At 67.5% G+C, this 115,343-nt stretch carries 97 protein-coding genes, 1 tRNA gene and 2 pseudogenes (1 of these 100 running past the window's edge); 42 read left to right on the top strand and 58 right to left on the bottom strand.

The features are described from left to right. A protein-coding gene (locus tag NBRGI_RS08350; protein WP_036557955.1) for a helix-turn-helix domain-containing protein crosses the window boundary here: on the top strand, positions 1-473 show its 3' end. It extends 679 nt beyond the left edge of the window; 473 of the gene's 1,152 nt are visible here — the last part of the coding sequence; the start codon falls outside the window, past its left edge; the stop codon is at positions 471-473. 6 nt (positions 474-479) lie between these two features. On the opposite strand, the gene NBRGI_RS08345 is transcribed toward NBRGI_RS08350, so the two are convergent. Then, on the bottom strand, positions 480-1,400 hold the full coding sequence (locus NBRGI_RS08345; protein ID WP_029894208.1) for a helix-turn-helix domain-containing protein: 921 nt from the start codon (positions 1,398-1,400) through the stop codon (positions 480-482). 412 nt (positions 1,401-1,812) lie between these two features. Between NBRGI_RS08345 and NBRGI_RS08340 the strand changes: the two genes are divergently transcribed. Beyond that, positions 1,813-2,697, top strand: a complete 885-nt coding sequence (locus NBRGI_RS08340; RefSeq protein WP_051727579.1) for an NAD(P)H-binding protein — start codon at positions 1,813-1,815, stop codon at positions 2,695-2,697. A gap of 295 nt (positions 2,698-2,992) precedes the next feature. On the opposite strand, the gene NBRGI_RS08330 is transcribed toward NBRGI_RS08340, so the two are convergent. From NBRGI_RS08330 to NBRGI_RS08280, 11 genes and pseudogenes are all read right to left on the bottom strand, one after another. Continuing rightward, positions 2,993-5,236: a heavy metal translocating P-type ATPase gene (locus NBRGI_RS08330; RefSeq protein WP_029894204.1), complete on the bottom strand. Its 2,244-nt coding sequence runs from the start codon at positions 5,234-5,236 to the stop codon at positions 2,993-2,995. Positions 5,237-5,277: 41 nt separating this feature from the next. Next, positions 5,278-6,192, bottom strand: a complete 915-nt coding sequence (locus NBRGI_RS08325) for a hypothetical protein (protein ID WP_029894202.1) — start codon at positions 6,190-6,192, stop codon at positions 5,278-5,280. A gap of 281 nt (positions 6,193-6,473) precedes the next feature. Beyond that, the gene (locus tag NBRGI_RS08320; RefSeq protein ID WP_235210888.1) at positions 6,474-7,208 is read right to left on the bottom strand and encodes a sterol desaturase family protein; all 735 of its coding nucleotides are present in this window, start codon (positions 7,206-7,208) and stop codon (positions 6,474-6,476) included. A gap of 23 nt (positions 7,209-7,231) precedes the next feature. Continuing rightward, the gene (locus tag NBRGI_RS48980) at positions 7,232-8,116 is read right to left on the bottom strand and encodes a FadR/GntR family transcriptional regulator (RefSeq protein ID WP_029894198.1); all 885 of its coding nucleotides are present in this window, start codon (positions 8,114-8,116) and stop codon (positions 7,232-7,234) included. A 346-nt stretch (positions 8,117-8,462) separates the two neighbouring features. Further along, the gene (locus tag NBRGI_RS08310; RefSeq protein ID WP_235210887.1) at positions 8,463-9,077 is read right to left on the bottom strand and encodes a hypothetical protein; all 615 of its coding nucleotides are present in this window, start codon (positions 9,075-9,077) and stop codon (positions 8,463-8,465) included. Positions 9,078-9,115: 38 nt separating this feature from the next. After that, entirely contained in the window at positions 9,116-10,798 is a 1,683-nt protein-coding gene (locus NBRGI_RS08305) for an ABC transporter family substrate-binding protein (protein WP_029894193.1), read from the bottom strand. Between the two features lie 32 nt (positions 10,799-10,830). Beyond that, complete coding sequence (locus NBRGI_RS08300) at positions 10,831-12,480, bottom strand: ABC transporter family substrate-binding protein (protein ID WP_029894191.1); 1,650 nt, start codon at positions 12,478-12,480, stop codon at positions 10,831-10,833. Positions 12,481-12,545: 65 nt separating this feature from the next. Then, positions 12,546-14,235, bottom strand: a pseudogene (locus NBRGI_RS43555) (ABC transporter family substrate-binding protein). A gap of 13 nt (positions 14,236-14,248) precedes the next feature. Continuing rightward, a complete protein-coding gene (locus NBRGI_RS08290) occupies positions 14,249-16,096 on the bottom strand; it encodes an ABC transporter ATP-binding protein (RefSeq protein WP_029894190.1) in 1,848 nt (615 codons plus the stop codon). Continuing rightward, positions 16,093-17,013 (bottom strand): ABC transporter permease, encoded by a 921-nt coding sequence (locus tag NBRGI_RS08285; RefSeq protein ID WP_029894189.1) that lies wholly within the window; start codon positions 17,011-17,013, stop codon positions 16,093-16,095. The genes NBRGI_RS08290 and NBRGI_RS08285 overlap by 4 nt, the downstream gene beginning before the upstream one ends. Further along, positions 17,010-17,987 carry an ABC transporter permease gene (locus NBRGI_RS08280; RefSeq protein WP_029894182.1) on the bottom strand — a complete coding sequence of 326 codons (978 nt, stop codon included), beginning with the start codon at positions 17,985-17,987 and terminating at the stop codon, positions 17,010-17,012. Before NBRGI_RS08280 ends, NBRGI_RS08285 begins: the two co-directional genes overlap by 4 nt. Before the next feature lie 158 nt (positions 17,988-18,145). Here NBRGI_RS08280 and NBRGI_RS45010 point away from each other — a divergent pair, with 158 nt between their 5' ends. Continuing rightward, complete coding sequence (locus NBRGI_RS45010; protein ID WP_051727574.1) at positions 18,146-19,015, top strand: hypothetical protein; 870 nt, start codon at positions 18,146-18,148, stop codon at positions 19,013-19,015. Here the strand turns inward: NBRGI_RS45010 and NBRGI_RS08270 are convergent. Next, positions 19,012-20,511, bottom strand: coding sequence for an alpha/beta hydrolase (locus NBRGI_RS08270; protein ID WP_029894178.1), 1,500 nt, complete (start codon positions 20,509-20,511; stop codon positions 19,012-19,014). The genes NBRGI_RS45010 and NBRGI_RS08270 overlap by 4 nt on opposite strands. 226 nt (positions 20,512-20,737) lie before the next feature. Between NBRGI_RS08270 and NBRGI_RS08265 the strand changes: the two genes are divergently transcribed. The 3 genes from NBRGI_RS08265 (at position 20,738) to NBRGI_RS08255 (ending at position 23,497) form a co-directional block, all read left to right on the top strand. Beyond that, the gene (locus NBRGI_RS08265; protein ID WP_029894176.1) at positions 20,738-21,922 is read left to right on the top strand and encodes a sensor histidine kinase; all 1,185 of its coding nucleotides are present in this window, start codon (positions 20,738-20,740) and stop codon (positions 21,920-21,922) included. Continuing rightward, positions 21,923-22,600 (top strand): response regulator, encoded by a 678-nt coding sequence (locus tag NBRGI_RS08260; protein ID WP_029894174.1) that lies wholly within the window; start codon positions 21,923-21,925, stop codon positions 22,598-22,600. A 96-nt stretch (positions 22,601-22,696) separates the two neighbouring features. After that, the gene (locus tag NBRGI_RS08255; protein ID WP_029894172.1) at positions 22,697-23,497 is read left to right on the top strand and encodes a Cof-type HAD-IIB family hydrolase; all 801 of its coding nucleotides are present in this window, start codon (positions 22,697-22,699) and stop codon (positions 23,495-23,497) included. 321 nt (positions 23,498-23,818) lie between these two features. Here NBRGI_RS08255 and NBRGI_RS47285 read toward each other — a convergent pair whose 3' ends face one another. Both NBRGI_RS47285 and NBRGI_RS48975 read right to left on the bottom strand, forming a co-directional pair. Further along, positions 23,819-25,534 carry an N-acetylmuramoyl-L-alanine amidase gene (locus tag NBRGI_RS47285; protein WP_051727573.1) on the bottom strand — a complete coding sequence of 572 codons (1,716 nt, stop codon included), beginning with the start codon at positions 25,532-25,534 and terminating at the stop codon, positions 23,819-23,821. Then, entirely contained in the window at positions 25,507-26,436 is a 930-nt protein-coding gene (locus NBRGI_RS48975) for a hypothetical protein (RefSeq protein WP_036557951.1), read from the bottom strand. Before NBRGI_RS48975 ends, NBRGI_RS47285 begins: the two co-directional genes overlap by 28 nt. Positions 26,437-26,767: 331 nt before the next feature. Between NBRGI_RS48975 and NBRGI_RS08245 the strand changes: the two genes are divergently transcribed. Further along, the gene (locus tag NBRGI_RS08245; protein ID WP_036557996.1) at positions 26,768-28,060 is read left to right on the top strand and encodes a SpoIID/LytB domain-containing protein; all 1,293 of its coding nucleotides are present in this window, start codon (positions 26,768-26,770) and stop codon (positions 28,058-28,060) included. Between the two features lie 32 nt (positions 28,061-28,092). Here NBRGI_RS08245 and NBRGI_RS08240 read toward each other — a convergent pair whose 3' ends face one another. Next, a complete protein-coding gene (locus NBRGI_RS08240) occupies positions 28,093-28,593 on the bottom strand; it encodes a MarR family winged helix-turn-helix transcriptional regulator (protein ID WP_029894166.1) in 501 nt (166 codons plus the stop codon). A 107-nt stretch (positions 28,594-28,700) separates the two neighbouring features. Between NBRGI_RS08240 and NBRGI_RS08235 the strand changes: the two genes are divergently transcribed. The 20 genes and pseudogenes from NBRGI_RS08235 (at position 28,701) to NBRGI_RS43545 (ending at position 58,253) form a co-directional block, all read left to right on the top strand. Next, on the top strand, positions 28,701-29,636 hold the full coding sequence (locus NBRGI_RS08235) for an EamA family transporter (protein WP_029894164.1): 936 nt from the start codon (positions 28,701-28,703) through the stop codon (positions 29,634-29,636). An 83-nt stretch (positions 29,637-29,719) separates the two neighbouring features. After that, positions 29,720-30,475 (top strand): MerR family transcriptional regulator, encoded by a 756-nt coding sequence (locus NBRGI_RS08230; RefSeq protein WP_029894161.1) that lies wholly within the window; start codon positions 29,720-29,722, stop codon positions 30,473-30,475. Between the two features lie 79 nt (positions 30,476-30,554). After that, positions 30,555-31,133: a hypothetical protein gene (locus tag NBRGI_RS08225; protein WP_029894159.1), complete on the top strand. Its 579-nt coding sequence runs from the start codon at positions 30,555-30,557 to the stop codon at positions 31,131-31,133. An 80-nt stretch (positions 31,134-31,213) separates the two neighbouring features. Continuing rightward, positions 31,214-31,804, top strand: a complete 591-nt coding sequence (locus NBRGI_RS48050; protein ID WP_158439810.1) for a hypothetical protein — start codon at positions 31,214-31,216, stop codon at positions 31,802-31,804. A 249-nt stretch (positions 31,805-32,053) separates the two neighbouring features. Then, entirely contained in the window at positions 32,054-33,280 is a 1,227-nt protein-coding gene (gene glf, locus NBRGI_RS08215; RefSeq protein ID WP_029894155.1) for a UDP-galactopyranose mutase, read from the top strand. Further along, the gene (locus tag NBRGI_RS08210) at positions 33,277-35,217 is read left to right on the top strand and encodes a glycosyltransferase (protein WP_029894153.1); all 1,941 of its coding nucleotides are present in this window, start codon (positions 33,277-33,279) and stop codon (positions 35,215-35,217) included. Before glf ends, NBRGI_RS08210 begins: the two co-directional genes overlap by 4 nt. 77 nt (positions 35,218-35,294) lie before the next feature. Next, entirely contained in the window at positions 35,295-35,840 is a 546-nt protein-coding gene (locus NBRGI_RS08205; RefSeq protein ID WP_029894151.1) for a phosphatase PAP2 family protein, read from the top strand. A gap of 79 nt (positions 35,841-35,919) precedes the next feature. Beyond that, on the top strand, positions 35,920-36,846 hold the full coding sequence (locus NBRGI_RS08195) for a decaprenyl-phosphate phosphoribosyltransferase (protein ID WP_029894148.1): 927 nt from the start codon (positions 35,920-35,922) through the stop codon (positions 36,844-36,846). 4 nt (positions 36,847-36,850) lie between these two features. Next, positions 36,851-38,809, top strand: a complete 1,959-nt coding sequence (zomB, locus tag NBRGI_RS08190) for a flagellar motor control protein ZomB (RefSeq protein WP_029894146.1) — start codon at positions 36,851-36,853, stop codon at positions 38,807-38,809. A 260-nt stretch (positions 38,810-39,069) separates the two neighbouring features. After that, positions 39,070-40,146, top strand: a complete 1,077-nt coding sequence (locus NBRGI_RS08185; protein ID WP_029894144.1) for an alpha/beta hydrolase — start codon at positions 39,070-39,072, stop codon at positions 40,144-40,146. Positions 40,147-40,448: 302 nt separating this feature from the next. After that, a complete protein-coding gene (locus NBRGI_RS08180; protein WP_051727572.1) occupies positions 40,449-41,510 on the top strand; it encodes an alpha/beta hydrolase in 1,062 nt (353 codons plus the stop codon). A 323-nt stretch (positions 41,511-41,833) separates the two neighbouring features. Continuing rightward, complete coding sequence (locus tag NBRGI_RS08175; RefSeq protein ID WP_235210884.1) at positions 41,834-42,853, top strand: alpha/beta hydrolase; 1,020 nt, start codon at positions 41,834-41,836, stop codon at positions 42,851-42,853. Between the two features lie 327 nt (positions 42,854-43,180). Then, entirely contained in the window at positions 43,181-44,215 is a 1,035-nt protein-coding gene (locus NBRGI_RS08170; protein ID WP_370466194.1) for an alpha/beta hydrolase, read from the top strand. Positions 44,216-44,434: 219 nt separating this feature from the next. Beyond that, complete coding sequence (locus NBRGI_RS08165) at positions 44,435-46,228, top strand: alpha/beta hydrolase-fold protein (protein WP_051727578.1); 1,794 nt, start codon at positions 44,435-44,437, stop codon at positions 46,226-46,228. Positions 46,229-46,329: 101 nt separating this feature from the next. Next, on the top strand, positions 46,330-46,860 hold the full coding sequence (locus NBRGI_RS08160) for a DUF732 domain-containing protein (protein ID WP_029894134.1): 531 nt from the start codon (positions 46,330-46,332) through the stop codon (positions 46,858-46,860). Next, positions 46,857-47,843 (top strand): cutinase family protein, encoded by a 987-nt coding sequence (locus NBRGI_RS08155; protein ID WP_029894132.1) that lies wholly within the window; start codon positions 46,857-46,859, stop codon positions 47,841-47,843. Before NBRGI_RS08160 ends, NBRGI_RS08155 begins: the two co-directional genes overlap by 4 nt. A 188-nt stretch (positions 47,844-48,031) precedes the next feature. Next, positions 48,032-49,051 carry an LLM class F420-dependent oxidoreductase gene (locus NBRGI_RS08150; protein ID WP_029894130.1) on the top strand — a complete coding sequence of 340 codons (1,020 nt, stop codon included), beginning with the start codon at positions 48,032-48,034 and terminating at the stop codon, positions 49,049-49,051. 194 nt (positions 49,052-49,245) lie between these two features. Then, entirely contained in the window at positions 49,246-51,162 is a 1,917-nt protein-coding gene (gene fadD32 / locus NBRGI_RS08145; RefSeq protein WP_029894128.1) for a long-chain-fatty-acid--AMP ligase FadD32, read from the top strand. A gap of 143 nt (positions 51,163-51,305) precedes the next feature. Next, positions 51,306-56,711 (top strand): polyketide synthase Pks13, encoded by a 5,406-nt coding sequence (gene pks13 / locus NBRGI_RS08140; RefSeq protein WP_029894126.1) that lies wholly within the window; start codon positions 51,306-51,308, stop codon positions 56,709-56,711. Next, positions 56,708-58,253 (top strand): annotated as a pseudogene (locus NBRGI_RS43545) (acyl-CoA carboxylase subunit beta). Before pks13 ends, NBRGI_RS43545 begins: the two are co-directional and overlap by 4 nt. 59 nt (positions 58,254-58,312) lie before the next feature. On the opposite strand, the gene NBRGI_RS08130 reads toward NBRGI_RS43545, so the two are convergent. Then, positions 58,313-58,810, bottom strand: a complete 498-nt coding sequence (locus NBRGI_RS08130) for a peptidylprolyl isomerase (RefSeq protein WP_029894123.1) — start codon at positions 58,808-58,810, stop codon at positions 58,313-58,315. Between the two features lie 145 nt (positions 58,811-58,955). Between NBRGI_RS08130 and NBRGI_RS08125 the strand changes: the two genes are divergently transcribed. Together NBRGI_RS08125 and NBRGI_RS08120 are read left to right on the top strand one after the other, a co-directional pair. Continuing rightward, positions 58,956-62,303, top strand: a complete 3,348-nt coding sequence (locus NBRGI_RS08125; protein ID WP_029894122.1) for an arabinosyltransferase domain-containing protein — start codon at positions 58,956-58,958, stop codon at positions 62,301-62,303. Between the two features lie 91 nt (positions 62,304-62,394). Beyond that, complete coding sequence (locus NBRGI_RS08120) at positions 62,395-62,982, top strand: Uma2 family endonuclease (protein ID WP_051727571.1); 588 nt, start codon at positions 62,395-62,397, stop codon at positions 62,980-62,982. Here the strand turns inward: NBRGI_RS08120 and NBRGI_RS48505 are convergent. From NBRGI_RS48505 to NBRGI_RS08085, 7 genes are all read right to left on the bottom strand, one after another. Further along, the gene (locus NBRGI_RS48505; RefSeq protein WP_162836662.1) at positions 62,960-63,115 is read right to left on the bottom strand and encodes a hypothetical protein; all 156 of its coding nucleotides are present in this window, start codon (positions 63,113-63,115) and stop codon (positions 62,960-62,962) included. The two genes, NBRGI_RS08120 and NBRGI_RS48505, sit on opposite strands and share 23 nt — an antisense overlap. A 362-nt stretch (positions 63,116-63,477) precedes the next feature. Continuing rightward, positions 63,478-63,639: a hypothetical protein gene (locus tag NBRGI_RS48500; protein ID WP_014980983.1), complete on the bottom strand. Its 162-nt coding sequence runs from the start codon at positions 63,637-63,639 to the stop codon at positions 63,478-63,480. 136 nt (positions 63,640-63,775) lie between these two features. Further along, positions 63,776-67,171 carry an arabinosyltransferase domain-containing protein gene (locus NBRGI_RS08105; protein ID WP_029894118.1) on the bottom strand — a complete coding sequence of 1,132 codons (3,396 nt, stop codon included), beginning with the start codon at positions 67,169-67,171 and terminating at the stop codon, positions 63,776-63,778. Between the two features lie 40 nt (positions 67,172-67,211). Then, entirely contained in the window at positions 67,212-69,080 is a 1,869-nt protein-coding gene (locus tag NBRGI_RS08100) for a glycosyl transferase (protein ID WP_148310731.1), read from the bottom strand. A gap of 126 nt (positions 69,081-69,206) precedes the next feature. Further along, on the bottom strand, positions 69,207-71,144 hold the full coding sequence (locus NBRGI_RS08095; protein WP_370627700.1) for a galactan 5-O-arabinofuranosyltransferase: 1,938 nt from the start codon (positions 71,142-71,144) through the stop codon (positions 69,207-69,209). A 313-nt stretch (positions 71,145-71,457) separates the two neighbouring features. Further along, a complete protein-coding gene (locus NBRGI_RS08090) occupies positions 71,458-72,219 on the bottom strand; it encodes a decaprenylphospho-beta-D-erythro-pentofuranosid-2-ulose 2-reductase (RefSeq protein ID WP_029894112.1) in 762 nt (253 codons plus the stop codon). Continuing rightward, positions 72,216-73,703: an FAD-binding oxidoreductase gene (locus tag NBRGI_RS08085; protein WP_029894110.1), complete on the bottom strand. Its 1,488-nt coding sequence runs from the start codon at positions 73,701-73,703 to the stop codon at positions 72,216-72,218. The genes NBRGI_RS08090 and NBRGI_RS08085 overlap by 4 nt, the downstream gene beginning before the upstream one ends. A 163-nt stretch (positions 73,704-73,866) precedes the next feature. Between NBRGI_RS08085 and NBRGI_RS08080 the strand changes: the two genes are divergently transcribed. Next, positions 73,867-74,322 carry a GtrA family protein gene (locus NBRGI_RS08080; RefSeq protein ID WP_167829093.1) on the top strand — a complete coding sequence of 152 codons (456 nt, stop codon included), beginning with the start codon at positions 73,867-73,869 and terminating at the stop codon, positions 74,320-74,322. A gap of 12 nt (positions 74,323-74,334) precedes the next feature. Here the strand turns inward: NBRGI_RS08080 and NBRGI_RS08075 are convergent, their stop codons facing one another. From NBRGI_RS08075 to NBRGI_RS08065, 3 genes are all read right to left on the bottom strand, one after another. Beyond that, positions 74,335-74,967 (bottom strand): pyridoxamine 5'-phosphate oxidase family protein, encoded by a 633-nt coding sequence (locus NBRGI_RS08075; RefSeq protein ID WP_029894106.1) that lies wholly within the window; start codon positions 74,965-74,967, stop codon positions 74,335-74,337. A gap of 238 nt (positions 74,968-75,205) precedes the next feature. Then, positions 75,206-77,392, bottom strand: a complete 2,187-nt coding sequence (locus NBRGI_RS08070) for a molybdopterin-dependent oxidoreductase (protein ID WP_029894104.1) — start codon at positions 77,390-77,392, stop codon at positions 75,206-75,208. 277 nt (positions 77,393-77,669) lie between these two features. Then, on the bottom strand, positions 77,670-78,152 hold the full coding sequence (locus tag NBRGI_RS08065) for a hypothetical protein (protein ID WP_029894102.1): 483 nt from the start codon (positions 78,150-78,152) through the stop codon (positions 77,670-77,672). Positions 78,153-78,487: 335 nt separating this feature from the next. On the opposite strand from NBRGI_RS08065, the gene NBRGI_RS08060 reads away from it, so the two are divergent. Together NBRGI_RS08060 and NBRGI_RS08055 are read left to right on the top strand one after the other, a co-directional pair. Next, positions 78,488-79,069, top strand: coding sequence for a DUF4282 domain-containing protein (locus NBRGI_RS08060; RefSeq protein WP_029894100.1), 582 nt, complete (start codon positions 78,488-78,490; stop codon positions 79,067-79,069). Between the two features lie 220 nt (positions 79,070-79,289). Next, entirely contained in the window at positions 79,290-80,171 is an 882-nt protein-coding gene (locus NBRGI_RS08055) for a helix-turn-helix domain-containing protein (RefSeq protein ID WP_029894098.1), read from the top strand. Positions 80,172-80,192: 21 nt separating this feature from the next. Here NBRGI_RS08055 and NBRGI_RS08050 read toward each other — a convergent pair whose 3' ends face one another. Continuing rightward, a complete protein-coding gene (locus NBRGI_RS08050) occupies positions 80,193-80,618 on the bottom strand; it encodes a MarR family winged helix-turn-helix transcriptional regulator (protein ID WP_029894096.1) in 426 nt (141 codons plus the stop codon). 85 nt (positions 80,619-80,703) lie between these two features. Here NBRGI_RS08050 and NBRGI_RS08045 point away from each other — a divergent pair, with 85 nt between their 5' ends. Continuing rightward, a complete protein-coding gene (locus NBRGI_RS08045; protein ID WP_029894094.1) occupies positions 80,704-82,167 on the top strand; it encodes an MFS transporter in 1,464 nt (487 codons plus the stop codon). 69 nt (positions 82,168-82,236) lie between these two features. On the opposite strand, the gene NBRGI_RS08040 is transcribed toward NBRGI_RS08045, so the two are convergent. Then, a complete protein-coding gene (locus NBRGI_RS08040; protein ID WP_029894092.1) occupies positions 82,237-82,785 on the bottom strand; it encodes a dTDP-4-dehydrorhamnose 3,5-epimerase family protein in 549 nt (182 codons plus the stop codon). A gap of 2 nt (positions 82,786-82,787) precedes the next feature. Beyond that, the gene (gene rfbA / locus NBRGI_RS08035; RefSeq protein WP_029894090.1) at positions 82,788-83,660 is read right to left on the bottom strand and encodes a glucose-1-phosphate thymidylyltransferase RfbA; all 873 of its coding nucleotides are present in this window, start codon (positions 83,658-83,660) and stop codon (positions 82,788-82,790) included. Between the two features lie 225 nt (positions 83,661-83,885). Here rfbA and NBRGI_RS08030 point away from each other — a divergent pair, with 225 nt between their 5' ends. Next, the gene (locus tag NBRGI_RS08030; protein ID WP_051727570.1) at positions 83,886-84,878 is read left to right on the top strand and encodes an alpha/beta hydrolase; all 993 of its coding nucleotides are present in this window, start codon (positions 83,886-83,888) and stop codon (positions 84,876-84,878) included. 177 nt (positions 84,879-85,055) lie between these two features. On the opposite strand, the gene NBRGI_RS08025 is transcribed toward NBRGI_RS08030, so the two are convergent. Beyond that, positions 85,056-85,763 carry a membrane protein gene (locus NBRGI_RS08025; RefSeq protein WP_029894086.1) on the bottom strand — a complete coding sequence of 236 codons (708 nt, stop codon included), beginning with the start codon at positions 85,761-85,763 and terminating at the stop codon, positions 85,056-85,058. 169 nt (positions 85,764-85,932) lie between these two features. Then, positions 85,933-86,655 (bottom strand): hypothetical protein, encoded by a 723-nt coding sequence (locus tag NBRGI_RS08020; RefSeq protein ID WP_029894084.1) that lies wholly within the window; start codon positions 86,653-86,655, stop codon positions 85,933-85,935. Between the two features lie 310 nt (positions 86,656-86,965). On the opposite strand from NBRGI_RS08020, the gene rfbB reads away from it, so the two are divergent. Further along, entirely contained in the window at positions 86,966-87,967 is a 1,002-nt protein-coding gene (gene rfbB, locus NBRGI_RS08015) for a dTDP-glucose 4,6-dehydratase (RefSeq protein ID WP_029894082.1), read from the top strand. Between the two features lie 12 nt (positions 87,968-87,979). On the opposite strand, the gene NBRGI_RS08010 is transcribed toward rfbB, so the two are convergent. Next, positions 87,980-89,557, bottom strand: coding sequence for a DUF2142 domain-containing protein (locus NBRGI_RS08010; protein ID WP_029894080.1), 1,578 nt, complete (start codon positions 89,555-89,557; stop codon positions 87,980-87,982). Continuing rightward, complete coding sequence (locus NBRGI_RS08005; RefSeq protein WP_036557944.1) at positions 89,554-90,546, bottom strand: glycosyltransferase; 993 nt, start codon at positions 90,544-90,546, stop codon at positions 89,554-89,556. Before NBRGI_RS08005 ends, NBRGI_RS08010 begins: the two co-directional genes overlap by 4 nt. A 147-nt stretch (positions 90,547-90,693) precedes the next feature. Between NBRGI_RS08005 and NBRGI_RS08000 the strand changes: the two genes are divergently transcribed. Both NBRGI_RS08000 and NBRGI_RS07995 read left to right on the top strand, forming a co-directional pair. After that, positions 90,694-91,236 (top strand): GtrA family protein, encoded by a 543-nt coding sequence (locus NBRGI_RS08000; RefSeq protein WP_235210883.1) that lies wholly within the window; start codon positions 90,694-90,696, stop codon positions 91,234-91,236. 128 nt (positions 91,237-91,364) lie between these two features. After that, positions 91,365-93,266, top strand: a complete 1,902-nt coding sequence (locus NBRGI_RS07995) for a glycosyltransferase (RefSeq protein ID WP_029894074.1) — start codon at positions 91,365-91,367, stop codon at positions 93,264-93,266. Positions 93,267-93,349: 83 nt separating this feature from the next. On the opposite strand, the gene NBRGI_RS07990 is transcribed toward NBRGI_RS07995, so the two are convergent. From NBRGI_RS07990 to NBRGI_RS07945, 10 genes are all read right to left on the bottom strand, one after another. Next, positions 93,350-93,655, bottom strand: coding sequence for a hypothetical protein (locus NBRGI_RS07990; protein ID WP_029894072.1), 306 nt, complete (start codon positions 93,653-93,655; stop codon positions 93,350-93,352). Then, the gene (locus NBRGI_RS07985) at positions 93,652-94,902 is read right to left on the bottom strand and encodes a polymorphic toxin type 37 domain-containing protein (RefSeq protein WP_029894070.1); all 1,251 of its coding nucleotides are present in this window, start codon (positions 94,900-94,902) and stop codon (positions 93,652-93,654) included. Before NBRGI_RS07985 ends, NBRGI_RS07990 begins: the two co-directional genes overlap by 4 nt. A gap of 1 nt (position 94,903) precedes the next feature. Next, positions 94,904-95,203, bottom strand: a complete 300-nt coding sequence (locus NBRGI_RS07980; RefSeq protein ID WP_029894068.1) for a WXG100 family type VII secretion target — start codon at positions 95,201-95,203, stop codon at positions 94,904-94,906. Positions 95,204-95,207: 4 nt separating this feature from the next. After that, the gene (locus NBRGI_RS07975) at positions 95,208-95,522 is read right to left on the bottom strand and encodes a WXG100 family type VII secretion target (RefSeq protein ID WP_029894066.1); all 315 of its coding nucleotides are present in this window, start codon (positions 95,520-95,522) and stop codon (positions 95,208-95,210) included. A 99-nt stretch (positions 95,523-95,621) separates the two neighbouring features. Next, positions 95,622-96,473: an SDR family oxidoreductase gene (locus NBRGI_RS07970; RefSeq protein WP_014981008.1), complete on the bottom strand. Its 852-nt coding sequence runs from the start codon at positions 96,471-96,473 to the stop codon at positions 95,622-95,624. Positions 96,474-96,657: 184 nt separating this feature from the next. Further along, a complete protein-coding gene (gene rsgA / locus NBRGI_RS07965) occupies positions 96,658-97,704 on the bottom strand; it encodes a ribosome small subunit-dependent GTPase A (protein WP_029894065.1) in 1,047 nt (348 codons plus the stop codon). 215 nt (positions 97,705-97,919) lie between these two features. Beyond that, a complete protein-coding gene (gene glfT1, locus NBRGI_RS07960; protein ID WP_235210882.1) occupies positions 97,920-98,966 on the bottom strand; it encodes a galactofuranosyltransferase GlfT1 in 1,047 nt (348 codons plus the stop codon). Next, positions 98,963-99,802 (bottom strand): galactan export ABC transporter ATP-binding subunit Wzt/RfbE, encoded by an 840-nt coding sequence (gene wzt, locus NBRGI_RS07955; protein WP_014981011.1) that lies wholly within the window; start codon positions 99,800-99,802, stop codon positions 98,963-98,965. Before wzt ends, glfT1 begins: the two co-directional genes overlap by 4 nt. A 10-nt stretch (positions 99,803-99,812) precedes the next feature. Next, the gene (wzm, locus tag NBRGI_RS07950; RefSeq protein WP_029894061.1) at positions 99,813-100,670 is read right to left on the bottom strand and encodes a galactan export ABC transporter permease subunit Wzm/RfbD; all 858 of its coding nucleotides are present in this window, start codon (positions 100,668-100,670) and stop codon (positions 99,813-99,815) included. A gap of 347 nt (positions 100,671-101,017) precedes the next feature. Further along, positions 101,018-101,623, bottom strand: coding sequence for a bacterial proteasome activator family protein (locus NBRGI_RS07945; RefSeq protein WP_029894059.1), 606 nt, complete (start codon positions 101,621-101,623; stop codon positions 101,018-101,020). 270 nt (positions 101,624-101,893) lie between these two features. On the opposite strand from NBRGI_RS07945, the gene NBRGI_RS07940 reads away from it, so the two are divergent. Next, positions 101,894-103,096 (top strand): cysteine desulfurase-like protein, encoded by a 1,203-nt coding sequence (locus NBRGI_RS07940; protein ID WP_029894056.1) that lies wholly within the window; start codon positions 101,894-101,896, stop codon positions 103,094-103,096. A 264-nt stretch (positions 103,097-103,360) separates the two neighbouring features. On the opposite strand, the gene NBRGI_RS07935 is transcribed toward NBRGI_RS07940, so the two are convergent. Beyond that, a complete protein-coding gene (locus tag NBRGI_RS07935) occupies positions 103,361-104,350 on the bottom strand; it encodes an NAD(P)H-quinone oxidoreductase (RefSeq protein ID WP_029894054.1) in 990 nt (329 codons plus the stop codon). 187 nt (positions 104,351-104,537) lie between these two features. Between NBRGI_RS07935 and NBRGI_RS07930 the strand changes: the two genes are divergently transcribed. Next, complete coding sequence (locus NBRGI_RS07930; RefSeq protein WP_042255145.1) at positions 104,538-105,038, top strand: MarR family winged helix-turn-helix transcriptional regulator; 501 nt, start codon at positions 104,538-104,540, stop codon at positions 105,036-105,038. A gap of 24 nt (positions 105,039-105,062) precedes the next feature. After that, a tRNA-Ser gene (locus NBRGI_RS07925) sits at positions 105,063-105,147 on the top strand. A 15-nt stretch (positions 105,148-105,162) separates the two neighbouring features. Here the strand turns inward: NBRGI_RS07925 and NBRGI_RS07920 are convergent. The 13 genes from NBRGI_RS07920 to NBRGI_RS07860 are packed head-to-tail and all read right to left on the bottom strand — an operon-like array spanning position 105,163 to position 113,084. After that, positions 105,163-106,386 carry a site-specific integrase gene (locus tag NBRGI_RS07920; protein ID WP_051727569.1) on the bottom strand — a complete coding sequence of 408 codons (1,224 nt, stop codon included), beginning with the start codon at positions 106,384-106,386 and terminating at the stop codon, positions 105,163-105,165. Further along, on the bottom strand, positions 106,383-106,562 hold the full coding sequence (locus NBRGI_RS07915) for a helix-turn-helix domain-containing protein (RefSeq protein WP_029894048.1): 180 nt from the start codon (positions 106,560-106,562) through the stop codon (positions 106,383-106,385). The genes NBRGI_RS07920 and NBRGI_RS07915 overlap by 4 nt, the downstream gene beginning before the upstream one ends. A gap of 13 nt (positions 106,563-106,575) precedes the next feature. Next, positions 106,576-108,267 (bottom strand): replication initiator, encoded by a 1,692-nt coding sequence (locus NBRGI_RS07910; protein WP_029894046.1) that lies wholly within the window; start codon positions 108,265-108,267, stop codon positions 106,576-106,578. Beyond that, positions 108,264-108,893 carry a hypothetical protein gene (locus NBRGI_RS07905; RefSeq protein ID WP_029894044.1) on the bottom strand — a complete coding sequence of 210 codons (630 nt, stop codon included), beginning with the start codon at positions 108,891-108,893 and terminating at the stop codon, positions 108,264-108,266. Before NBRGI_RS07905 ends, NBRGI_RS07910 begins: the two co-directional genes overlap by 4 nt. Continuing rightward, the gene (locus tag NBRGI_RS07900; protein WP_029894042.1) at positions 108,890-109,129 is read right to left on the bottom strand and encodes a hypothetical protein; all 240 of its coding nucleotides are present in this window, start codon (positions 109,127-109,129) and stop codon (positions 108,890-108,892) included. Before NBRGI_RS07900 ends, NBRGI_RS07905 begins: the two co-directional genes overlap by 4 nt. Then, positions 109,129-109,269: a hypothetical protein gene (locus tag NBRGI_RS48045; protein ID WP_158439808.1), complete on the bottom strand. Its 141-nt coding sequence runs from the start codon at positions 109,267-109,269 to the stop codon at positions 109,129-109,131. Before NBRGI_RS48045 ends, NBRGI_RS07900 begins: the two co-directional genes overlap by 1 nt. Next, entirely contained in the window at positions 109,266-109,418 is a 153-nt protein-coding gene (locus tag NBRGI_RS48040; protein WP_158439806.1) for a hypothetical protein, read from the bottom strand. The genes NBRGI_RS48045 and NBRGI_RS48040 overlap by 4 nt, the downstream gene beginning before the upstream one ends. After that, the gene (locus tag NBRGI_RS07885; RefSeq protein WP_148310730.1) at positions 109,415-109,726 is read right to left on the bottom strand and encodes a hypothetical protein; all 312 of its coding nucleotides are present in this window, start codon (positions 109,724-109,726) and stop codon (positions 109,415-109,417) included. Before NBRGI_RS07885 ends, NBRGI_RS48040 begins: the two co-directional genes overlap by 4 nt. Positions 109,727-109,737: 11 nt before the next feature. Continuing rightward, positions 109,738-111,069 (bottom strand): FtsK/SpoIIIE domain-containing protein, encoded by a 1,332-nt coding sequence (locus NBRGI_RS07880; protein WP_051727568.1) that lies wholly within the window; start codon positions 111,067-111,069, stop codon positions 109,738-109,740. Continuing rightward, positions 111,066-111,491 (bottom strand): hypothetical protein, encoded by a 426-nt coding sequence (locus tag NBRGI_RS07875; protein ID WP_148310729.1) that lies wholly within the window; start codon positions 111,489-111,491, stop codon positions 111,066-111,068. Before NBRGI_RS07875 ends, NBRGI_RS07880 begins: the two co-directional genes overlap by 4 nt. Continuing rightward, positions 111,488-111,790, bottom strand: a complete 303-nt coding sequence (locus NBRGI_RS07870) for a hypothetical protein (RefSeq protein WP_029894034.1) — start codon at positions 111,788-111,790, stop codon at positions 111,488-111,490. The genes NBRGI_RS07875 and NBRGI_RS07870 overlap by 4 nt, the downstream gene beginning before the upstream one ends. 17 nt (positions 111,791-111,807) lie before the next feature. After that, positions 111,808-112,623: a DUF2637 domain-containing protein gene (locus NBRGI_RS48665; RefSeq protein WP_051727567.1), complete on the bottom strand. Its 816-nt coding sequence runs from the start codon at positions 112,621-112,623 to the stop codon at positions 111,808-111,810. After that, positions 112,623-113,084: a hypothetical protein gene (locus tag NBRGI_RS07860; protein ID WP_029894030.1), complete on the bottom strand. Its 462-nt coding sequence runs from the start codon at positions 113,082-113,084 to the stop codon at positions 112,623-112,625. Before NBRGI_RS07860 ends, NBRGI_RS48665 begins: the two co-directional genes overlap by 1 nt. A 119-nt stretch (positions 113,085-113,203) precedes the next feature. On the opposite strand from NBRGI_RS07860, the gene NBRGI_RS07855 reads away from it, so the two are divergent. Then, positions 113,204-114,052 (top strand): GntR family transcriptional regulator, encoded by an 849-nt coding sequence (locus NBRGI_RS07855; RefSeq protein ID WP_029894027.1) that lies wholly within the window; start codon positions 113,204-113,206, stop codon positions 114,050-114,052. A 2-nt stretch (positions 114,053-114,054) separates the two neighbouring features. Then, a complete protein-coding gene (locus NBRGI_RS07850; protein WP_158439804.1) occupies positions 114,055-114,711 on the top strand; it encodes an HAD family hydrolase in 657 nt (218 codons plus the stop codon). Positions 114,712-115,343: the final 632 nt, after the last annotated feature.

The following is a 115,343-nucleotide window of genomic DNA, read 5'->3' as shown; positions in this document are numbered from 1 at the left end:
AGGCCACGGCTCAGGAGGGCCGCGCGCTGGCCCGGCTAGGGGATACCACGGGAACCTACGGCGCGCTGCGAAGGGTTGCCCGGCTCGTGTCCGGACTCAGCGTTCCCGACCGTCCAGAACATCATTTCCGGTACGACCCGGCGAAATCTGATGCTTATGTGGCGACCACGCTGGCCTGGCTCGGTGATCCGGCGGCAGAGTCCTACGCCCGGCATGTCCTCGCCGATTTGTCCCGCGCGGCCTCTACCCGCCCGCGCCGGATCGCTATGGCGAGCTTGGATCTGGGTTTGGCGCTAGTCGCTGCCGACAAGCCCGACGAGGCTGCGGACGTGGCGCTGACCGTGGTGACGTCCGGCAACTTGGTGCCGTCGCACTACTGGCGTGTGTCTGAGGTGGTGTCCGGCATCGAGAACCGCGACGCCCCGGACGCGGCCGTGGTGCGCGAAGCGTTCCGAGACACCTACCAGGCGTAGCCGCCGTTAGGCGCGCGGTAGCGCCTGGCAGGCCGTTGGAGCAGGCAGTTTTCCTTTGAAGTACTTGTCAGGAGTTGTGCCCATGAGCGACCGGAAGTCCGACGTCATGTGGGATTGATCGTAGTAGCCGCTGACCGATGCCACCTGGGCGAGCGAGGTAGGTGAAATGTTGACCTTTGACTGGTCGTAGTAGCCGGCCTCGGCCGCGAGTCGCGCCAGCGATGGTGCACCGCCGGGTAACTGGGTCGGTCGCGATCGGTTCATCGTCTGGTTGGGGGCGCCGCCCAGCGCCGCCCCCGCCCCAGCGATGGTCCACGGCGTATCACCTGTGCGCTCGAGCAGTCGGCGGACGCGCGCTATTCGAGCGAAATGCTTGGGGGAGACGCCGATTCCGGCCGTGAAGAGGTTACGTAGTTGCCGCTCGCTGACGGCGATGGCAGCGGCTGTCTCGGGGACCGAACGTCCTGCCGACATCGCCTGCATCGCGGTCCGCAGGAGCCGCCGTCGCGCGCGTCGCGCCGGATCGTCGGAAATCCTCTGCGGGATCGCCTCTTCCAGGAAGCTGAACACCTCAGCGGGTGCCAACTCCAGCAGGTCCCTGGCGAAACCGGCTGCCGCACCCGGCAAGTCGGCGAGGCGAACGACGCGATCGGTGATCACCTGCGCAGGCACACCCAGCAGTGACTCGATGGCACCGGGCGCCAACCGCAGTCGGATACAGGACGTGGGCTTCCCCGGATACGGGTAGCTGGCCTTGGTCTGCGGTCCGACCACCAGCGCGTCCCACGGGCCGGCGGTCTCGGTGCGCAGCACGACCGTCGTCGCCGCGTGTGGGACATGCGCGAACGGTTCGCGCAGTTCCCGCACGACCGGAACGTGGCCGAGGTCGGTGAGCCAGGGCCGCAACGACTCCGGCGCGGGGACCACCTCTTCGATCGACTCGGAAAACAGGACGGACGCGCGTGGTGCAAGGGTGACTCGAGCGGAGTTCCGGACTGCCCCGACGGGCGTGGACCTTCGACCTGCACGGCGGGCAAGCGGTGCGACACTTGCGTTGTCGGCTAAGCCGGAGACCCCGAGGGACGCTTCCGTTACCTGAACGTCGCTGCTCCGGGCGGGGACGTCGCGGCGGCCGCGCCGACTGTCCGTCGGTGTGGGCGGAGGCGGCGTGGTCACCGTCGGCTCCGCGAGGAACGCGTTCGGCGGTTGGGCCTGCTGAACCGCCGGAAATCGGATGCGGCATCGATGATCACCAGATCAACTGTAAGCAGTTCCGGCCCGCTGAGGTGTGCCGAAATCTCCTAGAAAAGCCGGTCGGACCGCGAGCAGCGTGATGGTCATGATCCTGATCACCGGTGCGACAGGCACCATCGGCAGCGAAATCGTTCAGCAGTTGGCGGCGCGCGGCGAGCACGTCCGCGCCGTCACCCGCGATCCGGCGCGGGCGCAGCCGCCGCCGGGCGTCGAGGTGGTGCGTGGTGACTACACGGACCTCAACTCGATGACCGCGGCGATGGCCGGCGCCGAGGCGGCGTTCATCGTGGGCGTTCTCGGACCGGAGTACGCCGAGGCCGACCGTGCGCTGATCACGACCGCCCGCGACGCGGGGGTACGCCGCATCGTGAAACTGTCCGCCATCGGCACCGGTAGCGCCGACCTCGGCCGGGTCGGTACCTGGCATCTGCCCGGCGAGCAGGCGGCGCGGGAGAGCGGCGTCGACTGGACCATACTGCGCCCCAGCTCTTTCGCCTCGAACACGCTGAGCTGGGCCGAGGCCGTCCGCGAGGGTCGGCCGGTGCCGAGCATGACCGGTACGGGCACGCAAGGCGTCATCGATCCGTACGACGTCGCCGCAGTGGCGGTGGCAGCGCTGGTCGCTGCCGAGCACACCGGGCGCATCTATACCCTGACCGGTCCGGACCTGCTCACCAGCAGGGATCAGGCCGCCATCCTGTCCACCGTGCTCGACCGGCCGGTCGAGGTGGCCGACATACCGGACGAGGCCGCCCGCGAGCACCTGCGCGCGGCGGGCATGTCGGAGGAGTTCATCGACGGCGCGCTCGCAGGTCAGGCGTTCGTTCGGGCGGGTGGCAACGCGGTGCGCACCGACGATGTGCGCCAGGTTCTCGGCCGCGCGCCCCGCAGCTACGCAGACTGGGCGGCCGCCCATGCCGCGGCGTTTCTCGGTCCCGTCACGTCGGCCGCGCGCGTGACCGTCACCTAGTGCGACCCGGTCCTGTGAGTTGGCTGGCAGGCAGACGGGAGGTTGCCGAGAGTTCGACCCGGATCGTTGTGGAGAGCTGTTGCGCGACAGTACTTTTCGGGTACCGAACATCGCTCTACGGAAGGTCGAACTCATGATTCTGCTCTCGCTGCTGGCCGCGACGGGAAGTGCCGCCGCGGCATGGGCCACCGGAAGTGCCGCGATGGTGGTGGGAAACAGCGGCATTCTGCAGTAGACCCCGCAAACACCGGACGGGACGGCGCCTTTTGGGTGCCGTCCCGTCCGGGTTCGGGTATCACGCTGCGGTGGAACGGAATCCGCGCAGTCGCAGGCTGTTGCTGACGACGAACACCGACGAGAACGCCATCGCCGCACCGGCCAGCATCGGGTTCAGCAGCCCGGCCATGGCCAGCGGGATCGCGGCCACGTTGTAGGCGAAGGCCCAGAACAGGTTGCCCTTGATGGTGCCGAGGGTCCTGCGGGACAACCGGATCGCGTCGGCGGCGGCGCGCAGGTCGCCCCGGACGAGGGTCAGGTCGCTCGCCTCGATCGCGACGTCGGTGCCGGTGCCCATGGCCAGGCCCAGATCGGCCTGCGCCAGGGCCGCGGCGTCGTTCACGCCGTCACCGACCATCGCGACGACCTTGCCCTCGGCCTGCAACCGCTTGACGGTGTCGACCTTGTCCTGCGGCAGCACCTCCGCGATCACCTCGTCGATCCCGACCTGGGCGGCGATCGCCGCGGCGGCCGCCTTGTTGTCGCCGGTCAGCATGATCGGGGTCAGACCGAGCGCACGCAGCTGCGAAATCGCCTCGGCCGAGGTCGGTTTCACGGCATCGGCGACGACCAGCACGCCGCGTGCCCTACCGTCCCAGCCCACCGCGACCGCGGTCTTACCGTCCGTCTCGGCCTCCCGCATTGCCTGTTCCAGATCGGCATCCAACTGCTGGGACCAGTCCGCGAGCAGCCGGGCCCGTCCGACGATCACCGCGTGCCCGTCGACCACGCCTTGCACACCGAGCCCTTCGATGTTCTCGAAGCCCTCGACCGCGGCCAGTTCACCACGTTCCCTGGCGCCCTTGGCGATCGCCTGCGCGATCGGGTGCTCGGACGAATCCTCCAGCGCCCCGGCGAGTGCGAGCACCTCGTCGGCGTCTTCGCCGTCGGCCGCGACCACGTCGAGCAGGGTCATCCGGCCGGTGGTGACGGTTCCGGTCTTGTCCAGCACGATGGTGTCCACGCGCTTGGTCGATTCCAGCACTTCGGGGCCCTTGATCAGGATGCCGAGCTGCGCGCCGCGACCGGTGCCCACCAGCAACGCGGTCGGCGTGGCCAGCCCGAGCGCGCACGGGCACGCGATGATCAGCACCGCGACCGCCGCGGTGAAGGCCGCCGCGACGGAACCGCCCGTGCCGAGCCAGAATCCGAGCGTCGCGACCGCCAGCGCCAGCACGATCGGCACGAAGATCCCGGAGATCCGGTCGGCCAGGCGTTGCGCCTGTGCCTTGCCGGTCTGCGCGTCTTCGACCAGTTTCGCCATCTGAGCCAGCTGGGTGTCCGAGCCGATGCGGGTGGCGCGCACCACGATCCGCCCGCCGACGTTCACCGTCGCGCCGACCACGGTGTCCTCGGGGCCCACCTCGACCGGCACCGATTCACCGGTCAGCATCGAGGCGTCGACCGCCGAGGAGCCCTCCAGCACCACGCCGTCGGTGGCGATCTTCTCACCGGGCCGGACCACGAACCGATCGCCGACGGCCAACTGCTCCACCGGAATTCGTTGCTCCGTCGCGCCGCGCAGCACCGAAACCTCTTTGGCGCCGAGCTCGAGCAGCGCGCGCAGCGCTGCGCCGGCCTGTCGCTTGGAGCGGGCCTCGAAGTAGCGTCCGGCCAGGATGAAGGTGGTGACGCCCGCCGCGGCTTCCAGGTAGATGCTGCCCGAACCGTCCATCCGCGAGATGGTGAACTCGAACGGGTGCGTCATGCCCGCCGTCCCGGCGGTGCCCCAGAACAGCGCGTACAGCGACCAGCCGAAGGCGGCGAGGGTGCCCATCGACACCAGCGTGTCCATGGTCGCCGTGCCGTGGCGCAGGTTGGCCCACGCCGCCCGGTGGAACGGCAGCGCGCCCCACACCACGACCGGTGCGGCGAGGGTGAGCGAGAGCCACTGCCAGTTGGTGAACTGCAAGGCGGGGATCATCGCCATCGCGATCACCGGCACGGTGAGTACCAGCGAGACCAGTAGCCTGGTTCGCAACGCGGCGGTCGGATCTGCTTCCACGGCAGCGGTTTCCGTGGGGACGGGAGCGGGTAGCGTCGCGCTGTACCCCGCCTGCTCGACCGTGGCGATCAGCTCGGCGGGCGAGACATCGCCGGTGACGTCGACCCGCGCCTTCTCGGTCGCGTAGTTCACCGTCGCCGTGACGCCGTCGAGTTTGTTCAGCTTCTTCTCGATGCGGTTGGCGCAGGAGGCGCAGGTCATGCCGCCGATCACCAATTCGACCTGCCCGGTGCCGGGTGGTTGCGTCGCGGTGGTCATTGTGTGCTCCATTCTCTGCGGCACAGTGGTGGATCGGCAGGTCAGTGGCCGTGGCCGGCGGTGGCGTGGGAGCCGTGACCGTCCGGCGCGGTGGCGCCGGCTCCCGGCGCGACGGCCAACGTGAATTCCGCGGTACGGACCACGCCCTCGTGCTGGAAGTCCAGGAACAGCCGGTAATCGCCCGCGGTCGGTGCGGTCACGTAGAACGTGATACCCGGTCCGGCCGGGGTGACGCCGTCGCCGGGTGCGCCGTCCGGATGTACGTGCAGGTAGCCGAGGTCGGTGCTGCGCAGCGCGACCAGGTGACCGTAAGCGCCGAGGTAGGGCTGCAGGTCTGTGACGGGCTTACCGTCTTTGCGTACCGTCAGCGTGACCTTCGAGGCCTGGCCGGGTGTGACCGTGCCGTCGAGTGTGACGGCATAACCGTCGACCGTGCTGGTGGCAACGGGTGCGGGCAGCGGCTGTGGGTCGTAGGCGCCCGCGACGCGCAGGTCGGTGCCGAGGGTCAGGTTCGCGCCGCCTTCCGGGGTGAAATCGGCGAAGACCCGATAGTCGCCCGCGCGGGTCAGATTCAGTGGGACGCTCCAGGTGCCGTCCCCGCCGAGCACCGGGTGCACGTGCTGGAAACCGGCCAGGTCGCGGCGGACCACGATCAGGTGCAGGTCCTTGTCGTGGGCGCGGGTGTAGCGGGTGAGCGGCGTGCCGTCCTGGTTCAGGATGCGGAACCGCAGCGGAACCGATTGCGCCGCAGTGGTGATCGGGGTATCGAGCCGCAGCGTGTATCCGCTTTCGGTGCTCATCATTCCTCCAGGTGCTTGGTCGGCGGGGGCGGGCCCGGCCTCGTGTGTCGAATCAGCGGCGCCGTCGGGGCCCAGTGCCGCGCCGGTCGCGAGTGCGATCCCGAAGACGGCGGCAAGGCCCAGGGCGAAGCCGGCGAACTTGGTGGACGTGTTCATCGGATGCTCCGTTTCCGGGTCAGGCGGTGCGGCAGTGGCGACGGCAACTCGGTCCGGGAACGGTCACGGTGCTCATCGGTCTCCTCCTGCGCTGTCGGCGGTCTCTCGCTGATTACCATACCCCCCTAGGGTACTAAGTCAAGCCCGCGGCAGCGGATCCCCGAATGCCCCACGTCACACAAAAGACCGCCGCGCAGTGCTGCGCGGCGGTCTTGTCCGTCGAGGGGGAACTGGTGGCGGGGCCTACTCGGCCGACGCCGCCACCCGTTCCCCCTCGACGGCTACGTGGCGTGGAGATTGCGGGCGGTGGGGGAGGTTTCGGTGGTCGCGGGGTCGGGGTGGGTGCCGAAGAGGCGATCCGCGGTGCCGGAGGTGGTGACGGTGAACCAGTAGTGCTCGTTCTTGTAGTGATGGTGCCGATGATTACGCCAAACCGCCCGGTAGAGCGCGCCTTTCGGCTTGTAGTCGGTGTGGATCAGGTAGTGGGTCCACTCGTAGCCGAGCCCGAGCATCGTGATCATCGACAGGAAGGTCAGGCCGAGCCCGAGACGCGGAAACGCGAACAGCGCCACCGCGATCAGAACGACCACCAGCACCGCGAGGGTCTTGGTCGGGATGAAGATCAACGGAATATCGCGCGGATCCACATGGTGCTCGCGGTGTTTGCGCGCCAGCTCGCTGTCGATCGCGATCGGGCCGAGCTGTCGCGGCCGCCAATGCAAGACGGTGACGTGCACGATCCATTCGAAAGCCGGGAACACGGCCAGCATCACCGCGGGCACCATGGCGTCGGTCACCTGCCAGTCGCCGACCAGGACGCGGCCGATCAGCGCCGCGACCAGCGTGGCGCCGATGAGCCACGGCGAGGGATGGCGGAGGAACTCGCGTGCCGCCGCCCCGAGCGTGAGTCCCCGGCGCAGCGACCGTTCGTCCTTGCGCACTCGCTCGCGCGCGCTCGCCTCGACCGGATCGCGTCCGACGGTTGAATCCTGTTTCCCAGCTGCGGGTTTCGTCATGGTACTTCCTCGATGAAGCGTGATCAGTGGCCGCCGAGGACCTCGATCAGAGTGGTGGTCGCCGGCTCGAGCAGCGCCCGAGCGGTCTCGGCGGCCTCTTGCGGCCGGCCCGCCACAATGGCGGCGGCCAATTCGCGGTACGCCCCGACATTGCCCACCTCGGCGGACATGATCGGAGCCAGCGCCACGAGCGCCGGTTCATAAGCGGCTCGCAACATGTTGAACATCAACCGGAACACGATGGAATCCGCCGCATCCACCACGTGATCCCAGAAATCCAACGCCAACCGCTGCCTCGCCACCGCGTCTTCGGCCGCCGCAAGCATTTCGACGCTCGCCGTCAGCGCATCGAAAGACGTGGCCTGCCCAGGCTTTTCGTCCGCAGCGGTGGCAGTCGCACCGGAGGTGTTCGTGCTCGAAGCGGTTGCGCGGGAGGTGGTTGTGCCCGAGGGGGTTGAGGTCGGGGTGATACCCGCACTATCGGCAGGTGGAGTGGTGGTAGGTGTGCCGTCGGCGTATGCGGCGGCGTCGGTACGGGCGGCGCGGGCGGCGGCGAGCTCGGCGACTTTGGGGCCGTTGTGCAGGCGTGCCTCCAGGATGCTGCGCGCTACCGCGGGGTCCAGTTCGCCGGCCTGCACCAGCAGCCGAGGTAGCACCTCGAGGCCGGCGCCGCGCCGGTAGTCCAGCACGGTCGTCGCATCCCCTTGCCGCACCGAAACCAGCCCCGCCGCCGCCAGCCGCTGCAACGCCTCCCGCACCGCGGGCCGCGACACCCCCAGTGCCTCGGCCAACTGTCGCTCGCTCGGCAGCGTCGCCCCCGGTGCCAACTCCCCGCTCAACACATCCGCCACGATCTGCTCGAAGACATCCCCCGACACCGACCGCTTGACCACAGGTTGCAACGCCATAATCCCAACTCTGCGCCACAAAGGTAAGAAGGTCAAGTGGTCAGACCAATTAGACGAAACATGGACCCCACCACGAGATGGCCGAGGTCGCGCAGCATCCCGCCAACAGAAACTCTCCCCACTCATCACGGCCTCGCGCACTGCACTGACGCCGGTCCGACGAAGCACGCGGGAACACCAAAGGGGGTGCGTCCGCTCAGAAGCGGACCGCCCTGCGCACCAAGCGACAGATAGGTAGGAACCTCACAGAGCGTTCCTACAGTTCACAGGGGTTGTACGGCCTGTGAACCGTACGGACAGTCTGTGAACCCCGAGACCCATTTCGCCAGGGTGGGGTGGTGCGGATTCAGCTGGGGTCGGAGCCGCGGATGGCGGCCAGCCAGAGGGCGGCGGCTGCGGCGACCGTGGTGGCGGCGAGGAAGGTGATGAGGTCGCCGCCGTCTATGTAGATCCAGAGGAGGGCGGCGAAGGGGGCAGCGACGGTGGGCTGGGCGTCGAAGAGCAGGCGGCGGCGCAGGCGGGTGGCGGTGTGGACCGGGGCAGCGGGGTCTGGGCGGGACGGATTGTCCACGAGGCGGCCCGGGGGTTCGGTGGCGCGGATGCGGCCAGCGGGGTAGAGGCGGTGACCCGCGAGGTGAACGGTGCGAGCGGTGAGTTCGGCCTGGCCTTCGGTGAGCGTCAGCAGGGCCGGGTCGAAGTAGACGGGAAGCCAACGCGGCCTGCCGGTTCCACTGATCTCCAACCACGACCTGCTGACCAGCCGATACTGCTGACGGATCCGCGAAACACCGACCTCGCGTGCGGTGCCCCCCGGCCAGAAGGCGAAAAGCCCACGCGCGACACCGATCCGGTAGCCGGAATACCCGACGATCCCGAGCACCACCGTGGCGAGCGCCGCCACCTGGTCCGGATCGCCGAACGGCGCCCAGGCGAAACAAACCGCCAGGGCGCCGATCGTCACACCGATCGGATAGGCCAGGGGTTGGCCTGATCCGAAAGTCACTTCAAGAAACCGATTTTCGTGTAGTCGTAGGTCGCGAGGCCGGCCGCACCGAAGTTCGCGAGGTTGTCCCGGACGGCGATGTTGCCGGGGGACTGGGTGAGCGGCAGCGAGTGCCCTTCCTCGAAGATCTTGCGGTCGACCTGATTCGCCAGCTCGATGGCCTTCTTCGGATCGAGTTCCGACACGGTCTGCTCGATCAGGGCGTTCAGTTCCGGCGAGCCGATGCGGCCGTAGTTGCCTTGTACGTCGTCCGGGTTGTAGGCCCAGATCTGCGACAGGCTGCTGAGCGGGAACGGGTCACCCACCCAACTCCACTGGCCGACATCGAAATTGCCCGGGATGATCACGTCGGTGAACAGGCCGTTGCCCGGCTTGGTCTCGATGTTCAGCTTGACGCCGACTTGCGCGAGATTCTGCTGGATGATCTGCGCCAGCTGGACCCAGACGTCCTGGTTGTACATGACGTCGCGGATTTCCAGTTTGCGGCCGTCCTTTTCACGGACGTCGCCGTTGAGTTTCCAGCCGAGTTCGTCCAATTCCTTTGCCGCGGCGGCCGGATCGAACGGCAGGCTGTTGTCCTGGTAGCCCTCCTGGCCGCGCATGTAGACGTGGTTGTTCAGCGGCTGCGGATTCTCGACCAGGCCGTTCTGGATGGCGGTCGCGATCGCCTGCCGGTCGATGGCCTTCGAAATGGCCACGCGCAGTTTGGCGTCGGCGAGGATGGAGCCGGGCGCGCCGTTGAAGGTCAGGTGCGACCATTGGTTACCGGGTGCGCGACGCACCACGATGCCGGGGGTGTTCTCGGCGGTCTTGCGCTCGTCCCGGCTGGCGATGCCGACGGCGTCGATCTCGTTGTTCTGCAAGGCGGGCAGCTGCGCGGAGTTGTCGAGCACGCTGAAGGTGATGGTGTCGAGCTTCGGCTTGTCGCCCCACCATTTCGGATTGTGTCCCAGGACCACTCGGTTCTGCGACCGGTCCACGGACTGCACGATGAACGGTCCCGCGCTCGGTCCCGGGTCCTGCAGCAGACCCTTGTTGAAGGCTTCCGGCGTCGCGGTGACCGACTTGGGGAACAGGAACGTGGTGCCCGCGAATTGCCCACGCCAGTCGGCGTAATGCTTCGCGAAGGTGATGACCGCCTGTTTGTCGTCGACGCCGCGCTCGACCTTCTCCACCCGGTCGAAGCCGGCCGTGGTCGCGATCAGGAACGACTTGTCCGCACCGCTCATCGCGCGTGCTTGCGACTGAATGTCTTCCCAGGTGATCGGGGTGCCGTCGGACCAGACCGCCTTCGGGTTGATGGTGTAGGTCACCACCTGCTTCGGCTCGGTGCTGGTCAGCTGAATATCGGTGAAGTAGTCGGTGTTCACCGAAAGATTGGCCGCCGCATCGGTTTTGAACGCGCGCGGCATGGTCGGCCGGAGCAGCGCGGCGGTGTCGGCGTCGTTGCCGTCGTTGTTCAGCCCGTTCCAGTTCTGCGGCAGCGAGCTGAGCGCCAAGCGCAGGTTGCCGCCGTCGCGCAGCTCGCTGACATCCTTGGGGTTGATGTCGTTGGTGGTGCCGAGCGCGTCGGAAGAGCCCGCCGGCGCACTGGTGTCGTCGGAACTGCAGCCTGCCGCGACCAAGCCGATGGCGACCAGCGGAATCGCCAATCGCGTTGTCCATGAACGAACCCGCATGTTTCGCTCCTTCCCGCAGGCGTGCTGCGTAGTCACTTGACGAAACCGATCTTGGTGTAGTCGTAAGACGCCAGTCCAGCCGCACCGTAGTTGGCGAGTTCGGCGCGGACGCCGACGTTGCCCGGGGTTTGGTAGAGCGGCAGGGAATGCCCTTCTTCGAAGATCTTCCGGTCGACCTCGTTGGCCAGTTCGATCACCTTCTGCGGATCGAGTTCGGAGACGGTGCGTTCGATGAGCGCGTTGAGTTCCGGCGATCCGATGCGGCCGTAATTGCCTTGCAGGTCATCGGGGTTGTACGCGAACAGCTGGGCGAGATCGCCGATCGGGAACGCGTCGCCGACCAGGGAGAACTGGGCGACGTCGAAGTTGCCCGGGCGGATGACGTCGGTGAACAGGCCCTGGGCGGGCCGGGTGTCGATGATCAGTTTGACGCCGACCTGGGCCAGGTTCTGCTGCATGATCTGCGCCATCTGGACCCAGCCCTGACTGTTGAGCATGACGTCGCGGATCTCGAGTTTGCGGCCGTCCTTCTCCCGGACGTCGCCGTTGAGTTTCCAGCCGAGTTCGTCGAGCATCCGCGCGGCTTCGGCGGGGTCGTACGCGATCGGCGCCGAATTGTCCTGGTAGCCGACCTGTCCGGCGAGGAAGACGTGACTGTTCAACGGTTTCGGGTTCTCCACCATCCCGTTGTGGATGGCGGTGACGATGCCCTGCCGGTCGATCGCCTTCGAAACCGCGATGCGCAGTTGACGATCGGCGAGGATCGAGCCGGGCGCCCCGTTGAAGCGCAGGTGACCCCAGAAGTTGCTGGTCGCCCGGCGGATCGCGATACCGGGGGTGTTCTTCGCGGTGCGCACGTCGTCGATGGTGCCGAGCCCGACGGCGTCGATCTCGTTGTTCTGCAACGCGGGAATCATTGCGGCGGAGTCGAGCACGCTGAAGGTGATGGTGTCGAGCTTGGGCTTCTCGCCCCACCAGTTCGGGTTGTGGCCGAGCACCACGCGGCGCTGGGTGCGATCGACCGACTGCACGACGAACGGCCCGGCAGTCAACTTGATGCCGTCGATCAGGCTCTTGTTGAACGCTTCCGGGTTCGCGGTCACCGACCGGTGGAACAGGAACGCCTCACCGGCGAATTGCCCCTGCCATTCGGCGTAGGGCTGTTTGAAGGTGATGACGGCCTGTCGGTCGTCGGCACCGCGTTCGATCTTCGCCACCCGGTCGAAGCCGAACGACTGTGCGACCAGGAACTGCTTGTCGGCTCCGTTCAGCGCGGCACCCTGAGATCGCATGTCCTCCCAGGTGATCGGCGATCCGTCCGACCACACCGCTTTCGGGTTGATCGTGTAGGTCACGACCTGCGGGTTGGTGCTGGTGAGCTGGATGTCGGTGAAGTAGTCGGTGTCGATCGTCAGCTTGCCCGCCGCATCGGTCCGGTAGGCGCGCGGCATGGTGGGCCGCAGGATGCTGCTGATCGAGGCATCGTTGCCGTCGATGGACAGCGTGTTCCAGTTCTCCGGAATCGCCGATGTCGCCAGCCGCAGGTTGCCGCCGTCGCGTAACTCGTCGCGCCCCTTGGGGTTGATGTCGTTGGTCGTGCTCAGCGCGCCTGTCTCACCTTGCGCGTGGCCATCGTCGTCGGTGCTCGCACAACCACTGACGAGCAAGCCGAGCGCGACCATCGGAACGGCGAATCGGGTTGCGGCCGAACGTCTCCACGGGGAGGTCCGGCGAAATACGGCTTGGCTCACTTCACAAATCCGATCTTGGTGTAGTCGTACGACGCCAGCCCCGGTGACCCGAAGTTGGCGATATCGGCGCGCACGCCCCAGTTGCCTTCGGACTGGGTCAGCGGCAGCGAATGCCCCTCCTCGAACACCTTGCGGTCCACCTCGTTGGCGAGTTCGATCGCCTTCTTCGGGTCCAGTTCGGACAAGGTGCGATCGATGAGGTCGTTGAGTTCCGGCGAGCCGATCTGGCCGAAGTTGTTCTGCCAGTCGCCGGGATGGAACCCATAGGTCTGCGGAATGCTGCTGAACGGGAACGCGTCACCGACGAAGATGAACTGCGCGGCGTCGAAGTTGCCCGGGATGATGACATCGGTGAAATAGCCTGCGCCGGGCTTGGTGTCGATCACCAGCTTGACGCCGATCTGGGCCAGGTTCTGCTGGATGATCTGCGCGATCTGCACCCAGACGTCGTCCTTGTACATGACGTCGCGGATCTCGAGCTTGCGGCCGTCCTTTTCCCTGGTGTCGCCGTTGAGTTTCCAGCCGAGCGCGTCGAGTTCCCTGGCGGCGGCGGCCGGATCGAAGCCGAGGCTGTTGTCCTGGTAGCCCGCCTGGCCTTCCAGGAAGACGTGGCTGTTCAGCGGTTTCGGCTGCTCTACCAGCCCGTTCTGGACGGCGTTGGCGATGCCCTGCCGATCGATCGCCTTCGAGATCGCCACGCGCAGTGCCGGATCGGCGAGGATGGAGCCGGGCGCGCCGTTGAAGGTGATGTGACGCCAGCGATTACCCGGCGCGCGTCGGATGGCGACGTCGGCGGAACGCCGCAGGGTGGTCACATCGTCGAGGGTGCGCAGCAGTGCGGCGTCGAGTTCGTTGTTCTGCACGGCCTGCACCCAGGCGGTGCTGTCGAGCACGCTGTAGGTGATGGTGTCGAGTTTGGGCTTGTCGCCCCACCAGTTCGGGTTGCGGCCCAGGACGATCCGGCCCTGGCCGCGATCGGTCGACTGGACCAGGAACGGGCCCGCGGTCGGCCCCATGTCGTCGACCAGACCCTTGTTGAAGGTCTCCGGGTCGGCGGTGACCGACTTGGGGAACAGCGACATGTTCCCGGCGAACTGCCCACGCCACTCGGTGAACGGCTGCTTGAAGGTGATGACGGCCTGCCGGTCGTCGACGCCGCGCTCCACCTTCGCCACCCGGTCGAAGCCGACGGTGATGGCGATCAGGTAGCGCTTGTCGGTGCCGTCCAGAGCCTTCGCCTGCGCCGCGATGTCCTCCCAGGTGATCGGATTACCGTCGGACCACACGGCTTTCGGGTTGATCGTGTAGGTGACCACCTGCGGCTCGGTGCTGGTGAGCTGGACGTCGGTGAAGTAGTCCCTGTTGATCGTGAGCTCGCCGGCCGCGTTCGTGTGGAACGCGCGCGGCATCAACGGCCGTTCGATATCGGCGATCTCACCGTCGTTGCCGTCGATGGACAGCGTGTTCCAGTTCGCCGGGAACGCCGTGGTCGGCAGCCGCAGATTGCCACCGTCGCGTAGCTCGGCGGGGTCCTTCGGGTTGATATCGCTGGTGCTGCCCAGCGCGCTGGTCACCCCGCCTGACCGAGCCGCCGTCGTCCGCGCCGCAGCCCGTCGCGATGAGGGTCAGCGCGACCACCGCGATCGCGCAGCGCGGTGCCAGTGTTCGGCTCGATCGGACCCTCATCGCGCTCCCCTTACTATCGGCTGACGGCAGGCACGGGCACCGCATCGATCAGCTCGCGGGTGTACTCGTGCCGCGGTGCCGCGAAAATCTGTTCCGCGGCACCGGATTCGACGATCTTGCCGCGGTACATCACCGCGATGTCGTGTGCCAGATTGCGCACCACGGACAGGTCGTGCGAGACGAACAGGTAGGAGAGGCCGCGTTCGATCTGCAAGTCGCGCAACAGGTTCAGCACACCGGCCTGAATGGAGACGTCCAGCGAGGACACCGGCTCGTCCAGCACCAGGATCTCCGGGTCCAGCGCCAGCGCGCGGGCGATGCTGATGCGCTGCTTCTGGCCACCGGAGAAGTCGGCGGGGTAGCGCTCGGCATGCTCGCGCCGCAGCCCGACCTGCTCGAGGAGTTCCGGTACGCGCCGCTCGATCTCGGTGCGGGGGCGTCCGTCGATGCGCATCGGCTCGGCCAGCGCGTCGAAGATCGGCAGGCGCGGATCCAGCGACGCGGTCGGATCCTGGAAGACGATCTGCATCTTCCGGCGGATCTCGCGTCGCTGCGCCTTGTTCAGGGACGCGACATCGCTGCCCATGATCTCGATCGTGCCCGATTCCGGGCTGATCAGGTCGAGAATCTGGGTGAGCGTGGTCGACTTGCCGGAACCGGACTCACCGACCAGCGCGAGCGTGCGACCCTGCCGGATCTCGAAGCTGATCCCGTCGACCGCGCGGATCTCGCCTTTGCGGCGGCGGAACACGATGCCGGAGGTGATCGGGAAGGTCTTCACCAGATCCGAGACCCGCAGCACCACCCGGTCGCTCACCTCGGCCTCGGCCTCCGGTGTGGACACCTCCTGCCGGTAGGCCTCGAACAGCGCGTCGGTGCCGACCTCCGCGGTGCGGATGCAGGCCGCGGCGTGGCCGGGATTGGTCTTCTCCAGCGGCGGCTCCGCGACCCGGCACTCGTCGATCGCGATCGGGCAGCGCGGCGCGAACGAGCAGCCCAGCGGCAGATCGTGCATGGCAGGCGGCGAGCCGACGATCGGGATCAGCGGCGACCTGGCCGGGCCGTCCATCCGCGGGATGGAACCCAGCAGGCCGACCGTGTACGGCATCCGTGGAGCATTGAAAAGCTCTGCGGTGGAGGCGGTTTCGACGATCTTTCCGGCGTACATCACCGCGACCCGGTCGGCCAGGGTCGCCGCGATGCCCATGTCGTGGGTGATCATGATGACGCCCGCGCCGGTGATATCGCGCGCCTTGCGCAGCAGATTCAGGATCTGCTTCTGCACCGTGACGTCGAGTGCCGTGGTCGGTTCGTCGCAGATGATCAGCGCCGGATCGTTCGCGATCGCCATCGCGATGACCACGCGCTGGCGCATGCCGCCGGAGAACTCGTGCGGAAACGCCTTGGCGCGCACCTCGGGTTCGCCGATGCCGACCAGGCCGAGCAGTTCCACCGCTTTGGCCGCGGCCTCGGACTTGCTCAGATTGCCGTGTGCCAGCAGGGCTTCGGCGATCTGCTCGCCGACCCGGTACACCGGGGTCAGCGCCGACAGCGGATCCTGGAACACCATGCTGATGGAACTGCCACGCAGCCTGGACAATTCGCGATCGCCCAGGCCGAGCAGCTCCCGGCCGCGCAACCGGATCGAGCCGCCGATACGGGCCTGCTCCGGCAACAGCCCCATAACCGCGAGCGAGGACACCGACTTGCCGGAGCCGGATTCGCCCACGATGGCAAGCACTTCGCCGTCGGACACCGTGTAATCGACTCCGCGCACGGCCTCGATGCGGCCCTCCTCGCTGGGGAAGGAGACGCGCAGATCGGTCACCTCCAGCAGCGGCGCGGTGAAGTTCCCGGTCATGGTTTTGCCTTCTTCTTCGAGCGCGCCCGCTTGGCACCGGGATCGAACGCGTCACGCAGTCCGTCGCCGACCAGGTTGGCGCACAACACGATGGTGATCAACAGGCCACCGGCGAACAGGAACAACCACGGATAGGTCAGCGCCGATTTGGTGCCCGCCGCGATCAGCGAGCCGAGCGAGACATCCGGTGGCTGCACACCGAAACCGAGGAAGCTGAGCCCGGTTTCGGCCATGATCGCCGCGCCCACCGCCAGCGTGGTGTCGATGATCAGGATCGAGGCGATGTTCGGCAGGATGTGGCTGACGATCACCGTGCGCGTCGGCGCGCCCATATATCTTGCGGCTCTGACGAATTCGCGGTCGCGCAAACTCAACGTGAGGCCGCGCACGATGCGCGCGCTGATCATCCAGCCGAACACGCTGAGCAACAGGATGAGCAGCAGGATCGACCCGCTGCCCTTGGTCCGCGGCGCGAACAGCGCGACGATGATGAAGCTGGGCACCACGAGCAGCAGATCGACCAGCCACATGATCGCGCGATCGGTCCAGCCGCCGAGCAGCCCGGCCGTCGCGCCGGCCGTCGCGGCGATGATGGTGGAAACCACGGCCACACACAGGCCGATCACCAGCGATTTCTGCATACCGCGCAGCGTCTGGGCGAGTACGTCCTGCCCGATCTGCGTGGTGCCGAACGGGTGCTTGGCGCTCGGCGGCTTGAGCAGCGCGGTGTAGTCCAGTTGCTGGTAGTCGTACTTCAGCAGCGGCGGCAGCGCGAAACTCGCGACGAACAGCAGGATCAGGATCACGCCGCCGACCACCGCCGGTTTGTTGCGCAGGAACCGGCGCCACACCAGTTTGCGCCGACCTGCCGCAGCGGGCTCGGGTGCGCCTTGAACAATGATTTCCGCTTCGCTCATGAAACTCGCACCCTCGGATCGAGCAGGGCCAGCACGATATCGGAGAGCAGGCCAGAGACCAGCACCACCAATCCGGCGAACGCGGTCACCGTGACCACCGGATACAGGTCCTGGGCGTTGATCGAATCGACCAGCCACTCGCCGACCCCGTGCCAGCCGAAGATCTTCTCGGTGAACGTCGCGCCGGTGATCAGGCCGAGCAGGCTGTAGGCGAACAGCGTCGCCATCGGGATCAGCGCCGTTCGCAGACCGTGCTTGTACAGCGCCTTGCTGCGGGTGAGACCCTTCGCGCGGGCGGTGCGGATGAAATCGCTCTGCAGTACGTCGAGCATGGCGTTGCGCTGATAGCGGCTGTAGCCCGCCATGCCGCCGAGTGCCAGGCCGGCCGTCGGCAGCACGAGATGCTGTAACCGGTCGAGCAACTGCGGCCAGAATCCATCGATCCGGTTCGCCGACGTTTCCCCGGTATAGAGGAAGATCTGCGCGCCGGTGAGCGAATTTATTTCCAGCGCACCGTATTTCAGCAATGTCGCGAGCAAGAACACCGGGGTGCTGAGGACCAGTAGTGAGATGATCGTGGTGAAGTAATCGCTGAATCTGTATTGCCTGATCGCGCCCGCCGCGCCGATCAGGACACCGAGCACCGTGCCGACCAGCGAACCGATGATGAGCAGCCGCAGACTCACCGCCACCCGGCGGGGCAACTCCGCGCTCACCGGCTGACCGGCCAGCGTCTTCCCGAAATCGCCTTGCGGAATCCCTTTGAGCCAGGTGAGATAGCGCTGCGGGATCGGGTCGTTGAGATGTAACTCCTCGGCCTTGGCGTCGATCACCGCCTGCGGCGGGCGCGGATTGCGTTGTTCCAGACTGTCCAGCGGCCGGAACGTCAACGACGCCAGGCTGAAGGTCAGGAACGACGCCAGCAGCAACAGCACGACATAGTGAAGCGCGCGTCGTAGCAGGAAGCCGGTCATCAGTCCTCGTGTGTCTTTCGGCTGGACGGACCAGCGACGAGTATTAGCCCCTGATCATAAGGACGTCGACCCGAACGCGCGTGGCACGTGGCGTTCGGGCATGTCCTTTATTCTTGGCGGCACAGACATGTGCGCGGTTTTTCCGCTGAGGGGGAGTCATGGTGTCACCGCAATATCCCAGCGGCTACAACCCGTATCCCGGCTATCCGGGCGTTGTGCCTGCGCCCAGTGGGGCGACCGCGATCACCGCGGGCGTGCTCGCGTGTGTCGGCGCGGTCGGGCAATTACTCGGCGGCGTGGTGAACCTGGTGTTCGGGATCATCGATATCGGCCATGAACTCGGCGAATACGATTCGACCGGACTGCTGGGGCAGAGTTGGTACCGGACTTTCGCCCTCACCACCGGGGTGGCGGCGATGCTGACCGCGGTGCCGCTCGGCGTCGGCGCGATCGGCCTGTTGCGCCGCAAACAGTTCGGCCGGATGCTCGTCGTGCTCGGCTGCGCGGCGGCGATCGTCCTCGGCATCGTCTCGTTCGCCCTCGTCCAATCCGCGGGCGGCTCGTGGGACAGTTCCATAAACCTGAGCACCGGCATCAGCGGCCTCGTCGGCTTGCTCTTCCCCGTCGGCACCGCCGTCCTCGCCCTGGTCCCCGCCACCACCCGCTGGCTCGCCCACACTCCACCCGCGTACCCGTACGCCTCACCCCAAGGCATCCCTTGGACCCCGCAGCCGTGGCAACCTCCCAACCCCACCTGGCAGGCCTCACCCGCGATGCCAACCCCAGGCGACCAACCCGCCTGGGGCCCGCAGGGAAACCAAGCCGCCCCCGCGTGGGACGTACCCGGCGTCGAAACCCCGCCCGCAACGTGGGGGCCCGCCCCGCACGGCGTCCAACCGACCCCGGCCCCGCAAGCCCGATCCGATTCCCCCGTGCACCACGACAATTCGGTCTGGCAGCCGCCGTCGTCCGCAAAACCCGCGTCGCCCGCACCGGACCCGGACGTCGAGCACCGACCCTCCACCTAGCCCGCGCGGCAGGCCATATCGTGTTCGGGCATGGCGCCGTTCACCAGGTAGCTGGTGACGACATCGGAGGCGCAGGGGTTGCCGCCGAGAACATAAGCGCCGTGCCCACTTCCGTCGACAGTGACCAGCCGGGACCGCTGCCCGAACTTCTCGTCGAGCAGCTCGCCGCCGCGTAGCGGGGTGACCGGGTCGCGCTGGTTCTGCACGATCAGCACATCGGCCGGGCCGGTGTCGTCGATCCGCACCGGCGGTTCGGACGGCCCGAGCTTCCAGTAGGCGCAGGGCATGACGTTTGCGGCGGCCGCGCCATAGAGCGGGTATCGCTCCCGGTCCTCGGCGACGGCACGATGGTAGGTCTGGACGTCCTCGGGCCACTCGGCATCGTTGCAGGTCACGGCCAGAAAAACCGACCAGGCGTTATCGTTCGGCGAGGCCGCGCCGGTACCCGGTGGGCGTCCGCCTGCGGGCCCGGGACGTCCGGTTTCGAGCAGCGATTTCCAGCTCTCGGCCGCCTGCGGGTACAACGCCGGGCGATAGAGCGTGAAGAAGGTGCCGAACCGGAAAAGGGTGCCGTCCATCCCGTCCACCGGGTTCGCGTCGAGTCGTTCGGTGAGGGTGAAGTACGTCCGCCGCACCTCTTCCGGTGTGCGCCCCAGACCGTAGGTGTCGTGGCGGGCGGCAGCCCATGCGGCGAAGTCGGGAAACGTCTCTTCCATGCCGAGGCCGTACAGCCGCATCCCGTCGTGGTCGAGGTGGGTGTCGCCGATATTGCTGTCGAGCACGATGCGGTCGGCCCGCTGCGGGAACATCGAGGCGTAGGCGGCGCCCAGCGCGGTACCGTAGGAGTAACCGAGGAAGCTGGCTTTGTCCGCACCCAGCGCCTCGCGGATCCGGTCCAGGTCACGGGCCATATTCGCGGTCGATATGTACCGCAACCGGCCCTCGTGGTCGTTGTCCGCGCACTGTTCGGCGACCCCTTGGGCGACCGTGGCCCGCTCGGTGATCGCCGCATCGTTCACCGCATACGGCGGGATATTGCCGAAGTACGCCTGATCATCGGTGAACCCGCAACTCACCGGCGCCGAATGCCCCACCCCGCGCGTATCCATACCGATCACGTCATAGCTGTCCAGCACCTCGGCGGGCAGGCCCTGCGCAGCCAGGAACTTGGGCTGGTCCAACCCCGCACCACCCGGACCACCGGGGTTGAGCAACAACACTCCGCGACGCCTGTCCGGATTTTTACTCGCCAGCCGGGAGATCATGATCTCGATCTGCGCTCCCTCTGGCTCGCGGTAATTCCACGGTGCCCGCACGGTGGCGCACTGCAACCGGGCCGGCCCGGCCGCGGGATCTTCGACCCCCTCCGGACATCCGCCCCACTGCACCTGCGCTGCGACGTCTTCGGCCGGCTCCCCCACCACGATGAGCGCCCCGACCAACACTCCGGTGAGACCGAGAACGGCCAACAGGCTCCGGGTCCGTTGTCGATTCATACGCTGCTACTCCCTGACGACATGGCACCTACCGCGAGAAGACCGTCCATTGCGCTCGCGTCCGGCTGATACAGGAACGAGTCTGTCGAGCCGGTCTCGCCGACACATCGCTCCGGAGACGGCAGTCGGGTTCGACGAAAGTCGAGGCGGCGATTCGCCCTGGGTCGAGCCCATCTCAGCCGCTGGGCTGCTGCTTCCGGCCGGTGCGTGTCGCGATAATGACCGGGTGGACACCGACGGCGCCGCACGACTCGGGGTATGGCAGCAGACCTGGCGTCTGCTGGCGGCTGCGGTACTCGGCGCGGGCTTCTGGTTCGCTCTGGCCACGGCGCTGCCTGCGGGCTGCACGGCCGATACGTGTTCCTGGTTCGTCACCGGTGATCCGTTGATCGCGCTCGGCTGCCTGACGGTACTGCTGTGGCGGCGACGGTTCCCGTTCACCGTCGCCCTGGCGGTCGTGATCGCCTCGGCCGCTTCGGCCCTCGCCACCGGTGCCGCGTTGCTGGCACTGTGTTCGCTGGCCACTCGCCGCCGCCCGGTCGAGATCGGCGCGGTCGTCGTGGCGTATGTGACTGCGGCACAGTTCAGCGAAAACCTCTACCCGATCGGCACGCCGCCCGCTCCGGCCTGGCTGCAACTCGCGCTGCCTGCCTTGAGCGCGGGGATCGCGGTGGCGACCGGTGTGGCCATCGACGCCCGTCGCGCCGAACTGCGATCGCTGCGGGACCGCGCCGACAGCGCCGAACGCGAACAGTCCGCGCGGGCGGCGCAGGCACAGGCCACAGAACGCAACCGGATCGCCCGCGAAATGCACGATGTGCTCGCACACCGGATCTCGCTGGTCGCCATGCAAGCCGGCGTCCTGGATCACCGTGACGACCTCTCGGCCGAGGAGAAGGGCACGCTGATCCGCGGGATCGCCGACGGTTCCCGTCAGGCGCTGGAAGAACTCCGCGACGTCCTCGGTGTCCTTCGCGCCGACCCCGACCGTCCCGAACCACCGCAACCCACCCTGGACCGGATCTCGGAACTGGTGGCCGACGCTCGGTCGTCGGGCCTGGACGTCACGCTCACGAACACGGTGACCGCTACCCCGCCCGAGACCGTGGGGCGGACCGGCTATCGGGTAATTCAGGAGGGGCTGACCAACGCCGCGAAACATGCCCCGGCCGCGCAGGTCCACATCTCCGTAGACGGAACGCCCGGCGGCGAACTGAACGTCAGCGTCCGCAATTCGGCGGCCGCGACCGTCGTCGCCCGGCCACCGGCCTCGGGCTTCGGTCTCCTCGGCCTCGCCGAACGAATCACCCTCGCCGGCGGAACACTCCACCACCGTCGCACGCCCGACAACGGGTACCTTCTCGCCGCGCAGCTTCCCTGGCCGGGGCACGACCACGAGAAAAGAGCATGAGTGCGCAGTGAACAGGAGATGGTGCGCGTCGTCATCGTCGACGACGACCAACTGGTGCGGATGGCACTACGGCTCGTCATCGACGGCGAGCCGGATCTGACCGTCGTCGCGGAGGCCGCCGACGGGGACACCGCGATCAAGGTGGTGGACGAACAGCGACCGGACGTCGTGCTGATGGATGTGCGGATGCCCGGCCGCGACGGTGTCGACACCACTCGGTACCTGCGCGCGGTGCCGAATGCGCCGGCGGTACTCATGCTGACCACCTTCGACTCCGACGAGCTGGTTCTCGGTGCCCTACGCGCCGGGGCGCTCGGCTTCGTGCTCAAGGACACTCCGCCTGCCCGGATCGCCGACGCGGTGCGCACCGTCGCGGCGGGCAACCCCGTGCTGTCCCCCACGGTCACGGCGCGGGTGATCGCCGCGGCCACCGGGCCGGGCTCCAGCGAAGCCCGCAGCGCCTCCCGCGACGCCGCACGGAAACGATTGGCTGCCCTCTCCGAACGCGAGCTCGACACCGCGCGAGCCATCGCGGACGGGCTGGGCAACCCGGAGATCGCCGCGCGATTACAGGTCACCGTCGCCACCGTCAAGGCGCACACCGGCAATCTGTTCACCAAACTGGGCGTCGCCAATCGGGTACAGATCGCGCTGTTGGTCCGCGACGCAGAGCAATGACCCTGGTCGGGGTCTACCGGTGGTACCGGGTCACCTGGGGGACGGTTGTCCGGCAGGATGGAATAGGTGACCCACTTGCACCTGCCCAAGCCGAAGATGGTGGCCACCGACGTGGACGGCACCCTCATCGATCACGACGAGCGGGTCACCGCGCGCACGAAGGCCGCGGTGGACGCGCTGATCGGCGACGGTGTGCCGTTCGTGCTCGCCACCGGACGCCCGCCGCGCTGGATCGACCCCGTGGTGGACGGGCTCGGCTACGCGCCGCTGTGCGTGTGCGGCAACGGGGCGGTGATCTACGACAGCGCGACCGACCGGGTGCTGACCAGCATGACACTGGACGTGGACACCCTGTCCTGGATCGCGGACCTGGCCGAGGAGGCACTGCCCGGCTGCGGTCTCGCGGCCGAACGGGTCGGGGCGAGTGCGCACGACGCGGTCACCCCGCAGTTCGTCAGTTCGCCGCTGTACGAGCACGCCTGGCTGAACCCGGACGACACCTCGGTGGCCCGGGACGAGGTCATCGACGCGCCGGCGATCAAGATGCTGATCCGACTACCCGGGGCGCGCAGCTCGGACATGCGCACCGTGCTCGCCCCGCTGATCGGTGCGCGCGCCGACATCACGTACTCCACCGAACACGGTCTGATCGAACTGTCCGCGCCGGGCGTCACGAAGGCTTCCGGTCTGGCGGTCGTCGCACAACGCCTCGGCGTCGAATCCGCCAACATCATCGCGTTCGGCGACATGCCCAACGATGTCCCGATGCTGACCATGGCCGGCCATGGTGTCGCCATGGCCAACGCCCACCCCGAAACCCTCGCCGCCGCAAACGAAGTCGCCCAGTCCAACCGGGACGACGGCGTCGCCCGCGTCCTCGAACGCTGGTGGGTCTGAGTCCGTCCCGCACCAGCCGCAACGCGCCCGCTGACCGAAAACCCCCGCTCGCTCGATGCGAGCCGTGTCCGGCGGCAATCGTCGACCGAGCAGGGGCAGTTCGTCGCGCGCGGACGCAGACTGCAACAGCGCCACAACCGGCGACGATGCCGTTTCGATGGCACGGCGGAAACGGCCCCGGCAAGGGCAGCGACGCCGTGCGGATACACGTGCCCCGAGCGTCTGACGCCGTTCCGGAATGAACCGGGTGCCAACATGATCGGAGCCCCCTGCCGGTGACGGGATCACGGGCAGCGGGCTCCGAAGGAGGGTCGAGTCGAGTCAGCCTGCTGGGGCGGGCTCCGGTGGGAGGAAGTCGGCCGGGGACGGGAATTGCAACCCCTCAGGGGCCGGAGCCTCGGCAGGTGCAGGTGCAGGTGCAGGAGCTGGTGCCGGAGCGCCCGCAGGGGCAACCCCCTCACCCGGCGCAGGGCGACTCGCCTCCTGCTGGTAGGTGTCGTTGAACGTCTTCCACACCGTGGTGACGATCCCGGTCGCCTGGTTCAGGATCAGGGAGCCGTGTTCGAAGTCCGAGCGCAGGCCGTTCGGTACGGCGTAGGCGTCGCTCTGCGGGATGCCGAGAACTCCTGCGTCGCCGCCGAGTTGGAGGAAGCGATCGAGGATCTTGCCGAGCACCTCGATGACCTTGCCGTCCGGCGCGGCGTAGACGTAGCCGTTGGCGAACTTGGCGTACTGCCGTCCCTGCGCGGCGGTCATCGGCTCGGTTTGCGGCGCGCCGAGCGGCCCGTCCGCGCCACCCTTGGCGGCCCAGTGTTTGGCGATCGGGTTCTGGTCGACCATGGCGAGCAGCTTCTTGGTGAGCGCGGCCAGCGCGGCGAGGTCGGGTTTGTTGCGTGGTGCGGCCTGGGGCGCGGCCGGCGCGGCCTGGCTCTGTTCGGTTCCGGTGCCGTTGTTCGCGTAGCTGTCGGTGCTGTTCCCGCTGTCGGCGAGCCCGCCGCCACCCGCGACACTCGCGGCGATGCCGCGGATTCGATCCATCATGTCGTAGGCGGCGTCGCCGGGGCACGAGGTGTTGCCGACGTCGCGGTGGGCGAACACGATGGGCAGTTGCACCGCCTGACCCATGGCGTAGGAGGTGAATTCGGTGCCTTCGGAGTACATCGTGGTGTAGCCGGTCGGATCGAGGTGGGCGATCTTCGAGCGCCAGCCGATGAAGTTGCCGATGGCGTAGATCGCCGCCTCGCTCGGCGGCTCGGATTCGTGGTTGCCCATCAGTGCGACGCCCGCGGTGTTCTCGTTGAAGCCGCCCGCGTGCGCGCCCTGCACCGCGCGGGTGAGCCCGCCCGCGCGGCCCTCGAAGATCTGGCCGTACTTGTCGACCAGCGCGTTGTAGCCGATATCGCACCAGCCCAAAGTCTGTGCGTGATAGGCGTAGATCGCTCGGACGATGCCCGCGGATTCCTCGGGCGAGTAGTCGTTGCGGCCCGCGGTGTGGTGCACGGTGATGCCGCCGAGGCCGTCCCCGCCGGGACCGTCGTCGTAGGTGGGTTCCTCACAGCGGATGTTCTCGTCCGCACCCCAGCCGGCGCGGCTGATCACGGCGGGACCGCCGCTGGGCAGCACCTCGGCGACCTTGTGCAGCGCACCGTCGATGGCGCCGCGGCCCGGATCGATGAGCACGGCGGTGAGGTCGAGCGCGGACATCTGCGCGGGATCGTCCGAGCGCGCGGGCGTCCCGGGGGTGAGGGTGTCGTCGGGTGTCGTCGCCACGGCGGGCTTGCGGGTGACCAGCATCTGCACCGCGTTGGTGGTGCCGACGTAGAGCGGTTCGGTGCCGGTCTTGCCGCCGGGGGCGGTGCGATCGGTGCGGCGGGTGTCGACCTCTTCGGTGTCGAACCACGGACCCCAGCTGCCGTCGGACTGGCGGGCCCGGATCAGCGCCTTGGTATTCGCAAGATCCTTCGAGGTGAGGGCGACGACGCTGAACGGCGTGTCCCGCGACACCTCCTTCACCTGCGCGCCGACCTGATCGGCCATCTCGGGCGGGATCGCGCCGGGAGCCAGCGCGGGCGTGTCGGGCGTGGTGCCCGGCGGCAGCTGGCTGGGATCCGCGATGAACCGCGTGCCTGCGGCATCCGCCGGCGCGGGGCCGGGAACCGGGCTCTGAACTGGGAGGTTCTGTTCGGGCAGCGGCGTCTGTCCGGGAGCTGCGGCCTGCGCGGGAGTTTGCGCGATCTGGCCCGGTGCCGCGCCCTGTGCCGGAAGTGGTGTTTGCCCCGGAACTGCGGCCTGTGGCGCTGCGCCGGGAGCTGCGGCCTGCGCAGGAAGCGGTGTTTGCCCCGGTGCGGTGGCTTGCGACGTCTGTCCGGGAGCGGCGGCCGGGGCGGGAAGCGGTTGCCCCCGGGGGTCGCGGCTTGCGCGGGAAGCGGAGTCTGGCCGGGCGTGGCGGCCTGTCCGGGGAGGGGCGTCTGACCTGGGGCGGCGGCCTGTCCCGGGAGCTGAGTCTGACCAGGCGTGGCGGCCTGTCCGGGGCGGGGAGCGGCGGGTTGACCTGGGGCGGTCGGTCGGCCGGGAGCAGCGGGGCCGTTCAGCTTGGGTAGGGGGATCTCCTTGGGTAGCTGCACGCCCGGCGGCAGCGGTAGGCCCTCCGGGACTCGGATGGACGCGGGCAGCGGCAGCATCCGCAGGTCGGACAGGCGCAGGTCGGGCAGGTCCAGCCCGGTCAGTTCGCGCAGCGGCAGCACGATGTCGGGGGCCGAATTCAGCACCACCTCGGCGAGTTGCGCGGGTACGGCGGCGAGTTCGGTGTCGGTGGTCTGCCGATATTCGGACGAGTCGCTCATCGTGAGCACCGCGAGCGGGGCCGCTACCGCAAGGGTGGTGACAACCGGGAGGACGTAGGAACGTTTCGGTTTGCGGTACGGCACGAGCTTCTCCATTCAGGTCGAACCAGTGATCGTGTCGAACAGGGTTGCTTCCTGATGTATCAACGATCACAATAGTCACAACTGTCACATATCTAAACCTCTTGTTGAGGATTATGTGATTGCTCGAATGTAGCTCTCGGATTGTGGCCGGATGGAACGACATGCCGACAGGTATCGAATCCGCCCGGCCCTGGAAAACCGTGGGAGTGAACGGATGCGACGCGAAACGGCACAGCGCACGGGGGGAGCACAAACGCGGGTGAAATTCGCGCGTGGTCCGCGAGGTGGTTTCGTCCGGCGACGACCGGGCCTGTCACCTGCGATAACGCTGCGAAGAGTGCTCGTGACGGGCATCGCGGGCACGGCCGCCGCCACGCTGCTGCTGCTCTGGTCCGCGCCGGGGGAGTTGCCGTATCGCACGGTGGCCGGGCCCGGTCACGGCCGTGGCATGAGCCAGCTCGGCGCGCTGGCGAACGCCCAGGAGGGCTGGACCGCCGAACGCATCCTCGACTACTACTATCCCGGCGCGAAGCTCGGCACCATTGCGGCAACCACCGTCGGCATCCGGCTCACCGCTCAGGACGACTCCACACTCGACGCCTTCTCGGGCGCCGGCCTGCGCGTCGCCGGGCAATTCGTCGAACCGGGGCAAGCCGCGCACCTCACACTCCTGCCGGGCGGCGGCGCGAACGTCGTGGTGACCGTCGGCTGTGACGGCGCGGTGCTGTGGCAGGCCGCGACCGACGATCCGTGGATCCATCCCGTCGACCCCGGCCCGAATCGTCCTGCCGCCGAACATCTCACGCTGTGCGGCGGCTCGGCGTACCGGGGTGCGCTCGGCTTGGCGGAGGAGAACGGGGCGGCGCGCACCGTCAACCGGGTCGACGTGGAGGACTACCTGCTCGGTGTCGTCCCGGCCGAGGTGCAGGCCAACTGGGCGGACAAGGGCGCGAACGAGGCGCTGCGGGCGCAGGCGATCGCGGCGCGCTCGTATGTGCTTGCGGAGCACCGTTATCCGTACGCGCAGAGCTGCGACACCACCGACTGCCAGGTGTATCCCGGTACGGACAAAGAGGATCCGCGTGCCGCCGCCGCGATCGCCACGACGGCGGGCACGGTCATGGTGCGGGACGGGCGAATTCTGCGCTCGGAGTACTCTTCCGCGCCCGGCGGTGGCGAACCCGCCGATATCTACACCTTCGAGGTCGGACCGGCCCTGACCGATCTCGCGCCGAATGTGGTTGTGCCGCCGATAGATCCACGCACGCAGACGGCCGTCGGGGAATCGGCGATCGATGTCGAGTACCGGCGGATCGGCGGTGCGGCGAGCGCGGTGGGCACACCCCTCGGCCCGGAGATGGTCCTGCCCGAGAACGCGGGCACCTACCGCATGTTCACCAACGGCGTCATCATCGCGACCGAGACCCTCGGCGCGCAGGTCGTCGACTTCACCACGCTGCTGCAACTGGTGCCGGACCCGGTCGCGCACGAGTCCGCGCCGACCGGCGGCATCCCGCCCACGGCGTCCGCGACCTGGCCGGGCAGCACCGCCGCGCCGACCACCGCGTCGACGCCGACCCCGCGGCCGACGCCGGGCCTGCCGCTTCCGGCCGCCCCCGCGGACGGGGGCCGCTGAGCGCCGCTATCGCGAGTATTGTTGCGCGGCAATCACTCCGGGACGCCGTCGCCCAGTGCCTCGGTGAGCGTGCGGAGCAGTCCCGCGAGTTGCTCGCGCGAGTCCGCGTCCAGCGCCGCGAGCATGCGCTGCTCGTTGGCCATGTGCTTGGGCAATAGCTCGTCGATCGTCCGGCGGCCCTCCGGGGTGAGCCGGACCCGGATCACCCTGCGGTCCTGCGGGCACGGGATGCGCTCCACCCAGCCCTTGGTGGCCAGGCGGTCGATCCGATTGGTGATCGCGCCCGAGGTCACCATCGCCACCTTGAGCAGCGCACCCGCGGTGAGTCCTTCTTCGCTGCCGGAGCGGCGCAGTGTGGCGAGTACGTCGAACTCCCAGAACTCCATGTCGAAGCCGCCGAAGAAGCGCTTCAGCTCGTGCTCGAACAGCCGCGACAGCCGCTGAACCCGGCCGATCACGGCCATGGGCGAGACGTCGACCTCGGGCCGTTCCCGGTTCCAGTGCTGGGTGAACAGGTCCACCGCGTCCGCCATTGTGACTCCTCTCACCTTCAAGAATCTTAATGTTAAACAACTTGACGTTGAGATACCTCTGCGACTAGATATTTCAACGTTGAGATTATCAATGAGGAGCGAACGACATGACCATAAGCCCAACCCCGCGCACCGGCACCTCGTACGCGGGCACCCTGGCGCTGACCGCCCTCACCCCCGTCGTCTGGGGTTCCACCTACGCCGTCACCACCGAATTCCTGCCGCCGGACCGCCCGCTGTTCACCGCGCTCATGCGGGCGCTGCCCGCCGGCCTGGTGCTGCTCGCCTTCACCCGTATGCTGCCCCGCGGCGTCTGGATCGGCCGGGCCGTCGCTCTGGGCATCCTCAATATCGGCGCGTTCTTCCCGCTGCTGTTCTTGGCCGCGTACCGGCTGCCCGGCGGTGTCGCCGGCGTTCTCGGCGCGGTCGCGCCGATGTTCGCCCTCGCCTTCGCGACCGTCGTGCTCGCGGAAAAGCCCAACGGGCGCAAGGTGATCGCCGGCCTGATCGGCGTCTTCGGTGTCGCGCTCGTGGTGTTGAAGGCCAACGCGCAGCTGGACACCGTCGGCGTCATCGCCGGACTGACCGGAGCCGCGTCCATGGCGGCGGGCACCGTGTTCACCCAGCGCTGGGGGCGGCCCGAGGGGGTCGGCCCGCTGGTGCTGACCGGCTGGCAGCTGACCGCCGGCGGCCTGTTCATCCTGCCGCTGGCCCTGCTCGTCGAGGGTGCGCCGCCCGCGCTGGACGGCCGCGCCATCGGCGGCTACCTGTACCTCGCCGTGATCGGAACCGCCGTGGCCTACTGGCTCTGGGTGCGTGGCATCTCCAAGGTGCCCGCCACCTCGGTCGCCTTCCTCGGACTGCTGAGCCCGGTGTCGGCCGCGGTGATCGGGTGGATCGCGCTGGGGCAGGCGCTCGGCCCGCTGCAGGTGGCGGGGCTGGTGATTGCGCTGGCCGGCACCGTGTACGGCCAGCTCGCCGGACGCCCGAAGCCCGCGGCGGTCGTCGCGGCCCCCGCCCCCGTGCTGGTCGAGTCCCGCTGAAATCCGCCAGATAATCAGGGTTGACCTTGACGTAGCGTCAACTTGCATGCTGGATACACCGACGAGAAAGAAGGGAGAAGGTCGTGCGCACCGAATGGTCCATCCAGGATCTGGCCAAGGCGGCCGGTACCACCAGCCGCACGCTGCGCCACTACGGGCAGCTCGGGCTGTTGCCGCCGAGCCGGATCGGCACCAACGGTTACCGCTTCTACGACCAGGACTCCCTGGTGCGGTTGCAACGCATCCTGCTGCTGCGTGAACTCGGCCTCGGCCTGCCGGTCATCGCCGAAGTGCTCGCGGGCGAACAGGACACCGGTGCCGCACTGCGCACGCACCTGGAACTGCTCCGGCAGGAACAGGATCGGATCCGGCGCCAGATCGAGTCGGTGCAAACAACGCTGCACAAGACGGAAAGAGGTGAACAACTCATGGCAGCAGAGGTTTTCGACGGCTTCGACCACACGCAGTACAAGGACGAGGTGATCGAGCGCTGGGGTAGGGAGGCCTACGACAGCGGTGACAAATGGTGGCGCGGACTCACTGCGGAACAGAAGCAGGCGCATATGCAGGCCGCCAAGGACATCGCCGCGGATTACGGCAGGGCACATGCCGCCGGGCTCACCCCCGACAGCCCCGAGGCCCAGGCGATCACCGCCCGCCACCGCGCCTGGATCGGCGACGGCTGGCAGGGCCGGGCCGTGGTGAAGGAGGCATTCATCGGACTCGGCGAGATGTACGTCGCGGATCCGCGCTTCGGCGCGAACTACGACGTGCACGGTGCGGGGACGGCGGAGTTCGTCCGGGACGCCATGCGGGTCTACGCGGAGACACAGCTGTAGATCGAGCTGGGCCGACGGCCGGTGCGCATAATGATGCGTGCCGGCCGTTTCGGTGCGGTCGACCGAAAGGGGGCCAGACATGGCAGAGGCCGAGCCGGGTACACGCACCTCGGAACCCGGTGGCGTGGTCGCGACCGTCGCGGGGGTGCTCGCACTCTGCACCGCCCTGTTCCAATTGTGGGGTGAGCGGGCGGTGTTGAACGCCCTGCGCCATCAGCCGCCGCATATCGACAAATCGCTCGCCGCGTTCTCGATCGTGGGTGCGTTGCTCGCCGCGCTCGCCCTCGGGTACGGCGCTGTCCTGCTGTTGCGCCGCAACGAGACCGGTCGCTACATCCTGATCGTCACCTCGGGCGTGCTGACCGTGACAGCCCTTGCCGCCCTGGTGGTTTCGCTCACCGGATACCAGCCCGACTACGGCATCGATTGGGTTCCGGCACAAAGCCGGGTGTTCGAAACCGTCAACGGCCTGTTCGGCGGGCTCATCGGCAGCCTGACCGCGCTGCTGCACCGCGAATGGATGGCGGCTCTCGCCGCCGCGGTCTTCCCGCTCGCGGTGTTCCTGTTCGCTTCATCCCGCTACACCGCCCGCTGGCTCGAGTTCACTGCGCCCCGACGTCGCGCCGAGCGAACGAACTACGCAAATCTCGACGCCTGACCCAGCGCCGCTGCCCTGCGCAGGGCTCGATCGACAGCCCTGCACCCGGTAGGGTTCCCTCGTATCGCGAGGGGGGTTCGATGAACGATCCATATGGCCGACCCGGTAATTACTTCCCGCCGCCGGTGCCGCGCCCGTCATCCGAGGTGCTGGCAGGTCTGGCCGCATGCGTCGGCGGTCTCACTGTCTGCGGTGGCGCACTGCTCGGCGCGCACGTGTTGCGGACGGTAGACAGGATCAAGAAGCCGACAAGCGGCGACCGCACGTTCCTGGAGACCTACGACGCCTGGAAACTCACCGCGGACGTCCATTTCGGGCTGGAAATCCTGCTGGTCGTTTCCGCGTTCATGGCCGGGGTCCTCGCGCTGGGCGGCCTGCTGTACCTCAGCGGCAAGCCGCTCGGCCGCCCGCTGCTGCTCATCGGAGGCGTCTGGACTTTCGTCGGGGGCCTGATCAACGTGGTCTACGGCGGCGAGCGCGGTTTGGCCGTCGACGCGGAATTCTCCTTCCTGGTGCTCGTCTGCGGCGCGGTCGTCGCCTTGACCGCCACGGTCCTCGCCCTCGCGACGCCGCCGGTGACCTCCGTCCGGCCCGTACCGCAACCCTTCCCAGCACCGCACCCACACCCGAACCCGCAAGGCGGACAACCCCACCAGCCGACCCGGCCCTGACCGCCGCGCATCTTCCATTGCCCCGCGCGCGTGTCCTTCGAACGACACCCGCGCGGCGCGACGAAATGCGCGCGGCAACGGGTGACCGATCAGTGAACCGCCGACGCCTTACCGGTGGCTCCATGATCGGCGAATTCCGGGCGAAATTCGGGTGGCGGGGACGCGAAAGCGGGCCGGGACAGGGGCCGGTTCCGTGCTCCTCGCGACTCCACCCGGGGCCCGCGCGGACTTCGGATACTCTGGGCTCCCGTGACCGTCGCATCGTCCCCGGGTACCTCCGCCAACTCCGCACAGTACGACCTGATCGTCGTCGGCTCCGGCTTCTTCGGCCTGACCGTCGCCGAACGCGCCGCCTCGGTGCTCGGCAAACGCGTTCTAGTGCTCGACCGTCGCTACCACATGGGCGGTAATGCCTATTCGGAACCGGATCCGGATACCGGCATCGAGATCCACAAGTACGGCGCGCACCTGTTCCACACCTCGAACAAGCGCGTGTGGGACTACGTCACCCAGTTCACCGAGTTCACCGGCTACCAGCACCGGGTCTTCGCGATGCACAAGGGCCAGGCCTACCAGTTCCCGATGGGGCTGGGCCTGATCTCGCAGTTCTTCGGCCGCTACTTCACGCCGGAGGAGGCGCGCAAGCTCATCGCCGAGCAGTCCTCGGAGATCGAGACCAAGGACGCGCAGAACCTGGAGGAGAAGGCGATCTCGCTGATCGGGCGCCCGCTGTACGAGGCGTTCATCCGTGACTACACCGCCAAGCAGTGGCAGACCGACCCGAAGGAACTGCCCGCGGGCAACATCACCCGGCTGCCGGTGCGCTACACCTTCGACAACCGCTACTTCAACGACACCTACGAGGGCCTGCCCAAAGAGGGCTACACGAAGTGGCTGGAGAACATGGCCGCCTCGGAGCTCATCGAGGTGCGGGTGAACACCGATTGGTTCGAGGTGCGCGAGGAACTGCGCGCGGCGAACCCGGACGCGCCGGTCGTCTACACCGGCCCGCTGGATCGCTACTTCGACTACCAGGAGGGCGAACTCGGCTGGCGCACCATCGATTTCGAGACCGAGGTACTCGAGACCGGTGACTACCAGGGCACCTCGGTGATGAACTACAACGACGCGGACGTGCCGTTCACCCGGATCATCGAGCCGCGCCACTTCCACCCGGAGCGCGACTACCCGAACGACAAGACGGTGATCATGCGCGAGTTCTCCCGCTTCGCGCAGACCGGCGACGAGCCGTACTACCCGATCAACACGCCGGAGGACCGCGCCAAGCTGGCCGCCTACCGCGCGCTCGCGAAGAAGGAAACCGCAACGGAGAAGGTCCTTTTCGGCGGCCGCCTGGGCACCTACCAGTACCTGGACATGCACATGGCGATCGGTAGCGCGCTGAGCATGTTCGACAATGTGCTGCGGCCGCACCTGGAGACCGGCGCCCCGCTGACCGCTGAAAGTGCAGAATGACCTCCCAATCCCTTTTGGACGATATGGCCACCGAGACCCGCGCGAAGTCGCTGCTGCAACGGATCATCCTGCCCCGGCCGGGTGAGCCGCTGGATGTGCGCACCCTGTACGTCGAGGAATCCGCCACCAACGCCCGGCGCGCGCACGCCGCCACCCGGACCTCGCTGTCCATCGGCGCGGAGTCCGAGGTGTCGTTCTGCACCTACTTCAACGCGCTGCCCGCCAGTTACTGGCGCCGCTGGAGCGTCCTGTCCGCGGTGGTGCTGCGGCTGGAACTGGCCGGGCACGGCCGGGTCGACGTGTACCGCTCGAAGGCGGACGGTTCGCGAATCCACGTGCAGGGCAAGGAATTCGCCGTCGCGCCCGGCACCGAATCGGTGTCGGTGGAGTTCGAGACCGATCTCGGCCCGTTCGAGGACGGCGGCTGGATCTGGTTCGACATCACCTCCGACACCGCGGTCACCCTGCTGGCCGGCGGCTGGTACGCGCCGATCGAGGCGCCCGGCACGGGCTCCATCGCGTGCGGCATGCCGACCTTCAACCGGCCGACGGATCTGGTGCAGACGCTGCGCGCACTCGGCTCCGACCCGCTGGTGCTCGAGCAGGTCGCCGCGGTGATCGTGGCCGATCAGGGCAACCGCAAGGTGGTCGACGAACCCGGTTTCGCCGAGGCGGCCGCCGTGCTCGGGGACCGCTTGGTGATCCGCGACCAGCCGAACCTCGGCGGCTCCGGCGGGTACAGCCGGGTGATGTACGAGGCGTTGAAGAACACCGACGCCGAGTACATCGTCTACATGGACGACGACATCGAGATCGAGCCCGACTCGATCCTGCGCGCGCTGGCCTTCGCCCGGTTCGCCAAGTCGCCGATGCTCGTCGGCGGTCAGATGCTGAACCTGCAGGAGCGTTCGCACCTGCACAGCATGGGCGAGGTGGTGGACCGCGGCATCTTCATGTGGACCTCCGCGCCGAACGTCGAATACGACCACGACTTCGCCAAGCACCCGCTCAAGGACCGTGACAACTCAAAGTTGCTGCACCGGCGCATCGACGTCGATTTCAACGGCTGGTGGACCTGCGTGATCCCGCGGCAGGTCGCCGAGCAGATCGGGCAGCCGTTGCCGCTGTTCCTGAAGTGGGACGACGTCGAATACGGTCTGCGCGCACGCGACCACGGCTACCCGACGGTCACCCTGCCCGGTGCCGCGGTCTGGCATATGGCGTGGAGCGACAAGGACGACGCGATCGACTGGCAGGCCTACTTCCACCTGCGCAATCGCCTGGTCGTGGCCTCGCTGCACCTGCCGGGCAACGGCAAGGCGATGGTGGTCAACACGATCAAGGCGACGCTGAAACATCTGCTCTGCCTGGAGTATTCGACGGTCGCCATCCAGAATCTGGCCATCCGCGACTTCCTCGCCGGGCCGGAGCGGCTGTTCCAGCTGCTGCCGAGCGCGCTCGGCGCGGTGCACGCGCTGCGCAAGCAGTACCCGGACGCGGTGATCCTGCCCTCGTCCACCGAGCTGCCGCTGGCCAGCCACCTCGAGGTGGGCGCGGTCGCCGAACCGGCCAACCCGATCGCCAAGGTGGTCCGGCTGGCCAAGGGCGTGCTGCACAACCTGCGTCCGGCGCATGCCCAGCATCACGAGACCCCGCAGCTGAACGTCCCGACACTGGACGCGCGGTGGTTCTTGCTGTCGCAGGTCGACGGGGTTACCGTCACCACCGCCGACGGACGTGGCGTGGTCTACCGCAAGCGTGACCCGCGCCAGGCCCTCGGCCTGTTCAAAGAAGCGATGCGCCTGCGCAAGGAACTGGCCGCGCGCTTCCCCGAGATGCAGCAGCGCTACCGCGCCGCGCATCCGCAGCTGACCAGCACCGCGGCCTGGGAGAACGCCTTCGGCCTCGGTGCGCAGACGAAGGGCGAGAAGTCTTGAGTTCGGGTGCAGTCGACAACACGGCGGTGAATCAGCCGCTGCAGAGTTCGAACGGGCACGGCGGGCCGGTCTCGGCGGTGCCGTCGAGCACGCAGGTCCCGGCCGAGGTGAAGATTCTCAACGCGGTGCAGGCCAAGATCGCCACCCCCGAAGTGATCAAGGCCGCCCGCGGGATGTCGCACTTCGGTGAGCACGCCCTCGGCTGGGTCGCCGTCGCGGCCGCGGGGTGGGTCGTGGACAAGCCGCGGCGCAGGCAGTGGGCCGGGGTGGCGGTGGGCGCCGTCGGCGCGCACGCGGCCTCGATCGTGATCAAGCGGGTGGTCCGCCGCCCGCGGCCGAACGATCCTTCGGTGCAGGTCAACGTGTCGACGCCGAGCAAGCTGAGCTTCCCGTCCTCGCATGCCACCTCGACCACCGCGGCGGCCGTGTTGCTCGGCAGATTGACCGGGCTACCCTTGCCTGCGGTGCTCGTGCCGCCGATGCTGCTCTCCCGGGTTGTCCTCGGGGTGCACTATCCCTCCGATGTGCTCGCCGGTTCCGCACTCGGTGCCGCGTCCGCCGCCGTTGTGCTTGCCGCCGAAAAGAGACTCGATGACCGCACAAGAAAGAGCACTGGTAAGTGACCATGAGGGAGCGCAGCGAGCGAATCATGACACAGCGCGCGTCGCGCATGACGGAGCCGAGCGTCAGCGAGGTGGCGTCATGAGTGAAGAGCCAACCGGAGCCGACCTAGCGGAAGCGGTCGTCAAGGGTCCGCCGAAGACGTTGGCCGGTGGGCTGTTCAAGGCGATCCGCCCGCGGCAGTGGGTCAAGAACGTCCTGGTGCTCGCGGCCCCGCTGGCCGCGGGTACGGCGAACGAGATCGACGTGCTCGCGCACGTCGGCATCGCGTTCGTGGTCTTCTGCATGGCGGCCTCGGGCATCTACCTGGTCAACGACGCGCTCGACGTGGAAGCCGACCGCGCGCATCCGACCAAGCGGTACCGGCCGATCGCGGCCGGCGTGGTCCCGGTCAACCTCGCCTACGCGCTGTCGCTGGTGCTGCTCGTCGGCTCGATCGCCGGATCGTTCCTGGCCTCTTGGCATCTCGCCGTGGTGATGGCGGTCTACATCGGCATCCAGCTGGCCTACTGCTTCGGCCTCAAGCACCAGGCGGTGCTGGACATCTGCATCGTGTCCTCGGGCTTCCTGCTGCGTGCGGTCGCCGGTGGCGCGGCCGCGAATATCGATCTGTCGCAATGGTTCTTGCTGGTCATGGCATTCGGCTCGCTGTTCATGGCGGCCGGTAAGCGCTACGCCGAACTGCAGATCGCGTTGGCCACGGGCGCCAAGATCCGCAGGTCGCTGGAGTACTACACGCCGACCTATCTGCGATTCGTCTGGACCCTCGCGGCGACCGCCGTCGTGGTGTTCTACGGTCTGTGGGCCTTCCAGCAGGACAGCCTGAAAGACACCAATTGGTACGCAATCTCTATGATTCCGTTTACCATCGCAATTCTGCGTTACGCGGTCGACGTCGATGGCGGCCAGGCCGGTGAACCTGAAGAGATCGCGCTGGGGGACCGCGTCCTCCAGCTCCTCGCAATCGCCTTGATCGGAGCGGTAGGTGTCGCTGTCTATCTCACCTGACGAGATGTTGGTAGCGGGAGTGCAGCGTTCGGAGAACGCGAACGACGGGCCGGCTGAGCAGCCGGCCCGCTCGGCGTCGCGGTTCGCCCGGCTATCCCGAGCCACGTTCGTCGGTGGGATCGTGCTCACCGTCGTCCTTTTCGCCGTCGGCGGCTGGCAGCGTCGCTGGATCGCCGACGACGGACTCATCGTGCTGCGCACGGTGCGCAATCTGCTGGCAGGCAACGGCCCCGTCTTCAACATGGACGAGCGGGTCGAGACCAACACCAGCACCGCGTGGACCTATATCGTCTGGTTCTTCAGCTGGCTCACTCAGGCCAGGCTCGAATACGTCGTGCTCGGTGTGGCTTTGACGCTCTCGCTCGCGGCGATGGTGTTCGCCATGCTCGGCACCGGCCGGCTGTGGGGCGGCACGAAGTCCGGACTGCTGCTGCCCGCGGGCGCGCTCGTCTACATCGCGGTGCCGCCCGCGCGCGACTACGTCACCTCGGGCCTGGAGAGCTGCCTGGTCATCTGCTGGCTCGGCCTGCTGTGGTGGCAGCTGGTGCGCTGGAGCCAGGCCGAGCGGGTGCGCCTGCCCGGGCTGTTCGGCCTGGTGTTCCTCGCCGGACTCGCGCCGCTGATCCGGCCCGAGATGGCCGTGGTCGGCGGCCTGGCGCTGCTGATGATCTTCCTCGCCCCGATGCCCGAGTCGAAGCTGCGCCCGATCGTGTTGCGCGCCTTGATCATCGCCGTCGCGGGTGTGCTGCCGCTGGGTTACCAGATCTGGCGGATGGGCTACTACGGCCTGCCCTACCCGAACACCGCGGTGGCCAAGGACGCCGGTGGCGCGAAGTGGGGACAGGGCTTCACCTACCTCTGGGATCTGGTCGGCCCGTACTACCTGTGGGTACCGCTGCTGGTGCTGCTCGCCGCGGGTGTCGTGGCGGCGCGCTCCCGTCCCGCGGCCGCGCCCGCCGGACAGCATGCCACTCCCGACGAACCACAGCGTCGCAGCGTGCGCCGGGTGCGCGAGTGGCTGCGGTCGCCTGCCGCCGTGGTGACCCTGGTGCTGTTCAGCGGATTCGTCCTCACCGTGTACGCGCTGCGCGTCGGCGGTGACTTCATGCACGGCCGAATGCTGTTGGCGCAGTTGTTCTTGCTGCTGCTGCCGGTCGCGGTGGTGCCGGTCCGGTTGCCGCAGGGCGGCCTGCGCGCGGCGACCGCGGCCGACTGGTCCTTCGTCGTGGTGCTGTTCGCGCTGCTCGGCACTGCGGGCTGGGCGCTGTTCGCGGCCAACACCACGGCCATCAAGACCGGCACCAAGATCAGCTCGTCCGGCATCGTGGACGAACGGGTCTACTACGTGCTCAACACCGGGCACGATCACCCGATCCTGGCCGAGGACTACCTCGACTACCCGCGCATCCGGCCGATGGTCAACGGCATCGCCGACACCCCGAACGGCGGCCTGCTGCTGAACTCGCCGTCGTTCATGTTCTGGTACATCGCGCCGCCGCCGCAGCCGATCCCCGCGGGTGGCGCCGGGCATACGGTCTACTTCCTGAACCTGGGCATGACCAGCATGAACGTGCCGCTGAACGTGCGCGTCATCGACCAGATGGGGCTGGCGTATCCGCTTGCCGCGCATACCGAGCGGCTCGTCGACGGCCGCATCGGGCACGACAAGAACCTGTATTCGGACTGGGTGGTCGTGGACACCGGCATGGTCGACCGGCACCCGTGGATGCCCTGGTACATGGACGAGAAGTGGGTGACCCAGGCGCGCACCGCGATGTCCTGCCCGGACACCCAGGCGCTGCTCATCTCCTCCCGGGAACCGCTCACCTTCGAGCGCTTCCGGCACAACCTGAAGAACGCGCTGCGTTTCGCCGAGTACCGGATCGATCGCGTGCCGAAGTACGAGATCGAGCGCTGCGGTCTGGTCGATCCGTTCCCCAGGCCGCCGCAGCCGCCGCGCTGACGCAATTCCGCCACGGTGGCACATTGCGGCCACCCAAGGACGTACCCACTGGGCCCACCGTTCACAGGGGGCCCAGTGGTCGCATTGGCGAGGCTCTACAACGTGGCGTCCACCGCTTAGTCTCGTTTCGATAACGCCCCCGCAACGATGAAGCGCTACGCTGCGAAAGTACGCCCGTCATGACGTCAACTTGTTGTGGGCATCGGCGGGTCATCGTGAGACACGGCCGATGCCGTTGCGTGAACGAGAGGTCGAAACTGATGCGAGGCGTGTTCGGGCGTCTGAATACTCGAAGAGCCGGATCGTGGCTGAAGCGTTCGGTGCTGGTGTCGATGGCGATTCTGCTCCCGCTCGGGGTGTCGGTGGCAGGTCCCGCCGGAACCGCGTCGGCCGCCTTCAATCCGGACGGCTTCGATTTCTGGGTCGACTCCGAGATGGGGCCGATCAAGAGCCGGGTCTTCCGCGCCGCCGACGGCAACACCGGGCGCGTGGTCTACGCGCTCGACGGTATGCGGGCGCGCCCCGACCTGAGCGGTTGGGAAGTCGATACCGAGGTCGTGCGCGAGCTGACCAAGTGGAACATGAACGTCGTCATGCCGGTCGGCGGCCCGTCGAGCTTCTACGCCGACTGGAACGGGCCGAGCAACTTCTTCGGCCTCGGCAGCGCGGGTTCCTCCTCCACCGGTTCGGCCAGCACGGGTTCGGGTAACTCCGGCTCGGGCCTGCTCTCCGGTTCCGCGGGGATGGGCAAGTCGAACACCTACAAGTGGGAGACCTTCCTCACCCAGAACCTGCGCAACGCGCTGCGTGACCGGCTCGGCTTCAATCCGAACAACAACGCGGTGTTCGGGCTGTCCATGGGCGGCAGCGCGGCGCTCACCCTGGCCGCGTACCACCCGGACCAGTTCCGTTACGCCGGTTCGTATTCCGGCTACCTGAACATCTCGGCGCCGGGTATGCGCGAGGCGCTGCGGGTGGCCATGCTGGACGCGGGCGGCTTCAACATCGACGCGATGGCGCCGCCGTGGGGCCCGCAGTGGCTGCGGATGGATCCGTTCGTGTTCGCGCCGCGGTTGAAGGCCAACAACACCCGGCTGTGGATCTCCGCGGGCAGCGGCCTGCCCAGTGGCGCCGACGGGCTGAGCTTCAACACCCTCAACGCGATGGGACTCGAGGCGCTCGCGCTCGCCAACACCCGCGCGTTCCAGGTCCGGATGCTCACGCTGGGTGCCAACAACGCCACCTATGACTTCCCGGCCGTCGGTGTGCACAACTGGACCTATTGGGCCGACGAGGTTTACCGGATGATTCCGGACATGTCCGCCAATATCGGATGATCTTCCGATAGGTCGCTTCGACGCGAACCGCCCGGTGCACCAGCACCGGGCGGTTTCTTTGTGCAGGGCGGACGTCCAACGCTTGTTTGGTAACGAATGAGAAGGGTACGGGCGCGAAAGTTGTGGCTTGGGTCACTTTCCAGCAACATAGAAGCATCCAGTACCGATTGATACACGGAGAACATGTGCTGAGGTCGATTCGTCCGATTTGCGTGGACGAGGGCTCTTGGTGTCCGATACGGGGGCCGGTGTAGATTGCCAGATATTTGCTACCCCGGCTGCCTGAACGAAAGGTCGAGTTGATGCGATTTGCCCGCTGGAGACGTGGCCCCGGAAAACCGGGCGCGACCGGTGCCTGGGTCAAGCGATCCGCACTGGGGGTAGCTACGGCACTGCTGGTGCCCTTCGGTCTGGCGGCAGCCGGCAGCGGCGCCACCGCGTCGGCGGCGTTCAACCCCGCGGCCTTCGACTTCTGGGTCGACTCGGGCATGGGCCCGATCAAGACCCGCATCATCCCGGCCCGTGACGGCAACACCAACCGGGTCGCCTACGTGCTCGACGGCATGCGGGCGCCGGAGCACCTCAACGGCTGGGAGATCGAGACCAACATTCCCCAGCAGCTGGCGGACTGGAACATCAACGTCGTCATGCCGGTCGGCGGCATGTCCAGCTTCTACGCCGACTGGAACGCCCCGAGCGAGCTGCTCGGCATCCCGGCCGGCAGCGGCTCGTCCTCCGGCTCCGGCGCGCTGAACATCCTGGCCGCGGGCCCCGGCAAGAGCTACCGGTACCAGTGGGAGACCTTCCTGACCCGCGATCTGCGCAACGCGCTGCGCGACCGGCTCGGCTTCAACCCGAACCGCAACGGGGTGTTCGGGCTGTCCATGGGTGGCAGCGCCGCGCTCACCCTGGCCGCGTACCACCCGGATCAGTTCAGCTTCGCGGGTTCGTACTCGGGCTACCTGAACATCTCCGCGCCCGGCATGCGGGAGGCGATCCGCATCGCGATGCTCGACGCGGGCGGCTACAACGTCGACTCCATGGCGCCGCCGTGGGGCCCGCAGTGGCTGCGGATGGATCCGTTCGTGTTCGCGCCCAACCTCGTCCGCAACGGCACCAGGCTGTGGATCGCGGCGGCGAGCGGCCTGCCCACGGCGCAGGACGGACCGAGCTTCAACACATTGAACGGTATGGGCCTCGAGGCGCTGGCACTGGCAAACACGCGCGCTTTCGAGGTCCGGATGGCCACCCTGGGTGGCGGCAACGCCGTCTACTCCTACCCGGCGTTCGGTATCCACGCGTGGAACAACTGGATCGACGAGGCCAATCGCATGATCCCGGACATGTCCGCCAACATCGGCTGACACCCTCGACCCGACGGACCGCCCGGCGCTACGCAGCGCCGGGCGGTCCGTCGTTTACGCAGTTGTTGTCTGAATGGTCGCTGGCGTAGGAATGCTGCGCGTGGCAAACATTGCGGTCGTCGTCCTTTCACTTCTTCGGCAAATGTCTGGCTTTGTCACGATCCGGCATCGCCGTGCGTTTTCGAAACCGCATTTCGCGCGAAACTGCATATAGAAGAGCGATAAAATCGAGAACTTCGTATGGCAGTCTTCGGTCCCGAAGTGTCGATCTCTGTGCACAACAGTTGCGGTCAATGGCGAGCGCGCGGTGAAAGGTCGGATCGATGCGAGCAGGCGGAGTGCGCGGGATAGTTGCCGGACGGCCCGCGCGGGCGGATCGGCGCTGGCTGCGACGCGCGCTGCTCGGCCTCGCCGTGACGCTGGCCCTGCCGTTCGGCGCCGCGCTCGGCGGCCTCGCCCCGGCCGCGCGGGCCGGGTTCGACCCCGCGGGCTTCGACTTCTGGGTCGACTCCAGCATGGGCCCGATCAAATCCCGGATCTTCCGTGCCGCCGACGGCAACACCCGCCGGGTGGTCTACGCGCTCGACGGACTGCGCGCCCGTAACGATCTGAGCGGCTGGGAAATCGACACCGATATCTCGCGGGTGCTGCCGAGCTGGAACATCAACGTCGTGATGCCGGTGGGCGGGCAGTCCAGCTTCTATTCGGATTGGGTCGCGCCGAGCAATACGAACGGGCAGCAGCAGCCGTACGCGTGGGAGAGCTTCCTGTCGGACAATCTGCGCTGGGCGTTGCACGACCGGCTGGGTTTCCACCCGCACGGCAACGGGGTGTTCGGCCTGTCCATGGGCGGCAGTGCCGCGCTCGCGCTGGCCGCTTATCATCCCGACCAGTTCCGTTATGCCGCTTCCTATTCCGGCTATCTGAACATTTCCGCGCCCGCCATGAAAGAGGGCTTGCGCCTGGCCATGCTCGACGCGGGCGGGTTCAACATCGACGCGATGTGGGGTCCGCCATGGGATTCGCGCTGGTTGCGCAACGATCCGTTCATGTTCGCGCCGCTGTTGCGTGCCAACGGAACTCGGCTCTGGATCGCCACCGGCAATGGCGTCAACGGACCCCGGGACGTGATCAACTCGCCGATCGACGTCTACCACCTCGGTAATGCGATGGCCCTGGAAACGATCGCGTTGGCCAACACTCGCGCCTTTGAAGCGCGGCTTAACAGTCTCGGCCCGAGCAACGCGAACTTCGTCTACACCCCGGTGGGTGTGCACAGCTGGAACTACTGGCAGGACCAGGTGTTCCAGATGCTGCCCGACCTGAGCGCGAATTTGGGGTGAGCTGACACTTCCGGCCATCAGATGAAAATTTGGTGCTCCGGCACGACAATCACCGCGCCGACGCGATAGGGTCACCGCACCATCACAGATTGCGTACGGGCGGATTTCGGCCACCTGGTTGCCTCGGCCTTGCTAAGGCTTCGGGCGTCGAATATCGTCCAGCGAGCGCAAGTGTGACCAGATCGTTGTAGCGCGGTCGCCCGTGCCGGAAAGTCGGGGTCCGGTGTGGAGCGGCGTGCGTCTCGTTGGCAGCACTGGTGTGGTTGCGCCCTCCCGGGTCGCCGACCGCACCACAACAGGCAGAAAAGCAGAAAGAGAGCAGGATTCATGCGTTTCGGCAGGGCGGCCGCGCCGATGAGAACCAAGTCGGGCCGGCGCGGCGCACCTCGTAGTTGGCGCCAACGAATTCTGGCTGTCGGTGCCGCCGCGCTGGCGCTACCGATCGCCGCCGGTGTGGCGGCCCCGATCGCCACCGCGGCGCCGGCGCACGCGCCGGTATTGCGTTCCCCCGCAGGCGGCTTCGAAGATCTGATGGTCCCGTCCAGCATGGGCCCGATCAAGGTCCAGGTGCAGTGGGCCTCGCGCGGCGGCAACGCGGCGCTCTACCTGCTCGACGGACTCCGCGCCCGCGACGACCGTAACGCCTGGTCGTTCGAGACCAACGCGCTGCAGCAGTTCGCGAACGACAACATCACCTTGGTCATGCCGGTCGGCGGCCAGTCCAGCTTCTACACGGACTGGTACGCACCGAGCAACACCAACGGCCAGAAGACCACCTACAAGTGGGAAACCTTCCTGACCAAGGAGCTTCCCGCCTTCCTCGAGGGCTACGGCGTCTCGCGCACCAACAACGCGGTGGCCGGTCTTTCGATGGGCGGCAGTGGCGCCCTGGCGCTGGCCGCGTACCACCGCGATCAGTTCAAGTTCGCCGCGTCCTACTCGGGCTACCTGAACATCTCCGCGCCCGGCATGCGGGAGGCGATCCGCATCGCGATGCTCGACGCGGGCAAGTTCAACGTCGACTCGATGGCCGCCCCGTGGAGCCCCGCGTGGCTGCGGATGGACCCGTTCGTGTTCGCGCCGCAGCTCAAGGGCCTGCCGATGTACATCTCGGCGGCCAGCGGCCTGCCGGGCCAGTACGACAACCCGAACTCGGCGGTCGGCGTGTTCAACACCGGTAACGCGATGGCGCTCGAGGCGCTCTCGCTGGTGAACACCCGTGCGTTCCAGGCTCGCCTGGCCTCGCTCGGCATCCCGGCCCGGTTCGATTTCCCGGCCACCGGCACGCACTCCTGGAAGTACTGGGAGGGCCAGCTCTTCGCCTCCCGCAACCAGATCCTGGACGCCACCGGCGCCTGGTGACCTGCTGACCGACGGCTCGGGCCGCACCCTTCTCGGGTGCGGCCCGAGTTGCTTTTCGGGACAGGTGGTTTCGCGTGGTCCTGCGCGTGTCTCCCCGAAACCTGGCCGTTACGGGGGTAGAAAGCTCTTGTGGCAGGGATTCGGCGCGGCAGATGGGGGCGACGCGAGCGTCGCGGCAGTCGTCCGGCGCGCGGGCGGTCGGTGCTGTTCGCCACCGCCATGGTCATCCCGCTCGCCGCGGGCATCGCGCCCGCGGCCGCCCAGCCTGTCCCCGACCCCGCACCCGCGGTGGATCCCATCGCGGCGGCGACCGTGCAGAAGGTGATCTGGCTGACCGACCGCCGGGTCGCGCTGTGGATCAATTCACCGTCGATGGCGGCCCCGATCCAGGTGCAACTGCTGCTCGCCCGGGACTGGGCGACCCGCCCCGACGCCCGGTTCCCCGTGCTGTACCTGCTCGACGGCCTGCGCGCCACCGACGACGAGAGTGGCTGGACCAAGGACGCGGGCGCCGTCGACTTCTTCGCGGACAAGAACGTCACCGTCGTGCTGCCGATCGGCGGTCAGTCCAGTTTCTACTCGGACTGGTTGCAGCCCAACAACGGCAAGACCTACAAGTGGGAAACCTTCCTGACCAGGGAACTGCCGCCGCTGCTCGAGAGCCAGTGGCGGGCCACGGATGTCCGTGGCATGGAAGGACTTTCGATGGGCGGCACGGCGGCCATGTTCCTGGCCGCCCGCAACCCGGGCTTCGTCAAGTACGCGGCCTCCTACTCCGGCTTCCTCACCACGACCACCATCGGCATGCCCCAGGCCATCCAGTTCGCCATGCGCGACGCGGGCGGCTACGACGTCGGCGCCATGTGGGGACCGGCGGGCGGTCCGGAGTGGGCCGCGCACGACCCGTACACCCAGGCCGAGAAGCTGAAGGGCATCTCGCTCTACGTATCCAGCGGCAGCGGTGCCACCGGCCCGTTCGACCAGGCGTCGGCCATCCCCGGGGTCAGCACCAACTACGCGGGCATGGGTCTGGAGATCCTGTCTCGGCTCACCTCGCAGAACTTCGTCACCAAGCTGGGCAGGCTGGCCATTCCGGCACAGGTGAACTACCGCCCGTCCGGCACGCATTCGTGGCCGTACTGGGATTTCGAGATGCGCCAGTCCTGGGCGCAGGCCGCCAACGCGCTCGGCGTCGACGCGGGCAAGGGCGCGTGCAGTGTCGGTGGCTCGATCGCGCCGGTGGCCGCGGCGAACGCCTGGCTCGGCGAATGCCAGTCCCCGGAGTACCCGGTGGCCGGCGGTGTGGCCCAGGACTTCCGATCCGGCCGGGTCTATTACACGCAGGCCGACGGCGCGCATCCGGTCGGCGGCATGATCGGCGGCGGTTACCAGGCCGCGCAGGGTCCGGCCGGTCCGCTCGGCTTGCCGACCGGAGACGAGCGCGGGCTGCCCGACGGCCGCGGTCGCATGCAGTCGTTCCAGCACGGCGCCCTCTACTGGACTCCGCAGACCGGCGCCCAAGTGGTGCGTGGCGCGATCCTCGACGAGTGGGGCAGGCAGGGGTACGAGGGCGGCCCGGCGGGCTATCCAATCGCGCCCGAGGTCAAGACGCCGAACCGGGACGGTGCGGTGCAGGCCTTCGAGCACGGCCCGTTCTACTACAGCGCCAAGACCGGGGTGCACCGGGTGCAGGGCCTGATCTTGGACAAGTTCGCCCAAATGGGTTACGAGAACAGCTGGCTCGGGTTCCCCGCCACCGAGGAGCAGCCGCTGAAGGATCTCGGCCGGTACAGCCGTTTCGAGGGCGGCAGTATCTACTGGAGCCCGCTGTCGGGCGCCTGGGCGGTGAAGAACGGTCCGCTGATGGATGCCTGGCAGGTGCTCGGCTATGAGAACGGCAAACTGGGCTATCCGATCAGCGACGAGTTCCCCGTCCCGGGTGGTGTGCAGCAGAACTTCCAAGCGGGCTACATCGTCGTGAAGGACGGCAAGCCCGAGGTACACGGCCTTTAGTACGGACCGGTCTGTTTCTTGACCGGCCGCGCTCCGGGCGGACTTTCCTTTAGCCTGGTGGGCGACCTCCCCCGTTTGCGAACAGATCGAGGACAGAATTCATGCAGAGGACCCGTGGCAAGGTATTCGGCGTTGTCGTGGCGATCGCCGCGACCGGCTTGCTCGCCGCCTGTGGTGGCAACGATTCCACCGCGTCGAGCACGCCGACGCTGACCCGCACCACGGCGGCAACGCAGCCGCCCGCCTCGTCCACCCCCGGCGACACCGCCTCGGCGCCGGCACCCGCCCCGGCCCCGGCGCCCGAATCCCAGCAGGCGCCGGCTCCCGCGCCGGAGCGGCCGGAGCCGATCGAGTCCGCGCCGCCCGCCGACACCTCGAAGCTCACCGACAAGGACAAGAAGTACCTCGACGCGCTGAAGCAGCAGGGTGTCACGCCGTCGACCCCGGATATCGCGCTCAGCGTCGCGGGCTACGTCTGCCAGGGCATCGCCTCCGGTGCGTCCGATCAAGACCTGATGACCTTCGTGACCGCGATGGCCGGTTCCGACCCGTCCTTCGATCCGGCGAAGATGCCGGTGGAGAAGGCCGGGCAGATCTACGTCAGCGCCGCTAAGCAGACGTACTGCCAGTGAGCCCCCGTCGCGGAACGACGTCCCGCCGGTCCCGGCCGGCGGGATGTCTGCTGCTGCTCGCGATCCCGGTGCTGATCATCATCGTGGTGCTGCTGCTGTGGTACCTGCTCGCCGGACCGCTGCGCCAGCCCAAGCCCGGGCCCAAGCCGCCCGAAGAGCCCACGTCCCAGCCCGCGGACTGCCCGGACGTGCAGATGATCTCGGTGCCCGGTACCTGGGAGTCGAACAGCAACGACGACCCGCACAACCCCACGGCGAACCCGAACTCGTTGATGCTCAACATCTCCGGTCCGGTGGCGCAGCAGTTCCCCAAGGAGCGGCTCGACGTCTACACCGTCCCCTATGTCGCGCAGTTCTCGAATCCGATCGCGATTCCCCCGGACGGGCAGCAGTCGTACAACAACAGCCGGACCGAGGGCACGCAGAACATGGCCAAGGCCATGCAGGAGCGGGCGAGCAGGTGTCCGCTGACCAACTATGTGATCGCCGGCTTCTCCCAGGGCGCGGTCATCGCGGGCGACGTCACCAGTCAGATCGCCGCGGGCAAGGGCCCGGTCCCGGCGAAACGGATACTCGGCGTGACGCTGATCTCGGACGGCCGTCGCACCGGCGACACCGGCCCGGGTCAAGCGGTGCAGGTTGGTGCGGTGCCCGCCGGCGTCGGCGCCGAGGTCGCGTTGAAGGGTCTCAATGTGCCCGGTATCACGATGACCGGTCCGCGCCCGGGTGGCTTCGGCGAACTGGCCGAGCGGACCTTCACCATCTGTGCGCAGGGCGACCTGATCTGTGACGCGCCGCGAGAGGCCTTGAGTCCGTGGAACGTCATGGGCAGCGTCGGCGCACTGGTGCGCGCGGCGGGCAATCCGGTGCACGCGCTGTACAACGGATTCGTCGTCGACGACAACGGCACCACCGCTACCCAGTGGACCGCGAACTGGGCGAACGGCCTCATCGAGTCGGCCCCGCATCCGCCGCACTCGTGAGATCTCACAGGCCGTACTCCGGTGCGTGCCCAGTACACCCAGTAGTGCCGGAGCAAGCGCGCGTCCGGCTGGACACGACGCTGTAAAGTGCGCTGGTGATCGCGACGCGGGTAACCCGTACCGAGTGTCGGGCATGACCGCCCCGCAGTGTCGCGCCCGGATTTCCTTACAGCCAGGAGCATGAGTTCATGACAGAAGCCGCCGCCCCGGCCGGTGAGTTGACCGCGCTGGGTACGCCGCTGCGCAGCTTCCGCTTCGCGGCAGCTGGTGAGGGAAACAAGCAAGAAGGTGGCGCCCGCAAGTTCATCCAGACGGCGCAGCAGGCCGAGGAGTACGGCTTCGACAGTTTCGTCGTGCCCGACCACCTCGGCGACCAGATCGGCCCGATCGCCGCGCTCGGCGCGCTGACCCAGGCCACCGAGCGGATCCGGCTCGGAACCTCGGTGCTGGCCAACGGCTTCCGCAACCCGGTGGTGCTGGCGAAGGATCTGGCCACCATCGACGTGCTGTCCAAGGGCAGGCTCGAGGTCGGTCTCGGCGCGGGCTGGAAGCAGGACGAGTTCGCCGCCGCGGGCATCCCCTACGAGACGCCCGGCGTCCGTCTGGAGAAGCTGGACGAGGCGCTGACCATTCTCGACGTGCTGCTGCGCGGTCAGGAGTGCACCTTCGAGGGCAAGCACTACCAGGTGCACGGCGTCAAGGGTACGCCGCGCCCGCGGCAGGGTCCGCGCCCGCCGATCTGCACCGGCGGCGGCGGTCCGAAGATGTTGCGCCTGGCCGCAAAACACGCCGACATCATCTCCGTCGTCCCGGTCACCACCAAGCACGGTAAAGGCCTCTTGTCGGGCATCACGATGGCCAAGACGATCGAGAAGGTGAACCTGATCCGCGAGGCCGCGGGTGATCGGTTCGCCGATATCGAGCTGAACTGGGCCATCACCGCGATCGTCATCACCGACGATCGCGAGAAGACCGCTGAGATGGCGCTTTCCGCGATCGATCGGGGGCTGCACCCGGATCTCGAGGTGGACGTGAAGCTTTCGGTCGAGGAGATCCTCGAGTCGCCCTACGTCGCCATCGGAACGTTCGAGGAAATCGCCGAGCAGATCCGGCGTGTGCGCCAACTCACCTCGATGTCGTATGTAGGGGTATTTCCCACCCAGATGGACGCATTCGCCCCCGTTATTCCCCTGCTGCGAGACGAGTGACCGGGCCTTCTCTGTAACATAACCCTGGTTTGAGTACATCTAGCCGATAGCGGTCACCGCGCAGACCGCCCAGAATCTGCAAGCTGACTCTCCGCACAGTGGGAGCAGCCAGCGGGCGAAAGCGAGTCGGGGCCTCACAGGTAACAGCGGCGTAGTCGCCGTCTTGCTGCGTGTGCCTCGGAGGAGAAGAAGGAATGGAAGAGACTTTCGACGACTACCTGGACGAGACCGGGAACATCCGAATTCCCGAGGATCACACCCTGGTCGATCACGTCGAGAAGCACACCCGGAACGACGCGAACACTCTGGCGTACCGCTACATCGATTACTCGCGTGAGCGTGATGGTGAGGCCCAGGAACTGACGTGGCGTGAGTTCGGCATTCGGCTGCGCGCGGTGGCCGCTCGACTGCAGCAGGTGACCAACCCGGGCGACCGGGTCGCGATCCTGGCGCCGCAGGGCTTGGATTACGTGGTCTCCTTCTTCGCCGCGATCTACGCGGGCACCATCTCGGTGCCGCTGTTCGACCCCGACGAGCCGGGTCACACCGACCGCCTGCACGCCGTGCTCGGCGACTGCGAGCCTGCCGCCATCCTCACCGCGAGCTCCTCCGCGGCGGGCGTGCGTCAGTTCTTCCGTGCGCTGCCCGCCGCTCAGCGCCCGCGCATCATCGCGGTGGACGCGATCCCCGACAGCGTCGGCGAGGGCTGGGTGCGTCCGGATATCGCCATCGATGACATCGCCTACCTGCAGTACACCTCGGGCTCGACCCGGACCCCGGCCGGTGTGGAGATCACCCACCGCGCGGTCGGCACCAACCTGCTGCAGATGGTGAACTCGATCAACCTGGACTGGAACTCGCGCGGCGTCACCTGGCTGCCGCTGTTCCACGACATGGGCCTGCTCACGGTGATCCTGCCCGCGGTCGGCGGCAAGTTCATCACCATCATGTCGCCGAGTGCGTTCGTGCGCCGCCCGTACCGCTGGATCAAGGAACTGGCCGCGCAGTCCGACGGCGCCGGAACCTTCGCCGCCGCACCGAATTTCGCGTTCGAGCATGCCGCCGCGCGTGGTCTGCCGAAGAACGGCGAGTCGCTGGATCTGTCGAACGTGATCGGCCTGATCAACGGCAGCGAGCCGGTGACCACCTCGTCGATGAAGAAGTTCAACGAGGCCTTCGCGCCGTATGGCCTACCCAAGACGGCGATCAAGCCGTGCTACGGCATGGCCGAGGCGACCCTGTTCGTGTCGGCGACCAAGGCCGAGGACGAAGCCAAGGTCACCTGGGTCGATCGCAACGAACTCAACGCCGGCCGCATGGTCAAGGTCGAGCCGGGCACCGACAACGCCATCGCGCAGGTCTCCTGCGGTTACGTCGCGCTGTCGCAGTGGGCCGTGATCGTCGATCCGGAAACCGTCGAGGCCGACGGCGGCCAGGAGCTGCCCGACGGCCGGGTCGGTGAGATCTGGTTGCACGGCAACAACATGGGCATCGGCTACTGGGGTCGCCCGGACGAGACGGCCGCCACCTTCCAGAACAAGGTGCCCCATCGCCTCGCCGAGGGCAGCCACGCCGAAGGCACCGACCGCGACGCCAACTGGATGCGCACCGGCGATTACGGCGTGTACCTCGACGGCGAGCTCTACATCACCGGCCGGGTCAAGGACCTGGTGATCGTCGACGGCCGCAACCACTACCCGCAGGATCTCGAGTTCTCCGCGCAGGAAGCCTCCAAGGCGCTGCGCCCCGGCTTCGTCGCCGCGTTCTCGGTGCCCGCGAACCAGCTGCCCGCGCTCGTCTTCGATCAGGGCAGCCACTCCGGCTTGAAGTTCGACGCCGACGACGGCTCCGAGCAGCTGGTGATCGTGGCCGAGCGCGGCCCCGGCGCGGGCAAGGCCGATCCCCTGCCGATCGCCGACGAGGTGCGGGCCGCGGTGGCCGCGCGCCACGGTGTCACCGTTCGTGACGTCCTGCTGGTGCCCGCGGGCTCGATCCCGCGTACCTCCAGCGGCAAGATCGCCCGGCGCGCCTGCAAGGCCGCCTATCTGGAGGGAACACTGCGGGGTGGTTACACCCAGCAGGCCTTCCCCGATGCACCCGAGGAAGAATGACGGAAGTTCCCGCCTCGATCAGGTCGGAACAGTGGTTGTCTGGCTCGCCACTCGGTTCCGGCCTGTGCCGGAACGACACCGAGTGATCCGGGCCGTCAATCCCCGCCGCGCAACCGCACGCAGACAGGTAGCTTGAGGAATTGATGGCCGACAACGAGTCCACCCAGACGACCGATAACTTGCCCGCCGAGCAGGGTGCCGACCAGGCGCCCGCGCCGGTGAGCGCTGCCGCCACGAGCGGTGAGCGGACCGATCTGTCCGTGGCCGAGCTGCGGGAGTGGCTGCGGCGCTGGGTCGCCGACGCGACCGGGCAGTCGATCGAGGCGATCACCGTGGACCGGCCGATGGAAGAGTTCGGGCTCGCCTCGCGCGACGCCATCGCCCTCGGCGGCGATATCGAGGAACTCACCGGCGTGGTGCTGACCGCGACCGTCGTATACCAGCATCCGACCATCGCGTCGCTGGCCGAGGTGGTCATCAACGGCGAGCCGGAAAGCGTGGACGAAGTCTCCGACGACTCCTTCTATACCGCGGGCTACCAGCCGGGTCAGGCGCACGATATCGCCATCGTCGGCCTGTCCACCCGGTTGCCCGGCGCGGGCGATACGCCGGAGTCGACCTGGGAGTTCCTGATCAATCGCGGGGACGGGATCCGGGATCTGCCCGAGGGGCGGTGGGACGAGTTCGCCGCCGATCCGGGTGCCGCCGCAGCCATCGCCTCGGCCAACACTCTGGGCGGTTACCTTGACCAGGACGTGGTCAAGGGCTTCGACGCGGAGTTCTTCGCGATGTCGCCGCTCGAGGTCGAGAACGTCGATCCGCAGCAGCGCCTGATGATGGAACTGACCTGGGAAGCGTTGGAGCACGCCAGGATTCCCGCCAGCGAACTCAAGGGCGCGCCGGTTGGTGTCTTCATCGGCACGTCGACCAGTGACTTCATGCTGGTCGCCGCCCTCGGCGTCGGCAACCAGGACCCGAATCTGCCCGCTTCCGCCGCGGCGTACGGCATCACCGGCGCGTCCTCCGGCATCATCGCCAACCGCGTCTCCTACTTCTACGACTTCCGTGGCCCATCCGTCGCGGTGGACACCGCCTGCTCGTCCACGCTGGTCGCCGTGCATCAGGCGGTACGCGCGCTCCGCGACGGCGACGCCGACCTGGCACTGGCCGGCGGCGTGAACATGCTGCTCGCGCCGATGGTCACCCTCGGCTACGACTCGGTCGGCGCGGTCGCGAAGAACGGCCGGATCAAGGCGTTCTCGGCCGATGCCGACGGCATGGTTCGTTCCGAGGGCGCCGGTCTCATCGTGCTCAAGCGCCTGGCCGACGCCGAACGTGACGGCGATCGAATCATGGCCGTCATCAAGGGCTCCGCGATCAACTCCGACGGACGCTCCAACGGCATCGTCGCGCCCAATCCCGATGCCCAGGCCGAGGTGCTCCGCCGGGCGTATCGGGACGCGGGAATCGTGCCGTCGACCGTCGACTACATCGAGGCGCACGGCACCGGCACCCTGCTCGGCGACCCGATCGAAGCCGACGCGCTCGGCCGGGTGGTCGGCCGCGGTCGTGCGGACGACCAACCCGCGCTGCTCGGCTCGGTGAAATCCAATTTCGGCCACCTGGAATCGGCCGCGGGTGCGGCGAGCTTCGCCAAGATCGTGATGGCGTTGCAGCACAACGTCATTCCGCCGAACATCAACTTCGCCGGTCCCAACCCGTACATCCCGTTCGACCAGGCCCACCTGAAGGTCGTCGACGAGCCGACCGAATTCCCGCGCTACAGCGGCACCGCCACCATCGGCATCTCCGGTTTCGGCTTCGGCGGTACCAACGCACACGTGGTGGTGCAGGAATACGTTCCGGCTGCGGCCGAGGCCCCGGCCGCCCCCGAGGCAGTCGCACCGAAGGTCGAGGCAGCGGCGGTCGATGCGAATGTCGCTGCCCTCGACGCTGAACTCGATGATGAGTCGACCGACGTGATCGCGGAAGCGGACGCGATCGTCGCCGAGGCAGGCGAAGACGTCACCGAGACCGCTGCGCTCGCTACCGAACCCGCGGCTGCGGCCGCGGAAGCTGTTGCCACGGTGGCGGAATGGACCGCCGAGCGCACCGAACCGCTCCCGGTCGTGTTGCCGATTTCCGGCTACATGCCTTCGCGCCGCCGCCGCGCCGCCGGTGAGCTGGCCGACTGGCTGGAATCCGAAGCGGGCCGCGATGTTTCGCTCGAGGACGTGGCCAGGTCGCTGGCCAAGCGCAGCCACTGGCGTTCGCGCGGTGTGGTGCTCGCCAAGACGCACGAGGAGGCCGTCGCCGGTCTGCGTGCCATCGCGGCGGGTAAGCCCGGCAACGGTGTGTTCACCGCAGACGCGCCCGCCGCCGTCGGCCCGGTGTGGGTGCTCTCCGGTTTCGGCGCGCAGCACCGCAAGATGGCCAAATCGCTGTACCTGGAGAATTCCATCTTCGCCAAGGCCGTCGACCAGGTCGACGAGCTGGTGCAGGACGAGGCCGGGTACTCGATCCGGGACATGTTCCTCGACGACGGCCAGGACTACAACGTCGGCACCTCGCAGGTCGGCATCTTCACCATCCAGGTCGGCCTGGCCGCGCTGCTGCGCGCGCACGGCGCGGAACCCGAAGCGGTGGTGGGACATTCGATGGGCGAGGTCGCCGAGGCGTACATCGCGGGCGGCCTGCCGCTCGAGGACGCGGTCCGGGTGATCTGCGCCCGCTCGCGCCTGATGCACGAGGGCGAGCAGATGCTCACCGACGACGACGTGCGCAACATGGCGCTCGTCGAATACAGCGCCGAGGACATCGAGAAGCTGCTCGCTGAATTCCCGGACGTCGAGGTCGGCGTGTACGCGGCCCCCACCAACACGGTGATCGGCGGGCCGCGCGCGCAGGTCGAGGCGATCGTGGCGCGGGTGGAGGCGGAGGGCAAGTTCGCCCGGATCCTGCAGACCCGCGGCGCGGGCCACACCTCGCAGATGGACCCGCTGCTCGGCGAGCTGGCCGCGGAGCTGGCCGGCATCGAGCCGACCAAGCTGAAGACCGGTCTCTACTCGACCGTGCACAAGGGCGAGTTCTACCGCGCGGGTACCGATCCGGTGCACAACGAGGACTACTGGGTGAAGAACATGCGCGGCAGCGTGTACTTCACCAACGCGGTGAAGCTCGCGGTCGACGCGGGCCACACCACCTTCCTGGAGCTCGCGCCGAACTCGGTCGCGCTGATGCAGGTGCTCGGCACCACCTTCGCCGCGGGTCTGCACGACGCGCAGCTCATTCCGACGCTCAAGCGCAAGGAAGACGAGGCGGCCGGCGTGATCGGCGCGCTGGCGCAGTTGTACGTGCACGGGCACAAGGTGGACCTGTCCTCCCTGCTGACCCCCGGGGCGTACGCCGACGTGCCGCGAACCACGTTCGTGCGCAAGGAGTACTGGCCGAAGGCGTCGCTGTCCGCGGGCGGCGGCAACACCCGGGTGCCCGGCGCGCACGTGGCGCTGCCGGACGGCAGGCACGCGTGGGAGGTGCAGGCCGCATCCGCTGGCGACCTGGCCGCGCTCGTGCAGGCCGCCGCGGCACAGGTGCTCAGCGAGGTCTCGCTCGGCGCCTCGATCGTGCACGCGACTGTTCCGGCGTCGGGCACGCTGACCACCACGCTGACCCCGCATCCCGGCGGTGCGTCGGTGCAGGTGCACGCCAAGGAGGGCGCGAGCTTCCGGCTGCTCTTCGACGCCGTGGTCACCTCGGGCGCGCCGTTGCCCGAACCCGTTGTGGCCGAGCTCGTTCCGGCGGCCGCCGCGGTCGAGCCGGCGGCGGGCACCGACCTGGAAGTCATCGAGACCTTCGGTGACCGCTGGGATCCGAACGGCAGCCAGAAGCTCGAGGACCGGCTCGCGCTGATCGTCGCCGAGTCCATGGGCTACGCGGTCGAGGATCTCCCGATGGAGATCCCGCTGATGGAGCTCGGTCTCGACTCGCTGATGGCCATGCGCATCAAGAACCGCGTCGAGTACGAATTCGATATCCCGCAGCTGCAGATCCAGGCCGTGCGCGACGCCAACCTCAACGAGGTCGGCAAGGTGCTGCGCTACGCCGTCGAACACCGCGACGAGTTGCAGGCGGTCGCCGCGAAACAGGCTGCGGGCGAAGAGGTCACCGTCGACGCCGGCTTCATCGAGGCGGCTCGTGCCGCGGTCGCCGCGGGCGAGGACCCGGCCGCGATCGCCGCTGCTGCCGCGAATACCGCTGCACCCGAGGCTGTTTCGCCGTCGAACGCGGACGCCGAGACCGCCGCGCCGGCTACCGAAGCCGCCGCGCCGGTGGCAGCCGCTACGCCGGCCGCCGAGACGCCCGCCGTACCGGCGGAACCTGCTGTGGCCGAACCGGTTTCGCCGGTCGCCGCGCCGGCACCTGCCGCTGCCCCGGCCTTCGGCGGTCAGCAGCCCGCCGACGAGGACGACGTCCCGCCGCGCGACGCCGCCGAACGATTGACCTTCGCCACCTGGGCGGTGGTCACCGGTAAGTCCGCCGGCGGTATCTTCAACACCCTGCCGATCCTCGAGGAAGAGGTGGCCGAGAAGCTGGCGGCCCGGCTCACCGAGCGGGTCAAGGCCGAGGTCACCGTCGACGATGTGCTCGACTGCGAGACCATCGAGCAGCTCGCGGAGATCGTGCGTAGGTTGCAGGACAGCGGTGCCGACGTGGACGGATTCGTGCGTCCGCTGCGCGCGCGCCCCGAAGGCTCGAATGCGGTGCCGGTCTTCGTGTTCCATCCTGCCGGCGGCAACACGCTCGTGTACGAACCGCTGCTGAAGCGGCTTCCGGCCGACACCCCGATGTACGGCTTCGAGCGGGTCGACGGCGCGATCGAAGAGCGCGCCCGCCAGTACGCGCCGGAACTGCGCAAGCTGCAAGGGGACGGTCCTTTCGTCCTCTACGGCTGGTCACTCGGTGCGGTATTGGCCATGGCCTGTGCGCAGATCCTGCGCGCGGATGGCGCGGACGTCAGGGTCGTCGGACTTATCGACCTCGCTATTCCGTCTGAGCCGGAGGACAACAGTCCCGAAGAGCGGGTGCGTCGGATCGAGCGGTATCAGGCCTTCGCCAAGAAGACCTACGGCGTCGACGGGGAACTTCCGCCCGAGCAGTTGCAAGAGCTGGCCGCGGCCTCCGATGAAGAACAGTTCAAGATGATCTCGGAACTGGTCAAACTGAGCGGGGCGAAGATCCCGGGTGGCGTGCTCGAGCACCAGAAGACCTCGTGGATCGAAAACCGTGCGCTGCAGCAGGTCCAACCGACACACTACGACGGTGATGTCGTGCTCTACCTCGCCGATCGCTACCACGATGGCGCGATCGAGTTAGAGCCGCGCTACGCCGACCGCAAGCCGAACGGTGGCTGGGACGAGTACCTGTCGCATCTGGAAATTGTGCACATTCCCGGTGACCACCTGCAGATCATCGATGAGCCTCGGATCGGAAAGATCGGAGCCGACCTCGCCGCCAAGCTTGCCGCGATAGATGTGAAAGGGGCTCAGTGACTACGACTGCCGAGAAGCTCGCCGACCTGCGCAAGAGGCTGGATTTAGCGCAGGAGCCGGCGGGTGAAGCGGGGGTGGCCAAGCGGGCGAAGAAGGGGATTCCCAGCGCTCGTGACCGGATCAACATGCTGCTCGATCCGGGCACTTTCGTGGAAATCGGTGCGCTGGTGCGTAAACCGGGTGATCCGACAGCGCTGTACGGCGACGGCGTGGTCACCGGGCACGGTTTGGTCGAGGGTCGCCCGGTGGCGGTGTTCTCCCACGATCAGACCGTTTACGGCGGTTCGGTCGGTGAGATGTTCGGCCGCAAGGTCGCCGGGATCATGGAGTACGCGGCCAAGGTCGGCTGCCCGGTGGTCGGCATCAACGATTCCGGCGGTGCCCGGGTGCAGGAGGCGGTGACCTCGCTGGCCTGGTATGCCGAGCTGGGCCGTCGTCAGGAGCCGCTGTCGGGTCTGGTGCCGCAGATCTCGATGATCCTCGGCAAGTGCGCCGGTGGTGCCGTGTACGCCCCGATCAACACCGACGTGGTGGTGGCGACCGAAGAGGCGTACATGTTCGTCACCGGTCCCAAGGTGATCCGTGAGGTCACCGGCGAGGACGTGAGCCTCGAGGAGTTGGGTGGCGCGCAGAGCCAGGCCGAGTACGGCAACATCCATCATGTCGCGGCGGACGAGAAGGCCGCTTTCGACTGGGTGCGCGACTACCTGAGTTTCTTGCCGACCAGCTGTCAGGAGCTCGCGCCGATCGTGAACCCGGGCCTGGAGCCCGAGCGCACCGACAGCGATCTGGAACTGAATTCCCTTGTGCCGGACTCGGACAACGCCGCCTACGACATGCACGACATCCTGCTGCGGATCTTCGACGACGGCGCGTTCCACGAGGTAGGCGCCTCGGCCGGGCGCAACATCATCACCGGTTTCGCCCGGGTGGACGGTCGCAGCGTCGGCGTGGTCGCCAATCAGCCGATGGTGTACGCCGGTGCGCTGGACGCCCGCGCCTCGGACAAGGCGGCGCACTTCGTGCGGTTGTGCGACGCGTTCGAGATCCCGCTCGTCTTCGTGGTGGACACCCCCCGGCTTCCTACCCGGTGTGGAGCAGGAGAAGATCGGCGTGATCAAGCGCGGCGGCCGGTTCCTGTTCTCCTTCGTGGAGGCGACCGTGCCGAAAGTGACTGTGGTGATCCGTAAGTCGTACGGCGGCGGCTACGCGGTGATGGGCTCCAAGCAGCTCGGCGCCGACGTCAACCTGGCCTGGCCCACCGCCCGGATCGCGGTGATGGGCGCCGAGAGCGCGGTCAGCCTGATCGGCGGCAAGCAGATCGAGGCCGCGCCCGAGGAGCAGCGGGCGGCCGTGCGCCAGCAGATGATCGACTTCTACAACGCCACCATGGCCACGCCGTGGGTGGCCGCCGAACGCGGCTACATCGACGCGGTCATCGAACCCTCGACCACCCGGCTGGAGCTGCGCCGCGCGCTGCAGTTGCTGCGGGACAAGACGCAGGCGCGCAACCCGCGCAAACACCACCTGCTGCCGCTGTAGTTCTCCCGGAATCGGGCCGCATCCGTTGGGACGCAGCCCGATTCAACCGTTGCGGGTTTTCAGGCGACGCTGGCGGACTCGATCACCACGTCGTCCTTCGGCACATCCTGGTGTCCGGCGTTGCTGCCGGTCGCCACGCCCTCGATCTTGTCGACCACGTCCTGGCCCTCGACCACCGCGCCGAACACGGTGTAGCCCCAGCCCTGCGGGTTGGGCGCCTTGTGGTTGAGGAAGTCGTTGTCGCTCGAGTTGATGAAGAACTGCGCGGTGGCCGAGTGCGGATCGTTGGTCCGCGCCATTGCCACGGTGTACTTGTTGTTCTTCAGTCCGTTGTTCGCCTCGTTCTGAATGGGCGCCTGCGTCGGCTTCTGCCGCATGCCCGGCTCGAAGCCGCCACCCTGGATCATGAAGCCCGGGATGACGCGGTGGAAGATGGTGCCGTCGTAATGGCCGGCCTTCACATAGTTCACGAAGTTCTGCACCGTGGTCGGCGCCTTCTCGTCGTCGAGTTCCAGGACGATCGGGCCGAAGTTGGTCTGAAGATTCACCTTGGTCATACCCACACCTTGCCAGCCCGCTCCCGCGCGCCTTTTGCCGGTCGTGTGTATACCGTGCGAACCCCCCTTGACCATCACGGCGCGCATTTACGAACAATGGCGTGCTGCGGGCGCGGCATATTGAACACAGCTAGCATTGCCAATCGTGCCCGACGCCGCTACCGCTGTTCTGACGAAACCGCCCGCCGCTCCGGCGGCCTCTCCGGCCGATTTCCGGACCGCGCGAATAATCGCGCTGGTCGCCGGTCTGCTCGGCGCGCTGTTCGCCATTGCGACCCCTTTCCTGCCGGTCACCCAGACCACGGCGGTGTTGAATTGGCCGCAATCCTCGACGCTCGGCAACGTGCAGGCGCCCTTGATGTCTCAGGTCCCGATCGACCTGAAGGCCACGATTCCCTGCAGCACGGTCGCGCAGCTGCCCGAACGCGGCGGCATGCTGCTGGCCACCGCGCCACCGCAGGGTGACCGGGCCGCGCTGGAGGCCTTGTTCATCCGGGTGTCCGAGACCTCGGTCGACGTGATCGATCGCAATGCCGTGGTGGTGTCGGCGCCGCGAGCCGACATGGAGCAGTGCTCGTCGCTGGTGCTCACCTCCGATCACGACCGCACCCGCGCGGTGTTCGAGGGACTGACCACCACCGTCACCAAGCCGGTCGCGGGCGGGGCCGAGGAGCAGGTGCAGGTGCCGGTCGAGGGTTCGCTCAACGGCGACCTGCGGCCGCAGGTGGTCGGCGTCTTCTCCGACCTCAAGGGCGCGGCGCCGGCGGGTCTCGACTTCACGATGACGGTCGACACCCGGTTCTCCACCAGTCCCACCCTGATCAAGCTGATCGCGATGATCGCGGCGGTGCTGTGCACACTGGTCGCGCTCGCGGCGCTGGCCCGGCTCGACGGCAGTGACGGGCGCGGGCACCGCCGCTTCCTGCCATCGAACTGGCTGAAGCCCACCTGGGCCGACGGCGCGATCGTCGGCACGCTGCTGGTGTGGCATTTCGTCGGCGCCAACACCTCCGACGACGGCTACATCCTGAGCATGGTGCGGGTCGCCCCGCACGCCGGCTACATGGCCAACTACTTCCGCTGGTACGGCGTCCCGGAGGCGCCGTTCGGCTGGTACTACTACGTGATCCAGCTCTTCGCGGAGTTCTCCACCGCCAGTGCCTGGGTGCGGGTGCCCGCGCTGCTCTGCGCCATCCTCTGCTGGCTGGTGATCAGCCGCGAGGTGGTGCCGCGCCTCGGACGCGGCGTGCGCAACAGCAAGGTGGCGTTGTGGACCGGCGGCCTGGTGTTCCTGGCGTTCTGGCTGCCGTTCGACAACGGCCTGCGGTCCGAGCCGATCGTCGCGCTCGGCGCGCTGCTCACCTGGGTGTCGATCGAGCGGGCCATCGCGACCGGCAGGCTGCTGCCCGCCGGGGTCGCGGTCCTGGTCGCCGCGTTCACCCTCGCGGCCGCGCCGACCGGCCTGATGTGTGTGGCGGCGTTGCTCGCCGGTATCCGCCCGCTGATCTGGATCGTGGTGCGCAAGCGGCGCCAGTTCGCCGAGCAGGGCGGAAAGTGGTGGGCCACACTGCCGTTGCTCGCCCCCATCGCGGCGGCCGGACTGCTCGTGCTCATCGTGGTGTACAGCGATCAGACGTTCGCGGGCATCCAGGAGGCGAACCGGGTCCGTCAGGTCACCGGGCCCAACCTCGCCTGGTACGAGGACTACCTGCGCTACTACTACCTGTTCGTGGAGACCGTCGACGGTTCGCTGTCGCGCCGCTTCGCGTTCCTGGTGATGCTGCTCTGCCTGTTCACCACCATGCTGGTGCTGTTGCGGCGTCGGCGCGTGCCCGGTATCGCGAGCGCGCCGACCTGGCGATTGATGGGTGTCGTGTTCGGCACCATCTTCTTCATGATGTTCAACCCGACCAAGTGGACGCACCACTTCGGTGCGTACGCGGGCATCGCCGGTTCGCTGGCCGCGGTGACCGCGGTCGCGGTATCGGCCTCGGCCCTGCGGGCGCGCAAGAACCGGGCGATCTTCCTGGCCGGGCTGTTGTTCGTGCTCGCGCTGGCGTTCTCCGGCATCAACGGCTACTGGTACGTGTCCAGCTTCGGTGTGCCGTGGTTCGACAAGCGCATCTCGCTGCACGGCTACCAGTCGAACACCTTGATGCTGGGTCTGTTCGGGCTGGCGCTCGCGTTGGTCGCCTGGCATTCGCTGCGGGAGGGCTACGCGAAACCGGAGGCCTCGCCACGGTCTGCGCGCGGCAAGCGAATTCGCAAGTTCGCCGCGATCCCGCTCACCGTCGTCGCCGCGCTGATGGTCGCGCTCGAGGTGCTCTCGCTGGTCAAGGGTGCGGTCTCGCAGTACCCCGCGTACTCGCTGGCGCGCTCGAACCTCGACGCGCTCGGCGGCAACAGTTGCGGCCTCGCCAATGATGTTCTGGTCGAAGCGGATCCGAACGGCGGCCGGTTGCAGCCGATCCCCGATCCGGCGCTCACCGATTCGAGTGATCCGCTGGCCGGCGTCGACCCGGTCGGGTTCGATCCGAACGGCGTGCCCAACGATCTGTCCGCCGACAGCGTCGAGGTGAAGCCGGGCACCGGCAATACCTCGACCCAGTCGGTCGGCGCCGCGTTCGCCGAGGGGCAGAGCGCGGGCACCGGCGGTGGGCAGGGTGCGCGTGGCGTCAACGGCAGCACCGTGGCGCTGCCGTTCGGGCTGGACCCGGCGACCACGCCGATCCTCGGCAGCTACCAGAACGGCGTGCAGCAGCCCGCGCATCTCACCTCGAGCTGGTACGGGCTCTCGCCGCGGTCGGCGGACAGCCCGCTCGTGGTGATCAGCGCGGCGGGACGCATCCTGTCCGTCGACGACACCGGTGACACCCGCTACGGCCAGTCGCTCACCGTCGACTACGGCAGGAAGCTGCCCGACGGCAGCGTCGAGAAGCTCGGCACCTACCTGCCGCGCGATATCGGCCCGTTCCCGTCCTGGCGTAACCTGCGCGTCCCGCTCGCCGAGATCGCGCCGGAGGCCGACGCGGTCCGCATCGTCGCCAACGACCCGATCCTGATCGGTGACCAGTGGCTGGCGTTCACCCCGCCGCGGATGCCGAAGTTGCAGTCGCTCAACACCTTCATCGGTTCCGAGCAGCCCGTGCTCGAGGACTGGGCCGTCGGTCTCCAGTTCCCCTGCCAGCGCCCGTTCAACCACAAGAACGGCGTGGCCGAGGTTCCCGGGTACCGCATCCTGCCGGACCGCCCGCTCGCCATCAGCTCCACCAACACCTGGCAGGCGGAGGAGTTCGGCGGCATCCTCGGCTTCTCCCAGATGCTGGCGAAGTCGGTGACCGTCCCGACCTACCTGAAGGACAACTACGCCCGCGACTGGGGCTCCCTGGAGCGCTACGACCAGTACGACCGCAGCGCCACCCCGGCAAAACTCGACACCGGCACCGCCACCCGCTCCGGCTTCTGGACCCCCGGAAAACTCCGCGTCTTCTAGCCCCCGAGACCCCGCAGGCCCGCCGAGCATCAGCTCAGCGGGCCTGCGGGCGTCCGGGGTCCGGCGCGGTCGCTCCGGGTAGCCTCGGCGCATGACGAGCGGCGCTCCGACCGACTGGTACCGGTGGATACCGGAGCAGATCACTACTCGGGATTATGAACAGCTCCCCGAAGACTTCTGCCGCACCATCGAGGTGGTCGACGGCCACATCGTCAAGTGTGAGAGTCCGTCACGTCTGCACAACCGAGTGGCGCGCCGCATGGCCGAGCGGATGGAGGCGGGCCGTAAGCCCGAACCGTGCCTGATGGTCGAGACCGACGGCGATGTGCGAATCAGCGATGTTCCGTTGAGTCTGCGCAGACCCGATGTCGTCGTGTACCGCTGCCTCGCCGACGATGCGCGGCTGTACTCGGGTGACACTGTGCTGGTTGTCGAGATCGTCTCGCCGGACAGCTCGTTCCACACCGACACGGTGGAGAAGAAGGCGGCTTACGCCGCGGCCGGTATCCCGGTGTACCTCATCGTGTTTCTCACCGAAGCCGGGGACGGCATCGAACTGATCGAGGAGTACCGCCTCTCCGAAGGGCGGTATCACCTCGTCTGCCTGCACACCCGCCGCCTGACCATCGATTCCCCCATCGCCGTCGACATCGCATTCAGCGAGCTGTCCTCGGGGTAATCCGGCGTTGCTCGGCCGACGGCTCACGGCATGCGATGAATCGCAGCACGAGGGGGCGTAGATCGCGCTGTTCGTCCTCGGTCAGGAAGCAGACGAGCGCGGGCAGATCCAGGTCATCGAAAGACGCCGTCATGCGTGCAACCTTCCCTCAGCAATCGGACTTCAGGGCCGATCGGCCGGACCGGCTCGGGTCTACGAAGGACGTGCCGGTGTGGTCGTCACGGGAGGAAATGGCGTTGATGGCTTGTTTGGGACTCGTGGCTCAATTATCCGGGCGTGGGTCTACCCGCGGGTGAAAGTCGGGCGCCCGCATCGGTTTCAGGAGTGGGTGATGCGGGGCGCGGGGGTTTCGGCGTTGCCGGCGACTGCCGCTGGTCGTGTGCAGCGGTGGTGGGCAAGAGATTTCGTTGGTTCTGCGATCCGGGCCGGGTACGTTCGGGCGGGGCTGACGCGGGCCAGGGGGTAGGGCGCGGATCGGGCTAGCCGGGGGGTTGCTCAGACCTTGGTCATACGCAGGCCGAGTTCGCGGCGGAGCACTTCTTGGGAGGGGAGGCGGTTGAGTACGCGCAGGACCGCGGGGCGCAGTTCCCGTTGTTCGTCCTCGGTGAGGAGACCGACGAGATCGCGCAGATCCATCTGATCGAAAGCCGACGTCATACTGCACAGATTACGGTTTTTCGCTGAACTCGTCCTGTGATCGCACCGTGAATTTGCCGTCCAACCGGTCTGTTTACGATATTTTTTCGCCGCCGCAACACCCAACCGGTCGGTTCGGGTGCGCGGCGGCGACCATTCATCCGCGTGCGCGGATCGGATCGTCCTTGGCGAATCCGCTGCGCGTTTCGACCGTGCCGCCGATAACGGCGGGCCGGGCATTCGGGTCGTACGGGGTGAACTTCTCGAGCGAACCCCAGTCGCGCGACCAGTCGTGTTCGAGGTAGCTGGGGACGGTCTCGGATTCCAGCAGCAGCCCGGTCCAGCCGAGCGGTCCACCGCCGATATCGTCCTGCCAGGCGTTGGAGGCATCGGAGCCGACCCGGTCGGGCAGGATCCGCCAGCGCGGCACCTCGGCGACGCCGTCGTGGTGGTCGAACGGACGCTGGCACGGGAACGCGAGCCCGACATGCCAGTCGAGCAGCACCGGATCCTTACTGCCGACAACGGAATTCAGCGCGGCCAGCTTGGGCAGCCGGGGCGGGGTCACCGCGAGCCATTGCTTGGGCGTGATGTCGTTGTCCACCGCGACCAGGCGCACCGCGTTCGCCTCGACCGGCAACTGGTCCAGCGGCACCCGCAGGTTGCGCCAGGACGGGGCGGGCCCGATGTCGAGCGGGTCGATCGAGCCGAGCTTGCGCACCGCGCCGCCCGCCTCGCGCACGCCGTATTCGAGGTGCAGCTCCTGTCCGTAGGTGACCACGCCGTCGGCGTCGATGTGCCGGATCCGGCCCGCCGCGGTGATCGCGAGCACCTGGTAGGCGGGGTCGTGGCGCATGCTGTCGGTCAGGTCCAGGCCGTACCACTGCGAGGTGAGCGAGGCCTGCTGCTGTTCGTTGTCCTGGTAGCTGCCCAGGACCGGGGTCGTCGCCGGGTCGAGCCCGAACGGCAGCGCGACCGTGCTGCCGTTGATCCCGGTCTGGGCGGTGGTGCCGCCGCCGGTGCCCGCGCCGGTGGTCTTGGTCGTCTTGTTCTTGGCGTCGCTGTTCACCGAGTTGGCGCCGCCGGACACCGTCTCCTCGGCATCGGCGGTGAGGTCGCTCGCGACCCCGTTCGGTGTGAATCCCTTTGTCTCGGCGGCCAACCCGTCGGCGGGAGCGCCGGTGAGCGGCAGCAGCAGCGAGTTCTTCGTGTCCGTCTCGACCAGCACCTCGTTCGCGAGGGCGCACGAATCACCGGCCAGGGATTCGAGATTCGACTTCGCGATCGAGTAGGCCGGGTACTGCGCGACCGCCGCCTTGGCCAGCGACGCGACCTCGAACAGCACCAGCACCGCGGCGGCGATGGTCAACGGCGCGCTGGCGAACCGGTCGAAGCGCCTGGGCGTCAACCGCTCCCGGCGATACGGCTGCCGATAGTGCGCCCACACCGCGACGAGCAGCGCGACGCCGCTCAACCCGAGGAACAGGGTGGAGAAGCCTTTGCCCGCCACCAGTGGCGCCTTGTCCCACCACGGCACGCCGTAGCTGGACACGTACCACCAGCCGTTCGATCCGGTGAACGTGATCGCGAGCAGGAACAGCACCGCGGCGGCGAACAGGGCGCGGTTGCGCGGCGAGCGAATCCCTTCGGTGCCGACCGCGACGGCCGCGAGCGCGGCGAGCGAGCCGGCCAGCCCGGCGTACACGCCGAAGTGATGGGTCCACTTGGTCGGCGTGAACATCATCAGGAACAGCGAGGCGAACACGATGCCGAGAATCCGCACCGACGGCCCGCGCGAGGTGCCGGGGATGCGGCCCTTGCGCAGCACCTGCAACACGCAGACCAGCAGGCACAGCAGCATGACGAGCACGCCGAAGCGCCGGGCCAGCGAGCCGTCCGGTGAGAGCATCAGCAGCGAATCCCATCGCGTGCGTTCGTCGAACCAGGCCACGTTCGGCCCGACGAGCGTGCGCACCCGGGTCGCCTCCATGACGGTGGACAGCGTCTGGTCCGCGAAAACCACCACCAGCACCAGGGTTCCGGCGGACAGGCCGGGCGCGAGCAGGGCCAGGTAACGGAAGATCGAGGCGGGCAACGAGTTTCGCCGGGCAACCTGGGTAGTGCCGGTATCGGCGGCGGCCGTGGGGCTTTCGGCCACACCGCCGCCCGGTGCGGGGACCACACCGCGGGCGCGTTTGATGATGATCTGCAACACCGGTCGCGATCCGGCGATCAGCGCCGCGATGCAGATGAGCCCGGTCGGGCCGGCCGCCAGCGAGAAGCCCGCGATCAGCACGGCGATGGCGGCGGGCAGCAGTCGCCCGGTGGCGATGGCGCGTTCGATCGAGCACCAGGTGAGCAGCGCGCCGGCGGCGATCAGCGGTTCCGGCCGCAGGCCGTTGTCGTAGGGCAGCCAGAACGCGAGGAACACCAGGCCCGCGGTCCACAGCGCGACCTTGTTGCGCCGGACGCGAGCACCCAAGCGCGGCAGTACTTCCCGGCTGATCACCAGCCAGCAGGTGATGCCGGCCAGCAGTGCGGGCAGGCGCATCCACGGGCTGGCGTCGGAGACCCGGGTCATCCACGCGAGCACCTCGTAGGACCAGCCGAACGGCGCCTCGGGCACGCCGAACCAGCGGTAGTAGTTCGCCATGAACCCGGCGTGCCCGGAGGCCCGCGCCATGTTCAGGATGTAGCCGTCGTCGGAGGTGTTGGCGCCGATGAAGTGCCACAGGCCCAGCGTGCCGAGCACCACCGCGTCGGTCGCGCCGAACCGCCACCAGCGGGCGGGCAGGAAGCGCCGGGCCCGGCGCCCGTCACTGGTGTCGAGCAGATGCAGCGCGAGCAGCGCGACGACGGTGCTCAGCGCCGCGACGACGATCGCGGCCAGTTTCAGCGCGGTGCGGGAGGAGGAGAAGCGCGAGTCGATATCGGCGTGCACTGCGGCGCCGTCGAGCCGGTCGGCGGCCAGATCGGTGAAGACACCGACGATCTGGGGCCGGATATCGCGAGTCACGGTGTTACGGAAGGGCGTTCCGTCCTGCCGGGTCACGTCGGTGAGCTCGGTGCTCGTCGCGGCGGCGGTCGAATCGATGGTCAGCGCCGTGCAACCGGTGCCCGTGGTGATCTCCTCGACCGGCGCGGACAGCAGCGGCACATCGCGCAGGATCACCGACAGCACACCGTCGGCGACCGAGACGACCAGCCCCTTGGTTGCCGCCTGACCCGACGCGACGGGCACGGTGGACACCACGGTGCCGGCCGGTCCCACGGCCCGCACCAGCGCGCACGGCAGCGTCGCGTGCATCCGCAGCGGCACGTAGGACACCAGCGGCGCCTCGACGCTGCTCGTCCCGGCCTGCGGCCAGTCCAGCGTCGCCCGGTCCTGTTTCACCGGCAGTACCGGGGTGAGCAGCGCCAGCACGAACCCGAGCAGTCCGGCGACGATGGCGATCAGGCGATATCGGCCGGCCCGATCCCGGCGCGGAGCACCGTCGGCCCCGTCGCTGTCGCCGGGACGGGTGAACGCTCGAGTTGCTCGGTCCGCTCGCACGGTCGTTGATGCTAGCTACTCGACCGGCCGCTGCCGATGATCACCTCAGCTTCCAGAGCCACACGTCGTCGACGCGGGCCGGGGCGAAGCCGAGCAGTCGGGTCACGGTGGTGCGCAGTGTGTCGCCGTTCTTCGTAGCGGGCAGCACCAGGACGTCGGCCTGCCAGAACCTCAGGTCCTCCTGCGCGTCGGCGCGGGTCTCCGCGGTGATCGGCGGCACTGTGCCGGTGTCCTGCGCCTGCACGAGCAGTGCGGTGGTCGGCCGCATCTCGGGTCCGTAGATCCCCTTCTTCTGCGTGCCGGTCGGACCGACGAAATACCCTCCGGCGAGCGGGAAGTCGAAGCCCGCGTCGGCCTGCCAGCGCAGTGCGCCCGCGTCCAGCGGCCGCGGCGGCGGCACCATGACCACCGACCCGCCGTGCACGTAGTCGCGCACCGTCCCGTCCGCGAAGAACGCGGGTGTGGCGGGTCGTTGGACCACCGGCAGGATGGTCGGGGTCAACGGCAGCAGCGCGCACAGCAGCGCGCCGAACCAGGCCAGCGGCCGCCAGTCGCCCGGCGACTCACGCCACCAGCCGATCGCCCGCTGGGTGGCCAGGGCCAGCACCGCCGCGATGGCGGGGATGGCCGCCATGGTGAGCCGGGTCTCCAGCACGGTGCTCAGCAGCGGGACGTGTTCGGCCCAGCGCCAAGGCAATTCGATGCCGGTGTCCTGCTTGCCGAACATGGCGACTGCGCCGAGCGAGAGCACGCCGAACACCGCGATCACCACGGCCGCCGCGCGCACCACCCGTTCGCGCCAGAGCAGCGCGAGGGTGGCGGTGAGCACCAGCAGCAGCGGCCAGCCGAAGTAGGCGTTCTGCTCGGTCTCGTTGATCGCGACGTTCTGTCCGGGCGCGAAGAGGCCGCCGAGGGATTCGGACGGGAACTGCACGATCGCCTTCAGATCGTTGCCCATCGGGCCGTGGTCGATGGAGCGGTAGCTCTGCGGCCCGAAAAACTGCCACCACAGCGGGATTTCGGTGAGCATGAGCGCAATCACCGCCGCCAGCAGCAGCGCGGGGGTGAGCCCGCGCAGCACCCGCAGCCCGTGCCGGGGTGTGTGCAGCAGGTAGACGACCGAGAACAGCCCGAACGCGAGTGCGAAGATCAACAGTGGTTCTTCGCCGAGCGCGATCTGCAGTGCGACAAGGAATCCCAGCCAGACGGCATCGCGGACGCGCCAGCGCCGCGCGTCGGCGTCGCGTACGCCGGCCCGCCGCGCCATCCGCATCAACAGTCCGGCCATGATCGGAAGCAGGAGCAGCACAACGAAATTCGGGTGCGCGTTGGCGTGCGAGATCATCGCCGGCGCGAAACCGCAGAACAGCCCGCCGATCGCGGCCGCGACCCGAGATTCGACCAGTTCCCGGGAGAACAGCCAGTACCACGCCGCGGCGGTGGTGGCGAGGCCGAGCGTGAGCACCAGGACGAAGGTCACCGTGGGCCCGAACAGCAGGGTGATCGGGGTGAACGGCACGCCGACCCCGAACATGGCCGTGTTGGCCATCATGTTCACCCCGGCGGGAAAGTTCTGCAGATCGGTGCCGAGCGGATTCTCCAGGTGCGCGACCGAGTGGGCGGTGACCGCGAAGAACCATTCCCACATGGTCTGGTCCTGACCGCTCTTGATCAGGTACCCGCTCTGGGTGTTGCGCCACTGACCGGACAAGACCGTGGCGGCCAGCGCCAGATAACCGACCGTGACGAGCAGATCGGCCCGGTTCATCCGGATCCGGGGGAGTCTTCGGCGGCGCGCCGGAGCCGACGGCTCCGCGGTGGGCACTCCGATCGCGGTGGTTTCCCGTTCCGCGATCCCTACCGCCGACCCGTTCGTGACTACCGGATCGGCCTGTCGTGCCCGTACCACCTGCGAACTTCTCCTCGGCCTAGCTGAAACTCAGCCGCCGACCCTACCTGCCGAGGCTGTGTTCTGCCTGGCAGTCGGGTAGGGATGTGATGAACGGGACCCGGTCGCCGCGGGCCTGCCTGAAACCTATTTTCGCAGCGTGACCAGGGTGAACGGGCCGATATCGGTGCTCGTGAAGCGCGGATCGGCGAAGAGGTCCTTGGGGAAGGCCACCGAGTAGCGCTGCACGTTGGGATCGTTCGGGTAGACGTCCTTGGCCAGACGCAGGGTGTAGGTGTCGCCGCTGCGCCGGAACAGGAAGGCGTCCGGTGCCCGCCACGGGCAGGCCGCCAATGCGTCGAGCAACGCCGCGGACGATTTCAGCTTGCTCCAGCTCTCGATGGTCGCGGCCCGGCCGGGGAAGTCGGCGAGCAGGTTCGCGTAGTGCGAGGTGAGCGCCTGGAAGCCGTAGTACGGGTAGAAGGACAGGAAGCTGGTGTCGGCGGTGAGCAGCACCGTGTCCGAGCGCGGCCGGCCGGTCTGCGCGAGCAGCGCCGCGTCGATCGCGCGGTAGTGCGCGACCGCCGACGGGGCGCGCTGGTCGGCGCGTTCCCCGTTGCCGTCGGTGTCGGTGTAGGCGGTGGTGATCTCCGGCGCGAGAATGTGCGGGATGTGCTGGGTGAACGCGAGCGCGCCGACCACCGCGACCGCGACGGCGGCGATCCGGAACTGTTGCGGCTCGTTCAACGCCTGATAGATCGCCCGCGCACCCTCCACGAAACCGAACGCGCCGGCCGCGGCGAGCAGCGCGAGCAGCACCGATTCCAACCGGAACGAGAGCAGTGTGGTCCCGGCCGCCGTCGCCGCCATGGACAGCAGCGTCCACAGGTACACGGCCAGCACCCCGATGCCCAGCGCCTGCGCCCGCCGCGACGAGGCGGCTCGCACCACCAGCCAGAGCAATCCGATCAGGCAGAGCGCGCCGCGCAGCGAGAACTCGGCCATCGGCAACGGCAGTTCGGCCCCGGATTCGGGCAGGTAGTGGAACGCGGAACCGGAGGTGGCGACCTTGCCGCTCAGCGTCTTCAGCAGGTACGGCAGCCAGACGATCAGCGCGACCAGCGCGGCGAGCACCGCGATCACCGCCAGCCGGACCAGTGGTGGGACCGCCGCCCGCCATGGCGGCAGCGTCTCGGCGGCGTCGCGTGCCCGGCGCGGATGGGCGGCGGCCCGGTGTTCGCGCACCGCGAGTCCGGCCGCGATGAGCCCCATCAGCGCGACGGCGAAGGCCGCGAACGCCGCGTACAGCGTGTAGAACGTGGCGGACCAGCCGAGGAACAGCCCGGTGCCGAGCACCGCGCCCCACCCGCCGAGGGTCTTGCCCGCGTCGAGGGGCCGGTGCAGCGCGCCCCAGGCGAGCACGAGTGCGGGCGGCAGCAGGATCACGATCACCGCGCTGTAGGCCTCGGGCGCGGCGTACGCGACCGCGAGCGCGGTCACCGCCGCGGTCACCGCGACCGCCCAGTCCGCGCGAATCAGCTTGGACCACAGCACAAGTGAGATCACCGCCGCGACCGCGATCGAGCCGATCGCATACGGCTTGAAGGTTTCCCACCCGGTCAGACCGAGTACGTTGGCGACGCGTCCGCCGATCCAGAACCAGCCCGCTGGATAGAACGGCGGCAGGTCGGCGTAGGTCATATCGCGCAGCGCCGCGGTGTCGGTGAGCCGGGTCAGATACTCGGTGCGGAACTCCTGGTCCACCGAGACGCCGAACAGATACAGCTTGGTGGCCGCCAGCGGCATCCCCAGGGTGAACGTGACGAAGGTCGAAATGCCCACCCAGGACAGCACTTTCGCCGCCCAACGCCAGCGCTGCCGCCGCAGCAGCACGATCGCCGTGATCAGCAGTACCGCTGCCACTACCTGTCCGACCGTGGTCAGCGCCCGAGTGACGTTGGAGGAGTTGAACGCGGGCCACTGCACCCGCGAGAACGCCACCAGCCCAACACCGGTCACCACCGTGGCGACCACCGCCGCCAGCAGCGCCTCGCCCACCCCGGAGCCGAGGTGGCGAACCAGCAGCTGCGCTTTACCCGGCGTCCGCGCCGGCTCGCCGTGCTCCGTCGATGCACCGCTCGGTGCGGTCGCGGTGGTCACCACGGCGCTCCGCGGTCGTCACAGTCGAACACTCGCATGGCATCTCCGGCTTCGTTCGGGCTCGGCTTTCACGTCGGCGTCACGACGCCCGCACTGCGGCGTTCGGACGATCCGCGAACATGCTGCCAGGTCCGGTGCCGGATGTGGCGACCCATGCCGGTGACGCCTGATTTCGCGCAGGCCCGCCCGCCGCCGGCCCACTCCGGCACAGCGGCGCGGACCGGCGCGGCAGCGTGCGTCAGATGGGCAGCTTGCGGAAGATCGGGCGCGGGATGTGGCGCAGGATCATCATGACGTAGCGCCAGGTGCCCGGCGCCCAGATGAGTTCCCTGCCCTTCTGCGCGGCCGAAACCGCCAGCTCGGCAATGACTTCCTTGTCCACGGTGAGCGGCGCCTCTTTGACGTGCGCGGAGAACTTGGTGCGCACCATGCCCGGCCGGATCACCAGCACGCGCGGCCCGTGCGGGCGCAGCGCCTCGCCGAGCCCGAGGTAGAAACCGTCCAGGCCGGCCTTGGTGGAGCCGTAGACGAAGTTCGTGCGGCGGACCCGCTCACCGGCGACCGAGGACATCGCGATGATCCGCCCGAAGCCCTGCGCCTTCATCTTCTCGCCGACCAGCACGCCGACCGAAACCGATGCGGTGTAGTTGATTCCGGCGACCTGCACGGCCTTGCGCTGGTTCTGCCACAGCTCTTCCGGGTCACCGTCGAGCGCGAACGCGACGATCGCGATATCGACATCGCCGCCGTCCCAGGCCGCGTCGATCACCTTCGGGTGACCGTCGGTGTCGAGCGCGTCGAAATCGATCAGTTCGACACTGCTGGCACCCGCCGCCTTCATCTGCGCGACGGCTTCTTCGCGCAGCGGATCATTGGGCAGGGCGGCCAGGATGATCCGCGCGGGCCCCTTCTTCAGGTATTCCGCGCAGATCGCGAGGCCGATCTCGGAGGTACCGCCGAGCAGCAGAATGGCCTGCGGGTTTCCCACGGCATTGATCACTGAAGCTCCAGCCTTCTCGCCATATCGGACATGAAAACGCCTGTGGGATCGACACTTCGGCGGATCTTGATCCACTCGTCGATCCGTGGGTACATCTGGTGGAAGGTCTCGGCGCTGGTGCGCGAGTCCTTCGCCGTGTACAGCCGCCCGCCGAACTCCAGCACCCGCCGGTCCAGCTCGCTGACCAGTTCGTTGAGCCCGGGCTTGATCGGGAAGTCGACACAGATGTTCCAGCCCGGCATCGGGAAGCTCAGCGGCGCCGGGTTGCCCGCGCCGAACAGCTTGAACACGTTGAGCGCCGAGTAGTGACCCGAGGCCTGGATGTCGATGATGATCCGCTTGAACTCCTCGACCGCCTCGGTCGGCACCACGAACTGGTACTGCAGGAAACCGTTGGAGCCGTAGCCACGGTTCCACTCCGCGATCATGTCGAGCGGGTGATAGAACTGCGTCAGGTTCTGCACCTTGCCGGTGTAGTTGCCGCCCATCGCGTAGTACGCCTCGCCGATGGAGCGCAGCGTCAGCTTGTTCATCGTCCAGTTCGGGAAGATGTCCGGCACCGTCATCAGTTGCGGCGCATCGAATTTCAGCGGCTTCTTACGCAGGCGCTTGGGTAGCTCGTCGACCTTGGCCAGCCTGCCGCGGGTGATGGTGGCGCGGCCCAGCTTCGGCAGCGGGCTGATCACGTCGAACCACGCGCTCGAGTAGGTGTAGTCGGCTTCGCTGCCGTCGCTGTGCGCCGCGATGGTCTCGTCGAGCGTCGTGGTCTTCACGCCGTCGTTGAGGAAGTACGCCGACTCGGTAGGCGTCATCTCGATGGTCGCGCGCAGGATGATGCCCGTGAGGCCGTTGCCGCCGACGGTCGCCCAGAACAGCTTGGCGTTGCGCTTCGGCGTGAGGTGCTGCACCTGCCCGTCGGCGGTGAGCAGCTCGATCGAGCGCACGTGGTTGCCGAAGCTGCCTTCACTGTGATGGTTCTTACCGTGGATGTCGGAGGCGATGGCGCCGCCGATCGTCACCTGACGGGTGCCGGGCAGCACCGGAACCCACAGCCCGAACGGCAGCGCCGCCTTCATGAGCTGGTCCAGGCTGACCCCGCCGTCCACGTCGACGATCCGCGTGTCGCGGTCGATCCGATGGATGTTGTTCAGCGCCGTCATGTCGACCACCAGCCCACCCGCGTTCTGCGCGTGGTCGCCGTAGGAGCGGCCGAGCCCGCGCGCGATGACACCGCGGCGCAGGTGTGGTGGCTTGCTGTCGTTGTCCTCGGCGACCATGGCGACGGCCTTGGCGATCAGTTCCGGATCGCCGGTCGAGAGCACTTCGGAGGAGGTTGGTGCGGTGCGACCCCACCCGGTCAACGTGCGGGTTTGCGTCGGCAAGGCGAACGCGCTCCCGGCGTCGGCGTCCCCGTTCGTGACGGTGGCGCCGTTCTCGTTCCCGGTCGTCGTGGTGGCGGTCGGAGCTTTCGTGGACATCGGCATAGAGGCTACAGGTATGACCGGACATCCGGTCGATGTCTCTTACTCCGGAGTAGTGACATATAGGTCGCTATGGCGCTGGACACGCCCGCCGCCCACATCGCGGGTTCGGTGGGCTCGGCCGGTCCGCGCGCCGCCGCGGCGGGCCCCGGCTACGCTCGTGCCCGTGCCTGCCGAACCCCATCTGCCGCTTCCGGTCGAGTTGCCGCTGGTCGACGAGCCGGGCGGTACCGATGTCGACCTCAAGACGCAGATCGTCCGGTTCACCCTGACCGGCGGCCTGTCGGCGATCGTCGACTTCGGGTTGTACAGCCTGCTCTTCAACCTGATCGGGCTGCCGCGTGAGGCGGCCAAGTCGCTCAGCTTCATCGCGGGCACCACCACCGCGTACCTGATCAACCGGCGCTGGACCTTCCAGGCCCCGCCGAGCCGGGCTCGTTTCGTCGCGGTGGTGATTCTCTACGCGGTCACCTTCGCCGTGCAGGTCGGCATCAACGCGGTGCTCTACGAGGCGCTGCCGGACGCGGCGTGGCGCCAGCTGCTCGCCTTCGTCGTCGCGCAGGGCACCGCCACCGTCATCAACTTCGTCGTCCAGCGCCTGGTGATCTTCAAGATCAAGTGACGCGTGGTCCGCTCACCCGTTCGTGAGCAGGGCTTCGGCCAGTTCGCGTCCCTGGGCCTTGGCCCCGAAGTAGTCCCCGCCTTTCGCGCGGGTGCTGTCGGTGCCCCAATCTCGCTGTTCCCGGTCGGCCGGGACGAGGTGGGGAATGTGCTTGCGGCAGTGGATATATGCCTCTTCGATGTCGACGACGACCCAGCGCTCCGCCGCGCGGCCCTTGGCGTTGGCGGGCAGTCCCGGCGTGATCTTGCGCAAGGTGTCGTCGGCGATGATCCGGGCCGAACCGTTGACATGCAGGCCGATCAGATCGCGCACGAAATCGATTAGCAGGATGCCTACGTGCGGATTCTCCAGGATGTTGCCGAGGCTGGCGAGCACGCCGTTGCCCCGGTATTCGGGGTAGGCAATCGTGCGTTCATCGATCACGTGCAGGAAACCGGGTTCGCCGGCGCGGAAGCTGGAGTCGCATTCGCCGTGTTTGTCCGAGGTGGCGATGAACGCCATCTCCATCCGGCCGATGAACTCGATCATGGTGTGGTTCAGATGATCGAGCACCTGATCGTTGTAGAAGCGTGCGGCTCTGTCCTGGGTGCCGTACCGATCCTGTAGCTCGCGTTCGCCGTCGCTGCCGTGCTGCGCGCCGGGCATTCGTGCCCCCTCTGGTAGGCGGAATCGGGTTCCGTCGAGGGGTCGAGATCGCGCCCGCGACTAAACCGAAATCCTGGCCATATTAGTCCGATTCGGCTTGACAAAAGTACGAAATCCACGTTGAGAATGCACTGAATGCGTAGTTAGCGCAAGGGTTTCCGCGGGTTAGCTGCATTCCGACCGGCCGGAATATTTCACCCGGCCGACCTATCGGAAACAGTCCGATTTTCCGCGCGCGTCAGGCCGGCGTCAAGGTCACCGGGACGCCGTTGAAGACCGCGTTGCCGGACGGGACGTCGACCACCGAGTCGTCGGTCAGCACGTTCGCGTTCACCCCGGCGTGTTCCTTCGCGACGCTCTGCGTGCTGTCGGTGTGGCCCCAGCCGTGCGGCAGGCTCACCACCCCCGGCATGATCGCGTCGGTCGGCTCCAGCGGCACCGTCAGCATGCCCGCCGCCGATTTCACGACCGCGTGCTCGTGCAGGCCGAGCCGCGCGACATCGGCCGGATTGATCTGCAGCGTGCAGCGATTCGAGCCGCTCACCAGCGTGGCGACGTTGTGCATCCAGCTGTTGTTCGAGCGCAGTTGCCGCCGCCCGATCAGCACCACGTCCGGCGCCGCGTCGGCCAGCCGGGCCCGCATCCGGGTCACGTCGTCGAGCAGCTGCCGCGGCGCGAGTTCCACCTTCTTCGACTCGGTCCGCAGCGCACCGGGCAGCTTGGGCTGCAACGGCCCGAGGTCGACACCGTGCGGATTATCCAGCAGCACTTGCAGATTCAGGTGTCCACCGGCCCATTCGCCGTAGGGCCCGAGCCGCAGCATCAGGTCGATGCGCTGTTCTGTGGTGTCGGCGCCGACCAATTCGCCACGCCGCTCGGTCATTCCGGCCTTGTGCAGCATGCCCGCGATGATCAGTTCGTCGACGCCGGTGAGCGGGTCGATGCCGTCGGTGCCCGCGTGCGGCATGCCCGACACCGCCGCGGCCAGCCTGGCGAGCACCGCCGACTCCGACGGCCGCTCGCCCAGCGGCACCAGCGGGCGCGAATACCGCGCGTAGTTGTGCACCGCGAATTGCAGCAACGCGAAGTCGTAGTGCGGCGACTGCACGGGACGCGGCGGCGGCAGGATCACGTCGGCGTGCCGGGTGGTTTCGTTGAGATACCGGTCCACGCTGACCATGAAGTCGAGCCGGGCGAAGGCGGCGTCGAGCCGGGCGCCGCTCGGCGCGGAAAGCACCGGATTGCCCGCGACCGTCACCAGTGCGCGGATCTGCCCCGCGCCGGGAGTGTTGATCTCGTCGGCCAAGGTCGCGACGGGCAGCTCGCCCATCGCCTCGGGCAGGCCGCGGACCCGGCTGGTCCAGCGCCCGGGCCGGAACGGCTTGCTGCGGACGATGCCGCCCGCCGCCGCGGTCGCGAACATCGCGCCGCCCGCGGTGTCGAGGTTGCCGGTCAAGACGTTGATCGCGTCCACGAGCCACTGGGTGATGGTGCCGAATTCCGCTGTGCACGTGCCGATCCGGGCGTAGACGGCCGCGGTCGGCGCGGCGGCCAGCTCCCTGGCGAGCCGGATCACCGTGTCGGCGGGCACGCCGGTGCGCGTCGCCACCGTATCCGGGCTGAACGCCGCTGCGGCCGTACGCAGTTCGTCCACGCCGGCGACCTCGACCCGGATGTCGACGAGTTCCTCGGCGAACAAGGTGTGCACGATGCCGAACAACAGGTACGCGTCGCTGCCCGGCCGGATGAACAGGTGCTCGTCGGCCAGCTTCGCGGTGCGCGTCACGCGGGGATCGACCACCACGAAGCGGCCGCCGCGACGGCGCAGCGCCTTCAGCCTGCCGGGGAAATCCGGTGCGGTGCACAGCGATCCGTTGGATTCGAGCGGGTTGGCGCCGAGCATCAGCAGATAGTCGGTGCGATCGAGGTCCGGCACCGGCACGGTGAGCGGATCGCCGAACATCAAGCCGCTGGCCACCTGTTTCGGCATCTGGTCGGCGGTGCTCGCGGAGAAGATGTTGCGGGTGCTCAACGCCCGCAGCAGCACCGGCACGTACAGCGCGCCGGCCACGGTGTGCGCGTTGGGATTGCCCAGATACGCTGCCGCGGATTGTTTTCCGTGCTCGGCGACGATCTGGGGGAAGCGCTCTGCGATGAGGTCGAACGCCTCGTCCCACGAAGCGGTGCGCCAGGTATCGGTGGCCCGGTCGCGAATCATCGGCTCGCGCACCCGGTCCGGGTCCTCGTCGAGGTGACCGAAGCTCGCGCCCTTGGGGCAGATGAATCCCTTGCTGAACGGGTCGGCCTTGTCGCCGCGCACCGCGGTCACATGATCCTCGGGATCCAGCGTGATCTCCAGTCCGCACACCGCCTCGCACAGGGGGCAGGTGCGCAACAGGTTCCGCTGATCGGTGACGTCGGCCATGCTCGTCCGCCTCTTTCGCGTGTTCGGACTCGAGCGTCGCGGCGGTGGCTCTCGCGGGGCGGGTGGCGCATCGGCCGAGCTGACCCACGTACGCGCAATTCAGTCGTGACGTCCCAAGTGTCTCAATCCATAGCGTAATCGAGATCGGCGTCACAGACGGCCGTCCACGCAAAACGACCGATATCCGCACGCCGGTGCAGGCCGGCTAGGTGGCGGATATCGGTCGTGCAGTCCGGGTAGTCCCAGTCCCGGTCTGTGTTCATCAGGTTGTGCAGTGTCAGCAGGCGACGCTGGTGAGCTGCGGCTTGCTGCGTGCGGTCGCGGCCCGGACGGCCGCGCTGAGCGCAACCACCGGCGGAACCCAGCGGGCCTCGGTGGGTGCGACCCCCCAGCAGGCCGAGCCTGCCGAGAGCTGAGTGGGCGGCAACGGGACGCCCGCGCCGTCGGTGTGGACGACAGCGCCCGCGGCGGTCAGCGCCGCCAGCGCCATGGCGGCCTTGCGGACGCCGGTGACCAAGTGGATCTCGCGACGCTCGGTGCCCGGGATCTCGATGACCGGCCCGGACAGGTTGTTCGCTCGCAGGAAGCGGCGGACCTGGCCGGCCAGCTCGCCGCTGACCTCGATGGCCGAAAGCTCGTCATCGGTGATCAGGCAAAGACCGTTGGCCGTTTCGGCGACCGTCCATCCGCGCTGGGTGTATTCCTGCGCTGCGGCGGTCATGGCAGCCGCCGAGACGGAAGTCGGAAACGTGGTGCGCACTGTCTTTCTCCATTCCCCGGTAGATCTGGGTCCTGCATTCATGGGTCGTATCGGTGGTGGCCATCCGCAGCGTTACGCGATCTTCAAAACTTCTTCACGACTGTTGCTCACGTCTCTTCTGCGGGTGGGTAACAGCGGTTCGCTATAACCTGGGTTCTTCCATCCGGAAGCGTTGTCCTGCCGCTACTTTCGTGCGCTGACCTGTTCTTTCCCTGGGATGTCGCTGAGCAGAACCTGGGAATGATGTGACCGCGGTGTGAGGATGATGTGACGTATGGGTCCGCTCGCGAATCCCCGCTGGCCCGCACGCGCGATTGCGGGGAGGATTTCTTGCCATGAGCGATCAGTCCAACGGCCCCGGTGCGGCAAAGGGGAGCCCGCTGCCGGACCCGGAGGAGTTCGAAGCCGAATCACGCTGGCTCACGTGGCGGGAATCGGCGGCCCGCAGGTTCTCGCGCACAGAGACCTCCGCGACCGAGCAGACGCCGGAGCCGTTCGAAAGCCCGCGCGCCTTCGGGCAGTGGAGCGTCGAGGCCGCCCGCGGTTTGCTGGATGTGCAGTTCCACCGCCCGGCCACCCGGACCCTGCTGCCGCTGGCCTACATTCTCGGACTCGCCTTCGCCGTCGCCGTCCCGATCGCGCTCACCGTGCTCATGTGGCGGGTGTCGGCCGTGCTCGGCGTGCTGGCCGCATTGCTCGGCGTGCCGCTGGGGCTGACCATCGCGGCCGCGGTCCGCCTGATGCTCGAGTTCCTGGTGAACGCGTCGCGGCTGGCCACCCGGGTCGAGCACATCAGCGAACTGGCCGACGATCTGTTCCAGGCGCTCTCCGATGTCGCCGAACCGGTGAACCAGCTCTCCGAAGACGTTCGCGCGGTGCAGTTCTGGCGGTTCCGCAAGCGCGGTCCCCGGCGCTAGCGCCGCATGCGCAACACCCGCAGCGGATTTCTCGGCGATCTGCCCGTCCTCGGGTTGTGGTGTCGCCCATAGTGACCGGGGGTTGTTCTGCTGTGAAACAATGCCGTTTGGATGCTCCAGCTCCGGCTGGGACGGTGTCTGATAGAGAAGGTCACGCTGGCCGGACTTCGGAGTGGTTCGGTGAGAGTGCCCGGTGCTCGGCTACAAGGGGGGAACACCTATGGCATTACCGCAGGGGACGACCGGTTCGACCATGCCCCGGCGTCAACTCGGCCGGCATCTGCGCGACCTGCGTAATCGCGCGCGGATGACCACCAGAACCGCTGCCCAGCAGCTGGAATGGTCGGAGGCCAAGATCTGGCGGATCGAGACCGGCCAGACCTCGCTGCGCAGCCTCGACGTAGAGGCGATGTGCAAGGTCTACGGCGCGCCGTCGGATCTGATCGGTCCGCTCACGGCTTTGGCGCGGGAGACGAAGGCCCGTGGTTGGTGGACCGCGTACGGCGACGTGATCGCGGAGGGGTTCGAGGTCTACATCGGCCTGGAGGAGGCGGCCACCCGGCTGTCGACCTACGAGAACGAGCTGGTGCCCGGGCTGCTGCAGACCGAGGACTACACGCGCGCGTTGCTCACGGCCGCGCGCCCGGACATGCCCGCGAACGAGCTCGATCGGCGGGTGCAGCTGCGCATGGCGCGCCAAGCCCTGGTCACTCGCGCGAACGCGCCCCTGCAGCTGGACGTGGTGATCAGCGAGTCGGTGCTGTGGCGGCGCATCGGCGGCGACGCGGTCACCGCCGCGCAACTCGAGCACCTGCGGCGCATGTGCGACCTGCCGAACGTCCGGATCCAGGTGGCGCCAACGGATTCCGGCTACCACGACGGTATGGACTCGGGCCGTTTCGTGATGCTCGAGTTCCCCGAGCTGCGTGCGGGTGAGTCGCCCGAACCGCCGGTGGTCTATGTCGAATCGTTCACCGGTCCGGTGTATCTGGACAAGGAGAACGAGATCGACCGGTACCGAAGGGCTTTGGCGAGCATTAAATCCGTCGCGGTGGACGCGCGCGACGATATCGAGCAGGCGCGCAGCAGCCGCGTGTTCTGACGGCGGGAATCTTCCGGCGCCTCAGCACCTTTGACCGGGCACGCCCCAGGTGTCCGCCAGCACCGCGCGGTGGGTCGGCAGCGCTTGCTCGTAGGCCGCGCGCCCTTTTTCGGTGAGGCAGACGAAGACCGCGCGCCGGTCGTCCTGGCACATGGTGCGCGCGACCAGGCCGTCGCGTTCCAGCCGGGCGACCGCGCGCGACAGCGCGCTCTGGCTCAAGTAGATGTCATTGGCCAGATCGCTCATTCGATAGTCGCCGCAGTTGGCGTCGATCAACCGGTCCAGCGTCTCGAACTCGCTGAGTCCGATCCCGTGCTGTCCGTGTAGCGCCTTTTCCAATGCGCAGCTCACCGTCGCGTGCCGGTCCAGCAGCTCACGCCACTGACCCACCAGCCCGGTCGGCGCGACGGTGCGCCGGGCTGTCTCGATTGTCGACGGCTTCGACATGGCCCCATCCTAGTGGTCCGCGGCGATCTATGCAACCGCATTAGATGTGTTGGCATTTAATGCGCACGCATGTAACGTACCCCGCATGACTTCACCAGCAACCCTGGCGGCCGCATCCGCGACCGATCCGACCAAATGGACTACCCGCCTTTGGGGCATGCTGATCACGCTGTGCATCGTGCTGTTCCTCGATGGCCTCGACGTGTCGATGATCGGCGTCGCACTGCCGTCCATCGGCAATGAACTCGATCTCTCGACGTCCACCCTGCAGTGGCTGGTGAGCGGCTACATCCTGGGCTACGGCGGCCTGCTGCTGCTCGGCGGCCGCACCGCCGACCTGTTCGGCCGCCGCAAGGTCTTCCTGATCGCGCTGGCCGTGTTCGCCCTGGCCTCGCTCGCGGGCGGGCTGGTGAGCTCGGGCCCGCTGCTGATCCTCACCCGCTTCATCAAGGGCCTGGCCGCCGCGTTCACCGCGCCGACCGGTCTGTCGATCATCACCACCAACTTCGCCGAGGGCCCCGCCCGGAACAAGGCGCTGTCCATCTACACCGTGTTCGGCGCGGGCGGCTACTCGTCCGGTCTGCTCTTCGGCGGTCTGATGACCGGCGTCGGCTGGCGCTGGACCTTCCTGCTGCCCGTCCCGATCGCGCTGGCCGCGCTGGCCGCCGCGTGGGTGCTGGTGCCGAAGGACAAGCCCGCCGAGGAAGGCGGCCACGACCTCTTCGGTGCGCTGCTGTCCACCTCCGCCATGCTGCTGCTGGTCTACACCGTGGTCACCGCGCCGGAAGCGGGCTGGGCCTCGGCGCGCACGCTCGGTTCGTTCGCCGCGGTGCTCGTGCTGTTCGCCGCGTTCGTCGCGGTGGAGAAGCGGGTCAAGCACCCGCTGGTTCGGCTGGGCATCCTGCGCAAGGTGTCGCTGGTGCGGGCCAGCCTGGCGATCGTCGCGGTGGCCGGCTCCTACTTCAGCTGGCAGTTCATCGTGACCCTGTTCATGCAGGACAGCCTGGGTTGGTCGCCGCTGAAGCTGTCGATGGCGCTGCTGCCGGTGGGCCTGATGGTCGCGCTGTCCGCGGTGTTCTCCGACAAGCTGGTCGACCGTTTCGGCACCGGTCCGATCATCGGCGTCACCATGGCCGTGATGGCCGTCGGCTACCTGCTGTTCCTGCGACTGGACACCGCGCCGTCCTACTGGACGATGCTGCTGCCCGCGATCCTGCTGATCGGCATCGGCTGGGTGGGCTTCCCCGCCATCAACATTCAGGCGACCAACGGGATCGACGACGAGGAACAGGGCCTCGCGGCGGGCGTGCTGCAGACCTCCATGCAGGTCGGTGCCGCCATCGTGCTCGCGGTGACCACCGCGATCATCGCCTCGGGTGCGCACGGCGGGACCTCGCCGACCGCGATGCTGGACACCTACCGTCCGGGTCTGATCTTCGCCGCGGCGGTCTCGATCGTCGGTGCGCTGGTTGCGCTTTCGGCCTTCTTCGGCAAGCGCGGCAAGCAGGCGGAACCGGTCGCGGAACCGGAGCTCGAGCTCGTCGGCTGAGCCCGCACGAGTGAACACCGGCCGACCGGCATCGCCTCAGGGCGGTGCCGGTCGGCTGTTTCGCAGAGCTCAGGAAAAGGGCGGTGCCGCAGCGTCTTTGGCGGACCGGATGAACGTGAGCGGGTTGCCGTCCCGGCCGATGGTCGGCCAGTCGATGCCGAGCCGGGTATCGAAAGCGTCGATCTCCCGGTCGAATTCGGGCGTGTACTCCAGCGAGCACAGATAGGTGACGGTGGAGTTGTCCTCCAGCGAGAGGATGGCGTGGCCCAGCCCCTCGGACAGGAACATCGAACGCCGGTCGACGTCGTCGAGCAGCACGCTGTCCCATTGCCCGTAGGTCGGTGAACCGGGACGCAGGTCGACCACCACGTCGAGAAAGGCGCCGCGCACGCAGGTGACGTACTTCGCCTGTCCCGGTGGGTCTTCGGTGTAGTGGATGCCGCGCAGCACGCCGGCCGCGGACACCGAGCAGTTCACCTGGCGCAGATCGAGCGCCCGGCCCGTCGCCTTCTCGAACTCCGAGGCCTTGAAGCTCTCGAGAAACATGCCGCGGTCGTCACCGAACTGGCGCGAGGTGATCACCCACGCGCCGGGCACGGCCAGTTCACGGAACTCCATGCTCACCAATCCCGTCCGCGCTGCAGCAGATCGAGCAGATAGCTGCCGTAGCCGGAGCGGACCAGCGGCTCGGCCAGCTTGCACAGCTGTTCGTCGTCGATGTAGCCCATCCGCCAGGCGACCTCCTCGGGCACGCCGATCTTGAGCCCCTGCCGTTCTTCGATGGTGCGCACGTAGTTGGCGGCGTCCAACAGCGAATCGAAGGTGCCGGTGTCCAGCCACGCGGTGCCGCGCGCGAGCACGTCGACCTGCAGCCGATCCTGTTCCAGGTAGGCCCGGTTGATATCGGTGATCTCGTACTCGCCGCGCGCGGAAGGGCGCAGCGTGCGGGCGATCTCGACCACGTCGTTGTCGTAGAAGTACAGCCCGGGGATGGCGTAGTTCGAGCGCGGCGTCTTCGGCTTCTCCTCGATGGAGACCGCGCGTCCCCCGGTGAACTCCACCACGCCGTACGCGGTCGGGTCCGACACCCAGTAGGCGAACACCGCGCCCCCGTCGATGCCGGTGAAGCGATTCAGATTGGTGCCCAAACCGGGGCCGTGAAAGATGTTGTCGCCGAGCACCAGTGCCGCGGTGTCGGTGCCGATGTGGTCGGCGCCGAGCACGAAGGCCCGGGCCAGCCCGTCCGGCTCCGGCTGCACCACGTAACTGATCGACAGGCCGAACTGGGCGCCGTCACCGAGCAGCCGGGTGAACGCGGCGGCATCGCCCGGCGTGGTGATGACCAGGATGTCCCGGATGCCCGCGAGCATCAGCGTGGACAGCGGGTAGTAGATCATCGGCTTGTCGTAGACCGGGACCAACTGCTTGCTCACGCCGCGCGTGATCGGGTGCAACCGCGAACCGGTGCCGCCCGCCAAGATGATTCCGCGCATGCCGAGGAGTCTGCCAGGGGACTGCCGTTTCGGTACGGGCGGCCTTTCGAATTGATTACGGAATCGGCCTTCGTGGTTTCGCGGGCGGGCCGTGGGGAGATTCTGTTGCTTAGGTCACACAACACATGTTGTTCTGAAACAACATCGTGTGAGTTGTCAGCGCCGACAGCTCGCCTGGGACCGTCCGGTCGGGACTCGGCGCGCCAGTGGTGAGGTAGGTGCGCGATGGCTGCCAGTCGAGTCGGCGATCCCGGCATGGTCATGAATCCGGAGAATCTGAGCGCGCCCGCACGCCTGCTGCTCGCGGCTTGCCTCGGCGTGATCCGTCCCGCGCTGCGCGCGGCGCCGATCACCCGCGCCACCATCCCGATCGGCGCCGCCGCGATCGACACGCTGGCGCGGTTGCGGCCCGAGCCGACAGGTATCGACCGGGAGCGGGTGTCGCTCAACGGTTTCCGGATGGAGATCATCCGTCCCGCGGGTGCGGCGCGGGCGCTGCGGCACGGCGCCGTGTTGTACATGCACGGCGGCGGATTCGCGGTCTGCGGCCTGCGCACGCACCGTCCGGTCGCCGCGAGCCTGGCCCGGCGGACCGGCCTGCCTGTGGTGAATGTCGACTACCGGCAACTGCCCGGGCGGCGCATCACCGATTCGGTCGAGGACTGCCTCACCGCGTACCGCTGGTTGCTCGCGCACGGGGCGGATCCGGGACGCGTCGTCTTCGCCGGTGATTCGGCGGGTGGCTACCTGACTTTCGCGACCGCACTGCGCGCGCTGGCCGAGGGCCTGCCCGCGCCCGCCGGTCTGGTCGGGCTGAGCCCGCTGCTCGATCTCGACTATGCGGCCAAGCGCGGACACGTCAATGAGCGTCGCGATCCGTATATCCCGTTGCTCGCGCTGGCGGCGGTGGTCCGGATCGGCGCGGAGGTGGACGGCAAGCTCGACCCACTGCTCTCGCCGGTGAACGGGATACTGGCCGGGCTGCCGCCGGTGCTGCTCATCGCGGCCGAAGACGAGGTGCTCCGGTACGACTGTGAGCTGATGGCCCAGCGCCTCACCGCGGCGGGCGTGCCGAACGCGGTGGAGCTGTGGCGCGGTCAGGTGCACGCCTTCATGAGCATCGCGCCGAACCTGCCGGAGAGCCGGGCCGCACTGGCCCGGGTATCGCGATTCGTCCGAGCCAGGATCGAGGAGAGCCAGCAGGCGCGGACCGCGTAGAGCGGCCCGGCCTGTCCAGGCGAGCCCCGTTCCGCTGTGGCCGGGACGGGGCTCGCGCATGCCTGGACCCGTTCGGGGCAGGGGGGATTCGCGTGGTCCGCTCGGAAAAGCGATACCCCGCCCGGCGGGTGGCCGGACGGGGTATCTCGGTATTCGGTTGTGCGCGTACGGTTTCGCCTACTTGGCGGGCGCGGGGACCGGCGGCTGGTTGATCGTGGCGAAGTACTGGATCGCCGCACCGATGGCGACCGGGGCGGTGATCAGGATCTGGCCCGCGACGGTGCCCAGCGCGCCGACGGCGATGATGCCGCCGAGGCAGCCCACGGCCGCGGCCGGGATGAACGGACCGAACAGGCCGATGATGGTGGCCGAAGCGACCGTGGCGCCGGCGATGCCGCCCAGGACACAGCCGACGGCCGCGCCGCCCAGACCGCCGACCAGGGTGCCGATGGTGGCGCCCATGCTGATCGTGCTGGTCATCCGGCTCCAGGCGGCCTGCTCACGGTCGTATTCGTTCTTCCACGGCGCCTTGTCCTCGAACGGCAGGGCGACCGGCTTGTAGGTGGCCTTCGCCATGTCGAGCTGCGGGGTCAGCGTCGCGGTGCGATCGGAAATGTCGGCGGCGATGGGGAATTCGAACTCGTCGACGCGGAAGGTCAACGGAGCGCCCGCGATCACGGCGCCGTTCGCGGCCTTGATCTTGAAGACACCGTCCTCGACGACCATCGAGCCGGCATCGGTCTTGATGATGGAGCTCGAGTCGACGGACTCGGCGGTGAAGTGGACGGCGTCGTCGGCGGCGGGGGCCGCGTTGACGGTGCCCGCGGTGACGCCGAGCGCGGCGATCAGCAGCGCGGAGGTGGTAGCTATTTTCTTGATGAACATTTCTGGGTCCTCATCCAGTTGCTTGTGGCAGGGTGGGGGCCGAAAACCTGAGTTCGCAAACTTTCAGTAACTCGGCCGGGCTGCGGAAACCCCGCCCGACTGGACGGTCGAGCGGGGCCCCCTGGCTCGTATCTCTTCAGTTGTGCGAATTCAGTTGTGGGAGAAGGACTTACTTCGCGGGGGCCGGCGGCGCGTTGAACGGGCCGCTGGTGGTGGCGAAGTACTGGATGGCCGCACCGATGGCGACCGGGGCGGTGATCAGGATCTGGCCCGCGACGGTGCCGAGGGCGCCGACGGCGATGATGCCGCCGAGGCAGCCGATGGCGGCCGCGGGGATGAACGGGCCGAACAGGCCGATGATGGTGGCCGAGGCGACGGTGGCGCCGGCGATGCCGCCGAGCACGCAGCCGACGGCCGCGCCGCCGATGCCGCCGACGAGGGTGCCGATGGTGGCGCCCATCGCGATGGTGTCCTTCATCCGGTTGAAGGCCGCCTGCTCACGGTCGTACTCGTTCTTCCACGGCGCCTTGTCCTCGAACGGCAGCGCGACCGGCTTGTACACCGCCTTGTCCATGGTGAACTCGGGGCTCAGCGTCGCGGTGCGATCGGAAATGTCCGCGGCGATCGGGAATTCGAAGTCATCGACCCGGAAGTGCAGATCGGTGCCCGCGATGGTGGTGCCGTTGGCGGCCTTGATCTTCAAGACGCCGTCTTCGACGACCATGGAGCCGGCGTCGGTCTTGATGGTGGTCTGGGTGTCGGTGGAGCTCGCCGTGAAGTTGACGGCTCCGTTCTCGGCCTCGGTGGCCGGAGCCGCATTGACGGTGCCTGCGGTGACGCCGAGGGCGGCGATCAGCAGCGCCGAAGTCGCGGCGAATTTCCTCATCAGCATTTGTGGAGAACCTCGATGTGAAGCGTTCGGAGGGGACTAGACGATGGAAATCTAGACCAGCTAACGAGTGGTGAACCGGTTGTGACCGTTAATTCAAATTTTGTTCACCCTGGTGACTCGTGCGTCGGTGAGATGTCCGAAATGTGCACGCCTGAACGGTTTTTGGGTCGTGAACCAAACTGGGCGTTCGGCATCTACCGGACGGTAAGAGACGAAGGTCACAGAGTGCAACTGTGGCAATTTTTTGCGCGGATTGCCAGTTCTTGGCGTAGAACCCGACTTGTCGCGCCCGCCGACGTAGAGTCGTGGGGTGCGATTGCTTGTCACCGGCGGAGCCGGATTCATCGGGGCGAACTTCGTCAAGTCGACCGTTGTCGATCATCCCGACACCACCGTGACCGTACTGGACGCGCTGACGTATGCCGGAAATAAGGCCTCGCTCGACGAAGTCGCCGACCGCATCGATTTCGTGCACGGGGATATCGCCGATCTCGATCTGGTCGACGAACTCGTCAGCGGTGTCGACGCGGTGGTGCATTTCGCGGCCGAATCCCACAATGACAACTCCCTCGCCGAACCGTGGCCGTTCGTGCAGACCAATATCGTCGGTACCTATTCGCTGCTGCAGGCGGTACGCCGCTACGACGTGCGTTACCACCACGTCTCCACCGATGAGGTCTACGGCGACCTCACCGCCGAGGAACCCGCGTTCACCGAACAGACGCCGTACAACCCGTCCAGCCCGTACTCGGCCACCAAGGCCGCCAGCGATCTGCTGGTCCGGGCGTGGACCCGGTCGTTCGGCGTGCGCGCCACACTGTCCAACTGCAGCAACAACTATGGGCCGTATCAGCACGTGGAGAAGTTCATCCCGCGCCAGATCACCAACTTGATCGACGGCGTGCGTCCCCGGCTCTACGGCGCGGGACACCAGGTGCGCGACTGGATCCACGTGGACGATCACAACCGCGCGGTCTGGGATGTGCTGGAGCGCGGCCGAATCGGGCAGACCTATCTGATCGGCGCGCAGGGCGAACTCGACAACAAGACGGTCGTGCGGATGCTCCTGGAAGCCTTCGACCGCGACCCCGACGATTTCGACCACGTCACCGACCGGCCGGGGCACGACCAGCGCTATGCGATCGATGCGACCCTGCTGCGCGAGGAACTCGGCTGGACCCCGCGCTACGGCGACTTCCGGGCCGGTCTCGCCGCGACCATCCAGTGGTACCGCGACAACGAAGCCTGGTGGCGCCCGCATAAGGCGATCACCGAGCGGGCCTACGTCGCGGCCGGCGAGCAGACGCTGTAGTCCCGGGCGGTCTCAGCCCCAGACGATCTCGTAGTACTTCCAGACCGCGCCGATCAGGGCGACGACGGTGGCGACGATGACCGTGACCGCCGGGCCGACCGTGGGGGTCCGTCCGGCGATGTTGGTGAGCCGCAACGGCATCCAGCGCAGCAGCACCGCGAAGGCGACGAGCGCCAGCGGCACGAAGTAGCGGCCCTGCACACCGTCGATGATGTAGTAGCCGACCGGGGTGAACGACATGTACAGCGTCACATAGATCATCGCGACGCTCGCCGCGACGGTGAGCGCGACGAGCAACGTGCGCCGGAAGGTGGCGGCGCTCATCCGGTCCGCGATGCCGATGCTCACCGCGAAGGCGAACAGGCAGGCCAGCATGGTCAGCGCGGGCACGTCGATGTAGGCGAAGCCGAGCTCACCGAAGAACTGGCTGAACCACCGCTCGTCCCGCAGCGCGATGCTCTCGCCGAACACGCTGATGAAATGCCCTGGGTCGGTGAGGATTCCGTGCAGCTGGTCACCCGGTCGCACCGAGCGCCACTGGTGCTCCGGCCGCATCAGGCCCATGCCGTCGCCGGTGGGCGCCGCGATCTTCATCCACACGGCGAAGGCGATACCGCCCAGCGCCGCGAAAACCCAGGGGAGCGCGCGTCGCCGGCCGGTGAAGCCGAACCGCTCCGCGGGCACGAGCACCACCAGCATCGCCAGCAGCACATAGGTGGGCTTGCTGACGGGCAGCAGCACCGTCGCGGCCAGCAGCGCACCGGTTTCCACCCGGCCGAGCCGGTCGCCGAGGAACAGCGCCTTCACCAGCAGCGCCGAAACCATGATGGCCAGCGCGTTGGTCATCGTGTCCGCGGTGACGGTGCCCGCCTGGAACACCGCGATCGGCAGCACCGCGACGGTGAACGCCAGCCACTGCACCCGATGCTTGCGCAGCGCGTACAACCCGAAGCCGACCACGGCCAGATAGCAGAGCAGCCCGGCCAACCTGGTCAGCGCGACCATCCCGCCGACATCCAGGCCGAACACCTCGGCCAGCCGAATGCCGACGGCGGCAGGGATATACGGCACCGGTGAGTAGGCGGCGGTGTTGGTGAACCAGACCGGCTCGGTCGCTTTCGACACCGCGGCGCTGCCGAGCCGGTCGTAGGCGCCGGGGTCGGCGACCATGTTGTCCGGTTCGTCGGGGTTGGTGGTGTAGTCCTTCAGTGCGTAGCCCATCAGGGCGGTGATGCTCGTCGGGACCTCGCCGCCGTAGGCGACACCGCGGTTGTCGTGGATCTCCTGCGGCAGGAATCCGCCGTGTGCGACCTGGTAGGCGCGGCCGAACTGGGTGATCTCGTCGTGTCCCCAGAACGGCGGGGTGAGCACCGTGAACAGCCCGCCGAAGATCGCGACCAGCACGGTGAAGGCGATGGTCGCCGCGCCGAAACGCTCGACGACGCGCGCGCCCGCGGCGGCCCGCGCGGGCTTGCCCGCTTTCGGGTCGTCATCGGGTCGCGCTGCCGGCGTCGATCCGGGCGCGGTCTCGTTCGGCGCCTGTGTCGTTTCGCTGTGCTCAGCCGTCGTGCTGTCCGCCGAAGTGGTCACCGTCCGGTCCCGCCGGTGCGGGCGTCACCGCCGTTGCCGTTCGGATGGAAGTCGTCCGCGCTCACCGCGGAGTAGCGCAGGTACACCAGTCGTGCGGCCTCGTGCCGGGAGCGCCGGATGCCGTCCAGGATCAGGCCCGCGGTCCAGGCGAGGCTGCCGAGCAGCAGCAAGGTGAACGCGAGGAACAGCGTCGGGAACCGGGGTACCTCGCCGGTGTTGTAGAACTCGACCACGATCGGGATGCTGAGGACGATCGAGACCAGCCAGCTCAGCGTGCCGAACAGGCCGTAGAACGCGACCGGCCGTTCGTGCCGGGCCAGGCCGATGATCAGCGCCAGGATCTTGAAACCGTCGTGGTAGGTGCGCAGCTTGCTCTCGCTGCCTGCCGGGCGGTCGCGGAAACCCACCGGTACCGCGGTGCGCGGTACCCGCAGGTGCAGCGAATGCACGGTCAGTTCGGTCTCGATCTCGAACTCGCGCGAGACGGCCGGGAAGCTCTTGACGAAACGGCGGGAGAACACCCGGAAGCCGCTCAGCATGTCTTCGACGTTCTCGCCGAAAACCTGCCCGACCACGCCGTTGAGCACCTTGTTCCCGGTCTCGTGACCGGCCCGGTACGCCGAACCGCTCTCGTCCTGCTTGCGCACGCCGAGCACGTGATCGTACGGGCCGTCGAGCAGTGTCTTGATCATCAGCGGTGCGGCCGACGCCTCATAGGTGTCGTCGCCGTCGATCATCAGATAGACATCGGCCTCGATATCGGCGAAGGCGCGGCGGACCACGTTGCCTTTGCCCTTGGTGTACTCGTGGCGCACGATCGCACCCGCGGCGCGGGCACGTTCGGCTGTCTTGTCCGTACTCAGATTGTCGTAGACGTAGACAACGATCCCCGGCACGGCAGCCTGAAGGTCGGCGACGACCTTGGCGACCGAAGCCTCTTCGTTGTGGCACGGCACCACTGCGGCAATACGAAGCTCGGTGGAGTCCACCCGGGTCAATCCTCGCGATCGGTGGTGAATGTGGGAACACCGGGAGGGTACAGGGAACGCACCGGCGACGCGTGCCCGACCTCACCGCTGCGACCGAGGAATTTCGCGGCACGGTCGGTGACGGCGGCGCTGCGGTACCGTCGGGCCGTGCCAACCAGTGAGTCGACCGCGCAGGCGGGCGAGACCGTGTCAGCCGCCGAGGGATCGATGGTCCGGAAGGTGCTGACCGCGTTGCGGCAGGGCAGTGCGTTCCTGGTCGTCGGCGCGATCGGGTTTCTCGTCGATGCGGGCACCTACAACCTCCTGGTCTTCTGGGGCGGCGAGGGCCTGCTCTATCACTACCCACTGCCCGCCAAGATCATCGCGATCGCGGTCGCGACAGTGGTCACCTACTTCGGCAACAAGTGGTGGACCTTCGCGCACAAGAAGACCGACAATCCCGGGCGCGAATATCTGTTGTACGCGGTGTTCAATGTCGTCGCGATCGGCCTGCAACTGGGGTGCCTCGGCTTCTCCCGGTACGTGCTCGACCTGTCCTCGCCGCTGTCGGACAACATCTCCGGCACGCTCATCGGGCAGATCGTGGCCGTGGTCTTCCGGTATTGGGCCTACGACAAGTTCGTTTTCACCGGCGCGGCCGAGCGCGCCGAGGCGACCGACAGTGACGGCACAGCGAATTCCCAGCAATAGCATGGGACACGGCGGCACAGCGCCTGAGCAGGCAGCTACCGAGGGTGATTGATATCCTCACCCCCGCCGCGAACGGCATCCAGGGGCGTGTCTGTCCCGTCCGGCACGATAACGATTTCGAGGACTTCATGGAGCAGTCGGCTACCCAGGCCGTTACCGAAACGAAAGATCGAGCGACGGCCGTTGACGCCCCGGCTTCGCTGCGCTCCGACCATCGGGCGCCGGACCGGCTGGTGCTGCAGCGTGGCATCTTCACCGGACCGTCGGCCAAGGTCAGCGACGAGCTGTACGCCGTCGTGAAGGGACGCGCCCACCGGGAACGTCAGGCGCTGCGGCTGGAAAAGGGCGCCGCCGCGCACACCAACACCTACTTCGGCCGCTTCGCCGCCAGTTACTGGCAGCGCTGGACCACCGTCACCGAGGTGCGCGTGACCATGGTGCTCGACGTGGTCAAGAAGGCGAAGCTGCGCCTGGTCGCCTCCGATATCGCGGGGCATCGCCGCATCATCGACACCGCGCAGGTCACCGCGAGCGGGCCGGTGACCCTCTCGGCCACGCTGGACCAGTACGTCGACGGTGGCGCGATCTGGCTCGAATTCGACGCTGTCGGTGGCGATCTCGGTATCACCGAGGTCAGCTGGACCAGCGCGGCGCCGGACCACATCCGCCCCGTCGCCATCGCCATCTGCACCTTCAACCGCGCCGAGGACTGCGCGCACACCGTCGCTGCGCTGGCTTCCGACGCGGTCGTGCTCGGTGCGATCGACGCGGTGTACGTCGTCGACCAGGGCACCGACCTGGTGCAGAACCGGCCGCTCTATCAGGAGGTGGCGCCGACCTTCGGGGACAAGCTGCGCTACATCCGCCAGCCCAATCTCGGTGGGGCGGGCGGCTTCACCCGTGGCCTCTACGAGGTGTCGGCCGCCAACGAGCACGCCGACGTCATTCTGATGGACGACGACATCCTCTGCGAACCCGAAACCGTGTTGCGGCTCAACGCTTTCGCCAACATGACGGTGGAACCGACCCTGGTCGGCGCGCAGATGCTGTTCCTGCTCAACCCCGATTACCTGAACGTCGGCGCCGAAGAGGTGCATCTGCAGGATCTGCGGCACGGGCAGAAGGTGCCGAAGGCGTTGCGCAACACCAGCATGCTCAAGCGCAACCAGGAACGTCGCGTGGACGCCGGCTACAACGCCTGGTGGACCTGCCTGATCCCGGCCGAGGTGGTCGCCGAGATCGGCCTGCCGGTGCCGATCTTCTTCCAGTGGGACGACGTCGAATACGGCATCCGGGCCAGGGAGAGCGGTTTCGTCACGGTCACCCTGCCGAACGCGGCGGTCTGGCACGCGGACTTCTACTGGAAGGACTACGACGACTGGGCGCGCTACTTCAGCACGCGTAACTCGCTGATCGTCGGCGCCCTGCATACCGATCTCGACGGAAAAGCTATCACCCGCAAGCTGTTCCGGGAACTGTCCGAGCAGCTCGTCGCCATGCAGTACGGTCTGGTGCACACCACGCTGCAAGGTATCGAGGACTTCTTGCAGGGCCCGAAGGTGTTGCAGGACGGCGGTATCGCCGCGCTCGCGGCGGCCCGTACCAGTCGCGCCGACTATGCGGAGACCAAGAAGCATCCCGCTTCGACGCCGCCGGTGCGTTCCGGTGACATCCAATTACGCCGTGCCACCGGCGAACCCAGCCGTCCGCTGCTCGTGCTGATCAAACGGGCGATCAACCAGTGGTTCGGCCGCACCCAGCACGGTGTCATCGGCGTCACCCGCGAAGACGCCTACTGGTGGCATGTTTCGCTGTTCGATCATGTCGTGGTCACCGACGCCTCCCAGTCCGGTGTCCGGGTCCGGCAGCGCGACAAGGCCCGCGCCCGCCAGCTTCTGCGCCGCACCTTCCACGTCCTGCGCCGCCTGCGCCGCGAACTCCCCACCCTGCAACAGCAATACCGCGCCGCCGTCCCCGACCTCACCAGCCGCGCCAACTGGGAACGCCTCTACGGCATCACTCCCGAATAAACTGCACCCACCGCGAGCCGCCCCGCACCCGTGCCGGGCGGCTCGCGGTCGTTCCGGCGCCGACGCCGGGTCTCGATCCCTCGCTACCCGAAAACGTCCGCATGCCACCAGCGTTCAGGGTCGCTGAACCAAGGTCCCACGCGCTCGGCGTCGAGAACCCGCAACTGCTTCAGATCTATGTCGTATCGCCGATACAGCGCAACGAGTTCCCGCAACCCGTCCTCGTCCGCCGCCCCGAGCCGTACCGTCAAATACAGCGTGCGCAGTTCCCCACGATAAGACGCCACACACCGAATCCGGTCGAGCCACCCGAAGAACCCGGCCTCATCCAGCGCCGAATAATAGGTAACCCCGGTAGCCTCGACCACCACCTCGCCTACCCCGCTCATCGCGACTTCCCACCCGGATACACGTTCGTATAACCGCCTTTCTTCTCCTGGACGTCCCAGTGTGGCCCGCCGTGCGCGGTCGAGCCCTGTCCTGTCGGAACCCACACGCGCCCATCGGCATCAAGCCAGCCGGAGCCCTTGCCGTTCGGGTTGGGCACCCACTTGTCACCGTCCTTCGGTGACACGAATCCCTCGGCTTCGCCCGGTCGCCCCGGCGCTTTGGGCCCATTGGGGTCGTACGCGTTGGCAGGCGGCTTGTAGTTCGAATTGAACGTCGTATCGCCTGCGATCGACAGGATGGTCAGTCCGGTGATGGCGGCCAGTGCGGTGGCGGCCAATGCCGCAGTGCTGAATTGGATTCCGGCCAATCCGCTCACGAACGTGCCGATCACTCCGGCGATCGCCGTCGCCGCGGAGTCGAGAGCGGGACCTTCCACTGTCGCCGCGCGGGGATTACGAATCCACACGCAGGTCACGGCGATCACGACCGATGCGACGACCAGAGTCGCGGCTACCTGGGTGTTGATGTCGGAGTGCAGTCCTGCGAGCGCGACATGGTGTTTGCCGGTCGTCGCCGCGAGATCGTCCGCGGCCAGCTTGATTTCGCCTGCATTGGTGGCGAGTGTCCGGAGGTGTTGGGTCAGGTTCGGGATGTCGGGTGCGTCGAACTTGGCCAAGCCGTCGGCGACGACTCGCAGGCGAGTCTGCGCGGCGAAGATCGTGTCGTCCTCGGCAAAGGTTTTCCAGGCTTTGGCGGCCTTCTCCAGCTTTGCGGTGTCACCGTTGGGGACCTCGCCGCCCGCGAGCTTGGCCGTGATCTTCTCGTACAGCTCGGGAAATTCGGTCTGCAATCCGGGGCCGTTGTCTCGCGACGACGCGACGCCGACGACAACCGCAGCGCCGTAAGGCAATTCGGAAGGAATTTGCCGCGGACAGGCAGGACCGACGCCCTTGTTCGGGTCACGATTGGCCGCATAGTCGGCGCACTCCCAGTTGTATCCGGACGCGATGAGGATGTCGCCGAAATGCGTCAGCGCCCTGGCGAATCCGGTTGCCGCAGTGGTGAAGGCGCCACCGCGCTCGTCATAGCTCTGCGACCAGGCCTTCGCCGCCTGGTAATTGCCGGCCATCCCGCCGGTTTCGAGCAATGCCGTCTGTAGCGGGTTGTAGGCCGCTTGGAACTCCTTCGAGAGCTTGTAGCAGGCATCCGCGGCGGTGTAGTAGGTCTGTGGTGCGACGCCGACCATGTCAGCCCCCTGTCATTCGCACGTTGACTTCGATCGCCGCTGCGTACGAATCGTGCGCGGCCTGTGCCGCCTGCTCCATCTGTGCCAGTCCGTCGAGGAGTTCACGGGCTCCGGCCATCCAGTCTCGATGTTCCTCGGCATAGGCTGTCGCCGCCGCGCCGGTCCACTGCCCGCTCTGGACGACGCCCTGCACGCGGCTTTCCAACTGCTCGAGTTGGTCGGCGAAGAACTCCTTGAAGCCACGGGCGCGTGCGGTCACCTGGTCGATGTGCTCGAGATCGAAATGAAATTCCGAGGTCATGTCATCAGTCCAATCGCAACGAGCTGATCGACGAGGCGTTCGTCTCGTCCCGCTCTTGCAGCGTCGATGCACTGAAACCGAGTTTCGCCGCCAGCTCGGTGAGCGCGTCCCACGCCTGCATAGCGCCGTCCTGCATTTCATCCCACCCAGTGCGGTAGCCGTCGGCGGCGCTGCCCTTCCAAGTGCTGAACAGTGCCTGCACTTCCCGATCCAATGCGGTCGAGCCTGATTTCAGCTGCTCTGCGATGTCGTAGGCGAACTTGCCGATCGCCTTCACCTCATCCGGCACCGCCTGCATCGGCGTATCGCCTGTCGTCATGGTTGTGTCCCTCCCCGTACCACGGCAGTGCTGAGAGCATAACCACCGAAAGGCCACCTTCAGCTTGGGTTGCGGGCTGAAGGTGGCCGGGGAGGTGCGTCAGAGGAAGAGGTCGGTGGTGAGGGGGCCGTCGCCGGGGACTACGCGGTATTTGTCGAGGTCGGTGATGCCGTGGGCGGCGAGGACGTCGTCATCGATGAAGAAGTTGCCGGAGGTGTCTTTGGCGGGGGAGGTGAGGACGAGATAGGCGGCGTCGGCATAGATGTCGGGGGTGCGTGAGGTGGCGATCATTTCTTCGCCGCCGAGCAGGTTCTTGACCGCTGCGGTGGCGATCGTGGTGCGCGGCCACAGCGAGTTGACGCCGATGCCGTCGTTCTTCAGTTCCTCCGCCAAACCCAGTGTGGTGAGCGACATTCCGTACTTGGCGATGGTGTAGCCGAGCGACGCGCCTGCCCACTTGGGGTCGAGGTTGAGCGGCGGCGAGAGGGTGAGGATGTGCGGGTTGCGCCCCGCCGCCGCCGACGCGCGCAGGTGCGGGATGCTCAGCTTGGCGAGCAGGAAGCTGCCGCGGCAGTTGATGTCCTGCATGAGGTCGTACTTCTTCATCGGCAGCAGATCGGTGGGGGACAGGTCGATCGCCGACGCGTTGTTCACCACGATATCGATGCCGCCGAACCGCTCCACGGTCTGCCGGACCGCCTCCGCGACCGATTCGTCGCTGCGCACGTCGCCGACGAACGGCAGCACCTGGCCGCCGGCCTGCTCGAGCTCCGCCGCGGCGGTATGGATGGTGCCGGGCAGCTTCGGATGCGGCTGATCGGTCTTGGCGATCAGCGTGATGTTCGCGCCGTCGGCCGCCGCCCGCTTGGCGATTTCCAAGCCGATGCCCCGGCTACCGCCGGACATGATCATCGTCGCGCCCGCGAGCGGCTTCGATCCCGATTCCGTCATGTGACCTGCTCCTGTCGTCCATGCCGCAGGTGGGCCCCGCGGCCTTCCGCACTTCGCACACTAAGCGTAACCCCCATTACTATGCAACCAGTTGCATAGGGGTAGTGCGTGAACTTCCTCTCCTACGACAGGACGACGGGCGGGTGGCGCCGATCGCCGACTGCACCACCCGCCCGGCCACTGTTCAGCGGCGCGACCCGCGCTCCCGATAGATCTGCCGCTGCTGTTTGGTGATCTCCCGCCATTGGCGATGGCGTTCCGCCTGCAACCGCCGGTCGGTGCGCGCCGCCATCCAGGCGTTCTCTTTGGCCAGCTTCCGATAGCTGTCGAACCGGCGCTGGGTCAGCTCGCCGCTGTCGATGGCCGCCAGTACCGCGCAACCGGGCTCACCGTTGTGCGCGCAATCGCCGAAACGGCATTGTGCGGCCAGGGATTCGATATCGCTGAAGGTCTTCTCGATACCTTCGGCGGCATCCCACAGGCCGATCCCGCGCAGTCCCGGTGTATCGATGAGCGTGCCGCCGTTGGGCAGCGGCCGCAGCTCCCGATGCACGGTGGTGTGCCGGCCCTTCTTGTCCGCGGTGCGAACGGCGTTGGTGGCGAACACTTCTTGGCCGAGCAGCGCATTGGCGAGAGTGGATTTCCCCGCACCGGACGGACCGATCAGCGCGACCGTCCCGTCGAGTACCGCGGTGAGCACATCCACCCCTGCCCCGGTCTCGGCGCTCACCGCGAGCACCGTGGCGCCGGGCGCTACGGCCTGCACCGCGTCGAGCGGAATATCCACTGCCGCATCGGCTTTGGTGAGCAGGACGACCGGTTGGGCGTTGCTCTCCCAAGCCAGCGCGAGCATCCGTTCGATCCGCCCGAGATCGACATCGGCGTCGGCCGCCGTGCAGATCAGTACCGTGTCGACATTGGCGGCCAGCACCTGCCCGTGGGATCGGCCGGAGACCGAGGATCGCATGATCACCGATCGGCGCGGCAGCAGTCGCCGGACCGCGGAGTCGGCGTCGATGCTCACCCAGTCACCGGTGCACAACCCGCTGACCTCGGCGTCGGCTCGTGGGCAGCGGGCTCGCGCGAGCCCGGTGGGTGTCGCGACATCACATTCGCTGCGGTCCATCCGAATCACTCGGGCGGGCACGCAGTTCTCTTCGATCAGCGCGGCGTATTCCTCGGCTACGGCTTCGGTCCAGCCGTAAGGGACAAGAAGGTCGTACTCGACCATGATGGAGGGAATCCTTCGTCGGGCACCGAGCCCGTACCGGACTCAGCGACTGGAGATGAGGGCGGAGGTCCGTGTGGCGGCGTGCATGCGCACAGCTCGTCCGGGCACGGCAATCCGAACAGTCCTAGCCACGGTCCACACCTCCTCGTCTCTCTCGCAGTTGGTCCTCACCATCGCATGCGCGCCGAGGGCACGCAACCGAATAAATCCGCGCTCTACCCGCGTGCGTCCGGTTTACCGAACTGCTCGTGCCTGCCCAGCGAACGCAGGTGGAACCATTCGCGCAGACCGGCCGGGTCGCGGCGGGTGACCAGGAAGAACCAGGAGAAGCGGATCCATTCCTGCGGCAGCAGCTTGCGCATGCCGGGCTGGGACATCAGGTAGCCGCGGTTGCGATAGGTGAAGTAGCGCTTGACCGGGTCGTCGGGGTACTGGGTGTGCATCCGCCCGCCGAGGATCGGCTTGAATTCCGCGGCGCCGTTGGGATGCAGGTACGCGGTCTGCAGACAGGTGCCGAACGGCAGTCCGGAGCGCACCAGCCGGCGATGCACCTCGACCTCGTCGCCGCGCACGAACAGCCGCAGGTCGGGCACGCCGATCACGTCGACGGCCTTGGCGGAGATCAGCGCACCGTTGAACAGCGACGCGATCCCGGGCAGGAAATCCTCGTCGCCGAGTTCGGAGCGCAGCCGCCGCCACACCACGCCGCGGCGCAGTGGGAAGGCCAGCCGGTCCGGTTCGTCGATATCGCACACCACCGGGGACACCTCGACGAGTCCGTGCCGGCGCGCGCAATCCAGCAGGGTGGCAAGCACTTCCGCGCCGTCGGGGCGGCCGTCGTCGTCGGCCAGCCAGACCCAGTCCGCGCCCATGCTCAGCGCGTGCAGCATGCCGAGTGCGAAACCGCCTGCGCCACCGAGGTTGTGCGCCGAACCGAGGTAGGTGGACTCGATCGGCTGATCGCGGACCAGCTCGGCCACCTCGGCCTCGTTGGCGTTGTCGATCACGATCAGGTGGTCTACCGGACGTGACTGGGAGGCAATGACTTTCAGCGACTCGGCGAGCAGTTCGCGACGCTTGTGCGTGACCACCACGGCGACGATGCGCGCGTCCGGTCCGGTGCCCGCGGGGGTCACCGCGCTCGAATCGGAGTTGCCCACTGCGGGTTCCGCGGCGGGGGCACCGGGCGTCTGCGATGCGGAGTCGACCTGGGCGGCCGCCCCTGTCTCGATCGGGGTGTCCTGCCCGGTCGGCTCACTCATACCTGGTTCCGCTCCAGTTCTCGTCCGTTTTCCATGGCCCGTTCGGCTTCCAGTTCGCGCAGCACGGTCGCGACGTGGTTGCCCGCGTCCGGACCTTCATAGGCTCGCACCACTTCTTCGATACCGCCGCGCAAACGGATCTCGCCGTGATCGATCCACAGCGCGGTATCGCAGAGTTGGGCGAGAAATTCGTTGGAATGGCTGGCGAATACCAGGATGCCCGATCGGGCCACCAATTGCTGCAGGCGCAGCCGAGCTTTCTTCATGAATTCGGCGTCCACCGCGCCGATGCCCTCGTCGAGCAGCAGAATCTCGGGATCGATCGAGGTGACCACGCCCATGGCGAGGCGGACCCGCATACCGGTGGAGTAGGTGCGCAGCGGCATGGACAGGTATTCGCCGAGATCGGTGAAATCGGCGATCTCATCGATCTTGGACAGCATCTGCTTGCGCGTCTGCCCGAGGAAAAGGCCACGGATGATGATGTTCTCGTACCCGGAGATCTCCGGGTCCATGCCGACGCCGAGGTCGAACACCGGCGCCACCCGGCCGCGGATGCGCGCGCTGCCGCGCGACGGTTCGTAGATGCCCGAAAGCAGCCGCAGCAGTGTCGATTTGCCCGCGCCGTTGTGCCCGACCAGGCCGACCTTGTCGCCTTCCTTCAGCGACAGCGTGATGTCGCGCAGCGCCTCGACCACCACCACATCGGATTTGTTGCGCCCGATCGCGCCGCCGGCCTTGCCGAGGAACGCCTTTTTCAGCGACCGCGATTTCGCGTCGAAGATCGGGAATTCGACCCAGGCCTGGCGGGTTTCGATACTCACATGCTCGGTCATCGATCCGCTCCTAAACCCAGTACGGCACGCGCGAACGGAATTGCTTCATCGCGAAGATGGCGACGATCCAGCCGACCACCGTGATGGCGCCGACGATCAGCCAGTGATACAGGTGCTGGTCGTCGCCGAGCAGCGGGGCGCGGATGATCTCCAGGTAGTGGAACGTCGGCACGATCTCGGCCAGTTTCGCGCGCTCGCTGACCTGTCCGCCCTGCGCCTCGAGGCTCTTGGTATTCCACATCACCGGGGTCAGCACGAACAGCATCAGCGTGAGGCTGCCGAGGATCGGCGCGATATCGCGGTAGCGCGTGCTGAAGATGCCGAACACGATCGACACCCACATCGCGTTGAGGAACAGCAGTCCCAGGGCCGGAATCGCGAATATCGCGGTCCAGTGCAGTTTTTCCCACACGCCGAACGCGACGAGCACCACGAAATAGATCAGCATGTTGTGCGCGAAGAACAGCAACTGCCGCCAGACCAGGCGATAGACGTGCACGCTCAGCGCCGACGGCAGCTGTTTGATCAGTCCCTCGTTGGCGATGAAGACATCGGAGCCCTCGAGAATGCTCGCGTTGATCACATTCCAGACGATGATGCCGACCGCCACATACGGCAGGTAGTCCTTGACCGGCTGGCCGAGCAGCGCGGAATACAGCAGGCCGATCGCCGCAGCCTGCACACCCGTCGCGATGGTGATCCAGAACGGGCCGAGCACCGAACGGCGGTACCGCTGCTTGATGTCCTGCCAGCCGAGCGAGAGCCACAGTTCGCGCTGCCCGAAGCCGACCCGGAAGTCCTTGAAGGCGCGCTGGAAGGTCTGTGAATCCGAGGCGATCGGCGCATCGTCCACCGGTTCGGTGGGCACGGCGGCCGGTTGCTCGTCCGCCGCGGTCTCCTTCGACACGGCGGGAGCCTCCCCCGCGCTCACCGAGCCTGCTTCCGGCGGGCTGTCTTCCGCGCGCGCCACAGCGGCGTCGGCGTCTGGTGGCGCGGACGCATCGGAACGCTCGGACTCATCGGAACGCTCGGGGTCTTCTGAACGCACTGAGCTGTCATCTGAACGCACTGAGCTCTCTTCACGACGCCCCGGACTCTGATTCGAGTCGGGGCGAGCGGCAGCGGCGGGCACGGTGCCCGAGCCTACCCTTGGACATTCGTACCGACCCGCGTGGCACACACGGGCCGGTGCCTCTCACAGCCGGGCGGCAGGGCTCACAAATACTGCCCGGAACCGCCGGTGACGTGATTCGCCGGCCCGCCGCGCGGGTCCGCGGCATGGATGCCGGGCGGTAGCGCGCCCTGGCGCATCTGCTCGAGCTGGGCTCGGGCGGCCATCTGCTGGGCGAACAGCGCCGTCTGGATCCCGTGGAACAGCCCTTCCAGCCAGCCGACCAGCTGGGCCTGGGCGATCCGCAGCTCGGCGTCCGACGGAATGGCGTCGTCGGTGAACGGCAGCGTGAGCCGCTCGAGTTCGTCGCGCAGTTCCGGGGCCAGGCCCTGTTCCAGCTCGCGCACCGACGACTTGTGGATGTCCTTGAGCCTGCTGCGGCTCGCGTCGTCGAGCGGAGCGGCGCGCACCTCTTCGAGCAGTTGCTTGATCATCGTGCCGATGCGCATGACCTTCGCGGGCTGCTCGACCATGTCGGCCAGCGATTCGCCCGCGTCGTCGCGGTCGTCCGACTCGCCCTTCTTGTCCTCGTCGGTCACCACCTGCGCGGTGAAGGGCGCGTCCGATGCGGCCTCCGCCGGGATGACCAACGGGCGGCCGTCCGGTCCGACGACGACGATGTGGTCCGGTGACTCATCCGATTGCGTCATGGTCCCTATCATGTCGCGTTGCCGCCGAACGCGCTAAAGGGGCTGCGCTGAGAGTCGCGCGGACCGCACCGGGCGGTGCGACGAGCTGTCGCACCGGTGTGCCCGGTCCCCGCCCTGGCGACGCGGCGGCGTTCTATTCTGTTCGGGTCGTGTGGTTCGGATTTGCTGAAAGTCGGTTGCCATGCTGAGTCCCAGGTCGCTGTGCCCCCGTGCGGAAGCGGAGGGGAACACGGTTACACAGGCTCGCCCGCTGCCCTTAGAGTGGCCAACATGACTTACGACGTCGCGAGGGTTCGGGGCCTGATACCGTCCCTCGGCGACGGCTGGATTCATCTCGACCCGCAGGCGGGCATGCTGGTGCCCGATGCGGTATCCCGCGCGGTCTCAACAGGTTTCCGGACATCCTCTTTTTCGCATATCGGCCGCAATGGCGCGGCGGTGCGCAGCGCCGCCATCCTGGACGCGGCGCGCGAGGCGGTGGCCGATCTGGTCGGCGGCGATCCGGCGGGTGTCGTGCTCGGGCCCGACCGTGCGGTCCTGCTGGCCTGGCTGGCCGAATCGCTGAGCTCGCGGCTCGGCCTCGGTACCGGCATCGTGCTGTCCCGGCTCGACGACGAAGCGAACGTCGCACCGTGGCTGCGCATCGCCAATCGCTACGGCGCGCACGTGCGCTGGGCCGAGGTGGAGATCGAAACCTGCGAGATGCCGTCCTGGCAGTTCGAGGAATTGATCGGCCCCACCGCGCGACTGGTCGCGCTCACCGCCGCCTCGCCGATCGTCGGCTCCGCGCCCGCGGTCCGGGTGGCCGCCGACCGGGTGCACGAGGTGGGCGGACTGCTCGTCGCCGACGCGTTCGGCGCCGCGCCCTACGCACTCATCGACATCGACGAACTCAACGCCGACGTGGTCGCGCTCAGCGCCCCCGCCTGGGGCGGCCCGCAGATCGGCGCGCTGGTCTTCCGCGACCCGGCCTTCCTGGACCGGATTCCGTCGATGTCGTTGAACCCCTACGCGAAGGGCGCCGAGCGGCTCGAGGTCGGCGGGCACCAGTACGCCCTGCTCGCCGGGCTCACCACCTCGATCGACTTCCTGGCCGGCCTGGACGAGCGGGCGCGGGGCAGCAGGCGCCAGCGCCTGGAAATGTCGATCACGTCGCTGCAGGACTACCACGATCAGCTGTTCGAGCATCTGATGGACGTGCTGGAGAAGATCCCCGGCCTGACCGTCATCGGCCGCGCCTCCACCCGAATCCCCACCGTCAGTTTCACTCTCGCGGGCATGCAGGCCGAGAAGGTGGCGGCCAAGCTGGCCGACAACCGCATCGGCACGGTCAGCGGGGTGCACGGCGGCAGCAGGTTGCTCGACGCGCTCGGCGTGAACGACGAAGGTGGTGCGGTCACCATCGGTCTCGCGCCCTACACCACCAAGTTCGAGATCGACCAGCTGGGCCGGGCGCTCGTCGCGTTGGAGTGAGCGCCGCGGGTTGCTGCGCGCCGCGCGCGAATTCGCTTGCTGCACAGGTAGTTTCCTGGCGCACAGGTATTCGCCTGCTGCGCACGTTAATGCCCGCCGCGCAGGTTATTGCGCGCCGCGCAGGTTATTGCGCGCCGCGCGGATTCGTCTGTCGCGCAGACAGTTTCCTGTCGCGCACGTCTTTGCCTGCCGCGCATGTTGTCGCGTGCCGCGCACGTTCTCGCCGACGAATTCGTGCGCGGCGTGACAGTTCGTGCGCGGGAGTCAGGGGTTGCGGATCTGCAAGGTGACCTTGCCGAAGGCGTCGCCGGATTCGAGCAGCCGGTGGGCTTCGCCCGCTTCGGCGACCGGCACCTCGGCGTCGATGACGGGGACGACGCTGCCGTCGGCGACCAGCGGCCACAGGTGTCGCCGCACCTCGGCGATGACCGCCGCTTTGCTGCCGACGCCGGTGGCCGGCCGGTTCCGCAGGTTCGTCGCGTGCACGCTGCCCCATTTCCGCAGCAGCGCACCGAGATTCAGCTCGCCGGTCGCGCCGCCCTGCATCCCGATCACCACGAGATGGCCGAAGTTCGCCAGCGCCTCGACATTGCGGGACAGGTAGGCCGCGCCCATCAGATCCAGGATGACGTCGGCGCCCGAACCGTCCGCGCGCACGGCGGCGACGAAATCGTCGTTGCGATAGTTGATCAGCAGCTCCGCGCCGAGTTCCTGGCATCGGCGCAGCTTCTCGGCCGAGCCGGCCGTCACCGCGACGCGCGCGCCGAGAGCGCGGGCCACCTGGATCGCATGGGTGCCGATGCCGCTGCCGCCGCCGTGGATCAACAGCAGCTGGCCGGCCTGCAAGCCCGCCGTCATGACCAGGTTCGACCACACGGTCGCCGCCACCTCGGGCAGTCCCGCGGCCGCGCCGAGATCCAATCCCTCGGGGACCGGCAGCAGTTGCGTCGCGGGCGCGACAACTTTCTCGGCATAGCCGCCACCGGACAGCAGCGCGCACACCCGGTCGCCGACCTGCCAGTCGTGCACGCCGGCGCCGAGTTCGGCGATGACACCCGAACATTCGAGCCCGAGCACCTCGCTCGCGCCCGGCGGCGGCGGGTAGTGCCCTTGGCGCTGGAGCAGATCGGCCCGGTTCACTCCGGCCGCCGTCACCTCGATCAGCACCTCGCCGGTGCCGGGCGCCGGATCCGGCGCCTCGGCCCACTCCATCACCTCGGGTCCACCGAAACTGTTCAGCTTGATCGCATGCACGAGACCCATACTGCCCCTGTGCCCGCCCGCACGGGCGGCGGCCCCGGTCGCCGCACCGCAAACCTCGCGCTTCGATCTGTGCGATGGCACAAAATCTTGCTGTGGCGAACGGCCTGCAGACCTACTCCGTCGGTAGTCCGGTATGGCTTTCCCGCACCAGGGATCTCCCCAGTTCGCCCGGCTTAGAATGAGCACCGTGCACCCCGAATCGAGCAGTCCCGTTGCGGCCGAACCGAGGTGGCTCACCCCGGCGCAGCAACGAGCCTGGCGGGCTTATATGGACGGACATCAGCGCCTGATGACCGCGCTGAACCGGCAATTGCAACGGGACAGCGACCTGAGCGTCGCCGAATATCGCATCCTCGTCCTGCTCTCCGAAGCGCCCGGCCGATCCCTGCGGATGAGCGAACTGGCCGACGGCGTGCTCTCCTCCCGCAGCCGTCTCACCCACCAGATCCGGCGGCTGGAAGCCGAGCGGATGGTGCGCCGCAACACCTGCCTCGAGGACGGCCGCGGCGTGCTCGCCGAACTGACCGACGAAGGCATGCGCCGCCTCGAAGCCGCCGCCCCAGGCCACGTCGACGCCGTCCGCCGCGATTTCGTCGACCTGCTCACCCCCCACCAGCTGGAGGTCATCGCCGAAGTCTTCGCCCGCGTCGATCAAGAAATCGGAACGCGCCCCCTCTGACCCGTCCGCTACCATCGTGATCCTGGAGACGTGGCAGAGCGGCCGAATGCACTCGCCTTGAAAGCGAGCGTCGCGAGAGCGACCGGGGGTTCAAATCCCTCCGTCTCCGCAACAAACGTCCTGGTCACGCTGTTGGCCTGCGGCGTGCACGTGTTCGAGCCGAGCGAACTCCAGCAGTCTTGTCACGGTTTGTCACAACCGCGTTCAAACTCCGGGCAGCCTCGGCCAACGCGTCCGGCTGACTGTGGACGTAAGTCCGCATGGTGAAGGCAGCGTCGCAATGCCCCAGCCAGGCCGACACTACTGCGATCGGGACGTTCTGAAGGTGCAGCAGGGTGCCGCAGGTGTGCCGGGCATCGTGCAGCCGGATATGCCGCACGCCAGCCAGGGCACAGACCCGATGCCATTCCCGCGACAGCCGGTCCGGATGCACCGGGTATCCGGCTTCGTCGCACACCACGTACTCACCAGGCCCGTAGCAGTTGCCGAGCTCCAGCCGTTCCGCCGCTTGTGCCGCTCTGGCCTTCTTCAGAGCAGCCGTGATTACCGGCGTCATTGGCAAGGTGCGCTTCGACTTCTCGGTCTTGGTCTCTTTCTCGATGACCTCGCCGTCTACCTGAATCCGGGTGTTGATGATCGTGACAGTGCCCGCAGTGAAATCAACATCGCTCCAACGCAATCCGGCAATCTCGCCACGACGAAGACCGGACAACGCCAGGTGCCACGAATGGCCAGCACGAACCTGATCCGCAGCAGCCAGGACCTTCCGGACATCGGCTGCGTTGTAGGTGTCCATTTCCTTGCGCGACCCGGGCACCCGATCAACCAGATCAGCAACGTTGCGCGCCAGGCGGCCTTGCCCCATCTGTGATTGGAGGACCTTGCCGACGATGCGCAGCATCGGGTTGATGGTCTGGGCATTCCAGGTCTTGCAGGCACGTCCGTGCGCGTAAACGAACTCACCGTCTTGCAGGTCACTCACCAGGTCGTCAAGGTGTGCCTTGGCCAATTGCTGAACAGGAAGCGAACCGTGACGATCACGCAGCGGCTGAAGAGCATGCGTGTACGCGGCCTTCGTGCTCTTGGCAATCCGCTTGCCACCCAACCACTCTGCGCACGCCTGCTCAATGGTGGTCACCGAACGAGCAACGTACGCACCACGCGAAACCGCATTGGTGACCTCCGCTAACGCATCGCGTGCTTCCTTCTCCGTGCGATACCGCTTGCGCGTCTGCCGTCGTTTCCCCGTCGTCGGATCGGTCCCAGCCTCAGTGGTCACCTGGTATCGAACCGCACCGCTCTTTAGCGTCATCTTTTCGATCTGCGGAGGCAGTTGCCGACGACTCATGCCGCCGCCTCCTGATCCAATCCCGCGATGTAGTCCGCGACGGCCTGTTCCGTGACGAACCGACGACGGCCTATCTTGACCGACCGCAATTTGCCGGTACCGATCAGCTCGTAGTACTTGCTGTGCCCGATCGGGATCAGCTTCCGCACTTCTTCTTCGTTCAACAGTCTGGACATATCGCGCCTCCCTTTACGCCGCTTGCTGAATTGCCGAAGTTTCTGGGGGCTCTGGTGGGCCTGCCGCGAGTTGAGCGCGCAGGTATTCCGCTCGCCAGGTAGTTCGCCGCGCGATCGCGCCCATGATCAGGTGCTCACGCAGGGGCCGGGACTTGTCGCCAGGTTCGACGGGAGTCACCCGGTAGTGGCTCGTGTCGGGCTTGTCGATGCCGGCGTCGGCGAGCAGTTGCCGAACAAAATCGACCCGGTCCTGCTTGTGGTCGAGGACGGTCTTGCCCGACCAGCGCCGGGAGACGAGGACGCGTCGACCGGGCAGGCCGAGGGTGTCTCGGCGGTGTGCTTTGCCCTTGCAGCGGCCGGGTACGGTCTTGTCGCTCGCGCCCTGGGGGACGATGCCGTATTCGAGCCACACCGCACAGCGAGGCGAGCACGGCACCGACTGAAGCTCAGCGTGAAGCCGGTCGTAGTGTTCGGCCGCACGGTCGGTGTGGGCTTCGACGATTTCGCTGATGGACTTGGTCAGGTATTTGGTGACGTAGCCGATGGTGCGTCCGGCCTTCTCCGCGATCACGCCCTTGATCTGTTTGCGGTCCATCTGGGTACCGAAACGCACCACGTGCGCGGGCTCCAGCTCGTCCACCTGGTCCAGCTTGTCCAGGGCGTCATCCCAATAGGTCAGGGGCGCATGGGTTTCAGGGTCGATGAAGGTGGCCCGCTTGGCATCCCACACCGGCTGATGAGCACCGCCGTAGACACGGTTCTCGCGGTCGAAGTGCGGCCACCACACCTGGTGATAGGTGGCCGCAGTAACCAACTTCAACAACTCCCGCGAGATCGCACCCCGGATCAAGATGTGCAGGTGCGGGGCACCACGGCGCTGCGGTTCCACGGTGGCGAAGTACTGCACCTCGTAGCCGACCGCACGACGCAAGTTCTGAATCCAGCGATCGACCAGCCGGGAGAAGAACACGATGTCACGCGCGCCACGGCTGTAGTCGTAGCTGTCGAAGTCCACCGGGGAACCATCCGAGCACTCCTGACCGTTGGCATCGGTCGCGCCGTCGCGGCGGATCTTGCCGTAGCCGGGCATGGTCAACGTGACGAACATCGAGGACAGGTGGCCGCCGATCGGCTCGCCGACCGTGCGCTTGGACACCTTCCTGCGGGGCAGGTCCGGGACGTCCTGACGCCGCCTGGTGGAGCGCCGACGCCGATCCCTACTGCTGGCGTCCAGGGCAGGGAGACGACCACGGAGACCGGTTTCGCGTAGATCCTCATCCAAGGCCCGGATGACCTCGCGCAGGGACTCGGCGAGGTCTTCCGCAGCCTCAGCGACCGCCGCGCGGTACTGGGTGACCAAATCGGCACGCTCAGTGAGCAATTCGACCTGACGTGTAGTCGGGTCGGTCTTGTCCGGGACGAGTTCACTACTGGCGTGCCATCCCTCGCGGCACTGAGCGATACGCAGCAGCCGGTTGGCCTTCGCGCACGCCGGGCACACCGATTCGATGGTGGACTTACACGGCGACCCTTCGTAGGTGACGGTGCCGGTCTTGGGGTCTTCGACTCGCATCGCGATCGGGCGTTTGCACACGTCGTACTGTTCTGCGGCGGCCTGGGCGACCTCGTACAGGTTGGGTAGGGCACGGCGCTGGGCCGCAGTCCCTCCCGTCTTCACACTCTCGGTGGGGGAGGTGTTGGTCATCGAAACGAGTCCTTCCGGAAACCGTTGTCGGGCAAGGGGAGTTCGAACGGGTCGGCCAGGGAATCGGTTCGGCGGAACCGCAGCTCCACCAGGCCGGGACCGGCGATGCGGACTTGGCAGTCCAAGGCACCGAAGGCATGGGCCAGGTTGTCGGCGCGAGACTCCCAATCGGCGGGGCATTGCCCGTGCAGCATCCGCACCCGCACCCGATCAGTGGACGCGCCGATATGGACCGAGAGAAGCCGGGGAACGAACGTCGACCCGTCGCTGAGGGTGGTGAGCTTGCACGCGGTCAGGAGCCGGGTCCAGCGGGACCGGTAACGCCACCAGGCCAGGAACCGGGTTCGTGCCCTGGCAGTGATGGCTCGCTCGAAGGTTCGTGGACTCCACAGTCGCCACGCCACCATCCCCGCAAACCACCCCACCGCGACCAGGCCCCCGACTACCCAGCCGTGGAAAAGGCCGGCGGCGACCGCTCCGGCGATCGGCAGCGAGACCATCGGGAACAGCAGCGCCCACCACACGGTCACGGCCGCGGCTTTGAGTAGCTGCCAGATCAGCAGGCATAGGGCCTCGAAGAGTTGTTCGCGCGCGTCGGTGTGTGTAGCGGTGGTTTTCGTGGTCATGAGCGGGTCTTTCTGCCGGGTAGATCGAATGCGAGCTGGACGGGGACGGGTTTGTCGTCGATCCAGCGCCGCCACGCTTGAGTGTCTGAATCGCGGTAGACGACAACGGCTTTGGCTCGGTTGCGGGCGGACAGGTTGCAGGCGTACATGGTGGCGTCGGTGATGTTGCGGGCCTTGAGCAACGGCCGTACTTCACCGCCGACGAGCAACGCCCACTCACGGCCGCGGGGGCGCATCACGGCTCCTCGTCGAAGGGTTCGCAGTGCCCGCACTCGTAGCAGCGCGACACCTGGGATGTGAAGTGCTGCCAGTCCCACGGGGCCGCCTGCACCGACATCGGCACCCCGCAGCACTGAAGGGTTTCTTCGGTGCTCATGCCGCCCACTCCCATGTCTGGTCGGTCTGCTCGTCCCAGGCCGGGACGAAGTGGTCATCGATGAGCTGACGCGCGGTGTGCAGGCAGATCACCGCATCCAGCTCCTCGCGGTCGTAGCCGTCGTTGTCGTCGATGAGGTGAATGGTCATGACAGGGCCTCGATTTCAGCGATGCCGCACACGATGCAGGCGCGGGAACGGGTGGACACACCGAGCAGGCGTTTGGTGGTCTGCCAGCCTTCCGGGAACTGGTGGCCGTTGCGGTCGCAGTGGTCAGCGGCCATGCAGCCGTCGCACCACACGCGATCTCCGTCGTAGACCCAGCCGACACCGGCCGAGCGGTGTTGCAGGTACGACACTGCTTGTTGGGTGGAGTCGAAACAGATGGATTCACCGGTGTTTTCGCTGTAGTGATCACCGCACATGTCGCAGTAGATGACCACGTGTGTCTCGGTCACGAATCCTCGCTTCATGCCGCCACCCCCGCAGCATCCCCGTCCTCGCCGTCGTCTTCGTCGCCGAGGTCATCAGGATCGAAACCGCTGTAATCCTCAGTGGGACCGGTGATCTCGGGTGCCGGGGAGAAGGCGTCGACGATGGCGTCGGCGGCGTCGTCGTCGACCCAGAACGCGCGCACTCGCACGAATCCGCGTGTGCCGTCCTGGCCGACGTAGCCGACACCGGGGGTGTGTTCGCTGATCTCGTCACAGCGCGCACCCCGATCCCGGGCACCTTGGCCGTGGACCATGGCGTTCTGTGTCGGCTCGTCCAGGCGCAGCCCGATCCGGACCGGGAACAGCTGCCGGTTGGGCATGGTCTCTTTCGACGGGTCCTGCAACGCCGCCACCACCGACACCGCGACCGCGCGGCCCTTCGACAACAACAGGCCGGTCAGGCGCCGGAACTCCTCCTGCTCATCACGGGTCGCATACGACGACAGCGCCGCGGCTTCGTCGATGATGATCAGGATCAGCGGCTCATCAACGGTGGGAACGAGTTTGCGCAGACCGGCGCGGCGCATCCGTACCGCCCGCTCGTCCATCTCCTCGACCGCTTCGGCGAGCATGGCCAAGATCGAGGCGGCCTCGACGCAGAAGCGGGTGAACAACCGGTCCTCACCACGCCCGAACTCCGCCCCGCCCTTCGGATCACCCAGGCGCACATCCACCAGCCCGGTCTTGATCGCCGGACCGACACCGGCCAGCAGCGACCACAACACACTGCCTTTGCCCGAACCCATCGCACCAGCGACGAGGATGTGGGCGTAGAGCACCCGTAACCGCCAGGTGTCCCCGTCCTCGGTGACACCGACCGGGACCGCCTCCAGGTCCACACCATTGGGGACCACCTCCGGCGGCGTTGCCGGGGCGACGAGAGTGTCAAACACCCTCACCTGGAGACGAACCCACGACGGCGCCGGAGACACCACTGTCACTTTCGGCACCGCCAAATACGTGGCGAACTGGTTGCACACCTCATCGCCCGACCAGTTCTTCAGCGACTGGCCGCCCAGCATCACCACGTCGACCGCAATCCCGTACCGGGTGTAGTCGTAGCGTTCGACGTGGGGGAATCCGCCTTCGGCCGACCCGAGACCCAGGGCGGCGAGCATCAGGTTGGTTTGCAACGGATCGGCCAGGATCGACACCGCGGTCCGCAACTCGGGCCGGGCATCGTTCACGATCTCGGCCACCGTCTGAGTCTTCGGCTTACGGGTGGCCCCACGGGAACCGATCCAGAAAAGGCCGGCGGGGACCGCGAGCGAGACACCCGTGATCAACCCCGCAGTCAGCACGCTCATCGTGACCACCCCGGGCCGGGCTCAGGATCAGGGTCGTACTCGGCCTCCAGGAGCGCGGCCACTTCATCGTCACACTCGGTGCAGGTGCAGCCGTCGTAGGTGATGTCACGGAACGCGATCGGCTCCAACCCGGCACCTTCGGCGATCCGGCCGTCACGCACCGCAGCGGCCAGCAGCTGCACCAGCTCTTCGGCGGTGTCCACGTTCATCGCCAGGAACGGCATCCGGCCCTTCGCGTGATGCCCGCCCAAGGTGAACACCACCAAGCCCGCGAACTCGTTCGGACCCTCATCGCCGTAACGCACTCCGGGAGCACCGAAGCCCTTGATCCGAGTACCGCTGATATGGAACCCGATACGGCACACCGGATTACGCGGCACCCAATAGCCCTCGGCCTTGACCATCTCCTGCCCCGACATCACCGCACCGCCTTCGGAGCCGTTGCAGTAGTCAGGGGCGCGCACGTCCAGGGCGTGAAATTGATTCCCGGAGGTGCTTCCGCACAGTTGCCGTCCCGGAACGACGCTTTCGGGGCGTCCTCGCAGAACATCACGCAGCCATCCGCACGAGGGGCGACCGTGGCCACCGTCCCGCCCGGCTCACGACCCACCGTCAACAGCAGCGCCAGCGGCAAGGCCACCACACCCGCGAGCAACACCATCCCGGCCGTCCACCGCTGACGCAGAGCCAGCGACACCACCGCACCGTTGTTCTCGGCCATCGAAACCAACTCCTTGTCTAAGAAACCGTGATCGGCAGCGCTTGCTGCACCGGCCGCACGGGATGAATGGAACGCACCGGCACCGGCCGCGCACCGGCCACCACAGGCGCAGAAACAGGGGTCGCAGGCGGGACCGGAGCACTCACCGGTTGCGGGACTGCGACAGGCACCACCGGAGCCGACTTGGCGTACTTGGCCGCCGTCTGGGCCGAAATGCCCAGCGCCCTACCGATTTCAGCGAACTTCTTACCCTCAGCGTGCATCGCCACCGCTCGGGCGACCTTGCCCGGATCACGACGCGTGGACGCCTTCTTACGGCGAGCAGGAACCGACGCAGGAACCGGAACAGCAGCCGCGGGCACCGGCACAACCTCCCGCACAGGTTCGCCCGCCGGAACCGGTTCAGGAGCCGAAGCATGTTGTGCGGCACGGAACAACACCGCCAGTCCATGCGTGTCGACCAGCAGCGAGATAGGGGCGATCGCCGCCACCAACGCCGCAGCCCAACCCGGCAGAATTCGGCCGGCCGCGACCGCATGAAGCGAGTTGCCCGCGATCGAGACCATCGCACCGGTGCCCAGCACCCACAGGAACCAACGACGCTCCGGGGACTTCGCCAGCACCAGCGCACCCACGGTCGCCTGAATGATCGTGCCGTCCACGATCACCGGGAAAAGCCACGCCCACCGCTTCGGAGTGTTGGCCAGAATCGCCAGATCACGCAACGCAGCGAAGGACAGGACGAACGCGGCTACCCCGATGACCGTGATGATGACCACGGCAGACCAGCGCGCCCACCGCATCCCCGCCGACTGCTGGCCTGCCGTCTTCATCACGCCGCCTTAGAACCGGACGGACGCGAAGCACCCGGATCGTTCGGGGCCTGCTTGGCACCGGAGGTATCACCCTTGATCCCGGTAGCCCGGATGTTCCAGCCGATCGACTTGAACTCTCCCGAACCCGCGATCTTCGGCTTGATCTGCAAACCCTCCAGCTCGACCATGAACACGTTCTCCGACACCTGCGTGCCCGCCGGTACCGGCTGAACGTCAGCCACGAACGTCACATCGAACGATGAGTTCCTCGAACCCATCCCCGACGGATCAGCCACCGTGCCCTTCCACAACCGCAGGCCCGTCCCGTTGCCCTCGTCATCAACGTCGATCCGCTGCCGCTTCGGCGCATTGCGATCCCGGCTGAACTCCGTCACCGGCTGAATCTCACCCATCAACAGCAACCCGAACGGGAACGCCTCACGGAACTCCGGGCGAAACCACACATCCTTCAAAGCCATCTCGTCATCTCCTTGGTTGAAAGTTACCCAGCCTCCCTAGGTATCTTCAATCTACGCATGCTCCCTAGGTAGGTCAAGAGGTTCCTGGGTTGCCTAGGCAGATCGACTATCCTGAGCGCATGGACGCCATCGATCCCGACGACCCTCGGCCCGCTTCGCAGCAAATCGCGAACGTGCTGCGTGCGGCCATCCTCACCAGGAAGCTCGCGCCCGGCGAAAAGCTCCCGTCTGGACCCCAGCTCGTCGAGCGCTACGGCGTCGCGAAAGCGACTGTGGAACAGGCGATTCGGATACTTCGCGAAGAGTCGCTCGTGGTGTCCAGGAAGGGCAGTGGCGTCTACGTTCGCGAGCGCACAGAACGTCCGGTCGGACTCCGGCGCCACATTGAGCGCGCATTCGAGGCAACCGCGGTCACTATCGACTTCGCGGGGTTCTCGGGGGAGACCCTGCACGGTGCTATTGCGGAGCCACTCGACCGCATCCGGGAAGGTCGACTCCGGCCTGAGTCGCTTACGGTCCGACTCTTGGTGCCGGACGCGTCGATGCCCTGGTCATTGCCAGCACGGACCGATGATCTCTCCGACAGCCCAGCGTTTCGCCGCCGAGCAACACGAATCATGGAGCGCCATACCACCGCAATCGTGGACTCCGTCCACGAACTCGCCTCACTTGGACTCGTCACCAGCGCCACCGCCCAGGTCCGCTCGTACCCTGCGGTGCCCCTGTTCAAGCTCTACATCCTCAACGGCGAGCAAGCCTTCTTCGGCTACTACCCAGTCCGCGAACACCGACTGGAACTCGACGGAGAATCAGTCGCCGTCTGGGACCTCATGGGCAAAGACGCCACCCTCTTCGAGCACGGCCAGGACGCCGACCCCGACTCGAACGACAGCCAGTTCGTCGAACAGTCCCAGATCTGGTTCGACAGCATCTGGACCTCCGTCGCGCGGGACTACCGACCGTCATGAGCTTGGCCGAACTCCTGCGTGATCGTTCGTGCCTCCTGCTGGACTTCGACGGGCCGATCTGTGCCGTCTTCGCTGGTGTCACGGATCGCGAGGTGTCGCAGGAACTCGCAACACTCGTAGGTTCATCGTCTCCTGCCGACATCGCAGCCGCGCGTGACCCCTTTGAGATCCTCCGGTATGCGGCATCCCGGAATCTTGTGCAGGCCAGCAGTATTGAGCGTAGGTTCACCGAACTCGAGCTGAACGCCGTTCGGTCGGCCAAGCCCACCGAGCACACCCCCGCCCTCATTCACGACCTCCACGCCAGTGGATGGACGATCGCCGTCGTGAGCAACAACTCTGTCGTTGCGATCAATGCGTACCTCTCCGCGCATGGCCTTCGAAGCTCGATCGCGGGAGTCTACGGTCGCACGCCCAACAACTACACGCAGCTGAAACCGAGTCCTCACCTGCTCAACGTCGCAACACGCGAACTGCACGCAATCTCCGACAACTGCGTGTTCGTTGGTGATTCGCTCTCCGACATCGAAGCTGGAAGAGCCGCTCGAATCCCTGTCATCGCACTCGCGAACAAGCCGGGGAAAGCTGATCGCTTCCGCCCGTACAGTCCAGATGCGCTGATCGCCAGCATGGCTGAAGTCCGCAGCGCTCTCGTGTGACCTCAAGCCGAGCCCCACTGGCGGCCCCGACGATGTCTGCTCTGGAACCGATCGGGTAGCCCGTTCTGGTCACAACAGCACGCACCGTACGAACAACGGTTGCTGCCGAATTCCGCCATTGAGAGTCAAGAGCGGCAGCGGCCCTACGGGCCGCCGCCGCCGCGCGACGAACGCACGACGGCAGAAGGCTCCGCTTCGCTCCGCCCGACCGGAGCGTCGGCGCGTCGGCAGCGACCCGTACGGCCACGATCCATCACCCTCTGACGCATCCCTGCACCGCCCGGTGAACCAGCAGCGGTTGCAGTAGTCGCTGCCCGGGAGCGATCTGGTCGGCCTCGCCGAAACCGTGCCGCCCGTAGTGCCAGGTGCCGATCCAGCCGCGGGGCCGACCAGATCACCAGTGGCACGGCGACTACTGCAACCGCTGCTGGTTCACCTACAAGGTCACCTCACCGGAGTTCCTGGACCGTCTCGACCGAGTCTGACCGCCTGGGGGCTTCGGCCCCTTCTCCGGCCACCGGTCAATGACGCCCGGTAGCGAGTCGCCAACGACGCCGACTCCAGGCCCGGAGCCCCCTCGGAAAAGGCCGGCGGGGAGCGACCGTCACGTCTACAGAATCGACTCGGTTGCG

The organism is Nocardia brasiliensis IFM 10847, assembly GCF_000710915.1.
Lineage (GTDB): Bacteria > Actinomycetota > Actinomycetes > Mycobacteriales > Mycobacteriaceae > Nocardia > Nocardia brasiliensis_A.
The sequence above is the reverse complement of the archived record's forward strand: the minus strand, read 5'-3'. Positions and strand labels throughout refer to the sequence as shown.

Excerpts from the sequence above, each read along its gene's own strand:
- NBRGI_RS08025 (WP_029894086.1), bottom strand. The coding sequence starts at position 85,763 with ATGTTCATCAAGAAAATAGCTACCACCTCCGCGCTGCTGATCGCCGCG.
- NBRGI_RS48500 (WP_014980983.1), bottom strand. The coding sequence starts at position 63,639 with ATGACGTCGGCTTTCGATCAGATGGATCTGCGCGATCTCGTCGGTCTC.
- NBRGI_RS48050 (WP_158439810.1), top strand. The coding sequence starts at position 31,214 with ATGAACGATCCATATGGCCGACCCGGTAATTACTTCCCGCCGCCGGTG.
- NBRGI_RS08255 (WP_029894172.1), top strand. The coding sequence starts at position 22,697 with ATGGTGGCCACCGACGTGGACGGCACCCTCATCGATCACGACGAGCGG.
- NBRGI_RS48665 (WP_051727567.1), bottom strand. The coding sequence starts at position 112,623 with ATGAAGACGGCAGGCCAGCAGTCGGCGGGGATGCGGTGGGCGCGCTGG.
- NBRGI_RS07985 (WP_029894070.1), bottom strand. The coding sequence starts at position 94,902 with ATGGTCGGCGTCGCACCACAGACCTACTACACCGCCGCGGATGCCTGC.
- NBRGI_RS08085 (WP_029894110.1), bottom strand. The coding sequence starts at position 73,703 with ATGCCGATGTCCACGAAAGCTCCGACCGCCACCACGACGACCGGGAAC.
- pks13 (WP_029894126.1), top strand. The coding sequence starts at position 51,306 with ATGGCCGACAACGAGTCCACCCAGACGACCGATAACTTGCCCGCCGAG.
- NBRGI_RS07970 (WP_014981008.1), bottom strand. The coding sequence starts at position 96,473 with ATGACGGAATCGGGATCGAAGCCGCTCGCGGGCGCGACGATGATCATG.
- NBRGI_RS08040 (WP_029894092.1), bottom strand. The coding sequence starts at position 82,785 with ATGGAGTTCCGTGAACTGGCCGTGCCCGGCGCGTGGGTGATCACCTCG.
- NBRGI_RS08305 (WP_029894193.1), bottom strand. The coding sequence starts at position 10,798 with ATGCGGGTTCGTTCATGGACAACGCGATTGGCGATTCCGCTGGTCGCC.
- NBRGI_RS08045 (WP_029894094.1), top strand. The coding sequence starts at position 80,704 with ATGACTTCACCAGCAACCCTGGCGGCCGCATCCGCGACCGATCCGACC.
- NBRGI_RS08330 (WP_029894204.1), bottom strand. The coding sequence starts at position 5,236 with ATGACCACCGCGACGCAACCACCCGGCACCGGGCAGGTCGAATTGGTG.
- NBRGI_RS08240 (WP_029894166.1), bottom strand. The coding sequence starts at position 28,593 with ATGGCGGACGCGGTGGACCTGTTCACCCAGCACTGGAACCGGGAACGG.
- rfbA (WP_029894090.1), bottom strand. The coding sequence starts at position 83,660 with ATGCGCGGAATCATCTTGGCGGGCGGCACCGGTTCGCGGTTGCACCCG.
- NBRGI_RS08290 (WP_029894190.1), bottom strand. The coding sequence starts at position 16,096 with ATGACCGGGAACTTCACCGCGCCGCTGCTGGAGGTGACCGATCTGCGC.
- NBRGI_RS08210 (WP_029894153.1), top strand. The coding sequence starts at position 33,277 with ATGACCTCCCAATCCCTTTTGGACGATATGGCCACCGAGACCCGCGCG.
- NBRGI_RS08280 (WP_029894182.1), bottom strand. The coding sequence starts at position 17,987 with ATGACCGGCTTCCTGCTACGACGCGCGCTTCACTATGTCGTGCTGTTG.
- NBRGI_RS08150 (WP_029894130.1), top strand. The coding sequence starts at position 48,032 with ATGACAGAAGCCGCCGCCCCGGCCGGTGAGTTGACCGCGCTGGGTACG.
- fadD32 (WP_029894128.1), top strand. The coding sequence starts at position 49,246 with ATGGAAGAGACTTTCGACGACTACCTGGACGAGACCGGGAACATCCGA.
- NBRGI_RS45010 (WP_051727574.1), top strand. The coding sequence starts at position 18,146 with ATGGTGTCACCGCAATATCCCAGCGGCTACAACCCGTATCCCGGCTAT.
- NBRGI_RS07880 (WP_051727568.1), bottom strand. The coding sequence starts at position 111,069 with ATGAGCGTGCTGACTGCGGGGTTGATCACGGGTGTCTCGCTCGCGGTC.
- NBRGI_RS48505 (WP_162836662.1), bottom strand. The coding sequence starts at position 63,115 with ATGACGGCGTCTTTCGATGACCTGGATCTGCCCGCGCTCGTCTGCTTC.
- NBRGI_RS07855 (WP_029894027.1), top strand. The coding sequence starts at position 113,204 with ATGGACGCCATCGATCCCGACGACCCTCGGCCCGCTTCGCAGCAAATC.
- NBRGI_RS08225 (WP_029894159.1), top strand. The coding sequence starts at position 30,555 with ATGGCAGAGGCCGAGCCGGGTACACGCACCTCGGAACCCGGTGGCGTG.
- NBRGI_RS07945 (WP_029894059.1), bottom strand. The coding sequence starts at position 101,623 with ATGACGCAATCGGATGAGTCACCGGACCACATCGTCGTCGTCGGACCG.
- wzt (WP_014981011.1), bottom strand. The coding sequence starts at position 99,802 with ATGACCGAGCATGTGAGTATCGAAACCCGCCAGGCCTGGGTCGAATTC.
- NBRGI_RS08185 (WP_029894144.1), top strand. The coding sequence starts at position 39,070 with ATGCGAGGCGTGTTCGGGCGTCTGAATACTCGAAGAGCCGGATCGTGG.
- NBRGI_RS08050 (WP_029894096.1), bottom strand. The coding sequence starts at position 80,618 with ATGTCGAAGCCGTCGACAATCGAGACAGCCCGGCGCACCGTCGCGCCG.
- NBRGI_RS07990 (WP_029894072.1), bottom strand. The coding sequence starts at position 93,655 with ATGAGCGGGGTAGGCGAGGTGGTGGTCGAGGCTACCGGGGTTACCTAT.
- NBRGI_RS07980 (WP_029894068.1), bottom strand. The coding sequence starts at position 95,203 with ATGACCTCGGAATTTCATTTCGATCTCGAGCACATCGACCAGGTGACC.
- NBRGI_RS08020 (WP_029894084.1), bottom strand. The coding sequence starts at position 86,655 with ATGCTGATGAGGAAATTCGCCGCGACTTCGGCGCTGCTGATCGCCGCC.
- NBRGI_RS07940 (WP_029894056.1), top strand. The coding sequence starts at position 101,894 with ATGACTTACGACGTCGCGAGGGTTCGGGGCCTGATACCGTCCCTCGGC.
- NBRGI_RS07900 (WP_029894042.1), bottom strand. The coding sequence starts at position 109,129 with ATGCGCCCCCGCGGCCGTGAGTGGGCGTTGCTCGTCGGCGGTGAAGTA.
- NBRGI_RS07905 (WP_029894044.1), bottom strand. The coding sequence starts at position 108,893 with ATGACCACGAAAACCACCGCTACACACACCGACGCGCGCGAACAACTC.
- NBRGI_RS08320 (WP_235210888.1), bottom strand. The coding sequence starts at position 7,208 with ATGACGAAACCCGCAGCTGGGAAACAGGATTCAACCGTCGGACGCGAT.
- NBRGI_RS08325 (WP_029894202.1), bottom strand. The coding sequence starts at position 6,192 with ATGAACACGTCCACCAAGTTCGCCGGCTTCGCCCTGGGCCTTGCCGCC.
- NBRGI_RS07915 (WP_029894048.1), bottom strand. The coding sequence starts at position 106,562 with ATGTCCAGACTGTTGAACGAAGAAGAAGTGCGGAAGCTGATCCCGATC.
- NBRGI_RS08235 (WP_029894164.1), top strand. The coding sequence starts at position 28,701 with ATGACCATAAGCCCAACCCCGCGCACCGGCACCTCGTACGCGGGCACC.
- NBRGI_RS07920 (WP_051727569.1), bottom strand. The coding sequence starts at position 106,386 with ATGAGTCGTCGGCAACTGCCTCCGCAGATCGAAAAGATGACGCTAAAG.
- NBRGI_RS07975 (WP_029894066.1), bottom strand. The coding sequence starts at position 95,522 with ATGACGACAGGCGATACGCCGATGCAGGCGGTGCCGGATGAGGTGAAG.
- NBRGI_RS07870 (WP_029894034.1), bottom strand. The coding sequence starts at position 111,790 with ATGGCCGAGAACAACGGTGCGGTGGTGTCGCTGGCTCTGCGTCAGCGG.
- NBRGI_RS08270 (WP_029894178.1), bottom strand. The coding sequence starts at position 20,511 with ATGAATCGACAACGGACCCGGAGCCTGTTGGCCGTTCTCGGTCTCACC.
- NBRGI_RS08195 (WP_029894148.1), top strand. The coding sequence starts at position 35,920 with ATGAGTGAAGAGCCAACCGGAGCCGACCTAGCGGAAGCGGTCGTCAAG.
- NBRGI_RS08175 (WP_235210884.1), top strand. The coding sequence starts at position 41,834 with ATGCGAGCAGGCGGAGTGCGCGGGATAGTTGCCGGACGGCCCGCGCGG.
- NBRGI_RS08070 (WP_029894104.1), bottom strand. The coding sequence starts at position 77,392 with ATGGCCGACGTCACCGATCAGCGGAACCTGTTGCGCACCTGCCCCCTG.
- NBRGI_RS07995 (WP_029894074.1), top strand. The coding sequence starts at position 91,365 with ATGGAGCAGTCGGCTACCCAGGCCGTTACCGAAACGAAAGATCGAGCG.
- NBRGI_RS08170 (WP_370466194.1), top strand. The coding sequence starts at position 43,181 with ATGCGTTTCGGCAGGGCGGCCGCGCCGATGAGAACCAAGTCGGGCCGG.
- NBRGI_RS08285 (WP_029894189.1), bottom strand. The coding sequence starts at position 17,013 with ATGAGCGAAGCGGAAATCATTGTTCAAGGCGCACCCGAGCCCGCTGCG.
- NBRGI_RS47285 (WP_051727573.1), bottom strand. The coding sequence starts at position 25,534 with ATGGCCGATCAGGTCGGCGCGCAGGTGAAGGAGGTGTCGCGGGACACG.
- NBRGI_RS48045 (WP_158439808.1), bottom strand. The coding sequence starts at position 109,269 with ATGAGCACCGAAGAAACCCTTCAGTGCTGCGGGGTGCCGATGTCGGTG.
- NBRGI_RS08300 (WP_029894191.1), bottom strand. The coding sequence starts at position 12,480 with ATGGTCGCGCTCGGCTTGCTCGTCAGTGGTTGTGCGAGCACCGACGAC.
- NBRGI_RS08060 (WP_029894100.1), top strand. The coding sequence starts at position 78,488 with ATGAGCGATCAGTCCAACGGCCCCGGTGCGGCAAAGGGGAGCCCGCTG.
- NBRGI_RS08075 (WP_029894106.1), bottom strand. The coding sequence starts at position 74,967 with ATGCCCGGCGCGCAGCACGGCAGCGACGGCGAACGCGAGCTACAGGAT.
- NBRGI_RS07860 (WP_029894030.1), bottom strand. The coding sequence starts at position 113,084 with ATGGCTTTGAAGGATGTGTGGTTTCGCCCGGAGTTCCGTGAGGCGTTC.
- NBRGI_RS48980 (WP_029894198.1), bottom strand. The coding sequence starts at position 8,116 with ATGGCGTTGCAACCTGTGGTCAAGCGGTCGGTGTCGGGGGATGTCTTC.
- NBRGI_RS48040 (WP_158439806.1), bottom strand. The coding sequence starts at position 109,418 with ATGACCATTCACCTCATCGACGACAACGACGGCTACGACCGCGAGGAG.
- NBRGI_RS08180 (WP_051727572.1), top strand. The coding sequence starts at position 40,449 with ATGCGATTTGCCCGCTGGAGACGTGGCCCCGGAAAACCGGGCGCGACC.
- rsgA (WP_029894065.1), bottom strand. The coding sequence starts at position 97,704 with ATGGTCGAGTACGACCTTCTTGTCCCTTACGGCTGGACCGAAGCCGTA.
- NBRGI_RS08165 (WP_051727578.1), top strand. The coding sequence starts at position 44,435 with ATGGTCATCCCGCTCGCCGCGGGCATCGCGCCCGCGGCCGCCCAGCCT.
- NBRGI_RS08130 (WP_029894123.1), bottom strand. The coding sequence starts at position 58,810 with ATGACCAAGGTGAATCTTCAGACCAACTTCGGCCCGATCGTCCTGGAA.
- glfT1 (WP_235210882.1), bottom strand. The coding sequence starts at position 98,966 with ATGAGTGAGCCGACCGGGCAGGACACCCCGATCGAGACAGGGGCGGCC.
- NBRGI_RS08160 (WP_029894134.1), top strand. The coding sequence starts at position 46,330 with ATGCAGAGGACCCGTGGCAAGGTATTCGGCGTTGTCGTGGCGATCGCC.
- zomB (WP_029894146.1), top strand. The coding sequence starts at position 36,851 with ATGTTGGTAGCGGGAGTGCAGCGTTCGGAGAACGCGAACGACGGGCCG.
- NBRGI_RS08030 (WP_051727570.1), top strand. The coding sequence starts at position 83,886 with ATGGCTGCCAGTCGAGTCGGCGATCCCGGCATGGTCATGAATCCGGAG.
- NBRGI_RS07930 (WP_042255145.1), top strand. The coding sequence starts at position 104,538 with ATGAGCACCGTGCACCCCGAATCGAGCAGTCCCGTTGCGGCCGAACCG.
- NBRGI_RS08055 (WP_029894098.1), top strand. The coding sequence starts at position 79,290 with ATGGCATTACCGCAGGGGACGACCGGTTCGACCATGCCCCGGCGTCAA.
- NBRGI_RS08340 (WP_051727579.1), top strand. The coding sequence starts at position 1,813 with ATGATCCTGATCACCGGTGCGACAGGCACCATCGGCAGCGAAATCGTT.
- NBRGI_RS48975 (WP_036557951.1), bottom strand. The coding sequence starts at position 26,436 with ATGGAGAAGCTCGTGCCGTACCGCAAACCGAAACGTTCCTACGTCCTC.
- NBRGI_RS08120 (WP_051727571.1), top strand. The coding sequence starts at position 62,395 with ATGACGAGCGGCGCTCCGACCGACTGGTACCGGTGGATACCGGAGCAG.
- NBRGI_RS07910 (WP_029894046.1), bottom strand. The coding sequence starts at position 108,267 with ATGACCAACACCTCCCCCACCGAGAGTGTGAAGACGGGAGGGACTGCG.